Raw genomic sequence first — 113708 nt, 5'->3', positions numbered from 1 at the left:
TTTACCAGCGTTCGGCAAGCCCAGCAGACCGACGTCAGCCAGCACTTTCATTTCCAGTTTCAGGTCGCGCTGCTCACCCGGCTTACCCGGAGTGGTCTGACGCGGCGCACGGTTGGTACTGGATTTGAATCGGGTGTTACCCAGACCGTGCCAGCCACCCTGTACAACCATCAGTTTCTGACCAGCCTTGGTCAGGTCGCCGATGACTTCCTGGGTAGCGGAGTCGATCACCGTGGTGCCCACCGGCACACGCAGGATCAGGTCTTCACCTTTCTTGCCAGTGCAGTCGGTGCTGCCACCGTTGGAGCCACGCTCGGCATCGAAGTGCCGGGTGTAACGGTAGTCGACCAGGGTGTTGAGGTTTTCGTCAGCCATCATGTAGATGGAACCGCCGTCACCGCCATCACCACCGTTCGGGCCACCGTTTTCGATGAATTTTTCCCGACGGAAACTCATGGCGCCATTGCCGCCATCACCAGCCTTTACGCGAATCGATACTTCATCAACAAACTTCATAACCAACGCCTCTCGCCGTACGGACGAGCCGAAAAACAATCAAGACATAAGACTCTTGCAAAAATGAGCGCAGCGACCCCATCCACGACCTACATCGTACGCCGACAGCCCATACAAACAGTTTTGCAAGAGACTCACCCCACAAACGAAAAAGCCCCGTCGCGAGACAGGGCTTTTCCAGCGATTGCGCAATTAAGCCGCGACAACGCTCACGTAACGGCGGTTGAACGCGCCTTTTACTTCAAACTTGATCACGCCTTCGATTTTAGCGAAGAGGGTGTGATCTTTACCCATGCCAACACCGTAACCGGCGTGGAATTGGGTGCCGCGCTGACGCACGATGATGTTGCCCGGAATGATTTTCTGGCCGCCATACATCTTGACGCCAAGGCGTTTGGCTTCTGAGTCGCGACCGTTACGGGTACTACCACCAGCTTTTTTGTGTGCCATGAGTTCAATTCTCCTAGTGAGTAATTAGTCTTAAATTAAGCCTGAATACCGGTGATTTTGATCTCGGTGTACCACTGGCGGTGGCCCATACGCTTCATGTGGTGCTTACGACGACGGAACTTGATGATGCGGACTTTATCGTGACGACCTTGGGAGATCACTTCAGCCACAACAGTAGCGCCAGCAACAACTGGAGCGCCGATGTTCACGTCGTCGCCATTGGCAACCAACAGAACGCGATCAAAGGTAACGGATTCGCCGGTAGCGATTTCCAGTTTTTCGATCTTCAGGTATTCACCTGGGGCGACTTTGTACTGCTTGCCGCCAGTAACGATTACTGCATAAGACATGGTATTTCTCCGATAATCCTGCTCACCCAGCTCTTTATAAGAAGAGGTATTGGCTGGCATGGCTGCATGGGGCTGGAAGGCCCGCTTGCAATTGCGTAAGGCAGGTGCTGCCCAGGAAGTTCAGGGTGCGCGATTGTACGCAAGCCACGACAGTCACGCAAGTAGCCGTCCATCGCGCCTTGACAGGTCTGGATGTGGGTCCTAGCATGCCGCGCAACCCTTCTGGAGCGACTCTCGCTGATGCAACCCCAAGCTTTCTACCGCGCGGTGGCGGACGATTTTAGCGCCGTCGACGGCATCATCAAGAAGCAGCTGACTTCCCGAGTACCGCTGGTATCGAAAATCGGCGATTACATCACGTCGGCCGGCGGCAAACGCCTGCGTCCTTTATTAGTGTTGCTGTGTGGCAAGGCTCTGGGTCGTGAAGGCGACGATCTGCGTCTGCTCGCCGCGACCATCGAATTCCTGCACACCGCAACCTTGCTGCATGACGATGTGGTCGACATGTCCGGCATGCGCCGAGGCCGCTCGACCGCCAACGCCATGTGGGGCAATGCTCCAAGCGTGCTGGTCGGCGACTTCCTGTACTCGCGCTCGTTCGAAATGATGGTCGAACTGGGCTCGATGCCGGTGATGAAGATCCTGTCCCAGGCCACGCGCATCATCGCCGAAGGCGAAGTGTTGCAGCTGTCCAAGGTACGTGACGCCAGCACCACCGAAGAAACCTACATGGAAGTCATCCGCGGCAAGACCGCGATGCTTTTCGAGGCTTCGACCCACAGCGCCGCAGCCCTGTGCCAGGCAACGCCGGAACAGGCTGAAGCCCTGCGCACCTTTGGCGATCACCTGGGCGTGGCGTTCCAACTGGTCGACGACTTGCTCGACTACAAGGGCGATGCGGAAACCCTGGGCAAGAACGTCGGCGACGATCTGGCCGAAGGCAAGCCGACCCTGCCGTTGATCTACACCATGCGCGAAGGTACGGCCGAACAGGCTGCACTGGTGCGTCAGGCGATTCAGAAAGGCGGCATCGAAGACCTGGAAAGCATCCGCATTGCTGTGGAAGCCTCCGGTTCGCTGGAGTACACCGCGCAACTGGCCCGTGATTACGTGGCCCGTGCGATCAAGTGCCTTGAGGCACTGCCGGCCAGCGAATACCGTGACGCACTGGTTGAACTGAGTGAGTTTGCGGTCGCCCGTACGCACTGATATCGCTATAGCAAGATCAAAAGATCGCAGCCTTCGGCAGCTCCTACAGGGGCTGTCGGGGCTGCGATTTTTGCTTTTGACTGCCTGAAAAGCTAAAACCCTATACAATGTGCGACTTTTAGCGATCCACATCCCAAGGAGCCTTAGTGAGCACGTTGCCACCCTGCCCGAAATGCAATTCCGAATTCACCTATGAAGACGGTAGCCAACTGGTGTGCCCGGAGTGCGCCCACGAGTGGTCCGCCAATGGCGAAGCCGAAGTGGCGTCCGATGACACCGTGAAGAAAGATTCGGTCGGCAACGTCCTGCAGGACGGCGACACCATCACCGTGATCAAGGACCTCAAGGTCAAGGGCACCTCGCTGGTGGTCAAGGTCGGCACCAAGGTCAAGAACATCCGCCTGTGCGATGGCGACCACGACATCGACTGCAAGATCGACGGCATCGGCCCGATGAAGCTCAAATCCGAGTTCGTCAGAAAGGTCTGAATCTGTTGTCATCCATCCCGCGCCAGCCGTGGGATGGTGCTTCACCCTCTCCGCTCTGCCCCAATAAAACCGCGCAATAGCCAAACGCCAGCCGTCTTGACCTTACGCAATCTTTACCCGGAAAAATTCAGTATCTGCCAATAGGCACTTGCTATTTAGATAATAAGAATTATTCTCATCAAACACATTCAATGGAGATGAGAACCATGACTTATCTGATCGACGCCTGGCTGGATCGCCCACACCCTTACCTCAGAATCCTCCATCGGGAGACCGGTGAAGTCTGTGCGGTGCTTGAAGAAGAAGCCCTGCATGAGCTGCAGGATCAAGGGGATCTGGACGTCAGCAGCCTGAATTCCAGCGAGCCATTGGTGCTCAAGGAGCTGGTGCGCAATCTGTTCCTGTTCTGCTATGCCCGGGCCTTGCGCCCGACCAGTGAACTGCATCACAAGATAGAACTATGAAACTCGGTAAAAACTGTAGGAGTGAGCCTGCTCGCGAAGACTGATTAACATCCAACACATTGGTTGTCTGTTACACCGCCATCGTCGGATCGCCGCCCGGAGCAGGCTCACTCCTACATTAGCCCGCCATCAAGGCAGGCCCGGTCTTACAGAACGTCCAGCAGCTCGACGTCGAATACCAGAACGCTGTGCGGCGGGATGCTGCCAACGCCTTGAGCGCCGTAAGCCAGTTCGCTCGGCACGTACAGGCGCCATTTGCTGCCGGCATTCATCAGTTGCAGGGCTTCGGTCCAGCCAGCGATCACGCCGCCAACCGGGAATTCTGCAGGCTGACCACGCTCGTAGGAGCTGTCGAACACAGTGCCGTCGATCAGGGTGCCGTGGTAGTGAGTACGTACTTGATCTTCACGGGTCGGCTTGGCGCCTTCGCCCTGAGTCAGCACTTCGAATTGCAGGCCGGAAGCCAAGGTGGTGATGCCGTCACGCTTGGCGTTTTCAGCCAGGAAGGCCAGGCCTTCGCCAGCAGCGGCTTCAGCTTTGGCAGCGGCTTCGGCTTGCATTATTTCGCGGATAACCTTGAAGCTGGCGGACATTTCTTCCTGGCCAACACGGCTTTCCTTGCCGGCGAACGCGTCGGTAAGGCCAGCCAGGATCGCGTCCAGGCTAACGCCAGGTGGCGGGTTGTCGCGCAGCTGATCACCCAGCTGACGGCCGATACCGTAGCTGACGCGGGTTTCGTCGGTGGACAGATTTACTTCGGACATGACACTGCTCCGCTGTGCGGACGGCCACAAGACTTGCCGTGCGTGCACAGCGCGTCCCGGCGCGCCCGGAACCAAAAGGGCGAGCAGACTAGCACAGATGCCCAGGCGATGGAGCGCAAGGACTACAGGGCCGAACGCCAGGCCAGCGGCACTTTCAGGCTTTCCTCGCTGCTCGGGCCCAGGCCACACATTTCATCGTGTACCGAGGTGTGTACGAGGTTGAATGGCAGCACCGGAAAGTTATGCAGCAAATCCCGCGCATGCTCCACCGAACGCAGCGTGAGCATATTGCCCTTGAGATCACTCAACGGATACGCCGCCCCGTGCATCCGCGCTTCGAGCAGATAGATCCCGCCTTCCATGGAAATCAGATTCAACTCATCGACCTTCCTGGCGATGGCAAACACATTCAGCTCTTGCAGGTTCATGAACGCACCTCGTGCAGTGACGAGTCAGGACGTCTACAGGGATATGCCCGCGCGCGTTAAAGCACAAGCCACAAACGACACCGCCCGTCTGTTTCACAACAGACGGGCGGTGTTTTTGCGACGATCAACGGTTGATCAGTGCTTGGTGACCTTGTCCAGGTAACCCATGGCGAACGCCGAAACGACGAAGGTCATGTGGATGATCACGTACCACATCAAGTGCTCGGGATCGACGTTTTTGGCATCCATGAAGATGCGCAGCAAGTGGATCGAGGAGATCGCCACGATCGAGGCGGCTACTTTCATCTTCAGTGACGAAGAGTCCATGGTGCCGAGCCAGCTGAGCTTTTCCTTGCCTTCATCGATGTTCAGTTCAGAGACGAAGTTCTCGTAGCCGGAAATCATCACCATTACCAGCAGGCCGCCGACCAGCGCCATATCGATCAACGACAGCAGCACCAGAATCAGTTCCGACTCGGCCATCGCGAATACGTTGGGCAGAATATGAATGATTTCCTGGAAAAATTTCAGTGCCAGCGCCAGCAGCCCGAGGGACAGCCCGATATAGATCGGCGCCAGCAGCCAGCGCGAGGCGTACATTGCGTTTTCGATAAAGCGTTCCATTGATTCTCACACAGGGGGCTGGAAATGGCGGCGAGTATACCAGCCACCGATGACAGCCAGAAACCGCCCGCAAATCCGTCACCTGCGTGTGTGTGTCATTTTTTTTCTGCTAGTGTCCAAACCATTGACAGCCCAGCGACAGTGGACAGGACGTGTGGAAATGGATGTGCGATTGCCGTTAACGACTATCGGAATTTGCTTGGCCATGCTGCTCGGCGGTTGCTCTCCGGGTGAAGAGAAGCACGCGCTGAATCTCGAAGAAAAGACTGCAAAGTTTGAACAGTCCCTCGACACCATCAGCGATCCAAAGCTCAAGGACGCCGTCAGCGAACTCGGTGGCTCGCTGCTGTTGCTCGAACGTGCACAACAGAAACTCGACGGCATTGCGATGCGTATCGAGTACGGCGAAGACGCCCTTGGCGTACTCAAGCACTACCCTACTCCGCAGGCGCTGGTCGACACGTTTATCAACGGCCTGTTTGTCCTGCACAAGGATGCCAGCTCTGATTACCTCACCGACTTGCAACCGGTATTTCCGTTCATTCTCAATACACCCGGCGGCTTCCTGTTCCCGCATGGCGTGGAATGGCGATCAGTGACGCTGAGCAACAAACGCGTGATTGCCTGGCAGCCGGAATGGTCGGAAACCGATCCCGGCATTCAGCTCAGTCCGTCCAGCTCCAACGTCACCAACCCCGATGACCTGACCGTGACATACCCGTTCATCGAGGGCCTGGATGTCGACAAGAAGACCCAGCCGCAACCGGTCAGCCTGCAAGGTCAAGTCGAAGTCATCGCACCGCAGCGCCTGTACAGTTTCGACCTGACGAAAAAGGATCTCGGTCAGACCCGCACCAACGACAATCTCAGCGTCAAACTGCTCAAGCTTGAAAAGAACTACGCCGAAGTCGAGGTCAGCAACAGCCTGCCCCTGGCTGCGGAAGTGGCCAGCACTCCACTCAATCCGCTGATCGTGCAGGCCCGCGACAACACCGGGCAATACCTGGTGCGCGCCGGCTCGATCAACGAGAGTCCGGAGCAAGTGGCCTTCTACGAAAAACAACTGGCGCACCTGCAACAGCAGAAGAGCTGGAGCGAAGCGCTGGAAACACAGCTGACCAACGATCAGCAGACCTTCGAACAACAACATCCGCGACGCTACAACAAGGTCTACTTCAACGGCCCGATCGAGACCCTGGAAGTCAGTGTCCTCGACTTCTCGTCGGCTACGGTGACCCGCAAGACACTGGATCTGCCGATCCGCGCCTTCAACCAGCACACCACCGAAAAAGCCATACAGCCGCTGGATCTGCCGGTGGTGGTCTACGACGATCAGGCCGCGAGCTGGCTCAAAGGCGCGAGCCTGACGGAAGAACAGCTGAAAGCCGGTATCCGTATTCATCAGTCGGTAGAAGACCCGAGCGCTGCACGTATCGAGTTTTCCCATCGCCGCACGTTCAACGATGAGTTGCTCGGCAACGACTTCAGCCCCGGTGCAAGCCCGGTGACATTCTTTACTGAAAAACACAACGGCAAACTCGATGAGCCGATCGAATTGCCGCCCGAGGCTTATCAGGTCGATCCGCTACAAGCGACGATTACCTACGACTTGAATCTGTTCCCGGAAACTCCGGCAATCGCGGTCGGCTCGATGCCGCTGTTCCTCGCTACGGTGGCCAGACAAACGTATGACTCCAAGTCCCTGCCCAAAGGCCTGGAGATCAAGAACAACACACTGGTGGTGGATCTGAAATTGTTTCCAGCCAACGAATGGCGCTTCTTCGTCAAGGACGACAGCGGCAACTATTTGAAGCAGATTCTTTCGGTCAGCCACGACGCGAAGGCCGACGGCCCGCCATTGTTCGGCGTGCACTACTTTTACGGCCATCCGACACATGTGGAAACCTATCAACGAACCGACCTCGCCACCGTGCAATACGGCTTTGAGGTCAAACTCGACAAGACGCAGGCGGCCAACTCGGCGCCCTGAAAAGCAAGATCAAAAGATGCAGCCTACGGCAGCTCCTGCATGAGCAGGGGTCAATTGAGGCTGCGGCTGCGGCCACCGTTGATCTGCCGAAGCTGGGCTTGCAGGTGCAGGCTCCATATCTGCGGATCATCGGCCAGCTCGTAGCCGTGCAGCGTCAGACTCTCAACGATGGTATCGAGAATCGACTCGGCGGCGATCGGCCCGTGAAACGGCCCCTGGGCTTTGATGGCGGAAGGTTGTTCGCCGGCCATACCGGCGGCGAAGAGCAGCGTCCACATGCCGTTATCGCCGGCCAACGGCTTGATGGCGCATTCGATTCGGGTCACAAGACCCAGGCATTGACGGGTGAGGCAGAGGTTGCGCGACATGGCGGCGACCCTCGGTGAAGCCGGTATTCAGCCCCCACGGGAGGACTGGCTCGATCCAGTGATACTGTCGATATCCTTGAGCTGAGAATAGAAGAAAAGTCCGCTGCGCAAGCCGGATAGAACCAGCAGGCGCCGAATGGTCATTGTGTGAATATTGGCGCCAGAGTTGTGGCGAATTTCCGGAAGATCCCCGCGAAACAAATGTAGGAGTGAGCCTGCTCGCGATATCGGTGAGCCAGGCAACTTATTCGCCGACTGACACTCCGCTATCGCGAGCAGGCTCACTCCTACAGTTTGACCGCGCCAGGCTTAAGCCGGTTTGGCTTCGGCCAGCGCCTCTTGTGCCAACTCCTTCTCGGCTTCCTTGAGGTCTTCTTCGCTGATCATTTCGGCGATGTCGCGCAAGCGCTCCACTACCCGTGCGTTGATGCTGCCTTCCGGGAATTCGCCGTCGGCGTTCGGCTCACCCGCCGGTTCGCCGACCAGCAGGCTCAACGCTTCATCCGCCTGACGCACCGCGTAAACGTGGAACTGCCCGGCACGCACCGCCGCCAGCACTTTCTCATCGAGCATCAGCGTGGCGACGTTGGCCTGCGGAATGATTGCGCCCTGCTCGCCGGTCAGCCCGCGCGCTTCGCACAGACGGAAGAAGCCTTCGATCTTCTCGTTGACCCCGCCCACTGCCTGCACTTCACCGAACTGGTTGATCGAACCGGTAATCGCGAAGCACTGCTTGAGCGGGGTTTTCGACAGCGCCGAAATCAGCGTGCACGCCTCGCCCAGCGATGCACTGTCGCCATCAACGTAACCGTAGGATTGCTCCAGCGCGATGCTCGCGGAAATCGCCAACGGGAATTCCTGCGCATAACGGCTGCCCAGATACCCGGTGAGGATCATCACGCCTTTGGAGTGAATCGGCTGACCGAGATTAACCTCACGCTCGATGTCGACGATGCCGCTACCGCCCGGGTACACCGTGGCGGAAATCCGCGCCGGCACACCGAACGCCGAGTCGCCGACTTCGAGCACGGTCAGCCCGTTGCACTTGCCGACCGCTGCACCATCGGTGTCGATGAGGATGATCCCGGCGAGCATGTCGTCGAGAATCCGCGCCGACACTCGACCGGTGCGGGTGGCCTTGGCTTTCAGCGCACGCTCGATGTGCCCGGCATCAGTCATTTCATCGCCGGCCAGATGACGAATAAAATCCGCCTCACTGACCAGTTGAAACAGATCACCGATACGCGCCGACAAACGCCCCTGATGCTCGGCCAGTCGTGCGCTGTAAGTCGCCAGACGCGCCACCGCATCGGCAGTCAGCGGCGCCATGCCTTCTTCCGAGGTACGGGTTTTCAACAGCTGGGCGAACTGCTCCAGGCTCTCGTCGACCATCGGGATGTCTTCGTCGAAATCCACCAGAACGCGGAACATCTCCTGGAAGTCCGGATCGAGGTCTTGCAGCGTGTAGTACAGCGACCGCGCACCGATGATGATGACTTTGACCTGCAGCGGAATGTGCTGCGGGTTAAGGGTCACGGTGGCGAAACGGCCCATCTCGCCGAGCGGCGATTCCATTTTCAGCTTGCGCGATTGCAGGGCGCGTTTCAGCGCATCCCACACGAATGGCTCGCTGAGCATTTTTTCCGCTTCAAGGATCAGGAAGCCGCCGTTAGCGCGGTGCAGAGCACCCGGGCGCAACTGACGATAGGTGGTGTAGAGCGCGCCCTGATCGGTGGTGTATTCGATACGACCGAACAGGTTTTCATACGTCGGGTGCGGCTCGAATACTACCGGCGCACCGCCGCTGGCCGGATGGCCGACCACCAGGCTAGGCGCGTATTGCTCCTCCAGCAATTTGCGCGCGACGGCGTCGGTCTTGCTGTCATCGACCAGTTGCTCGACCACGGTTTTCAGCAGATAGACCTGCATCGCTTGCAGGTAACCGCAGACCGCAGCGTTCTCGGCGTACTTTTCCGACAACGGCGATAGCAGCGGCTGCAAGGCCAGGGTGATGGTTTCTTCGTTGAGCGAACGCAGTTGATTGTTCGACTCGCGCTTCCACTGCGGCAGGCTGGCGAGTTCTTCGTTCAGGCGTTCTTCGAGGCCGGAAATGTCTTCGTGGAAACGTTCGCGATCGGCTTCCGGCAATTGGGCGAATTCGGCTTCGTCCAGCGCTTTGCCGTCGAGCATCGGCGTGAAGGCGATATTGCTGCTGTCGCGGTACAGGGCGACGTCTTTTTCCAGGGCCAGCCGCTCGATGATGTCGAGGGCCTTGTCGTAGCGCTGGTTGAAGGCGCGGTCGATGGCGCTTTTCTTTTGCTGGTAGGACGGATGCTCGAATACCGCCGGAAACGTCGCCAGCAGATTGTCGATCAAGCCGTTGATGTCACCGATGAACGCGCCGGCAGTTCCCGACGGCAACTCCAGTGCGCGCGGTTCGCGCGGCTCATCGAAATTATTCACGTAGACCCAGTCCGCCGGGGTCTGCAGGCGTTTGCCTTCGGCCTTCAGGTAGCGTTTGACGAACGAGAAACGGCCGGTGCCGGGCTCGCCCATGACAAAGACGTTGTAACCGGGGCGTGGCATCGCCACACCGAACTGCAAGGCTTCGACCGCGCGTTCCTGGCCGAGCACACCGCGAAAGGGCTCCAGATCATTGGTGGTAGTGAAGCTGAACTGTTCAGCGGAAAACGGACGGGTCAGCGCTTCGGGCGCAAGACGCAAGCTGGCAGCAACAGGATCAGGCATCGGGCTTCCTTAACAATCAGGCGGGGCAGATAGCGGCATTCTGGCGCTGCCCGTGCCCCACTGGCAAGGCGCGCCATGTGACAAAGCATAGACAACCGGCCAACCCTGCGGCGCGCCCCCGGAAACCGGGGTTTATTCCAAATATTTTGCAAAAAACCACGGAACCCCTGGAACGTGCCTAAACTCCAAACTGCGCGGCTGGAACTAATACCGGCCCACTGGCTTCGTTTTGATCTGTCTCGTACAGAGCTTGGGGGGCCAGAACCCTGTCCATTGGTATGCACACAAAGAGAACAAAGCTATGAAACGGATTCTTCTCGGTACTCTCTTCACCGCTGTATCCATCAACGCAATGGCGCAAGCTCCAGGCGGCCCGGATTGCGGTTGGGGCAACATGCTGTTCGAAGGTCAGCGTGGCACCCCTGCTCACTTCCTCGCTTCCACCACCAACGGTACTTCCGGTAACGCCACCTTCGGGATGACGTCCGGCACCAACGGTTGCTCGACCAATGCATCGCTGACCTACGGCGGCAAATCCTGGTTTGCCATGAATGGCATGATGAACGAGCTGTCCGAAGACATGGCCAAAGGCAACGGCGAAGCGCTGACGACTTATGCCGTGGTACTGGGCGTGGCGCCGGAAGACCGTGCGCACTTCGCTGCTGTGACTCACGAGCACTTCCAGCAGATCTTCAGCAAAGCTGACGTGACCGCTGAAGATGTGCATACCAACACCCTGGCCGTACTGAAATCGGATCCTCGTCTGGCCAAGTACGCGACTCAAGCTTAAGCTCGACTCCACCCGCTTCCTTCGGGAAGCGGGTTTTGTTTTTTCGGCCCGCCCTCCTTGGGTCTTTATTTCTTTCCTGTTCAAGTTGCCGACTATGCTCAAACGCCTTGCCTGGCTGGCGCTCTGTGTCTGCGCCCCGCTGTCCGCCGCGCCCCACATCGACCCTCAACGTTTGCAGCAACTGGCCAACGACCGTTTCTGGATTTCCCTCGGTCATTACGAAACCGCCAAGCTTGGTGGCTGGCGCAGCTATGTCAGCGACAAGAAATTCTTTCTCGCACCCGATGGCAACGAACATCCCGACCGCGAACTGGCGGCCACCGTACAGGCGTTGTACGCCCCGGCCAGTCTTGGCGAGCAACATGCGCAATGCGTTTATCCAGCACGCACTCGCTGGTTGAAAGCGCAGCTCAATCTCAGCGATCTGCCGACGCCCGCGTGCGCCGAGTACAAGCAGTGGTTCAAGGATGTATCGCCGCACAGCGCGGTGATGATCTTCCCGGCGGCGTACTTGAACAGTCCATCGTCGATGTTCGGCCATACCCTGCTGCGCATCGATCAGGCCGATGTGCAGGCCGACAAGACTTCGCTGCTCAGTTACGCAATCAACTTCGGCGCCTACATCGAAGGCTCGGACAACAGCATTCTTTACGCCTGGAAAGGCTTGATGGGCGGTTATCCCGGCCTGTTCGCACTGGTGCCGTACCAGGAAAAACTCTCCGAATACCGCAGCCTGGAAAACCGCGATCTGTGGGAATACCGACTGAATCTGACGCAAGAAGAAACCGCGCGCATGGTTGAGCATGTGTGGGAGCTGAAGCAGATCCAGTTCGACTATTTCTTCTTCGATGAAAACTGCTCGTATCGTTTGCTGGAACTGCTGCAAGTCGCACGGCCGAGCCTGCGCCTGACCGAACAATTCCCGTTGACCGCGATCCCCACCGACACCGTCAAAGCGGTGAAAGAAGCCGGACTGGTGGAAAGCATCGAATATCGCCCGTCCCGTGAGCGCGAATTGCTCAGCCGCGCCGAACCGTTGAGCGACGAAGAACAGCAATGGGTACTGAAAGTCAGCGCCGATCAACAAGTGCTGCAAGATCCGACCTTCAAAGCCCTGTCCCGCGACCGTCAAGCGTTGATCATCGACGCGGCGTATCGCCTGGAGCGCTACCGCGCCAACGGTCAGGAGCGTGATCCGCAACGGGCGCAGCGCAGTTTCGAATTGCTGCGGGCGATCAACAAGAACCCCGCACCCGAGCTGGAAATTCCGCGACCGGGCTTGCCTGAAGACGGCCACGAATCGCGCACCTGGCAGGCCGGTCTCGGCACCCGTGGCGACCGTGCGTTCGGTGAGTACGGCTTGCGCATGGCCTATCACGATCTCAACGACAACGCCGAAAGCTTCCCGCTCGGCGCGCAGATCGAGATCCTGCAGATGAAGTTGCGTCAGTACGAAGGCAATCACTGGCAATTCCAGCAACTGGATCTGGCGACAATTCGTTCGCTGACGCCGCGCAATGAGCTATTACAGCCGCTGTCGTGGCAGGTCACCGGTGGTCTTGAGCGCGTACCGGGCAAGCATGATGACGAGACGCTGGTCAGCCACGTCAACGGTGGCGGTGGCGGCACGTGGGCGCTGGGTGATGATGTGCTGGGTTTTGCCCTCGGCACCGTGCGCGTTGAGCACAACAATGATTTCGCCGAGTTTGTCTCCCCGGCCGGCGGTTTCAATACCGGCGTGTTGTGGAAAAACCCGTTGGGGAATATGAGCCTGGAGGCCAAGGGCGATTACTTCTTCAATGGCGAAGTGCGCCGCAGCCTGAGTCTGAATCAACAGTGGGAATTGTCGCGCAATCTGGGTTTGCGGCTGAGTGCGCAGCGTGAGTTCAGCCATCTCGCCACGCCGGAAACCGAGGTCATGCTTGAAGTGAAGTGGTATCACTACTGATCCCGAGCCTAGCCCCCTGTAGGAGTGAGCCTGCTCGCGATAGCAATTCCTCAGTCACTGTTGCGGTGACTGACACACCGCTATCGCGAGCAGGCTCACTCCTACAAGAGACCCGTGGTGCTCAACGAATTGCTCACATGCCTTTCACCAACGCCCGACGAATCCCCTTCTAAACTTTCCCCATAAGCCGAGAACCGGCGCGGGAGAATGCAATGTGGCGGTGTGCGGGTTTGCTGGGTGTTGTACTGTTGCTGGGCGGTTGCCAGACCACCCATGAAGATTTGATCGCCAAAGGTTATCCACCGGCCTTCGCCGACGGCTTCGATGACGGTTGTGTCAGCGGTCGGCAAGCCGCCGGCTCGATCAGCGGCGAATTCCGCAAGAACGTGCCGCGCTATCTCAAGGACAAGCAATACGCCGACGGCTGGACCGACGGTTTCCGCCAGTGTCAGGCCATGCTGGAAAACAAGGGCCGCGAAGAGTATCGCAACGAACACTGGGACGAACGCGAACGCGCCTGGCAGCAGCAGAAGGATCAAGACGCCGGGCGGGCTTATCGTTCGCCATAGGTCGCTCCCAGACATTCAGTGAAACCAAATGCCTGCGAGCATGGCCCAAACCTCATACGAGGAGGACACCATGAGTCGCGCATTCGTCAACGAAGACAACGCCGCCGCCCAAGCCGATCAGCCGGTCGAACGGCAGGTCAGCGCGCAGCCCAATTACGTCACCGCGCAGGGCCTGGCGCAGTTGCAGGCAAAAGTCGCCGAGCTGCAAACCTTGCATGCTGAACAATCGGCCAAAGGTGAGCAGGCCGACAAGCAGCGGCTGGCGGATCTGCAAAGGGACTTGCGTTACTTCAATCAGCGCCTGAGCAGCGCACAAGTCGCCGTCGCGGCAACGTCCAGAGACAAAGTACAGATCGGCAGTTGGGTGACCTACGCCGATGAGCACGACACCGAAAGCCGCGTGCAACTGGTCGGCGAAGATCAGGCCGATGCCAGCAAAGGCCTGATCAATTGGGGCTCACCGCTGGGCCGCGCCCTGCTCGGTGCCCGACTCAACGACGAGGTGCTGTGGCAGCGCCCCGCCGGCGATCAAATCATCGAAGTGATCCGCATCGAACCGGCTTAAACCACGCCTTGCGCCAACATCGCGTCGGCGACTTTGACGAAGCCGGCGATGTTCGCGCCTTTGACGTAGTTGATCCGCCCGTTCTCTTCGCCGTAATGCACGCAAGCGTGGTGGATCGACTGCATGATCGCGTGCAGCTTGCTGTCCACCTCACCCGCCGTCCACAGCAGGCGCATGGCGTTCTGCGACATCTCCAGACCACTCACCGCGACGCCGCCGGCATTGGATGCCTTGCCCGGGGCGAAGAGAATGCCGGCCTCGATAAAGATATCCACAGCCGCAAGCGTCGTCGGCATGTTCGCGCCTTCGGCCACGCACACGCAGCCATTGCGCAGCAGCGTGCGTGCAGCCTCAGCGTCGAGTTCGTTCTGCGTAGCGCACGGCAGCGCAATGTCGCACGGCAGCGACCACGGCAACTGGCCGGCGCGGAATTCCAGACCGAAGGCTGCCGCCAGTTCACTGATGCGTCCACGCTTGACGTTTTTCAGCTCCAGCAGCGCCAGCCACTGCTCTTCGCTCAAGCCAGCTTCGCAATACAGCGTGCCTTCGGAGTCGGACAAGGAAATCACTTTGCCGCCCAGATCCATGACCTTGCGCGCCGCGTATTGCGCCACGTTGCCGGAACCGGAGATCGCCACGCGTTTGCCTTCCACGGTCTGTTCGCGGCGCTTGAGCATTTCTTCGGCGAAATACACGCAGCCGAAACCGGTGGCTTCCGGACGAATCAGGCTGCCGCCGTAGGTCATGCCTTTGCCGGTCAGGACGCTGGTGAACTGGTTGCTCAGGCGTTTGTACTGGCCGAAAAGGAAACCGATCTCGCGTGCACCGACGCCGATGTCACCCGCCGGTACGTCAACGTCGGCGCCAATGTGGCGATACAACTCGCTCATGAACGCCTGGCAGAAACGCATGACTTCGGCGTCGCTCTTGCCCTTCGGATCGAAGTCGGAACCGCCCTTGCCGCCGCCCATGGGCAACGAGGTCAGGGAATTCTTGAAGGTCTGTTCGAAGGCGAGGAATTTCAGCACGCCCATGTTCACTGACGGATGGAAACGCAAGCCGCCCTTGTACGGGCCGATGGCGCTGTTCATCTGGATGCGGAAACCGCGATTGACCTGCACTTTGCCCTGATCGTCGACCCATGACACGCGGAACACCACGGCACGCTCCGGCTCGCAGATGCGTTCCAGAATCCCCGAGGTCAGGTAATGCGGATTGGCTTCGAGAAACGGCCACAGACTGCGCAGCACTTCTTCGACAGCCTGATGAAACTCGGGTTGATCCGGGTCGCGTTTTTTCAGGCGGGCAAGGAAGGATTCGACGGATTCGATCATGGCAAAAGTCTCGGCAAATTTATTGTCGTTGGAAGAGATTGGGCCGGACTGTAACAAACGAAATGCGCACAGGAACAGAGCAAAATGTCGCAGTTATGAAATTAAATGGTGCGCAGGATATAAATCAGGCTGGTTTTTGGCGCTAAATTGCACCTGAATGGGGAGATCGAGTCTGATTGATGCACCAACAGTTATACCGCTATCGCTGGCAAGCCAGCTCCCACAGTTTTAGCGGCGCTCACACAATCCGGACATAACACAATTCCTGTGGGAGCTGGCTTGCCAGCGATGAATCCACCTCGGTTCCCCTGAAAAAAACCGGGCAAAAAAAAACGGAGCCCGAAGGCTCCGTTCTTTTATGCAACCAACCCGATATCAGGCCAGTTTCTTGTGACGTACCCGGTGTGGCTGGGCAGCCGCTTCGCCGAGGCGTTTCTTGCGATCCGCTTCGTACTCGGTGTAGTTACCTTCAAAGAAGATCGCTTGCGAGTCGTCTTCGTACGCGAGGATGTGGGTCGCCACGCGGTCAAGGAACCACCGATCGTGAGAGATCACAATCGCGGCGCCCGGGAAGTCCAGCAGGGCTTCTTCGAGGGAACGCAGAGTTTCAACGTCGAGGTCGTTGGACGGTTCGTCGAGCAGCAGGACGTTACCGCCCTCCTTCAGGGTCAGCGCCAGATGCAGACGACCGCGCTCACCACCGGACAGATCCTTGACGAACTTCTGCTGATCGCCGCCCTTGAAGTTGAAGCGACCGACGTAGGTGCGCGACGGGATCTCGTAGTTGCCGATGCGGATCTGGTCGGAACCGTCGGAGATTTGCTGGAACACAGTCTTGCTGCCATCCAGGTCGTCGCGGCTCTGATCGACGCAGGCCAGTTGCACGGTTTCGCCGACTTCGATGCTGCCCGAATCCGGTGTTTCCTTGCCCATCAGCATGCGGAACAGGGTCGACTTACCGGCACCGTTACCGCCGATCACGCCAACAATGGCGCCCTTCGGCATCGAGAACGACAGGTTGTCGATCAGCACGCGATCGCCGTAGCCCTTGGTGACGTTCTTGAATTCGATGACCTTGTCGCCCAGGCGCGGACCGGCCGGGATGTAGATCTCGTTGGTTTCGCTGCGCTTCTGGAATTCCTGCGATTGCATTTCTTCGAAGCGTTGCAGACGTGCCTTGGATTTCGACTGGCGGGCCTTGGCGCCTTTGCGCACCCACTCCAGTTCTTCCTTCATGGCTTTTTCGTGCGCCGACTGCTGCTTGGATTCAGCGGCCAGACGATCGGACTTGGCTTCGAGCCAACCCGAGTAGTTGCCTTCGTACGGAATGCCCGCGCCGCGGTCGAGTTCCAGAATCCAGCCGGCGACATTGTCGAGGAAGTAACGGTCGTGCGTGATCGCTACCACGGTACCCGGGAAGTCGTGCAGGAAGTGCTCCAGCCACGCCACCGAATCGGCGTCCAAGTGGTTGGTTGGTTCGTCGAGCAGCAGCATGTCCGGGGCGGACAGCAGCAGGCGGCACAGGGCCACACGACGTTTTTCACCACCGGAAAGGAATTCGACTTTGGCATCCCACGCCGGCAGACGCAGTGCGTCGGCGGCGACTTCCAGTTGGCGATCAAGGTTGTGACCGTCGCTGGCTTGCAGGATCGCTTCGAGCTTGGCCTGTTCGGCAGCCAGTTTGTCGAAGTCGGCATCTTCTTCAGCGTAAGCCGCGTAGACCTCGTCCAGGCGGGCCTGGGCGTTCTTGATCACGCTGACCGCTTCCTCGACCACTTCACGCACGGTCTTGGTTGGGTCAAGTTGCGGCTCTTGCGGCAGATAACCGATATTCAGTTCCGGCATCGGACGGGCTTCGCCCTCGAACTCGGTGTCGACGCCGGCCATGATTTTCAGCAGCGTGGACTTACCCGAACCGTTGAGGCCGAGTACGCCGATCTTGGCGCCGGGGAAGAACGACAGCGAAATGTTTTTGAGAATTTCCCGCTTCGGCGGAACAACTTTGCCCAGCCGATGCATGGTGAAGACGTATTGAGCCATGGAGAACCTTGGGTCAGTGACAGATGAATGATTGCAGCGCAGGCGATGCCCGGCCAGACCATGCGCGTCGTTCACTTGATGGTTATCAATGCGTGCGCGCTGAAAAAGTCTGAGTCTAGGAGCTGGAACGCTCCCGCGTAACCGGCAAAGCTACCTTAATGACCGGTGGCAGTCCAGCCGAGCGGGGCTGGCACTTCGCCACAACTCAAGGCATGCTAGCCGCCCTCTGGGCGTCCGGCATATAGTGCACGTCGCGCCAGTCCAGCCAGACCGCAGGATTACAGCTTGTCCAATGTCACTCCGCCAGCTTCTGTGAGCGCGTCCAATCCGGCGACCGGCTCGCCCCTGCGCGGAACATTAAAGGGCGCGCTGGCGACACTGGTGCTGTTGCTGTTGGCATTGCTGTTCTGGCAACTGCTCGATCAATTGCGCGAAACCCAGAAGAACCAGCGCCAGTACACCATCGATTACACCGCCGACCTCGCTTCGCAGGTCAGTCTGAACATGGCGCTGAACGCGCAAATCGCCCTCAACCTGCTACCGATCGTCGAGCAACCGCAAACCGCCGACGAACAGCAGGTCCTGCTGCGCAAACTTCAACAGTCGTTGCCCGATCTGCGCAGCATGGCGTTGCTCAGCCCGTCCGGGCGGATCATCAGCGACAGCGCGGCCGATAATTCGGACGCCGACTACCTGACCGAACTGGTCCGGCGCAGCCGTGCCCAGGCGCACTATTTCAGCAATGCCGACGACGGCTCAGTGGTGCATTTGCTACTGCATCAGGCCAGCGGCAGCACACGCGGTTACTGGGCCTTGCGCCTGACGCCTACGTTTTTCAATTCGCTGACCAAGCAGGGCGAGACTGGCGCACGCCCGCTGTGGCTGGTGGAGAACCGCATCAACCATCAGATCATCAGCCGCGACGAAGCGCTGCCGTCGGCCAATCCCGGCGTGCTGACCCCTGACGATCTGGCCAACACCGTGCTGACCGTGCCGCTGAGCAGCAGCGACTGGCAATTGCGCGGCCTGTTCGACCGCCAGCGCGTGCTCGAAGAATTGCTGCCGGCGTTCATCGGCAAATGCCTGTTGGGCCTGGCGTTCTCGATGCTGCCGGTGATCGCGCTGTTGAACATGCGCCGCCGCCAGCGCCAGTTGCATGAAGGTCGTCGACGTTATCAGGATATTTTCGAAGGCACTGGCGTCGCCCTGTGCGTACTGGATCTTTCCGGTCTCAAGCAGGTTTTCGACAAGGCCCGGATCCAGACCAGCGATCAGCTCAAGGCCTGGCTCGACCAGCCGCAGCAGCGCCAGCAATTGCTCCAGGAACTGCGTGTCACCGAGGTCAATCAGGTGGCGTTGCAACTGCTCAACGTCAATTCCTGCGAGCACGCCTGGCAGCTGTTGATCGACGGCCATCCACACCGCCAGTGCGCCATTGGCAATCAGATACTCGATGCCGTATTGCAGCAACAGGATCAGCTGGAGCTGGAAATCAAGCTGCCGGACATCAATGGCCGCGACCAGCACCTGTGGATGGTGCTGCGCCTGCCGACCGAGCAGCACGACTACAAAGCGGTGATCCTGAGCATCAACGACATCACCAGCCGCAAGCTGATCGAACTGTCGTTGCTCGAACGCGAAGGTTTCTGGTCGGACGTGGTGCGCACCGTGCCGGATCATCTGTATGTGCAGGACGTCATCAGCCAGCGGATGATTTTCAGCAACCATCACCTGGGCCAGACGCTCGGTTACAACCGTACCGAACTGCACCAGATGGGCGAGTATTTCTGGGAAATCCTGCTGCACCCCGAAGACGCCGACTATTACCATCGCTCGCGGCAGATGCAGCGTCACGCCGGTTACAGCCAGTTGCTGCAGTGCCAGTTGCGCTTCCGCCATCGCGACGGCAAATGGCGGCGCTTCGATATTCGCGAGCAGGCGCTGGCACGCGACAAGCACGATCAAGTCACGCGGATCATCGGCGTGGCCAAGGACATCACCGAGCAGATCGAAGCCAGCGAATCGCTGCGCGACAGCGAACAGCGCTACCGCATGCTCGCCGAAAGCATCAGCGATGTGATCTTCTCCACCGACAGCAAGCTCTCGCTGAACTACGTCAGCCCGTCGGTGCAGGCGGTGCTGGGGTATGACGCCGAGTGGATTTTCCAGAACGGCTGGCAATCGACCATTGCCAACCCGCAGCAACTGAGCGGCATCTACACGCTGATGGACCGGGTCAGCAAAGCCCTCGATAAACCCGAGCAACTGGCGCTGTTGCGCAGCCAGGTGCAGACGCAAATGTTCCTGTTCGACTGCCTGCGCGCCGATGGCCGCAAGATCCCGATCGAGCTGCGTCTGGTGCTGGTGTGGGACGAGCACGGCGCGTTCGAAGGTGTGCTCGGTGTCGGTCGCGACATCAGCCAGCAGCGCCGCGCGGAAAAAGACCTGCGCATGGCCGCGACGGTTTTCGAACACTCGACCTCGGCGATTCTGATCACCGACCCGGCCGGCTACATCGTTCAGGCCAACGAAGCGTTCAGCCGTGTCAGTGGCTACGCGGTGAGCGAAGTGCTCGACCAGTTACCGAACATGCTCACCGTCGACGAGCAGCAGGACGCACACTTGCGCTACGTGCTCAAGCAACTGCACGAACACAGCACGTGGGAAGGCGAAGTCTGGATGAAGCGCCGTAACGGCGAGCACTATCCGGCGTGGGTCGGCATCACCGCCGTACTCGACGACGAGGGTGATCTGGCCAGTTACGTGTGTTTCTTCAGCGACATCAGTGAGCGCAAGGCCAGCGAGCAACGCATTCACCGCCTCGCCTATTACGACGCCCTGACCCATTTGCCGAACCGCACGCTGTTCCAGGATCGCCTGCACACCGCGCTGCAATCGGCCGAACGGCAGAAGTCGTGGGTGGTGCTGATGTTCCTCGACCTCGACCGTTTCAAACCGATCAACGACTCCCTCGGTCACGCTGCCGGCGACCGCATGTTGAAAGACATGGCCACGCGCCTGCTGGCCTGCGTTGACGATGACGACACCGTGGCGCGCATGGGCGGCGACGAATTCACCTTGCTGCTGCAACACCGTTCCAGCCGCGAAATGGCGCTGAACCGGGCGATTCATGTCGCCGAACAGATTCTCGGCAGCCTGGTGCGGCCATTCGTGCTCGAGGGCCGCGAGTTCTTCGTCACCGCCAGTATCGGCATCGCTCTGAGTCCGCAGGACGGCAACGAACTCAGCCAGTTGATGAAGAACGCGGACACCGCGATGTACCACGCCAAGGAACGTGGCAAGAACAACTTCCAGTTCTATCAGGCCGACATGAACGCCAGTGCGCTGGAGCGACTGGAACTGGAAAGCGACTTGCGCCACGCCCTGGAGCAGAACGAATTCGTCCTGTATTACCAACCGCAGTTCAGCGGCGATGGCAAGCGTCTGACCGGTGCCGAAGCACTGTTGCGCTGGCGCCATCCACGTCGTGGACTGGTGCCGCCGGGGGATTTCATTCCAGTGCTGGAAGAACTCGGTCTGGTGGTGGACGTTGGCGACTGGGTGATCAGCGAGGCTTGCCGCCAACTGAAGACCTGGCACCAGAATCGTGTACGCGTGCCGAAGGTTTCGGTGAACATCTCGGCGCGGCAGTTCTCCGACGGCCAGCTCGGCACGCGGATCGCCACGATCCTGCGCGAAACCGGCCTGCCGCCGGCGTGTCTGGAGCTGGAGCTGACCGAAAGTATCCTGATGCGCGAAGTCAGCGAGGCGATGCAGATTCTCGCCGGGCTGAAAAACCTCGGCCTGAGCATTGCGGTCGACGACTTCGGCACCGGGTATTCATCGCTGAACTACCTCAAGCAATTTCCGATCGACGTGTTGAAGATCGACCGTACGTTTGTTGACGGCTTACCGTCGGGCGAACAGGACGCGCAGATTGCCCGGGCGATCATCGCGATGGCGCACAGCCTGAATCTGGCGGTGATCGCCGAGGGTGTGGAGACCCATGAACAACTGGACTTCCTGCGTGAGCATGGCTGCGATGAGGTTCAAGGGTATCTGTTCGGGCGACCGATGCCGGCGAGCCGCTTTGAAGCGCAGTTCAGCAATGACGCGTTGTTCATGTTCGACTGAAGACTTGTGGTGCAGCCATCGCGAGCAGGCTCACTCCTACAAGGGATTGATGTCGATCACAAGTTTTAAGCTCACCTCGGATACTGTAGGAGTGAGCCTGCTCGCGATTGGGTCGGCAGAAACACCACTGATCTGCGCATGAACGCCACTTGTCTGCGACATGATGTCGTTTCATATGCCATCCAAAACCCATTGGGTTAGAATGCCCCCCTTTTCTGCCCCCGATCCTTGAGGACCGCCATGTTCAGCCGTGATTTGACTATTGCCAAGTACGACGCCGACCTTTTTGCCGCCATGGAGCAAGAAGCTCAGCGCCAGGAAGAACACATTGAGCTGATCGCTTCGGAAAACTACACCAGCCCAGCGGTGATGGAAGCTCAAGGCTCGGTCCTGACCAACAAGTACGCTGAAGGCTACCCAGGCAAGCGTTACTACGGTGGTTGCGAGTACGTCGACATCGTTGAGCAACTGGCCATCGACCGCGCCAAAGAGCTGTTCGGCGCCGATTACGCCAACGTTCAGCCACACGCCGGTTCGCAAGCCAACGCGGCTGTTTACCTGGCCCTGCTGCAAGGTGGCGACACCATTCTGGGCATGAGCCTGGCCCACGGTGGTCACCTGACCCACGGCGCCAGCGTTTCCTCCTCCGGCAAGCTGTACAACGCCGTGCAGTACGGCATCGACGCCAATGGCCTGATCGACTACGACGAAGTCGAGCGCCTGGCCGTTGAGCACAAGCCGAAAATGATCGTCGCCGGTTTCTCTGCCTACTCGCAGATCCTCGACTTCCCACGCTTCCGCGCCATCGCGGACAAGGTTGGTGCTTACCTGTTCGTCGACATGGCTCACGTGGCCGGTCTGGTTGCCGCGGGTGTTTACCCGAACCCGGTGCCATTCGCTGACGTCGTGACCACCACCACGCACAAGACCCTGCGCGGTCCACGTGGCGGCCTGATCCTGGCGCGCGCCAACGCCGACATCGAGAAGAAGCTGAACTCCGCGGTATTCCCGGGCGCCCAGGGTGGCCCGCTGGAGCACGTGATTGCTGCCAAGGCGATCTGCTTCAAGGAAGCACTGCAGCCTGAGTTCAAGGCCTACCAGGAACAAGTGGTACTGAACGCCCAGGCCATGGCCGAAGTGTTCATCGAGCGCGGTTTCGACGTGGTTTCGGGCGGTACCAAGAACCACCTGTTCCTGCTGTCGCTGATCAAGCAGGACATCTCCGGTAAAGACGCCGACGCCGCTCTGGGCAAAGCGTTCATCACCGTGAACAAGAACTCGGTGCCAAACGATCCACGCTCGCCGTTCGTCACTTCCGGCCTGCGCTTCGGTACCCCGGCTGTGACCACTCGCGGCTTCAAGCAAGCCGAGTGCAAAGAACTGGCCGGCTGGATCTGCGACATCCTGGCAGACCTGAACAACGAAGCGGTGATCGACGCCGTTCGTGAGAAAGTCAAAGCCATTTGCAAGAAACTGCCGGTATACGGCGCGTAATCGCGACGTCAAACCCGCAGCATGAAAAACCGGCCAAGTGATTGGCCGGTTTTTTTTCGTCTGCAGGAAAGCGATATCGTCTCCCTCCTTTGGGCTCATTACTTTCGGCGCTTGAACACTGAAACAACAACTTAAGTAAAAACACACCCACCAATAAAACTTAGCTGATAGTGTTTAGCCGAGGTAAACCAATAACCCAATAACAACTGAAAAAGTCGTGGAAAAGGTTTTTAACAATCGCTAAAAATCACAGTATCAATAACTCAAGGAAGAGTTCATGAGCACCAACAGGCAGAAATCCTTTATAGCAACACTGGAACTTGACCAGCATCACCTCGATATCCTCGGGGCATTATATGAAACACCGACCCTGCGCATTGATAAATCCTTTTCGGGCGGCTTTTATACCGGAGCCTCCATCAAACTCAATGATGCTCATCTACTGGGCCGCCGTCCGCACGGGGAAGTAAAAAATGCGTCGCCCATGAACATTTACTTTCGCTGCACCGATGACTATTACCACCTCTACATCCGTTCCCACGCCACTCATACCGGCCATTGCATCAGCAAGGATGTCGGCGGCGTGCTGGGTGCCTTCCTGCCGGCAGGCGGTGACACCACCTCGTTCAACCTACTGAGTCTGGATAATCGAACCATCACCCTTGAGGACATGGGACGTGATACTCAGCGGGTTCGGCTCAAGGCCCGCAACTCCGGACACATCAGCGCCGTTCGCCGCCGAGGCGCCCCCTACAGCTACCTGGCCGGGACTGATAACGACGGCATCCCGTTCACACTGCGAATCATTGAGCGCAATGCCTCGTTCATCAGTGATCCAGACGAAATCTGACAACACAAACATTTGCATGCTTGCGCCCACTTGCGGCCAAGTGACTTATCTATTCGCATTAAAAAAGAAGACACTTATGAGTACCGACCAAGAAAAATCGTTTACTGCAACCATTAGCACTCGCTTTGGTCAACCTCACTTTCCGAAGTTGACTTATGGCAGGGCAATCAGCACTCCGCGTCCGGATTACGAGGCCTTTACCTTCTCCTACCAGATAGATGTTTCAAACTATCTTTTTCTCAAGCCCGATGTAGCCCCCGACGCCTTGACCTTTTATTTCCGGTGCCTCGACGACTACTACACAATCTACATTTTCACGCCGGGCGAGTATTACTACAGAACCATCAGTCGAGAAGAAAAAGACTTCTTGAATGCCTATGCAACCGAAGATGGCGATCAGACCACCTTCAACTTGCTGAACGCCAAAGGCAACATCATCACCCTCGATGAAATCGACACGGACACTCCCACCGTCAGAATACGGACCCGAGGCGGTGCTCTGCTCTGCGCAGGGCAAAGTCGCAGTAAATACGATCCGAAAGTGGGTACTTTCGTGCGCACCAACCACAATCGCAGTGCAGGTGTTATCGACTTCAAGTTGAACATCCTCCAGCGTAACGTGCCTTACTGAGCAGGATCCCAACACCGCGCCCGGCCAGTCATGACCGGGCATCGCCTCTCGAACGCCGCCCGCCACAACAGCATTGCGCACCACTGGTCAGACCGGTCATGCCAATTTTGTGCTTCCCCCTTGTATTACTGAAAAAACCGAGCGTAGACTGCGCCTGCACTGGACATACCGGTAAGACCACAATAATTAAGTCCTGAATCTGATGTGCTCCGCACACGGCAGCCAGGACACCGACCAGGATTCCTCCCATGCTCAGATGGTGCTCGCGTTCAATCTTTCTCCAAGTGGTTCTCGGACTGATGCTCGGCATCGTCTGCGGGCTGACCCTCCCCGAATACTCGGCCCAGCTCAAACCGCTCGGCGACGGTTTCATCAAACTGATCAAGATGCTCATTGGCCTGATCGTGTTCTGCGTGGTGGTCAGCGGTATCAGCGGCGCGGGCGATCTGAAGAAGGTCGGGCGCATCGGCCTCAAGTCGGTGATCTACTTTGAAGTGCTGACCACCATCGCTTTGGTGATCGGCCTGGTCTTCGCCTTCAGCACTGGCATCGGCAGCGGCGCGAATATTCATCTGGAGCAGCTGTCCACCACCGACATGGGCGATCTCGCCGAACGCGGCCAGCACATGCACACCACCACGCAGTTCCTGATGGACCTGATCCCGACGTCGGTGATCGGTGCCTTCGCTGACAACAACATTCTGCAGGTTCTACTGTTCTCGGTGCTGTTCGGCAGTGCGTTGAATCTGGTCGGTGAAGCCGCTTCCGGAATCTCGCGACTGATCAACGAACTGAGCCATGTGATCTTCCGGATCATGGGCATGATCGTGCGTCTGGCACCAATCGGCGTGTTCGGCGCCATCGCTTTCACCACCAGCAAATATGGCCTCGACTCCCTGCAACATCTGGGTAGCCTGGTCGGTTTGTTCTACCTGACCTGCATCGCGTTCGTCAGCGTGATTCTCGGTCTGGTGATGCGTGCCTCTGGCCTGCGCATGTGGCCGCTGTTGAAGTATCTGCGTGAAGAACTGCTGATCGTCATGGGCACCGCCTCGTCCGACGCCGTGCTGCCACAGATCATGCGCAAACTCGAACACCTCGGCATCGGCAGTTCGACCGTGGGTCTGGTGATTCCGACCGGGTACTCGTTCAATCTCGACGGTTTTTCGATCTACCTCACCCTGGCCATTGTGTTCATCGCCAATGCCACCGGTACACCACTGGCGATGACCGACTTGCTGACCATTCTGCTGGTGTCGCTGATTACCTCCAAAGGTGCCCACGGCATTCCCGGTTCGGCACTGGTGATTCTGGCGGCAACGTTGACGGCAATTCCGGCGATCCCGGTGGTCGGTCTGGTGCTCGTGCTCGCAGTGGACTGGTTCATGGGCATCGGTCGGGCGCTGACCAACCTGATCGGCAACTGCGTTGCCACGGTAGCGATCGCCCGTTGGGAAAAGGACATCGACGTACAACGCGCCAACAAAGTACTCAGCGGTCAGCAGGGCTACACCTTTCAACCGCGTAAAGCAGCAACTCCGGCGCACCAGCAGGAGTTCTGATTTAACCCTGCAGGAGTGGCCGCAGGCTGCGATCTTTTGATCTGGTTTGCGGCGCCCCTTTAGGCACATGGAGCAAGACAAGTGATCACCACATCAACCGTCGTCAACTCAGTCGTAGAAAAACTGCGGGCCGCATTGGCCCGTGGCCAGTGGCGCTCCGGCGACATGCTGCCGGGCCAGCGCGAACTCGCCGAACAGCTGGGCATCAGTCGTCCGAGCCTGCGCGAAGCAGTGATCGTCCTGGAAACCCTCGGCCTCGTCCGCTCGATGCCGGGCAAAGGCGTGATCGTACTCGACGCGCAATTCAGCGACAGTCAAAGCCACGACAGTGCAGTCGCCGGTGCCAGCCTCGAAGATGTGCTGCAACTGCGCTACACCCTTGAGCCGTTCATTGTTGGCCTGGTCGCGCAGTCGATCAGCAGCAAGGAAGTCGGCCAGTTGCGCCTGACCCTGATGGACATGCGCGAAGCCCTTGAGGCCGGTGACAGTGAGGCCGGGGTCAGCGCCTACATCGCCTTCCACGAAGAACTGTTCACCCTGACCTCGAACCCGATTTTCCAGAGCGTGGTGCAGCAAACCAGCAATGCGCTCAAGCAGAGTGCCGAAGTGCTGCGTAACTCCCCGGAACATTTGGCCGAACGCCTGGAAGAAAACGAAGCCGTGGTGCGCGCAATCCGCAGCAAGAACAGCGCCCAGGCCAGTGCCGAAATGCGCCGGCACATTCTGCGCGAAGGTCAACGCATGGGCATCGAGCTGAATATTCCGGATGACAACCTGAGTCGCTGATTCCTATTGGAGACAGGCTATGAACAGTTTCGCCTCACCGTCGCACACCCACCCGACTACTGCGCCCCTGCCCTTTTCCCGCGTAAGGGCGCCGACGGACGATCTGTATCCGCGACTGTTCGATGCGATTCTGGAACAGCGCCTTGATCCGGACAGCCGATTCACTGAGGACAGTTTGAAAGAGATGTTCAGTGTCAGTCGTGCGGATGTGCGCCGGGTGCTGACGCAGTTGTCGCTTGAGCAAGTCATTGTCCTGCGCGCCAACCATCGCCCGCGTGTGGCGGCCCCTGATCGCGAGCAGACACGGCAGACTTTGCACGCACGACGGCTGACTGAAAGTACGTTGGTACGTTTGGCCTGCCAGTGCCCGCAGGCTGACGGCATGAAACGCTTGCGCGGGTTGATCGAGCGCGAGCGTCAGGCTGTCGAGCAGGATCGGCGCGGGATGGCGATTCGCTTGTCGGGGGAGTTTCATCTGCACTTGGCGCAGATGGCGGGGAATGCGCCGTTGGCGAATTTTTTGGGCAGTCTGGTGCCGCTGACGTCGTTGGCGATTGCGCGGTGTGAGGGTACTACGCACAGTTGTTGCGCATGGCAGGAGCATTTGGTGCTGGTTGAGGCCGTCGAGCGAGGCGATGTTTCCAAGGCCGCGATGTTGATGAATCGGCATCTGGATCATCTTGAGCAGACGCTGCTGGGTTCAGATCTTGAGCATTGTGTTGCAGGTTAGATTGCTATCGCGAGCAGGCTCACTCCTACATTTGAAACGCGTTCCCCTGTAGGAGTGAGCCTGATCGCGATGGCGTCATCATTGACACTACAAACCCATCAGGCAGAAACCACCCTGGCAAACCCCGCCCGAATCTTCTCTTCCGGCAAATCATCAGCAATAAACACAATCACGCTTTCCCGCGCCTCTCCCTCGGCCCATTCGGTGTCCCAGTCGAAACCATAGAGTTTCAGCACACCCTGAAACACCAGGCGGCGATCTTCGCCAGCAATGCTCAGCACGCCTTTGTAACGCAGCAATTGTTTGCCGTGCTCTTCGAGCAATTCATTCATGAACTCGCTGAGCTGATCAATATCCAGCGGTTGATCGGTGCGCAGCACCAGACTGGAAATGCGATCAATCGACGGTGCCTTGGTGACCGGACGCAGGCTCAATCCGCCGCCGAGGTCGGCGTTGAGATTAAAGCCGCGCACATCGAGCAGTTCAGCCAGATCAATATTGCCGTGCTCAACCACACGAACCGGCGCACGCCGGTTGATCCGTGTCAGGCGTTCGCTCAACGCGTTGAACGTGGCTTCGTCGACCAGATCGGTCTTGCTCACCAGCAAGCGGTCGGCGAAACCGATCTGCGCCTGGGCGATGGTCTGAGTCAGGTGCACGTCGGCATGCGCGGCATCGACCAGGGTAATGATGCCGTCGAGCAGGTATCGCTCACGCAGCTCTTCATCGATGAAAAAGGTCTGCGCGACCGGCGCTGGATCGGCCAGACCGGTGCATTCGATCACTAGGCGATCGAAGGCGATCTCGCCGCTGTCCAGCCGTTCGAGCAGCAGGTACAGGGCTTTGGTCAGGTCGGTGTGGATGGTGCAGCAGACGCAGCCGTTGGCCAGGGTCATGACCTGGACGGGTTCATCACCGAGCAATTGGCTATCGATGCCGGCGTCGCTGAATTCGTTTTCGATCACGGCGATTTTCAGGCCGTGCTCGGCTTTCAAAATATGGCGCAGCAAAGTGGTCTTGCCGGCACCGAGGAAACCGCTGAGTACCGTGACCGGGATGGGAGAGGACAAAACTCGATCTCCTGAAAAGAAACACAAAACAAATGTGGGAGCCAGCCTGCTGGCGATGAGGGTGTATCAGTCGACATGACTGTCGAATGACACTCCGCAATCGCCAGCAGGGCTAGCTCCCACAGGGGATTACCTCAACCTCTGCGCTGTCAGCTCAACAGCACTTCGGCCCACCCTTGCCACCGTAACGGGCCTCCTGACGTTCGCGAAAGAACATCTCGTAGCTCATCACCGGTTTGTCCGGGTGCTTGGTTTGCATATGCTCGACGTAGGTGTCGTAGTCGGGCATGCCGACCATCAGGCGCGCGGCCTGACCGAGGTATTTACCGAGGCGACTCAGGTCATTGAACATGGTGCAATCCTCTGGTTACGCGTCCGGCAGAGCCTGGAATGGCGATTCTTTATCCGTGCGCTCTTTTTTGCCCCAGGCGGCGATGCCGACCTTGAGCGCATAGAACAGGATGCTGAAGACCACGAACAGGAACAGCGCGGTGAGCGTTGCGTTGGTGTAGGCGTTGAAGATCACGTGCTGCATCTGCTCGACGCTTTTTGCCGGGGCCAGCACCTGACCGTTGGCCAGCGCATCGCTGTACTTCTTGGCCAGCGACAGGAAGCCGATCGCCGGGTTGGCGTCGAACAACTTGATGAAGCCTGCAGTCGTGGTGCAGATCAGCAGCCAGGTGGCTGGCAGCAGGGTGACCCAAATGTAACGCTGACGCTTCATTTTGATCAGAACCACGGTGCCGAGCATCAGCGCAATACCCGCCAGCATCTGGTTGGAGATACCGAACAGTGGCCACAAGGTGTTGATGCCGCCCAGTGGATCGATCACGCCTTGGTACAGCAGCCAGCCCCACATTGCCACACAACCGGCGGTGGCGATCAGGTTGGCAGTCCACGATTCGGTACGCTTCAGCGCCGGAACGAAGGAGCCCAACAGATCCTGCAGCATGAAGCGCCCGGCACGAGTACCGGCGTCAACCGCGGTCAGGATGAACAGTGCCTCGAACAGGATCGCGAAGTGGTACCAGAACGCCATGGTGTTTTCACCCGGCAGAACACTGTGCAGGATCTGTGCGATACCGACCGCCAGGGTTGGCGCACCACCGGCACGGGCCAGGATGGTGGTTTCGCCAATGTCATGCGCCACGGCTTGCAGCGCTTCCGGCGTGATCGCAAAGCCCCAGCTGGAAACCACTTGCGCAACCGATGCGACATCACTGCCAACAACGGCGGCCGGGCTGTTCATCGCGAAGTACACGCCAGGCTCGATCACCGACGCGGCGACCATGGCCATGATGGCGACGAACGACTCCATCAGCATGCCGCCGTAACCGATGTAACGGGCGTTGGTTTCGTTATCCAGCAGCTTCGGCGTGGTGCCCGAAGAAATCAGCGCGTGGAAACCGGAAACCGCACCGCAAGCGATGGTGATGAACAGGAACGGGAACAGACCGCCCTTCCACACCGGACCGGTGCCGTCGACGAACTGGGTCAGCGCCGGCATTTTCAGCTCGGGCATGGTGATCAGAATACCGATCGCCAGGGCGACGATGGTGCCGATCTTGAGGAACGTCGACAGATAGTCACGCGGTGCCAGAATCAGCCACACCGGCAGCGAGGCCGCGACGAAACCGTAACCGACCAGCATCCAGGTAATCTGCACGCCGGTGAAGGTGAACGCCTTGGCCCACACCGGATCAGCAGCAATCTGCCCGCCCAGCCAGATCGAACCGAGCAGCAGCAACACGCCGACCACGGAGATTTCGCCGATACGGCCCGGGCGGATGTAGCGCATGTAAATGCCCATGAACATCGCGATCGGGATGGTCGCCATCACGGTGAAGATGCCCCATGGGCTCTCGGCCAGCGCTTTAACCACGATCAATGCCAGCACCGCGAGGATGATGATCATGATCAGGAAGCAGCCGAACAGTGCGATGGTGCCGGGAATGCGGCCCATTTCTTCACGCACCATGTCGCCCAGGGAACGGCCGTTGCGCCGGGTCGACATGAACAGAACCATGAAGTCCTGCACCGCGCCCGCTAGCACCACACCGGCAATCAGCCACAGCGTGCCGGGCAAGTAGCCCATCTGCGCCGCCAATACCGGGCCGACCAGAGGTCCGGCGCCAGCGATGGCAGCGAAGTGGTGACCGAAAAGAATGTGTTTGTTGGTCGGCACATAGTCCAGACCGTCGTTGTTGAGCACGGCGGGGGTGGCCCGACGCGGGTCCAGTTGCATCACATTGTTAGCGATGAACAGACTGTAGTAACGGTACGCAACCAGATAAATGGCCACGGCAGCGACCACGATCCACAAGGCGTTGATCGCCTCGCCGCGGCGCAATGCCACTACGCCCAGGGCGCACGCTCCTACGATTGCCAGCACTAGCCAGGGTAAGTGGCGTAGCAGGCTATTATTATTTTTCATTTTATTATTCCAGCCAGGGTGGACAAGAAAGACAGCCACCCCGAGTTTAGCGCTAACGGCGCCAAAGGCCATACCCCGACATTGGTCTATCTGGCCCGTCTGCGCTGGCACGCGCGAACAATGCGGGTCTATAGTCAGCGAATCTTCGGAGGATTGCGCCATGAGCGAGCACCCAGCCAACCGTCGTCGCTTCAAACGTATTGCGTTCGATGCCAGAACCGAGCTGAGTCAGGCCGAGTACATCTGGCCCGTCAAGTTGATCGACCTCTCGCTCAAAGGGCTGTTGATCGAGCGACCGGAGCCGTGGCTGGGGGACGCGCAGAAGGATTTCTTCGTCGATATTCATCTGAGCGAAGACGTCGATATCGAGATGGATGTGCACTTGGCCCATGAAGAGAACGGCCAGTTGGGGTTTGTCTGCCGGCACATCAGTCTGGAGTCGATCCAGCGCTTGCGGCGATTGATCGAGCTGAATCTGGCTGACGAAGCCGAACTGGAACGCGAACTGGGCGCGCTGATCGAAATCTGAAGCTTGCCCCTGTAGGAGCTGCCGCAGGCTGCGATCTTTTGATCTTCAAAACAAAGTCAAAAGATCGCAGCCTGCGGCAGCTCCTACAGGGTATCTCTGGTTATTCGAAAAGTGCGTCGAGCGCCTGTTCGAGGCGGGTCACGGCGATGATCTGCAAACCCGGAGGTGATTCCTTCGGCGCATTGCCCTTCGGCACGATCGCCCGTTTGAAACCATGCTTCGCCGCTTCCTTCAAGCGCTCTTGACCGCTCGGCACTGGGCGCACTTCGCCGGACAGGCCGACCTCACCGAACACCAACAGATCATGCGGCAACGGTCGGTTGCGCAAACTCGACATCACCGCGGCCATCAACGCCAGGTCAGACGCCGTTTCCAGCACCTTCACCCCACCGACGACGTTGAGAAATACATCCTGATCGTGAGTCGGAATCCCGCCATGGCGGTGCAAAACGGCAAGCAACATCGCCAAACGGTTCTGATCCAGGCCCAGCGTCACCCGACGCGGATTGGCCAGATGGCTGTCATCGACCAGCGCCTGCACTTCCACCAGCATCGGCCGCGTGCCTTCCCACGTCGCCATGACCACACTGCCTGGAACTTCTTCCTGCGCGCGGGTGAGAAAAATCGCCGACGGGTTGGAGACTTCTTTCAAGCCCTTGTCGGTCATGCCGAACACGCCCAACTCGTTGACCGCGCCGAAACGGTTTTTCACCGCGCGCAGCAAACGCAGACGACCATCGGACTCACCTTCGAAATACAACACGGTGTCGACCATATGCTCGAGCACACGCGGACCGGCCAGCGCGCCTTCCTTGGTCACGTGGCCGACGAGGAAAATCGCCGTGCCGCTCTGCTTGGCGTAGCGCACCAGCAGCGCCGCGCTCTCGCGCACCTGGGATACGCCGCCGGGCGCCGATTGCAGTTGTTCGGTGAAGATCGTCTGAATCGAGTCGATCACCATCACCTTGGGCTTTTCCTGGCGAGCTGTGGCGATGATGGTTTCGATGCAGGTTTCAGTCATGACTCGCAGTTGATCCTGCGGCAAGCCGAGACGGCGGGCGCGCATCGCCACTTGTTGCTGAGATTCTTCGCCAGTGACGTAAAGGGCGGGCATGCTCTTGGCGAGGTTGCACAGGGTCTGCAACAGAATGGTTGACTTGCCGATCCCGGGATCGCCGCCGATCAACACCACAGAACCGTCGACCAGACCGCCGCCGAGCACGCGATCCAGTTCACCGGAAGCGGTGGAGAAGCGCGGAATCTCTTCAATGCTGACTTCGGCCAGGGTCTTGATCTGTGCCTGCTGCCCGGCCCAGCCGGTGCGACCGGTGGGTGCTGTGGCGCCGCCACTTTCGATCATGGTTTCGGTCAGGGTGTTCCAGGCACCACACTCCCCACACTGCCCGGCCCACTTGGGAAAGGTTGCGCCGCACTCGGTGCAGCCGTACATGCGCTTGGCCTTGGCCATCTCGATCCCCCGGAAAAAACGGCGATGATAACGCAGCTGTCGTCGATCAGCGCGGCGCGCTGGTACGGATTTCCCCGTTGGCCAGACGTGTGGCGCTATTGCCCAACGGATCCTCGGCATTCAGATCGGCGCCCCTGGTTTTCAGTGCATCGAGCAATTCCAGGCGTTTGAACAACCCGGCGTACATGGCAGCCGTCTGCCCGGCGCCATTGCGTTGGTCAGGGCTGCAATGGGTAGCCATCAGGCGCCGGGCGATCTGCAACTCGCCTTTGAAGATCGCCCCCATCAGCGCGGTATTGCCGCGTTGATCCTGCGCACAGGCGTCGGCCCCGGCCGCGAGCAAACGCTCCACCGCCGGCGCCTGACCGTGATAGGCCGCCAGAATCAATGCGGTGTAACCCTTGCCGTCACGGGTATCGAGGGAATAGCCGGACTCGATGAAGGTCTCGAGCATCGGTACATCACCGCGCCGGGCGGCGTCGAAATAGTAGTCCTGCAGTTGGGCCTTGATCGCCTCAGGGTTCTGTTCGGCCAGCGCAGCAAAGGACTGGCAGCCGAGCAGCAAGAATAGAAGAACACGCATAAACCACCTCCTTGAACAGAACGGGGCCTGATTCAGGCCCCGCATGGCATTGCGTCGAAATCAGTCGACCAGCTTGGCCGCCAACGCCTTGACTCGACTCAGGTCACCCTTGGCCACTGCCGTCACACCGCTGCCGTATTCCGGATCAGCCTTATAAAGGAAAGACAGGATGATGTGCTTGCTCTCGTCATCGGTGGTCGCCAGCGAGCCGCCAAAGCTCTCGATCAGGTCACGACGTTCCTTCTGGCTGAATGAGCGATACAGTTCACCGGCCTGTTTGAAGTTCTGCTCTCGTGTAATTTTCGCCTGCTGAGTGTTGCCGGACAGCGCCGACTGGCTGTAGCGCGCACTATTTGCTTCTTCACGCGGCTGCAAACGGCTTGGCTGATAATTCACCCCGGAGTTGCTCGCGCCGATGTTCATTGCGCCATCCTGATTGCCGTTATTCACCGCAACCTTCGGTGCGTTGATCGGCAGTTGCAAAGCGTTGGCGCCGAGACGATACATCTGCGTATCGGCATAAGAGAACACTCGACCTTGCAACAAACGATCTTCCGATGGCTCGATACCCGGAACTACATTGGCTGGCGCCATGGCCACTTGTTCGGTCTCCTGAAATACGTTTTGCGGATTTCGGTTCAAAACCATCTGTCCAACTTTTCGCTCAGGAATACCTGGCCAGATCTTGGTAGCGTCCAATGGATCGAAATCAAACTTAGACAAATCTTGTGGTTTTAGCACTTGAATGTACAAGTCCCACTTCGGGAAATCACCCTTGTTGATATGAGTGACAAGATCATTGGTCATATGACTGTAATCTTGACCTTGAACTTTGCTTACTTCTCCAGGCGTGAGGTTTTTAATCCCCTGCAAACTTTTCCAGTGAAACTTTACGTAGTGAACTTCACCTTTCGCGTTAATCAGTTTATAGGCATGTACACCATTGCCATCCATTTCCCGATAACTCGCGGGCGTTCCCGAATTGGAATACAACTCGGTCAGCGTTCGAGTGGCTTCCGGCACATGGGAAAAGAAATCGAAACGACGTGAATCGTCGTCCAGATTAGTGCGCGGATCCGGTTTGAATGCATGCACCATATCCGGGAACTTGATTGCATCACGGATGAAAAAGGTCGGGAAGTTATTGCCAACCAGGTCCCAATTGCCATCAGCGGTATAGAACTTGGTGGCGAAACCACGGGGGTCACGCAGGGTTTCCGGGGAGTGGTTGCCATGTACCACAGCGGAAAACCGCACGAAGACGGGCGTCGTCTGGCCGGCAGCAAATACCTTGGCCTTGCTCAAGTCGCTCAGGTCATTGGTCACGGTGAAGGTGCCATGCGCACCGGTACCGCGGGCGTGCACCACGCGTTCAGGGATGCGTTCACGGTCGAAACGCTGCAGTTTCTGAATCAGTTGCACATCCTGCAGCAGCACCGGGCCATTGGCGCCGGCGGTTTGCGAGTTCTGGTTGTCACCGACCGCGGCGCCGTTATCGCGCGTCAGGGGCGCGGCATTCACGGAGAACGTCAGCAGGCTGGCGGTGAGTACGCCAAGGGTACGGCGACGGGGAAAAGCCCCTGAGCCAAGCGATGAAGTCATATCAGGTTCCTCTGGTTTTTTTGGGCGGATCCGGGTGCGCCAACCAGAGGCTAGAGGGCATGGCGCGGGAACATAAATAGAATCTTCACAACTTCACGATTGAAAAAAATAGCTTCCTGATCAGCGAGTTAAGGCGTATTTCGCGCGCGATTAGTGGCATTTTGCAAACTATTTACCAATTAATGTGTCGATAAAAACGGGCATTGTAAGAAGGTGTTTCGCGCAGGACGCGTTTTGCTGATTTACACTGCGTACACCAACCTCATCTGTAACAAGGAAATAACCTATGGGCGTGCTAAGTGAGTTCAAGGCCTTCGCGGTCAAAGGCAATGTGGTCGACATGGCCGTCGGTATCATCATCGGCGCGGCCTTCGGCAAGATTGTTTCGTCGTTTGTCGGCGACGTCATCATGCCGCCAATCGGCCTGCTGATCGGAGGTGTGGACTTCAGTGATCTGGCAATTACGCTGAAAGCTGCCGAGGGCAATGCCCCTGCGGTGGTCATGGCGTACGGCAAGTTCCTCCAGACGATTCTGGACTTCGTCATCGTCGCCTTCGCGATTTTCATGGGCGTCAAAGCCATCAACCGCCTGAAGCGTGAAGAGGCCGTCGCCCCGACTCTGCCGCCGGTTCCGACCAAAGAAGAGGAATTGCTGGGCGAGATCCGCGACTTGCTCAAGGCGCAGAACACTCGCCCCTGAGCACGCTGGCATGAACGAAAACGGCACCGGTGAGGTGCCGTTTTTTTTACCAGTAGTTTTCCACCGCCACCTGACCGGGCCTGCGGCTAAGGCTCAGGCTCATACCGCGCCGTTTCAGCAGGGCGCGGGTGTCGCCGATCATCTGCGGATTGCCGCACAGCATGACCCGCGAATGTTCGGGCGTCAGGCTGACGCCAGCCCTGCGCTCCAGCTCACCATTCTCGATCAGCAGGGTGATGCGCCCATTCAGCGCCCCGGGATGTTCCTCACGCGTAACCGTCGGGATGAACCGAAATTTGTGGGCGTACTCTTGCAGGTATTCCCGTTGCGTCAGTTCGGCGATCAACGATTGATAAGCCAGCTCGCGCGCCTCGCGCACGCTATAGACGAGAATGATGCGCTCGAATTTTTCCCAGACCTCGAAGTCCTGCAGGATCGATAGAAACGGCGCGACCCCGGTACCCGTGGACAACAACCACAGGTCGCGACCATCGACGAAACGATCAAGGGTCAGGTATCCAAACGCCTGGCGCCCCACCAGCAAGGTATCGCCCACCTGCAATCGGCTCAGCTCGCTGGTGAACTCCCCTCCTGGCACCACGATGGAAAAGAACTCGAGAAACTCATCGAACGGCGACGACACCATCGAATAAGCCCGCCATACCGTACTGCCATCAGCCTTGGTCACTCCCAGGCGGGCGAACTGGCCGGCGCGAAACCTGAACCCGGCATCGCGCGTGGTACGCAGCGTGAACAGATTGGCCGTAACAGGCTGGACATCGAGCAAGGCCTGTCGGGTGAACTTCTCAGTGCTGGCAGTCATGGGGTACTCCATCGAACCGGTACCCGCAGTTTCGCGCAATCCTCTGCGATTAAACACCGGTGGTTTGTAATGGCATTAGCGCCAAGCCCTCACAAACAAGATCTTTAAGCAGTCGCAAATATTCAACGCTCGCATACTACCGATCGATCAGATGCCACACACCATATGAAAAAAGCCGCTTACTAATATCTTTTTTTTAAACAACGCCGAACTCCAATAACAAAATATTCCAGAAGCTTTTGTAAGAATCGTCCTACACTTCGTTTTCGTGCTGATCCTTTGGATCCAAAAAAGCACCCCCGCGAAGAACTCATGGAGAGTTAGTGATGGAAATGTGGAAGGAGTCCCAGTTGAAGCAGCTGACTCTCGCCAGGGAGATTGATGTTGCTTATCCAATCCTGCTGAAATTTGCTGAAGATATCGGGTTCAAGTTTTGCGCCATCTATTTGACATCAAACAATCGGAATGCCGATTTTAACGCCTTGCAAATCAATAATTACCCCCGACAATTCAGCCAGCAATATGAAAAGGAACGCTACAGTAAAGTCGACCCGGCAATAGCACACTGCAACCACTCAATGTTGCCTGTTGTCTGGAGCGAGCACCTGTTCTCCTCGACCCCGCACTTATGGCAAGCCCAGCAGGATAATGGCTTGCGCCACGGCTGGTCGCAGTCATTTCTGCACGAGGAAAGCGGTTTGTGCAGCATTCTCAGCCTGGCCAGAGAGCATGGCCCCTTGAGCCCCCTCGAACTGTACGAGCATTTTGGCTATATGTTCTACGCGACCAGCCACCTGAGTGAACTGTTCGCCAGGACGCTGCCCAAACAGGCGCTCAAGGCCGCGCAACCACACCTGTCGCCGCGGGAGCTGGAAGTGTTGAAACTCTCAGCTGTGGGCAAGACCGCGTATGAAATTTCGAGGATTCTGTTCCTCAGCGAGCGGACTGTGAACTATCACGTGCAAAACGTGATTCTGAAACTCAACGTCTGCAACAAGATTTCTGCCGTCATTGCAGCCACGCGGATCGGCATCATCTGACGAGACATCCCCGCCACGACGAAAACCCGCGGGTATTCCAACGGAAAAAAAAGTACCATTTGCGACCTTCCTGAGTGATGACGCCATACTTGCACGTCGCATTACACTCGGACGGTTCCGCCGCACGATCCCCTGGGCCGCGGGACACCCGTTGATTACCCAGAGTCCCGCCCCATGCCTTTGCTCGACACGCCCTTCGCCCAACTTGATCTGATTCGCCAGCCCGAGCAGCAGAATGAACCACTGCAAGCCTTCGATGCGGCCGACGAATACCTGCTCAATCATCTTGCCGCGCAACAGCCTGCAGCGACCACACGGGTACTGGTGCTCAATGACAGCTTCGGCGCGCTGGCTGCCAGCCTCCTGGGCAAAGTCGCAGTGAGCAGCAGCGGTGATTCGTTTCTCGGATTCCTTGGGCTGGAAAAGAACTTGCTGCGCAATGGTCAGGCATTCGACGCGATTCGCCCAATCCCGGCCAGCGAGCCGTTGGTCGGCCCGTTCGACCGTGTGTTGATCCGCGTCCCGAAGACTCTGGCCCTGCTCGAAGAACAACTGATCCGCTTGCAAGGGCAACTGGCGCCGGGTGCTGAGGTCGTCGCCGCGGCGATGGTCAAACACCTGCCACGCGCGGCCGGTGATTTGCTGGAGCGTTACATCGGCCCCGTGCAAGCCTCGCTGGCCGTAAAGAAAGCCCGGCTACTGATCGCGACGCCGCAGGCAAAGGCCCCGGCGATCTCGCCCTACCCGTCGCATTATCGCCTTGATGAGCCAGCAATCGAACTGCTCAACCACGCCAACGTGTTTTGCCGCGAAGGCCTCGATATCGGTACTCGCGCCTTTCTGCCGCATCTGCCGCAAAACCTCGGCAGTGCAAGGGTAGCCGACCTTGGCTGCGGTAATGGCGTATTGGCGATTGCCAGCGCCCTGCGCAATCCGGATGCGCATTACACACTGGTCGACGAGTCGTACATGGCGGTGCAATCGGCCGCTGAAAACTGGCGCGCGGCGCTGGGTGATCGCGAGGTCGTAGTGCGTGCAGGCGATGGTCTGGCCGGACAAGAGGCACAATCACTGGATGCGGTGCTGTGCAATCCGCCATTCCATCAGCAGCAAGTCGTCGGTGACTTCCTCGCCTGGCGCATGTTCCAGCAGGCGCGCGAAGCGCTGGTAGTGGGTGGCGCGCTGTACATCGTCGGCAACCGCCATCTGGGCTATCACAGCAAACTGGCCCGGTTGTTCCGGGGCGTCGAGCAAGTAGCAGCGACACCGAAGTTCGTGATCCTCAAAGCCCGCAAGTAAACCGCCAGGCAAAAAAAACCCTCCGCAAGGAGGGTTGCAAAGCCGTACCCGAAGGCGCCGGGACGGGGATGATTCAGTGCGTGGTCAGGCCTGCGGCATTCATGAACATGCGCATCAGGCTGGCGGCGATGAACAGCACGCCAACGCTACCGACCCAGATCAGGGCCAGCCAGCCGAGCCGCTGCCACAGCGGTTTTTTTTCGGCTTCTTCAATGTCGTGCAGGGAATGTTTGCCGGTCATTGTTGCGATCCTCAGTCAGATCAATGGCGCCGCTACCGACGCCATCGCGGGCAAGCCCGCTCCCACAGGATTAGTGATAGCCATCTTCATGGGTGACCTTGCCGCGGAACACGTAGTAGCTCCAGAAGGTGTACCCCAGGATGAACGGGATGATGAACAACGTGCCCACCAGCATGAAGCCCTGGCTTTGCGGCGGTGCGGCGGCGTCCCAGATCGAAATCGACGGCGGTACGATGTTCGGCCACAGGCTGATGCCCAGACCGCTGTAGCCGAGGAAGATCAACACCAGGGTCAGCAGGAACGGCATGTAGTTGGCATTGCGCGCGACTGCTCGGATCAAACCGTACATCGTCACCAGCACCAGAATCGGCACCGGCATGAACCAGAACAGGTTGGGCATGCTGAACCAGCGGGTGGCAATATCCGGATGAGCCAGCGGCGTCCAGATACTGACAATACCGATCACGGCCAGCAGTACGAAAGCCAATGGCCGTGCCAGGTCATGCATCTGTTCCTGGAGCTTGCCTTCGGTTTTCATAATCAACCAGGTGCAGCCGAGCAAGGCATAGGCCACCACCAGCGCGGCGCCGCAGAACATTGTGAACGGCGTCAGCCAGTCCAGTGAACCGCCGGCGAACTGCCGATTGACCACCGGCAAACCGTCGATGAATGCACCCAGCGCCACCCCCTGAAAGAACGTCGCCGCCACCGAGCCACCGATAAACGCCTTGTCCCACAGGTGACGCTTGTCGTCCTTGGCCTTGAAGCGGAACTCGAACGCCACGCCACGGAAAATCAGGCCGATCAGCATGAAAATCAGCGGCAGGTACAGCGCCGACAGCACCACCGAATAGGCCAGCGGAAACGCGCCGAACAACGCCGCGCCGCCCAGTACCAGCCAGGTTTCGTTGCCGTCCCAGACCGGGGCGACGGTGTTCATCATCACGTCACGGTCGACTTTGCCGGGGATGAACGGGAAGAGAATCCCGATCCCCAGATCGAAACCGTCCATGACTACGTACATCATGATGCCGAAGATGATGATCACGGCCCAGATCAGCGGAAGATCAATACCCATGAGTCAAATCTCCTTGGTCACGCGAAGGTCGTCGTCGCCGTGATCGGCATCGGCCGAATCGTCGGCAGCGGACAACGGACGGGCCGGTGTGCGTTTCTTGCCAGGACCACCGTCCGGCGTTTCCGCGCCCTCGCTGATCTTCGGCCCTTTGCGCACCAGACGCATCATGTAGCCCAGACCTGCACCGAACAGCGCGAAATACACCACCACAAACATGATCAGGGTGATGCTCATCTGCATGAAGCTGTGGTTGGAAGACGCATCCGCCGTACGCATCAGCCCGTAGACCACCCACGGCTGACGGCCGATTTCAGTGGTGAACCAGCCCGCGAGAATCGCGATCAGCCCGGACGGCCCCATCCACAACGCCAGATACAGGAACGGCCGCGAGGTGTAGAGCGTGTCGCGCTTACGCAGCCACAGGCTCCACAGACCGGTGAAGATCATCAGGAAGCCGAGGCCGACCATGATCCGGAACGACCAGAACACGATGGTCGAATTCGGCCGGTCTTCTGGCGGGAATTCCTTGAGCGCCGGTACCTGTTTGTCCAGCGAGTGAGTGAGAATCAGGCTGCCGAGGTACGGGATCTCCACGGCGAACTTGGTCTTCTCTTCTTTCATGTCCGGCCAGCCGAACAGGATCAGCGGCGTCGCTTCATCACCGTGGTTTTCCCAGTGACCTTCGATCGCAGCGATTTTTGCCGGTTGGTGCTTGAGCGTATTCAGACCATGGAAGTCGCCGATGACTGCCTGGATCGGCGCGACAATCAGCGCCATCCACATTGCCATCGACAGCATGGTGCGGATGGCCGGGTTGTCCTTGCCGCGCAGCAAGTGCCAGGCCGCCGAGGAGCCGACGAAGAATGCCGTGGCGACGAACGCGGCCGTTGCCATGTGCATCAGGCGGTACGGGAACGAAGGGTTGAAGATGATCGCCAGCCAGTCGGTCGGAATCACTTGGCCGTTGACGATCTCGAAGCCCTGCGGAGTCTGCATCCAGCTATTGGAGGCGAGAATCCAGAACGTCGAAATCAGCGTACCGATGGCCACCATCACCGTGGAGAAGAAGTGCAGCCCGCGCCCGACCTTGTTCCAGCCGAACAGCATCACCCCGAGGAAACCGGCCTCAAGGAAGAATGCCGTGAGCACTTCATAAGTCAGCAACGGCCCGGTGACGGCTCCGGCGAAGTCCGAGAAGCGACTCCAGTTGGTGCCGAACTGGTAGGCCATGACCAACCCGGAGACCACGCCCATACCGAAGTTGACGGCGAAGATCTTCGACCAGAAATGGTAGAGGTCACGGTAGGTGTCGTTACGGGTTTTCAGCCACAGGCCTTCGAGCACCGCGAGGTAACTCGCCAGGCCGATGGTGATGGCCGGGAACAGGATGTGGAACGAGATGGTGAACGCGAACTGAATTCGGGCGAGATCTAGTGCCTCTAAACCGAACATATGGCTTCCTCTGTCAGGTAATACCGGCTGCGGACCCGGAGGCCTGCACCCACTGCCCCCACGGATATGGAGTGCGGCGAATTCTGATTCGTTCTTTTTAAACAACCATCGCAACGCAGGGAGTCTGGCCAACTGGCCACCGGATCAATTCCTTTTGGGTCTTGATCTGGATCAAGCAACGTTGAAAGAGTAGTCCCATTTTTGCCGATGAACTGCGTGGTCGTTTGCCGCGTGACAAGTTGCCTCATAACCGTGGCAATGCCCTGCAACAAATCCCCGGAGCGCTGGCAGCGTGGAAAACAGTACAGATCGCGAAGGCGACGCAAATCCCCGAACAGCAGAATTCATCTGCACCGTAAAAAATTCGATGTCCTCCTAACTAAATTTTTTGTCATAGCAACTTCCTGTTACAGACTGGTGATAACCTCGGCATTCCCCTCGACCCAGACCTGCCCTCAGATGCCCAGCCAAGAGCCCCTGCTGTTACGTCATCACCGCCCGTTTCTCGCTTTCTGGTTCGCGCGGATTTTCACCGCCAGCGGTTTTCAGATGCTCACCGTGGCGATCGGCTGGAACCTCTATCAGTTGACCGGCAACGTCCTCGATCTGGGCCTGGTCGGGCTGGTCGAATTCGCGCCGCGCGTGCTGTTCATGTTGCACACCGGGCATGTCGCCGACCGCTATGACCGGCGCAAAGTCGCGGCGATCTGCCAGTCGTTACAGGCGTTGATCGCGCTGGCACTGGCCATCGGCAGCGCCACCGACCACGTGACCCGCGAGATGATCTTCATCCTCGCCTTCCTGCTCGGCGCGGCGCGCTCGTTCGAGATGCCGACCACTCAGGCACTGCTGCCGAGCATCGTGCCCAGCGCACTGTTCCCCCGAGCCGTCGCGGCGGCGCAGTCAGCGCAACAGTCCGCGACCATCGTCGCCCCGGCGCTGGGTGGCTTGCTCTACGCATTCGGCAGCGTCTGGGTCTATGGCCCGACCGTGCTGCTCTACGTCATTGCCTGCACCTTGATGCTCAACCTGCCCGCGCGGCAAACGCCGCTGAACAAAGGCAAGGCCACGCTGGATTCGTTGCTGGCAGGGATCCGTTTCATTCGCAGCCGCCCGGACATCCTCGGGGCGATTTCTCTGGATCTGTTTGCGGTGCTGCTCGGTGGGGCAACGGCGCTGCTGCCGGTATTCGCCAAGGACATCCTGCTGACCGGACCGTGGGGCCTCGGGTTGCTGCGTTCGGCACCGGCGGTGGGCGCACTGGGGATGTCGCTGTTCCTGGCGCGGTTTGCCGTGGAGCGCAATGTTGGCCGGGTGATGTTCACAGCGGTGGGCATATTCGGCGTCGCGACCATCGCCTTTGGCCTGTCGACCTCGTTCTGGTTCTCCCTGGCGGTGCTGGTAGTGCTCGGCGCAGCGGACATGATCAGCATGGTCATCCGCGCGTCTTTCGTACAACTGGAAACCCCGGACGAAATGCGCGGCCGGGTCAGCGCGGTGAACGGGCTGTTTATCGGTGCTTCAAACCAGTTGGGCGAATTCGAATCCGGCGTCACCGCCCACTGGTTCGGCACGGTGCCGGCGGTGGTAATGGGCGGGATCGGTACGCTGGTGGTGACGGGGACATGGATCAAGTTGTTTCCGACATTGGCTAACCGGGATCGGATGCATGTGCCGGTGGAAGAGGTGAAGGTCTGAAGCGATCCAGACCTACAACTCCCCCGCCACTTTCGCCCGCAAGGCCTTGCCGCCGAGTTGCTCGACCAGCGTCAAGGCAAATTCCAGCGCAGCGCTTGAGCCTTGCGCGGTGATGCAATTGCCGTCGACCACCACCGGTTGATCAACAAACGTGCAGCCCGAGAGTTGATGGCTGGCGTTCGGTAGACAAGTCATCCGCCGCTGGCGCAGCACGCCAGCCGCTTGCAGGACGACGGCCGGGGACTCGGCGATGGCGGCGAACAGGCGTCCGGCGCTGGATTGATCCTTGAGCAGTTGTTGCAATGGTTGATGCGCTGCCAAGTGTTGCGAACCAACGTCGCCGCCGGGCAAGACGATCAGGTCAAAATGCTGGGCCAGCACATCGACCAGCATGCCGTCGGCAGTCAGACGCGTGCCGCGCGCGCAGGTGAGCATGCGCCGGCCTTCGATGCTGGCAGCGACGACTTCGATGTCGGCGCGGCGCAACACGTCAATCAGGGTCACACTTTGCAGATCATCGATGCCCTCGGCGAGGGTAATCAGGGCTCTAAAGGTCATGGGCGTTATCCGCTGGGTGATCTTTAAAGCGTAGTCAGCTTCCCCCGGATCGCGCGGAAGCAGCCGTTACTTGATGTAAAGCTGGGTCGACATCGTGTTGCGTGGCGCGTTGATGGAAGTGTTGCTGAAGCTGAAGGTGCCTTCCTGCTTGCCCGCCAGATCGAAGGTATAGAGAGAACCGACGGTTTTACTGCCGGAAGTGCATTCGGTCAGGTTGCCATTATCAAAGGCACATACCGGCGCTCGGGTGCCGTTCACTTCGAAACCATCCAGCGTGGCATGCGGCTGGCTCTGGCCGTATCCGACTTCCAGTACATAGACTTTGATGCTCGGCCCGTTGTGATTGCATTGGGTCTGTGTCTGCCCATCACCAATGTCTTCCAGACCACAGGCCGGCGATTGCACCTTGATCACTTTCACTTGGGTCAACGGCTCCGCCGAGGCCGCCAGCGCTCCCGGCGTCACGGCCATCAGCGCGGTAATCAAACCCGTAACCTTCATCCAGCACCTGCTCATGCGCGTCCCGCCCCGAAAAAATCAGCGCGCAGTATGGCGCAGTTGGCTTCAAGGCAAAACTTCGCCGACGATCGACACCAACAACCGCCATATTCCTCACGCTGCTGGTATGATGCGCGGCTTTTTCCGGCCCACCACAATTTTCCAGGCGCTTGCGACGGTCTGTGCTTTGCTGTTGAGGTCGATACATTCACGGCGCCACGCGCGCCACGGGGAGCAGACATGCTGGAAAGGCTGTTTCAACTCAAGGCACACAACACCAACGTGCGCACCGAGATTCTGGCGGGCATCACGACTTTCTTGGCCATGGCCTACATTCTGTTCGTCAACCCGAGCATTCTCGGCGAGACCGGCATGGACAAGGGTGCGGTATTCGTTGCCACCTGTCTGGCCGCCGCGATCGGTTCGACGATCATGGGTCTGATCGCCAACTACCCGATTGCCCTTGCTCCGGGCATGGGTCTGAACGCCTTCTTTACCTACACCGTGGTTCTGCACATGGGCCACACCTGGCAAGTGGCGCTGGGTGCAGTGTTCATTTCGGCGGTGTGCTTCTTCCTGCTGTCGATCTTTCGCATCCGCGAATGGATCATCAACAGCATCCCGCTGCCGCTGCGTTCGGCAATCGCCGCCGGTATCGGCCTGTTCCTGGCGCTGATCGCCTTGCACAACGCCGGTATCGTGGTGAGCAACCCGGCGACCATGGTCGGCCTCGGTGACCTGAAACAGCCAGCACCGATTCTCGCCACCCTCGGTTTCGCCCTGATTGTTGCCCTCGAAGCACTGAAAGTGCGTGGCGCCGTGCTGATCGGCATTCTGGCGGTGACCATCGTGTCCATCGCCATGGGCTTCACTCCGTTCAACGGCGTGACCTCGATGCCACCTTCGCTGGCCCCGACCTTCATGCAACTGGACATCAAAGGCGCCCTGGACATCGGTCTGGTCAGCGTGATCTTCGCTTTCCTGTTCGTCGACCTGTTCGACAACTCCGGCACCCTGATCGGCGTCGCCAAGCGCGCCGGCCTGATGGGCAAGGACGGCCACATGCCGAAAATGGGTCGTGCGCTGATCGCCGACAGCACCGCGGCCATGGCCGGTTCGCTGCTGGGCACCTCGACCACCACCAGTTACATCGAATCCGCTGCCGGCGTCAGTGCAGGCGGCCGTACCGGTTTGACCGCCATCGTCGTGGCAATTCTGTTCCTGCTGGCGCTGTTCTTCTCGCCCTTGGCGGCCAGCGTTCCGGCGTTCGCCACTGCACCGGCACTGCTGTTCGTCGCCGTGTTGATGACTTCGGGTCTGGCGGAAATAGACTGGGAAGACATCACCGTTGCCGCGCCGGTTGTCGTGACCGCGCTGGCCATGCCATTCACTTACTCGATTGCCAATGGCATCGCGTTCGGTTTCATCTCCTGGACCGTGATCAAGCTGCTGTCGGGGCGTGCCCGTGAGCTGAACCCGGCACTGGTGATTCTGTCGATTCTGTTCGTGATCAAGTTGGGTTGGTTCAACGCATGACATTTGATTCCCGGGCTTACGCCGAGCAACTTGAAGCCAAGGTCACGCGCCTGCGTGACCTGCTGGCGCCGTTCGATGCCCCCGAGCCGACGGTGTTCGACTCGCCGCTGCAGAACTTCCGTCTGCGCGCCGAATTCCGCCTGTGGCGCGAGGGCGGCGATCGGCACTACGCAATGTTCGCTCAGGACGACAAACGCACACCGATTCTGATCGAAGAGTTCCCGATCGCCAGCCTGCGCATCAACCAGTTGATGCCGCAGCTGAAGGCGGCGTGGCAGGCCAGTTCGGCGCTGAGCCACAAGCTGTTTCAGGTCGAGTTCCTGACCACGCTGTCCGGCGATGCGATGATCACCCTGTGCTATCACCGTCCGCTGGACGAACACTGGCACACGGCGGCAACCAAACTGGCGACGGATCTCGGCGTCAGCATCATCGGTCGCTCGAAGGGCAAACGCGAAGTGCTCGGCCTCGATTACGTGGTCGAGAAACTCGACGTCGGCGGTCGCACCTTCAGTTACCGCCAGCCGGAAGGCGCGTTCACCCAGCCTAACGGCACGGTGAACCAGAAGATGTTGAACTGGGCGTACGACGCGCTGGGCGATCGCAGCGATGATCTGCTGGAGCTGTACTGCGGCAATGGCAACTTCACCCTGCCGCTCGCCACCCGTGTGCGCAAAGTGCTGGCCACCGAGATCAGCAAGACTTCGGTCAACGCGGCACTGAGCAACCTCAGCGAAAACGCTGTGGATAATGTCACCCTGGTGCGTTTGTCCGCCGAAGAGCTGACCGAAGCGCTCAACGAAGTGCGCCCGTTCCGCCGCCTGCAAGGCATCGACCTGAAGAGCTACGAGTTCGGCAGCGTCTTCGTCGACCCGCCACGCGCCGGCATGGACCCGGACACCTGCGAACTGACCCGGCGTTTCGACAACATCCTGTACATCTCCTGCAACCCGGAAACCCTGGCGGCCAACATCGCCCAATTGCACGACACGCACCGTATTACCAAATGCGCGTTGTTCGACCAGTTCCCGTGGACGCATCACATGGAATCGGGTGTGTTGCTGACCCGGCGTTGATTGCGGGGAGCTGATGCGAAAAAGCCGTCGTGATTGACGGCTTTTTTGTGGGCGCTCATTTGTTTGTGCGATAAACGAACATAAATCGCCAAGGCCTTTTTTGTTCAATTGACCATGGTAACCATCTAGTACATTTTATCTCCACAGGCTGAAACCCTCGGCCAAAGCCAAAAACAATAAGTGGAGTTACCCCTCATGCCCCCTATCGTTCTGGTGCTCAACGGCCCGAACCTGAACCTGCTCGGCACCCGCGAGCCAGCGACTTACGGTCACGAAACCCTGGCGGATATTTCTGCGTTGTGCGGTCGTGCGGCTGAAGAATTCGGCCTGGCCGTGGAGTTTCGCCAGACCAATCACGAAGGCGAACTGCTCGACTGGATTCACGCGGCTCGCGGACGTTGCGCCGGGATCGTGATCAACCCGGCAGCGTGGACGCACACTTCGGTGGCGATTCGCGATGCACTGGTGGCCAGTGAGTTGCCGGTGATCGAAGTGCACCTGTCCAATGTCCATGCCCGCGAACCGTTCCGTCATCATTCGTTTGTCTCGGCGATTGCCACAGCGGTGATGGCCGGTTTTGGCAGTCATGGCTATCGCCTGGCACTGGAACATTTCAGTCAGCGGTTGAAGGGGTGAATCACATGGCTCGCTCTAACGTAATACTCGCTGGGCTGATCGGCGCTGGCATTCAAGCCTCGCGCACGCCAGCGCTGCATGAGCACGAAGGCGATGCGCAGGGCATGCGGTATCTGTATCGATTGATCGATCTCGATCAGCTGAAAATGGACAGCAGCGCCCTGCCCGATCTGCTGCTGGCGGCCGAGCGGATGAACTACACCGGGCTGAACATTACCTTTCCGTGCAAGCAGGCGATCATCCCGCTGCTCGACGAATTGTCACCGGAAGCCAAAGGCATCGGCGCGGTGAACACCGTGGTGCTGAAAGATGGCAAACGCATCGGCCATAACACGGACTGTCTGGGTTTCGCCGAGGGTTTTCGTCGGGGCTTGAAGGACGCTGCCCGTGAGCGTGTGGTCCAGATGGGCGCAGGTGGTGCAGGCGCGGCAGTGGCTCACGCGTTGTTGAGCGAAGGCGTACAGCAACTGAGCATTTTTGATGTCGACAGTGAGCGCGCCGAGAGTCTGGCGAACAATCTCAATCAGCATTTCGGCTTTGGTCGTGCGGTGGCCGGACATGATCTGCCGAGTACGCTGAATCAGGCTGACGGACTGGTGAATACCACGCCGATGGGCATGGCCAAACTGCCGGGCATGCCGGTGCCGGTCGAACTCCTGCGTAAGGATTTGTGGGTCGCGGAGATCGTGTATTTCCCGCTGGAGACCGAACTGCTGCGTAACGCCCGCGCGCTGGGTTGCCGGACGCTGGACGGCGGCAACATGGCGGTGTTTCAGGCGGTGAAGGCGTTTGAATTGTTCAGCGGCGTGGTGCCGGATGCGCAGCGGATGCTCGCGCATTTTCAAAGCATGAATGGCTAAAAACCTGTGGGAGCGAGCCTGCTCGCGAAGGCGTACCTTCAGTCAGCATATTTACTGACTGACACACCGCTTTCGCGAGCAGGCTCGCTCCCACAAGGGGATATACGTCAGGCTTGTAGGTAGCGCAAAACGGACTCGCAAATCATCTCGCGATGCCGCTGTTTAATGCTTTCATCCGGCAGATCGATCTGGAAAATCTCGCCAAACGTGTGCCGGTTCGACACGCGATAGAAGCAGAATGAACTGATCAGCAAATGCACATCCAGTGCATCCAGCCCCTTACGGAAAGCACCCACTTCAGCGCCCCGACGCAAAATCTCGCCCAGCGAATCGAGGATGGTGTTGTTCATCGCCTTGATCGCATCGGAACGCTTCACGAATTCAGCGTTGTGGATGTTTTCGATGCTGACGATGCGCACGAAATCGACGTTGCGGTCGTGGTGATCGAAGGTGAATTCGACCAGTCGGCGAATCGCCTCCACCGGCGGCAACTCCGCCAGGTGCAACCGATTTTCGGTGTTGCGGATATCGCCGTAAAGCTTCTCCAGCACCTCGACGTACAACTGCTCCTTGCTACCGAAGTAGTAATAGATCATGCGTTTGGAGGTGTGGATACGCTCGGCGATCGCATCGACGCGAGCACCCGACAAACCTTGCTGGACGAACTCGACGATCGCCTCCTGCAGGATGTTCTCGCGGGTTTTTTCCGGGTTGTTCTTGCGACTCTTGCGCGGCTCTACAGCGGACACTTCAGGAGCTGCGGTAAGTTCTGTATTCATCGTCATTGCGGGCTCACGGCCATCACTGCACAGGCGGCGATTATGGGCCGCGCCGCACAGTGAAGGAAGCCGCGCGAGCCGTGTTTAATCCCGCGTTTACGAATTTCCTACAACTTCGCCTGGCGCACGGCGCCACTGCGTGACTTGGCCATCGCCGCCAGTCGCACCGCCACGTTCGCCGCGCCGTAACCGGCATAGCCGTTCTTGCGCTGGATGATCTCGAAGAAGAAGCGCCCTTCGAACGGTTCCGTGTAGACGTGGAACAGCTCACCGCCCTGGGCATCACGGTCGTACAAGACGTTGTAATACGCCAGTTCGCTGAGGAATTCGTCGTCGAAATCGAAACGCGCAGCGAGGTCGTCGTAATAGTTGAGCGGGATATCCAGCAGCGGTACGCCGGCTTCTTTGGCGCGACTGACTTCGGCGAAGATGTCGTCACAATCGAAGGCGATGTGATGCACACCGGAACCACGATAACTCGACAGCGCGTGGGAAATCGCGGTGTTGCGGTTCTCGGAAATGTTCAGCGGCAAACGAATCGAGCTGTCGCGACTGCGCAGTGCACGGCTCTTCACCAGACCGTACGGGTCGGGCAGCACCACTTCATCGTCCGCTTCGAAATCCAGCAGGCTCTTGTAGAACAGCACCCAACTGTCGAGGCTGTCGGCGGGCAGCGCCATCGCCATGTGGTCGATACGCTTGAGACCGCCACGGGTCGGCGCGTCGGCCAGCAGATTGAAATCGGTGCCGTAGACATCGGCCTGTTCATCGACCAGATAAATCAGGCTGCCGTCCGGCGCGCGCACTGCCGCCAATTCGAGTTCGTTGGGGCCGACCAGTCCACGATAGGGCTGACCTTTGTAGGCGACGGCGCGGGCCAGCGCACTGGCGCTGTCCTTGACCCGCACGGCGGTGGCGCACAGCGACGGGCCGTGAGCCTCGAAAAAGCTGTGAGCAAACGAATACGGTTCGGAGTTGAGGATCAGGTTGATGTCGCCCTGACGCAGCAGGCTCACACTCTTGGAGCGATGCTGCCCGGCCTTGACGAAACCGAGGCGCTCCAGCCAGTTCGACAGCTTGGCGCCGAGGCTTTCATCAACGGCAAACTCAAGGAACTCGATGCCGTTGTACTCGCTGGCCTTCGGTGTTTCGAAAAGGATTTCGCGATTGGCCACAGGCGTCGCGTCCTGCTCCAGACGCTGGCGGGTCTTCTCTTCCAGATACAGCAGCGAACGCAAACCGTCGGCGGCATTGGCCCGTGGCGGTGCGGCGCGGAAACCGTCGTTGAAGATTTCCAGCGACAGCGGCCCGGTGTAACCGCTCTGGATGATCGGCGCGAGGAAACCCGGCAGATCAAATTCACCCTGCCCCGGGAAACAGCGGAAATGCCGGCTCCACTCCAGCACATCCATTTGCAGGATCGGTGCGTCAGCCATTTGCACGAAGAAGATCTTGTCGCCAGGAATGTCGGCAATGGCGCTTGGATCGCCCTTCAGCGACAAGGTGTGAAAGCTGTCGAGCAACACGCCGAGGCTCGGGTGATCGGCTTGGCGCACGATATCCCAGACCTGTTGATAAGTATTCACATGACGACCCCACGCCAGCGCTTCGTAGCCAATGCGCAAACCACGCGCACCGGCGTGTTCAGCCAGCAGCCGGAGGTCATCGACTAGAATTTGCTGATCGCCGACGCTGTCGGCCGAGGCGTTACTGCAGACCAGCACCAGATCGGTGCCCAGTTCCTGCATCAGATCGAACTTGCGTTCGGCGCGCTCCAGATTGCGCGCCAGACGATCGCGGCGGCAGCCTTCGAAATCGCGGAACGGCTGAAACAGGGTGATGGCGATGCCGAGATCGGCGCACATCTGTTTAATTTCCCGCGGGCTGCCGTCGTAGTACAGGAGGTCGTTTTCGAAAATCTCCACCCCGTCGAACCCGGCGGCGGCGATGGCTTCGAGTTTTTCCGGCAGGGTGCCGCTCAAGGAAACGGTGGCAATGGAACGCTGCATGATTCAACTCCCGGACGGCGCCGCTTTATCTTTACTGTAGGAGCTGCCGAAGGCTGCGATCGTTTGATCTTTATTCGTGGAGAGCAAAATCAAAAGATCGCAGCCTGCGGCAGCTTCTACATGGGATGGGTTTTTATAGTAGGGAAATTATTGGCTGCATCGATCGCGGCAGCAATTTAAAGTGTACTACCCGGTTAGTTTTGCGTGCGATTATCGAACACAATGGCGGTTTGGCGAATTGACGATTTTTCGTCCACTGCCCAACATCGACCGCACATTGAGTCCGGATCTGAACCACCGGTCGCAGCGTGCAAAGTAAAAAGCACACCAAATAACAAATCCAAAAACGGGTGGAACACATGATTCCTTCACAGACTTCCCGCATGGCTCCGGCCATGAGCACTGCCACGGGTGGCATCGGCGACAAGATCCGCGGCGCCATGGCCGTCGGCAAGACCCGTTGGGGCATGCTGGCGCTGGTGTTTTTCGCCACCACCCTGAACTACATCGACCGCGCCGCCCTCGGCGTCATGCAGCCGATCCTCGCCAAGGAGATGAGCTGGACGGCGATGGATTACGCCAATATCAACTTCTGGTTTCAGGTCGGTTACGCAATCGGTTTCGTCCTGCAGGGCCGCTTGATCGACCGGGTCGGCGTCAAACGCGTGTTCTTCTGCGCCGTGCTGCTGTGGAGCCTGGCCACCGGCGCCCACGGCCTGGCGACTTCGGCCGTTGGTTTCATGGTCTGCCGATTCATCCTCGGTCTCACCGAAGCGGCGAACTACCCGGCCTGCGTGAAAACCACGCGCCTGTGGTTCCCGGCCGGCGAGCGTGCCGTCGCCACCGGCATCTTCAACGCCGGCACCAACGTCGGTGCGATGTTCACGCCGATGCTGCTGCCGCTGGTTCTCCACGTGTGGGGCTGGCAAGCGGCGTTCCTGTGCATGTCGGCACTGGGCGGGATCTGGTTGCTGTTCTGGGGTTTGAAGTACTTCAACCCGGAAGATCACCCGAGCGTTAAACAGTCCGAACTGGACTACATCCAGCAAGAAGTCGAACCGGAACAGGCCCGCGTGCCGTTCTCGAGAATCCTGCGCATGCGCGGCACTTGGGCCTTCGCCATCGCTTATGCGCTGACCGCGCCGGTGTTCTGGTTCTACCTGTACTGGCTGCCGCCGTTTCTCAATCAGCAATACAACCTGGGCATCAACGTCACCCAGATGGGTATTCCGCTGATCATCATCTACGTGACGGCTGACTTCGGTAGCGTCGGCGGCGGCATTCTGTCTTCGTTCCTGATCGGCCGCGGGATGAACTCGATCAAGGCGCGGCTGCTGTCGATGTTCCTGTTCGCCTGCTGCATCATCGGCGTGGTCATGGCGGCCGGCTCAGCGAATCTGTGGGTTGCAGTGGCTGCGATCTCTCTGGCCATCGGTGCACACCAGGCCTGGACCGCGAACATCTGGAGCCTGGTGATGGACTACACGCCCAAGCACATGATGAGTACGGTATTCGGTTTCGGTGGCATGTGCGCAGCAATCGGCGGGATGTTCATGACCCAGATCGTCGGCCATATCCTCACCGTGACCAACAACAACTACACGGTGTTGTTCACCCTGATCCCGGCGATGTATTTCATTGCGCTGACGTGGATGTACTTCATGGCCCCGCGCAAGATTCCTACCATCACCGAATAACCTGCCTACAACCCACACCCTTGTAGGAGCTGCGGCACGCTGCGATCTTTTGATCTTGATGTTGAAGATCAAAAGATCGCAGCCTCGTTTCACTCGTCAGCTCCTACACAGGGGTTTGCGTATCCTTCAGCGGCGGCTCTGCTGCCACGCTGCCGCCAGCCCGCTGCAACAGATCACCGCAATGCCGATGATCGTCAACAGACTCGGCGTGTGATTGAACAGCAACCAGCCCAACAGCCCCGCAAACACGATCTGGCAATAACCGAACGGCGCCAGCAGTGCCGGTGCGGCATGACGGAACGCCTGGGTCAGAAACAGATGCGCGGTCATCCCGCAACTGCCCAGCGCCAGCATCAGCCCGGCATGGGTCAGCGTCGGCACTTGCCAGAAGAACGGCACCAGCGCACTCATCACCAGCGTGTTGCACAGCCCGGCGAAGAAGTTGCTGGTAGTCGGGCTATCGACTTCGGCGAGCTTGCGGGTCAGCAGTTGATAGAAGCAGAAAAACAGCGCTGAGCAGAACGGCAGCAACACTGCCGGTGTGAACAACTCACCGCCCGGGTGGACGATGATCAGCACGCCGATAAAGCCGCAGATGACGGCGATCCACTGGCCTCGGGTCACTCGCTCCTTGAGCAACGGCACCGACAATGCGGTCACCAACACTGGCGCAAGAAAGTTGACTGCCGTGGCTTCCGCCAACGGGATGTACAGCAGCGCCGTGGTGAAAAACAGGCTGGTGCCGAGCAGGCAAAGTGCCCGCACCAACTGCCATAACGGCTTCTTGGTGCGTAGGACGCGCAACCCGGACTGCGGCAGAAAAATCCCCGCCATCAATAAGGTGTGCACCAGATAGCGCGCCCACACCACCATCACGATCGGATAGAAACCGGAGAGATATTTCGACAGTGCGTCATGGCTGGAGAACAGGAAGGTTGCCACGACGATCAGCAAGATGCCCTTGAAGGGTTGGTTTACACCGGAGAGCGGGGTGCTGACGGTCATTGGATATCCTTGTGTTGCCATAAAAAATCAAAAGCTTCGCGGACAGGCTTGCCTCCCCCTGTGGGAACGGGCTTGCCCGCAATAGGTGCGCAGCACCGCTTACAGCCGCGCCAATAATTCCCGGGTTCTATCAATCGCCATCTGCGCCCGCTGCAACCCGCTCACGCCTTGCTCCAGCAGTTTCACCGTGGGAATTTCCAGACTCAGTGGAATATTAGCTGGCAACGCTTTCAACAACCCGAGCAAGTCGCAATCGCCTTCGCCGGGAAACCGTCGCTCGTTGCGCGCCTGACGCAAGATCTCGGCCATGTCCGACGGTCGCGGCCCCGCCACGTCACACAATTGCGCATAGCGCAGGCGCGAGGACGCAACGCCCGCGAAATTCTCCAACCGTGAACCCGAACGATCAAAGTGAAACGCGTCCACCAGCACCGCCGCATTCTCCCGATCGGCGTTTTCTACGATGCGCAACGCCTGCTCAAGGTTGCGTGCATCGGTCCAGGGCATGAATTCCAGATGCGGGTGCAAACCATAGGGCTTCGCCAGATCACACAATGCTGCAAAGTTATCGGTGAGCCGCTGCTCGTCAGGATCGTTACCGGCGACCAGCAATTCAGTCGCGGCAAATTCCGCGCCGACCGTCAGAAGTTTCTCGAAATCAGCGACGATGGTTTGTGGCTTCAGACGCAGGATTTCCACGTCGAGCACGCGGATTCCCGTATCACGCAACTGCGCCAATGTCTGACGCCGCAAATCATCATCGGCGACCAGCGGAAAGTGATATTCCTCAGGGGTTGCCGGCTCCAGACGCAGACCGACATGGCTGTAACCCGCGCGGGCGGCCACTTCGATCATCTGCGGAGGCGATAACTCCAGCACAGTCAGGCTGGCCAGGGACAGGATTCGTTCGCTCATGCTCAAGCCTCGATCAGTGCAGGGGCGCAGGCTCGGCCAGTAGCGGCGGCTTCGCGGATGGCTTCAATCAGTGCAAGGGTGCGGGCAGCATCCGCCGCACTCACCAGCGGCTCGACTTCACGCCGCGCCACGCGGACGAAATGCTGTAACTGCAAGCGCAAAGCTTCGTCACTGCTGTAGGACTCTTCGACCATCAGCAACGGTTCATGCCAACCGGCGTCGACCTGATCAGCGGCGTAATGCCAACGCTTGAGCTGCGGAATGCTCAATGCACCGGCGGTTCCGGCCAGCAGATAGCACGGCTGATCGGCCTGACGTGGATACACCGGGTTTTCGCCGGAATCCAACTCCCAACTCCAGGGCGCGGCGACGGCATCGGATCCGCTCAACGTGCCCAATGTACCGCCCTCGAATTGCAGCAGCACTGCCGCGCTGTCTTCATTGGCAAAACCACGCACGGCGTTGTCGGTGATCGCTTGGACCGAGCGCACTTCACCGCACAGGTGCCGGAGCAAGTCGAGATCGTGAATCAGGTTGGTCAGCAACATCCCGGCGCCCGGTTCACGGCGCCACGGGATCTCGAAGTAGCTGTCCGGCTTGCGCAACTGGAACAGCGCGGTGACCGTGGTCAACCGCCCGAGCGCGCCGCTCTGCACCAACTCATGGGCACGCACGATCAGCGGATTGTGTCGCCGATGATGGCCAACCAGCACCGGCACGCCGCTGCGTTTAACCGCCGCGACCAGCTCACGCGCTTCATCGAGGTGCACACCGATCGGTTTCTCCAGCAACACCGGCACACCCGCCACCAGACAATCGAGCGCCGTAGCGACGTGCTGATTATTTGGATTGGCAATAATCACCGCTTCCGGCCTGATGTGTTCGAGCATCTGACGATGATCGGCGAAATGCCTGACGCCCCATTCAGCCGCAAGCGCTGCGGCTTGCGGCCCGGGATCAGCCACTGCGCAAAGCGTCGCTTCGCTGAGGGCTTGCAGATGCCGATAATGTTGTTGGCCCATATTGCCGGCGCCGATAAGGGCGATTCGAAGGGGCGAATTCAAGGTGCGGTCCTCTTGTGATTGTTCTCGGAATGACACTCCGTAAACAATTTAGAACCGAGTTCCAGAATCAAACACCCATCAACCACAAAACCGTGCGAACACCGCACAAATTCACGCCAAACGAATATCCATGTAGGAGCTGCCGAAGGCTGCGATCTTTTGATTTTGCTATTAAAAGACAAGGTCAAAAGATCGCAGCCTTCGGCAGCTCCTACCGGGGATTTTCGGCGGATTAGATAAACAGTTCCGAGGCCAGGCTGGCTGCTGATAATTCTTCGGTGAATTTCAGCAACAGCGGCGCCAGTTCATGCAAGCGCGCCCCCGGCATTCGCGCACTCGGCCCGGCGATACTCAGCACACCGATCACCCGACCATCCGTTGGATGCTTCACCACCGCCGCAATCGCCGAAGTCCCCACCGCCGAACTCTCCTCGACCCAGGCATATCCTTGCTCACGAGCCAGACGCAGCCGTTCGAGCAACTCGATATTTGAGCGCGGTGCGTTTGGCCCCACGCCCACCGGCACTTCCGCAGCCTGCCGCTCGACCAGTGACAACGCCTCGGCATCACTCATGCACGCCAGCCACGCATGACCGGACGCGGTGTAAAACAGCGGCGCGTCGCGGCCCATGTCCGGGTCATAACGCAGACCGGTGCGCGCGCCTTGGGCCTTGGCTATCCAGGTCTGGCGCTCGCCGTCGATCACCCCCAGGCGCACCAGTTCACCGGTTTCCTGCGCCAGTCGATCAAGCACCGGCTGGACGATGTCGGCACCGCTGCTCGACAGGTATTGAAAGCCCATCGCGACCAGTTTGGTCGACAAGTGATAGCGCAAGGTTTCCGGATTCTGCCGCACGTAGCCGAGGCGAATCAGCTCGGCGAGCAAGCGGTGCGTGGCGCTTTTCGGGATATCCAGTTGCTCGGCCAGCGCCTGCATCGGCAGCCCGCGCGGATCACTGGTAAGGCTTTCCAGCACGCTGAAAACCCGTTCGATTTGACTGCCAGCCATGGGGACATCCAATTGAAATTTTTCCGATTCTAGAAGACATCCGCTGCAAAGCGAAATCTGGAACCGATTGTTCGATAACCGCCCGTTTTGTTGGATCAAGGCTTGTCGAACGACTCCAGCACTCGCTATTTTCTGGAATCAAATTCCAAAAACAATTTCCGCTGGAGCGTTGTTTGATGTCTGCCGAACTCCCTGATATCGACTGCGACGTATTGGTCGTCGGGTCTGGCGCTGCCGGTTTGTCCGCCGCCGTGACCGCCGCGTGGCATGGCTTGAAAGTCATCGTCGTCGAGAAGGATCCAGTGTTCGGCGGCGCTACGGCCTGGTCCGGTGGCTGGGCGTGGGTGCCGTGCAATCCATTGGCCCGTCGGGCCGGAATCGTCGAAGACATCGAACAACCGCGCACGTATTTGCGCCATGAACTGGGTGAGCAGTACGACCCGGCGATGATCAACGCTTTCCTTGAAGCCGGCCCGCGCATGGTCGCCTTTTTCGAGCAACACACTGCCCTGCAATTCGCCGATGGCAACGCCATTGCCGACATTCATGGCGAAACACCGGGTGCAGGTACCGGCGGACGTTCGGTGATCGCTGCGCCTTACGATGGGCGCGAAGTCGGACGCTTGCTCAAGCGCCTTCGCACAACCATGCGTGAAACGTCCTTCATGGGTATGCCGATCATGGCCGGGGCGGATCTGTCGGCGTTCCTCAATCTGACCCGTTCGCTGAAAGCCGCATGGCATGTCACTCGGCGCTTTACCCGGCACTTGCTGGACCTCGCCGTTCATGGCCGGGCCATGCAATTGGTCAATGGCGTGGCGCTGATTGCGCGATTGGCAAAATCTGCCGAAGACCTCGGCGTCTTGTTGTGGGAGTCGGCGCCGGTGGCTGAGCTGCTGCGCGACGGCTCGCGGGTTTCCGGCGCCGTGGTCGAGACCCGCAAAGGTCCGATCCGCATTCGCGCACGCAAAGCCGTGATACTTGCCGCCGGGGGGTTCGCCAATGACATCGAGCGGCGCAAAGCGTTGTTCCCGCGCACACCAACCGGTCATGAACACTGGGCATTGCCGCCGCTGGCCGTCAACGGCGATGGCTTGCGCCTGGGTGAAAGCGCAGGAGCGCGAGTCAACACCGAGGTCGCTTCAGCCGTGGCGTGGGCACCGGTGTCGCAAGTGCCGTATTCCGACGGCAGCATCGGCCATTTCCCACACATCATCGAGCGCGGCAAACCGGGGATCATCGGCGTGCAGCGTAACGGACAGCGCTTCGTCAACGAAGCCAACGGTTACTACGACTATGTCAGCGCCATGGTTGCTGCTGCGCCGGAAGGCGAAGAAGTCGCCTCCTGGTTGATCTGCACGCGCGCCTTTCAACGGCGATATGGCCTCGGCATGTCGAGGCCGTTTCCGCTGCCAGTGTCGGAATTCATCCGCAGCGGTTATCTGAAAACCGGTAACACCGTTGAGGAATTGGCCATTGCCTGCGGCATCGACCCGAGCGGTTTGCGCCAGACTGTGGATCACTACAACGGCCATGCCCGCCACGGCGAAGACCCGCTGTTCGGGCGCGGCACCACACCCTACAACCGTAAACAGGGTGATCCGAAAAACCGTCCCAACCCCTGCGTTGCCCCAATAGAAACCGGGCCGTTCTACGCCGTGAAAGTCCAGCCCGGCTGCTTCGGCACGTTTGCCGGCCTCAAGGTCAATCCGCACGCGCAAGTGCTGGATGCCAACGAACAACCCATCGCCGGCCTCTACGCGGCGGGTGGCGACATGGCCAGCATCATGGGCGGTCACTACCCGGCGGGCGGCATCAATATCGGCCCGGCCCTGACTTTCGGTTACATCGCCGCCCGGCATATCGCCGGCATTACTGCTTTCGAACAGGAGATCGACCATGCAGCACATTGTTAACGCCCAGGGTTTGAACATGCCGAAACTCGGTCTCGGCACCTGGCCGATGCTCGGTGAAGAATGCACCCGTGCCGTGGAGCAAGCGCTGGAGCTGGGTTATCGACACATCGACACGGCAGCGGCCTACAACAATGAGGATGCCGTCGGACAAGCGCTGGCGAATACACCGACACCGCGCGAGCAGATTCATGTCACCACCAAAGTCTGGTGGGATCAGTTGCAACCGGACGCGATGCGCCACTCCATGGATCGCAGCCTCAAGGCGTTGCGCAGCGACTACGTCGACCTGTTCATGATCCACTGGCCCACCAAGGATTGGGATCTGCCACGCACTCTCGACACGCTGGCCTCGTTCAAGGAACAAGGCCTGGCCCGCAACATCGGCGTGGCGAATTTCCCTCTGCCGTTGTTGCGCAAAGTCGTCGAGGAATACGGCATCGGTCTGTCAGCGATTCAGGTCGAGTACCACGTCCTGCTCGGACAAACCGCCCTGCTCGATTACGTCCGGCAACACAATATGGCGCTGACGGCCTACACACCGCTGGCGCGCAACAAGGTTTCACACATTAGCGAAATTCAGCAAATTGCCGCCAGACACGGCGTACTGCCGACCCAGGTCGCACTGAAATGGCTGCTCGATCAAGACAACGTGGCAGCGATACCCAAGGCGAGCAGCGCTACTAACCAACTCGCCAATCTGGCGGCACTTGAGGTCAATCTGGATGATCAAGACCGGGCGCTGATTGCCGGTCTGTCCAAGCGCGAGCGACAGGTCAGCCCGGACTTCGCGCCAGTGTGGGATGCATTCGACCAGTGAGTGGGAAAAGGCTGATGACTCACACCGAAACGGCAGATTCGAAAAGGGTCTTACGCGCCCTTACATTTATGCCCAGCAGATTCTGACGCGCGCGGTTATTCATAGGCGAGGTGATTTACACCCCCAACCTATGAAGGAACGCAAACATGTTATGGACCAGAGCGAGACGCAGCGACAACGTCAATGACACACGAAAGGGCAAGGACGCCCGCACTCAGACAGGGAAGAAAATCGCTGCCGGCCTGGCAGCCGTCACCCTCTCGGGCGCGGCGCTCTACGCCTCATACGACAGCACTTCCGGGCAACACCCGAGCCAGATGAATGACGTCAGCCGACCCGCTTCGTCCGCCGACGCAGCCCAACTCAGGTTTATCGAGTCGATACTGGGTGACACCGAAGACACCTGGACGTTGCTGTTTGCCCGAACCGCACGCCATTACCCCACCCCCACACTGACGCTGTTCAGTCATAGCGTGGTCTCCGCTTGCGGTGCCGCCGACAGCTCTATCGGCCCCTTTTACTGCCCGGGCAATCGGCAGATCTATCTCGACCCGCAGTTCTTCGAGCTGATGGCCGAGCGCTTTTCAGCGGTCGGCGACTTCGCCCAGGCTTACATCATCGCGCACGAGGTCGGCCATCATGTGCAGGTTGAACTGGGCATGTCCGAGCCGTTTGAAACCGCCCTCTCGGCACGACTACCGGTGATCGGCAACGCGGGCCTCGAAGTGCGCAGCGAACTGCAGGCCGATTGCCTTGCGGGGGTCTGGGCGTACCATGCACAACAGCGCCTGACCTGGCTGGAACCGGGCGATATCGAAGAAGCCTTGAACGCCGCCAGCGTATTCGGTGACGACTATCTGCAGCGTGCACAGAACCGCTCGGTTCGTCCGGAGACGTTCAGCCACGGCACCTCACAACAACGCACCCAATGGTTCACGGCCGGATTCGATAGCGGTCGTATCGATACGTGCGATACCTTCAACGCTGCACAGCTGTAAGCTGGCGAATAGACAATGTGCTCAGAACCGTCATCAATCACGATGGTCTGACGACCGGACTGGCGCCACTCCCACGCACCAGCAACACTCATCACCAGATTCATTCAGAGGATTCCCACATGCTATGGAAAAAAGGCCGACGCAGTGACAACGTCGTCGACGCCCGTGGTGATGATTCCGGCGGTGGCGGCGGCATGCGCTTCGGTGGCGGCAAAGGCCTGAGTCTGGGCGCCATTCTGCTGATCGTCGGCATCGGCTGGATCACCGGGCAGGATCCGCTGCAAATTCTCGGGCAGCTCGCCGGGCAATCGACACAACAATCGGCGCCGACCTCGCAAACCCGTCAGGCGCCACCGGCCAACGACGAGCAAGCCGAATTCGTCCGCTCGATCCTTGGCGATACCGAAGACACCTGGGGCGCGATTTTCCAGCAGGCCGGGCGGCAATATAAAGATCCGACGCTGGTGCTGTTCAGCAATCGGGTCAACTCGGCCTGCGGTCTTGCAACCTCGGCGACCGGCCCGTTCTACTGCCCGGCCGACCAGAAGGTCTATCTGGACATGGCGTTCTTCCAGGAAATGTCGCAACGCTTCAAGGCGGCCGGCGACTTCGCTCAGGCCTACGTGATCGCGCATGAAGTCGGACACCATGTGCAGACGCTGCTTGGCGTCTCGGCGAAAATTCAGACAGCTCGACAGCAAGGTCGACAGATGGAAGGTGACGGCGGTTTGCTGGTGCGTCAGGAATTGCAGGCTGACTGTCTCGCCGGCGTCTGGGCCTACAGTGCGCAGAAGCGCCTGAACTGGCTGGAGCCGGGTGACATCGAGGAGGCCTTGAACGCGGCCAATGCCATCGGTGATGATCGCTTGCAACAACAGGGTCAGGGCCGTGTGGTGCCGGACTCGTTTACCCACGGTACGTCGGCGCAAAGGGTGCGCTGGTTCAAAACCGGATTCGCGCAAGGCCAGGTCGGCCAGTGCGACACCTTCGCGGCGAAAAACCTGTAAATGCATAAATGGCTTCTGGCTTTACTGATTATTGGCAGCACTGCACAAGCCGCCGGCGTCGACGCCATCAGCCCCGGTCGCCTGCAACTCAAGGCCGGGGAAATGGCCGTCGGCATCGGCCCGGCACCGGAGAAAATCGAACGTGTGCTGATCGTCATTCACGGCCGGTTACGCAACGCCGAGACCTATCGCAAAAGCGCCGAAAGCGCGGCTGAACTGGCGGGACAAAGCGCGCACACGCTGGTGATCGCGCCGCAGTTTCTCAATGAGAGCGATGTTGTCCTGTACTCCTTGCCCGCCACACTGCTGCGCTGGCAAGGCAACGAGTGGATGGGCGGCGGATTATCCACAGGGCCGAATCCGTTGAGTTCCTACGCGGCGCTCGACGAGATCGTCGGGCGAATCAGCGATCGCAAACAGTTTCCGGACGTGAAGCAGATCGTGATCTTCGGTCATTCCGGGGGCGGTCAAGTGGTACAGCGTTATGCCCTGCTCGCCAAGGATCAGCCCGCGCTGAAAGCCAATGGCATCCGTCTGCGCTATGTGGTAGCCAATCCGTCCTCCTATGCGTATTTCAATGAACAGCGGCCAGTGGCGTTCGATCACGCCAAATGTGCAGGTTTCAATCGCTGGAAGTACGGTCTGGCAGACATGCCGGTGTATGCCGGAGGGCAAACGCCGTTGCAGCTTGAGAGCAGTTACGTCAAACGCGAAATGATTTATCTGCTCGGGCAGCAGGACATCGATCCGCAGCATCCGGCACTGGACAAGGGTTGCGAAGCCGAGGCGCAAGGGGCGTATCGCCTGGAACGTGGGAAGTTGTACTTCGGCTATTTGCTGCGTCGGCACCCGGAGGGAGTTAATCAGCGACTGGTTGAAGTGCCGGGGGTTGGGCATAACGGCGATGGGATGCTGACCTCGCCGGAGGGGCAGAAGGCGTTGTTTGAATAAGTTTTGTGTTGTTTGAGCTGGCGCCATCGCGAGCAGGCTCACTCCTACAGGGAAACGCATTCCAATTGTAGGAGTGAGCCTGCTCGCGATGAGGGCCGCTAAAGCACCAAAGATTTCAGGCCAGCAGCATCTGCCGCAACTCGACACAATCCTTCGCATGCCAATCGGTCAACTCAGGCCACGGATTATCCGGCAAATTCACCAACACCGTCCGCGCGCCCGCCGCTCGCCCGCAATCCAGATCAAAGCGGTAATCACCGACCATCACCATCTCGCTGGCCGGCACATCCCAAGCCTCTGCCAACTTCAACAGTCCACCCGGATGCGGTTTCGGCGGTGCTTCGTCGCGGCCCAACACATCGTCCACCGCGAAGCAGTCAGCCAGACCAATCGCCTCCAGCGTCACGTGCGCCAGCTCCCGCGCATTGCGGGTGAGGATGCCGAGGCGATAACCGCGCGCATGCAGATCACGCACCAGCTCCACCGCACCGGTGGCCGGGGTCGAACCCAGCGCCAGATCGCGCTCATGCTCAAGCAACCATGCGTGTTTCGCTGCGGCCTCATCCGCCGGCAACGCCGCAAGGTGCGTCAGGATGTCGTCCTCCGGCGGAATCGCCAGCGCCACGCGAATCGCCGCGAAATCATGCACGGCGACGGTCAGCGTGCCATCCATGTCGAACACCCAATGGCGAACTTCGCTCAGGCTCATGCCCAATCCTTGCGATGACGAATCAAACCTTCCTGCGTCACCGAAGCCACCAGTTGCCCGGCACGGTTGTACACGCTGCCACGGGAGAAGCCACGGGAATTTCCGGCCCACGGGCTGTCCATCGCGTAAAGCAGCCAGTCATCGGCGCGCAGATCGTTGTGGAACCACAGCGCGTGATCGAGGCTGGCGACCTGCATGTCTTTCTGCCAGACCGACTTGCCGTGGGGCAGCATCGAGGTGGTCAGCAGGCCGAAGTCCGAGGCGTAGGCCAGCAGGTATTTGTGCAGCGCAGGGATGTCGGCCAGCGCACCGTCAGCACGGAACCACACGTACTTCACCGGATCGGCCGGTTGCGGGTTGTACGGATCCTTTTCAGTGACCGGGCGCACTTCGATCGGTTTCGGGCACAGCAGCTTTTCACGCATGTGTTCGGGGATCAGTTGCGCGCGTTGCTGGAACAGCTCCAGCTCCGACGGCAGATTTTCCGGGCCGACCACGACAGGCATCTGGCTCTGATGCTCGAAGCCGGCTTCGTCGTACTGGAACGAAGCACTGCAGGTAAAAATCGGATGGCCCTTCTGGATCGCCGTGACGCGGCGGGTGCTGAAGCTGCCGCCATCGCGCACGCGATCAACCGAATAAACCACTGGCAATTTGGCGTCGCCTGGACGCAGAAAATAACCGTGCATCGAGTGCACGTGGCGCGCCTCTTCAACCGTCTGACTGGCCGCCGACAGTGACTGACCAAGCACCTGACCGCCGAACAACTGGCGGAAACCCAAGTCCTGGCTACGGCCACGGAACAGGTTTTCCTCAATCGGTTCCAGGGTCAGCAAATCGACCAGATCTTCCAACACTTGGCTCATTCAGACTCTCCTCACACAAAGCAATGCCGCGCAGTCTTGGCTGCGGTGGCCGATTCAGATTCTGGCACGGGCCAATGATATGGCGGCCATTGTAAACGTCCGTGTCGGCTTAGCCATGCAAGGTTTGCAGCCATTGTTCCCGAGTGATGCGATACAGCACATGCCGGCGCAACGGATGATCGACGGCCAGTTTCGGGTGGTCGAAATCATCTTCGGGAGCGTGATGCATGCCGATCGCCTGCATGACTTTCTCCGAAGGCAGATTGGATTGCGCGGTGAAGGAGACGATTTCCTTCAGCGCCAATCGATCAAAGCCGCAACGCAGAGCGGTCCACGCCGCTTCACTGGCGTAACCCAGGCCCCAATGCTCCTTGGCCAGGCGCCAGCCGATTTCCACTGCCGGAGTGAACGGCGCATCAAAGCCGACCACGCCGAGCCCGGTGAAACCGATGAATTCACCGCTGTCCTTGCGCTCCAGCGCCCACAAGCCGAAACCATGCTCGGCAAAATGCCCGCGCACCCGGCCGATCATCGACGCGCTTTCCAGACGGCTCAACGCTGCCGGAAAATAGCGCATCACCTGAGGATCGGCGCACATCGCGGCAAATGCCGGCAAATCCTCGTCCTGCCACTGACGCATCAGCAAGCGCGCGCTTTCGAGTTCCAGTATCGGCTCCATCGGTCCCCTCCGTTTCCATGCCGCAAGTCTACATCGCTGGTAGGATCCTTCACTCTTTCCTACGTTCCTACATGAAACCGCCATGCCACTGCCGCTGATCTACCACGAAGACTACAGCCCCGAGTTTCCGGCGGATCACCGCTTCCCGATGGACAAGTTTCGTTTGCTGCGCGATCACCTGGTCGACAGCGGTCTGACCCGTGACGCCGATCTGCTGCGCCCGGAGATCTGCCCCAACGACATCCTCGCCCTCGCCCATGACCGTGCGTATATCGAACGCTACATGAGCGGCGAGTTGTCCCGCGAAGACCAACGGCGCCTTGGCCTGCCATGGAACGAAGCACTGGCACGGCGCACGGTGCGTGCGGTCGGCGGTTCGATACTGGCAGCGGAAAAAGCGCTGGAGCACGGTCTGGCCTGTCACCTGGCCGGCGGCACCCATCACGCGCATTACGATTACCCGGCGGGTTTCTGCATCTTCAATGACCTGGCGATCATCAGCCATTACTTGCTGCAAAGCGGCCGGGTCAATCGCGTGCTGATCTTTGATTGCGATGTGCATCAGGGCGACGGCACGGCGCGAATTCTTCATGACACACTGGAGGCAATCACCGTTTCCCTGCACTGCGAGAAGAATTTTCCTGCACGCAAAGCCGAAAGTGACTGGGATATTCCGCTGCCCAAAGGCATGGGTGATGCCGACTATTTGAAAGTGGTCGATGACACGCTTAACTATTTGCTGCCGCTGTATCAACCGGACCTGGTGCTGTACGACGCCGGTGTCGATGTGCACAAGGATGACGCCCTCGGCTATCTGCAGCTGACCGATGCAGGTGTCGCCGCCCGTGATGAAAGCGTGATGCGCCATTGCCTGGGCCGCGACATTCCGGTGATGGGCGTGATCGGCGGCGGCTACAGCAAGGATCGCCACGCCCTCGCCCGTCGCCACGGCATCCTCCATCACAGTGCGCAGCGCGTCTGGCGGTCACACGGTTGTCATTGAGCTGGGCTGCGTTACCCACAATCGCTGTGGAACGGCCTGTGGATAACCCGTAGGAGCTGCCGCAGGCTGCGATCTTTTGATCTTGCCGGTAAAAATCCACAGCAAAGATCGCAGCCTGCGGCAGCTCCTACAGGGATCTCGGCTGTTAGAATGCGCGCCTTATCCCGCCATACCGCAGCGCATGCCCATGACCCAGAACTCCGCCTCCTCCCCCGCTCACGTCGCCATCATCGGCGGTGGCCCTGCCGGCCTGATGGCCGCTGAAGTGCTGAGCGAGGCTGGAATTCGCGTCGACCTGTACGACGGCATGCCCTCGGTGGGCCGCAAGTTTCTGCTGGCCGGCGTCGGCGGGATGAACATCACCCACTCCGAAGCGTATCCGGCGTTTCTCTCGCGATACGCCGAACGCGCACCACAGATCGCGCCGTTGCTGCGCGGCTTCGACGCCGATGCGTTATGCCAATGGATTCACGATCTGGGCATCGAAACCTTTGTCGGCAGCTCCGGCAGGGTTTTCCCTACTGATATGAAAGCCGCCCCGCTGCTCCGCGCATGGCTCAAGCGTCTGCGCGACAGCGGCGTGGTTATCCACACCCGCCATCGCTGGCTCGGTTGGAATGAACACGGCGCGTTGCGCATCGATAGCCCGGCAGGTGAAATCACCGTCAAACCCGACGCCACTCTGCTCGCCCTCGGCGGTGGCAGTTGGTCACGCCTTGGTTCCGACGGTGCGTGGATGCTCGCGCTGGAGCAGCGCGGTGTAGGACTGGCGCCGCTACAGCCAAGTAATTGTGGTTTCGAGGTGCAGGCCTGGAGCGATTTGATGGCCAGCAAATTCGCCGGCGCGCCGCTGAAAAATATCGCCATCGGCTTGAACGACGACATTCCGCGCTTGGGCGAATGCGTGATCACCGCGACCGGGATCGAAGGCAGTCTGATTTATGCGCTGTCGGCGCCGATAAGAGAGGCGATCAATCAGTATGGCGCGGCGACTATTCACATCGATCTGCTGCCCGGCCGGCCTGTGGATAAATTGCAGACGGCGCTGAGCAAACCTCGCGGTTCGCGTTCGATGGCCAAGCATCTGCACAGCCAGATCGGGATTGATGGGGTCAAAGCGGCGTTGTTGCGTGAACTCACTGATGCCGCCACGTTCGCTGATCCGGCGTTGTTGGCCCGGGCGGTCAAGGCGCTACCGCTGACGCTGGTGAAAACGCGGCCATTGGACGAGGCGATCAGCAGTGCCGGTGGCGTGATGTTCGAAGCAATGGATGAGCGCTTGATGCTCAAGACGTTGCCGGGGGTGTTCTGCGCGGGCGAGATGCTCGATTGGGAAGCGCCGACGGGCGGGTACTTGCTGACGGGGTGTTTTGCCAGCGGGCGGGCGGCGGGGTTGGGGGTCGTGCAGTGGCTCAAATCCGAGGCGTCTGCCTGAACCCTCACCCCAGCCCTCTCCCAGAGGGAGAGGGAGCCGACCGAGGTATCTGCTGTCATCCATCGACCTGATAGACCGAGTCGATTATGGATTCGGCAAAGCACTTTCAGTAGGGCTGACCGAGGTGTCTGACGTCATCCATCGACCTGAAAGACCGAGTCGATTATGGATTCGGCCAGCCGACCGAGGTATCTGCTGTCATCCATCGACCTGAAAGACCGAGTCGATTATGGATTCACAGCCGTAGGATCAGGTCGGCGTACTTCGCAAGCATCCCGCAACCAGTCCCCTCTCCCCCCGGGAGAGGGATAGGCGGGCGGCGTTCCGATGAGGGGCTTTTGACTTTAAGGCTTACGCTTGCGAGGTCCAGTATTGAACACCGGCACCTTGCGCACAGGCTTGACCGAAGGCTCCGGCGCCTGCGTCTCGCCGCTGTCGACCCACTTGCCCAGATTACGCTTGCCGCCACCGCCCGAAGCTTTCGGCTTCTTCGGTTTCTTCGGCTTCTTGATCACCTGACCGCTGGCATCGGTATCCGGCACACGGTGCTCAGGCTCGAAATCCGGCTCGTTCTCACGCTTCAAGGTCTGGCGCGTCAGCATCTCGATCGCCGACAACATGTTCACTTCATCCGCACACACCAGCGAAATCGCTTCACCGGTCGCGCCCGCACGACCGGTACGACCGATGCGGTGGATGTAGTCTTCCGCCACGATCGGCAGATCGAAGTTGATCACCAGCGGCAGATCTTCGATATCCAGACCTCGCGCCGCCACGTCAGTCGCGACCAGAATCTGCACTTCACTGAGCTTGAAACGATCCAGCGCCCGTTGACGGGTCGCTTGCGGCTTGTCGCCGTGGATACCGTCGGCATTCACACCGAGGCCCTGGAGTTTTTCCACCAGCGCATCCACACCGTTACGGGTCTTGGCGAACACCAGCACCTGCTTCCATTTGTTCTTGCGCATCAGGTGCACGAACAGTTCGGCCTTGCGCTTTTTGTCTACCGTCACGATCCACTGCTTGACCGTGTTGGCGGCGACGTTGCGCGGGCTGACTTCGACGGTCAGCGGATCGTCGAGCATCTGCCCGGCGAGCAGGCGGATGTCATCGGAGAAAGTCGCGGAGAACAGCAGCGTCTGACGTTTCTTCGGCAGTGCGCGGTAGATGTTCGCCAGCTCTTCGGAGAAGCCCAGATCGAGCATGCGATCGGCTTCGTCGAGCACCAGGGTTTGCAGCTGATTGAATTTCAGCGCCTTCTGGCGGAACAGGTCGAGCAGACGCCCCGGCGTTGCCACCAGCAGATCAACACCGCCGCGCAGCTTCATCATTTGCGGGTTGATGCTGACACCGCCGTACACCGCATAAGTGCGCAGCGGCAGGTTTTCGGCATATTGGCGCACGGCTTCGTGAACCTGTTCGGCCAGTTCACGGGTCGGCACCAGAATCAATGCGCGCACCGAGTTGGCGGCGACTTTCGGCCCTTCCATGGCCAGCAACTGCAGCAGCGGCAGGGCGAAACCGGCGGTCTTGCCGGTGCCGGTCTGAGCGGCCGCCATCAGGTCACGACCGGCCAGCACGGCCGGAATGGCTTGCGCCTGAACCGGCGTCGGGGTCTGGTAGCCGAGCTTCTCGAGGGAGCGCAGCAAGGGTTCGATCAGGCCAAGGGTGGCGAAAGTCATGGAGGTACCGTAGGAAAAAATAACGCAGGCATGCAATGCCGCGCAGTTTACCCTAATTCGTACGCGTTTCTGTGGGAACGGCTGTCGGCGCCACGACTGGCGGCTGTGCTGGCCGGCGCCACTGCGGCAAGCCTATCAGCACCACGGCGCTGATGATCACCAGCATCGCCAGCGCCTCTTCGATTCCGATGGTCTCGCCGACAAACACGATCCCCAGCAATACCGCCACCGCCGGGTTGACGTAGGCATAACTGGTCGCCGCTGCTGGACGTACGTGCTTGAGCAGGTACATGTAGGAATTGAAGGCGATGATCGAGCCGAAGAAAATCAGGTACGCCAGCGCCAGCCAGCCTTCCATCGGCGGCACGGCTTGCAGGCGTTCGCCACTGACGGCGCTGCCAATCAGCAACACCACACCGCCGACCAACATCTCAACCGCACTGGCCATAGCGCCCTGCGGCAACGGCAAATGTCTGCTCCACACCGAGCCGAACGCCCAGGTCGCCGCCGCGAAAATCAGCAATGCCGCGCCCAGCGGACTCGATTGCAGGTTGGAGCCCATGTTGAGCATGGCGATGCCGATGATCCCCAGTGCCACACCGGCCCATTCCAGGCGCGTGTTACGTGCGCCCCAAAAATAACCGAACAGCAAAGTAAACAGCGGCACCGTCGCCACCGCCAATGCCGCCACGCCTGAAGCCACGCCGGTGTGTTCAGCCACACTCACTGCGCCATTACCGAAACTGAGCAGCAGAATCCCGATGATCCCCGCCGCTTTCCACTGCGCCCAGGTCGGCGCCGGTGCCCCGCGCCAGCGCAGGAAGGCGTACATCAACGTGCCGGCGATCACGAAACGCACACCGCCGAGCATCAGCGGCGGCCAGTATTCAATGCCAATGCGGATCACCAGATAGGTCGATCCCCAAATCACGTACAACGCAAAAAACGCGGCGATCAGCGGCAAGGAAAAACGGCGCAAGGCAGGCATGGGCAACTCGAACGTCTGGGGCTGGGGATTGATTATTCTAGAAAGGCGCACGGACAAAAATAAGTTACAAAACCTGTTTATAGCGCCGTTACACTTCTGAAAACACGGAGATCGACGGATTAAACCGAGATTTCGAAAGCCCGGCATTTTCAGGAGTCCGAGCATGGACAAATACGACCGCATGCTGCTCAGCGCCCTGCTCGAAAACGGCCGTGCGTCCTACGCCGACCTCGCGCGCAAAGTGAACCTCTCCGCCCCCGCCGTCGCCGAGCGGGTGGCCAAGCTTGAGGCATCCGGGGTGATCACCGGGTATGAGGCGAAAATCGACCTGGCGAAAATCGGTCTGCCGATCCAGTGCGTGATTGAGCTGAGGCTGCACCAGAACGGTAGTCAAAAGGTGTATGACGAACTAGTGAAAATCCCGCAACTGACGGAGTGCTTTCGGGTCACGGGCGATCCGTGCGTAATGATGAAAGCCGCGGTGGGATCGATGACGGAGCTGGAGGAGTTGATCAATCGCGTGGCGAAATTCGGCTTCAGCAAGACCTCGATCGTGCTGTCGAGCGCCGTCGAAAGGCGCGTGCCGCTCGGCCACATCGAAAGTAACGGCAAATAGTTCGGATCAACACAGATCCAATGTAGGAGTGAGCCTGCTCGCGATGGCGGCGCATCAGTCGAAACAAATGTTGACTGACACACCGTCATCGCGAGCAGGCTCACTCCTACAGGGTTCTGTGTTGGGCTGGGGATCAGCGATAGCGCTGCAGGTGCTCGCTGACTTTCGCGGCTGGGACTTTCTGCAATTTGCACAGCAGGTCGTGTGACAGCTCACGCACGCCATGCTTGCCGCGCAACTCTTCCGCCAGATGCGCCATCAGGTTGGCCGCCATCTCGGCATCGGCCATGGCCCGGTGAGCCTGGCCGGTGTGTGGCAGGCGCGCAAACGTGGTCAGCGTACCCAGTTTGTGATTCGGTGCCGCCGGCATCAGCCGCCGCGCCAGCAGCAACGAACAGGCAAAGTTCTGCAACCGCGTACGCTTGATCCGCCCCAGTTCAAAGTCCCAGAACTTCTGGTCGAACGAGGCGTTGTGCGCGACCAGCGGCGTGCAGCCGACAAACTCGTTGACCTCGTTCATCACCTGCTCGGCCGGCGGCGCGGTGCGCAGCATGGCGTTGCTGATGCCGGTCAGTTGTTCGATAAAAGCGGGGACGCGCACACCCGCGTTCATCAGGCTCTGGTAACGCTCGACGATACGGCCGTTTTCCAGCATGACCACGGCGATTTCCGTGGCGCGACAGCTGCTGTTCGGCGACAGGCCAGTGGTTTCAAAGTCGATGACTGCAATGCGTTCCAAACCGGTTTCAACTCCGTACAAATCAATGGTTCAGCTTAGTTTTTCAGCAGCAGCGCGCCTTCGATCGGCACGTAACGGCTGGCGGCGCGGATCAGCGAATTGGCAGTCAGGCCGGGCACGCCGTAGGCGACTGCCTGGACGCCGTGCTTGCTGATGATGCGTTCGAGCAGCATGTCGAAATCACCGTCACCCGAGGCCAGGACGATTTCGTCGACGTGGTCGGCGGCGTCCATGATGTCGAGGGTGATGCCCACATCCCAGTCGCCCTTGGCCGAGCCGTCGCTGCGCTGGATGTAGGGCTTGAGCTTCACAGTGAAGCCGAGGTTGCGCAGGATCTGCTGGAACTGCTGTTGCTTGCTGTCGCCCCGGTCGATCGCGTAGGCGTAGGCCTCGACGATCTGTCCGTCCTTGCTGATGTCGGCCCACAGCGCGGCATAGTTGAAATGACAACCATAGGCCTGACGCACGGTGTAGTAGAGGTTCTGCACGTCGGCGAACACTGCGATTTTTTTCACCGGAGTTCCTGTGGGCGCGCAAGCGCACGAAGCGGGATCGGGCGCCAGGCCCGAAAAAGGCGCTCAGTATGCCAGCCAATAGGAAGGTTCAGCGAATAATCACCGGCAGACGCCGAGGTGCTACTGACGAGTGGTGAATGTGGTGAGGGGATTTACCCCCTCACCACAGGTTTGGTGCCAAACCTGAGAAATGCAGGGGTCAGACGAAGGAATCGTCGTCATCGAAGAACGATGAGTTGTCGTCGCTGCTGTAATCAGTGTCGGTGAATCCGCCCTGATCGTTGCCAGCCATGCGCTGATCATCGCCCCAGCCATTGTTGCTCTGGTCGGCAACCTGCGCCGGTTCTTCCTTGATCACTTCAACGATTTCTTCCGGCTGCTGGTTGTGATGAAACAGGCTGCTGATGCCTTGCGCCAACATCACACCACCGGCCACACCGGCGGCGGTTTTCAGGGCACCGCCGAGGAAGCTGCTGCCGGCCGCCGGGGCCGCTGGTTGCGCGTAGCCAGATGGTGGGGCGCCGAAATTCTGTTGCGGCGCGGGAGCAGCGAAGTTCTGCTGCGGAGCCGGTTCGCGCCAGCCGCCCGTGGACGACGGCGCGGCACTCTGGGTTGGCGCCGAACGCGGGCTGCCACCAAAGATGCTCGACAGGAAACCGCCACCACCACTCGGCGCCGGTGCGGCACTCTGGGCCTTGGCCGATTGCAGTTCAGCCTGCAAACGCTGGACTTGCTGGGTCAGCTGCTTGTTCTGTTCGTCGAGGCTCTTGAGCGCTGCCTCTTGCACCAGAATCGCCTGGGTCATGAAATAACCTGCCGCCGGTTGGCGTGTCAGGTGTTCCTTGATCCGCGTCTCGGCCTGGGCGTCACGCGGGGCTGCCTCCGTTTCGGCCTGTTGCAGCCGGGAAAACAGTCCATCGATCAGGGTTTGCTCTTCGCTGTTCATGGCGACCTCGTAGATTGCCGGGGAAAACATTGCCCTCGTCCACGGTGGACAAGGTGCTCTCCTGTAATGGAGACGGTGACAGGATGTTTCAACGACCTTTACCGAATGTTTACGTTTGTGCCGGCGCCGGCGTCATCGGTTAAAGTGAGCCACTGTTTTCAACCTGCGATACCGACTGATGAATGCCTTCGAAGTGCTGCGCGACTCCCTGTATTTTTTCAAACGCCATTTGGTCAGCATCGTGCAGTTGTGCCTGCCGCTGGTGATCTTCGAAGCGTTTTTGCTGCAACTGGTCGATCACAACACCGACCCGGACAGTTTTTCCTCAGTCAGCGTGGTCGTCGGCCTGCTGGTTTATCCGTTGTACACCGCCGCACTGATCCTCTTTCTCGACGCCCGCACACGTGGCGAATCCCCCCGCACCCTTGACCTGCTGGCAATGTCTGCACGCCTGTGGCCGCGTTTCGCCCTGCTCACGGCACTTAACACTTTGCTGATTCTGCTCGGTCTGTCGCTGTATTTCCTGCCGGGCCTGATGCTGATGGTAATGCTCGCGTTCGGTGAATATCTGCTGGTGCTGCGCGGCCTCGGACCGTTGCAGGCGATGAAGGAAAGCCTGCGCCTGACCCGTGGGCACTTCTGGCGGATCCTGCTGTGCATTCTGTGTGTGATGACGCCGTTGTGGCTGCTCAAGGGCGCGACGCTGGCGGTGTATCCCGAGCCGCAGAACCCGGTGCTCGCCGTGCTGATCGACAGCGCCCACAGCTTCCTGCAACTGTTCACCAGCGTGGTGTTGTTCCGTTTGTTCATGCTCATCAGCGAATCGCCTGACAAACGTGACGGAGCGGTCTGACAGCGCTGCACTTGGGCTTGGCGACTGCCCTCAGGTATGCTCGGGGCCACTTTCTGTAACGCTATAAGCCGAGCCATGACCCGTCTACTGCGCTACACCCTGTTGCTTGTTGTGCTCGCCATCACCCTGATCGGCGGGCTGATCTTCAGCCTGACCTGGCGCCCCGAGCCTCGCGAAACCCTGCCGGTCAGCTGCACCGGAACGCCCCCGACGCTGGTGCCGGGGCAGGCGCTGAAAGTCATGACCTGGAACGTGCAGTTTCTTGCTGGCAAGCGCTACGTGTTCTGGAATGACCTGGCCAAGGGCGATGATGAAGCGCCGACGCTGGAAGACATGGCCTTCAGCCTTGACGAAGTGGCGCGGGTGATCCGTGATGAGCAGCCCGATGTGGTGCTGTTGCAGGAACTGGATGACGGCGCCAAGGCCAGCGATTATCAGGATCAGCTCAAACTGCTGCAGGAAAGGGTTGCCGATCTATATCCGTGCAGCGTCAGCGCTTTTGACTGGAAGGCTGACTTCGTTCCTGATCGGCATGTCTTCGGCAGCGTCGGCCGGCAACTGGCGACGCTCAGCCGCTACCGCATCGAACACGCCGAACGCCTGCAATTGCCAGTGGCCTCGGCGAACTTCATCAGCCGTCAGTTTCAGCCCAAAGATGCCTTGCTCGCGACCAAGCTGCCGCTCAGCGATGGCGGACAATTGACCGTGTTCAACACGCATCTGGAACGCGCCAGCCAAGCGGACAGCACCTTGCAGGCGCAAGTGAGCGCCGTGGCCAAGGTCCTCGACAAATATGAAAGCCAGGGCCTGCCATGGCTGATCGGCGGTGACTTCAATCTGTTGCCGCTCGGGCAATACCGCCGCTTGCCGGTCGAACGGCGTACGCCCTACTCCACCGACAGCGAACTGCATCTGCTGTGGGACAAATACCCGATGATCCCGACCAACAACGAGGCCGGCGGGATTGATCGTGCGCAGTGGCTGACACACTACCCCAACGACCCCGGCCTGAATGGCCCGGATCGCACGGTGGACTACCTGTTCTACAGCCCGAAAATCAAACGGGTCGAAGCGACGGTGCGCCAGGACGATACCTTGCGCATTTCCGACCACCTACCGGTCATCGCCCGCTTCCTCCTCCCCGCCGCCCCATAACCAACACATTCCCGTGTAGGAGCTGCCGCAGGCTGCGATCTTTTGATCTTCAAAAACAACATCAAAAGATCGCAGCCTGCGGCAGCTCCTACAGCGGATCAATGGACTTCTTCGAGGTCGTCATGCAGCAGGCCGAAGATCTGCCGTTTCATGTCGATAAACGAGCGCTCCATGACCATGTCCAGTGAGCGTGGACGTTCGATCGGCACGTCGAGAATCTGCTTGATGCGCCCCGGTTTCGCGCCCATCACATAGACCCGATCCCCCAGCAGAATCGCTTCGTCGATGTCATGGGTCACGAACAACACGGTCTTCTTGCTGTTGCCCCAGACCCGCAGCAACAACTGCTGCATCTGCAATCGCGTCTGGCTGTCCAGCGCGCCGAATGGTTCGTCCATCAGCAGAATCTGCGGATCATTGGCCAGCGCCCGGGCAATCGCCACACGCTGCATCATCCCGCCCGACAGCTGTTTGGCGTAGTTGTCGGCGAACCCGGCAAGGCCGACTTCGTTGACGTAGTAATCGACAATCTCCTTGCGCCGCGCCGCCGGCATGCCACGACGCTTCAATCCGAACTCAACGTTCTGCCGCACCGTCAGCCACGGGAACAGCGTGTAGCTCTGAAAGACCATGCCGCGATCCGCGCCGGGGCCTTGCACTTGCTGGCCGCCGACATGGATCTCTCCAGAGGTCGGCTCCGCCAGCCCAGCGGTCAGGTACAGCAGACTCGACTTACCACAACCCGATGGCCCGACCAGCACCGCAAACTGCTGATCCGGCACCTCGAACGAGACCTCTTCCAGCGCGGTAAACGTGCCGCCGTCAGGCTTCTTGTAACGCAGGCTGACCTTGTCCACCTGCAAGCGCGGCGCGGCTTGCGCCGGGGTCGCGACAGGTTCGATGAAACGATGATTGGCAGCAGTCACTGAGCCCATGCGGCAACCCTCAGGCGGAGAAAACGGAACAGTTGATCGGTGACCAGACCGAGCAGGCCGATGATCGCGATGGCGAGGAAAATCACATCCACCTGAAAGCCGCGCATGGCTTTCAGGCTCAGGTAACCCAATCCGCTGGAAGCGGCGACCAGCTCAGCCACCACCAGATACGTCCAGGCCCAGCCCATGGTCACCCGCAGCGTGTCGAGCACACCCGGCACCGAGGCCGGCGCGATCACATGCAGCACCGCATCGCGACGGCTGGAACCCAAAGTGTAAGAGGCGTTGATCAAATCCTTGGAAATGCCCTTCGACACGTCGGCGATCATCACCAGTTGCTGGAAGAACACGCCGAAGATAATCACTGAAACCCGCTGCTCCAGACCAATGCCGATCCACAGGATGAACAGCGGCACGAACGAGGTCACCGGCAGATAACGAATGAAATTCACCAGCGGCTCAAGGAACGCCTGGACGATGCGGAAGCTGCCCATCAGTAACCCCAACGGCACCGCCACCAGCGACGACACGATGAAGCCGACCATCACCACTTCGACACTGGCCCAGACATGTGTGCCGAGCGTGCCGTCGCGGCTCAGGCGCACGGCGGCTTCAACCACCGCGCCCGGTGTCGGCAAAAACATTCCCGGCACGATGCCGCCGTAAGACAAGCCAGCCCACAGACCGACCAACAACACCCAGGCCAGCGCGCTGGCGCTCCACACGACTGGCACCGGCAACGCGGTTTTCGGCGTGAGGCTGCGGCTCAGCCACGAATTGCGCTTGAACATTGCAACCTCCTAGAGCGGACTGACGAAACGGTTGTCGACCAGTTCGTCGTTGCTGACGTTGTAAGGTTTGCCCTGCAATTCGCTGGCAGTTTCGTTGGCCAGTTTGATCAACGCTGCGCTGTCACCCGGTTTGCCCGGTGAGCCCAACAGCTTCTCGCTCATGGCCTGATCGTAGAAACGCACGCCCTGTGCGGCGGCGGCCAGCTCCTTCGGATCGGAGAGGTAACCGCCGACGCCTTTGGCCATGATTTTGTACGCGTCTTCCGGGTGATCCTTGGTGTATTGCACGGCTTTGTACAAACCGGCGACCAGCGCCTTGACGTCTTCCGGTTGCTTCTCGATCACGCTGCAATTGAGCGCGACCACGTCGACGATCACCCCGGGGGTGCTGCTGCTGTCGATCAGCACTTTGCCTTGTTGCTTGTCGCGGACCATCGACAGGTGCGGCTCCCAGGTCACCGCAGCGGGCACGCGACCGGCGATGAACGCTGTGGCGGCATCGTCAGCGGTCATGTTCTGCACGGTGATGTCGCTCATGCTCATGCCGTTTTTCTTCAGCAGGTACGAGAGCCAGAACTGTGAAGTCGAGCCTTCGTTGACCGCGACGGATTTGCCCTTGAGCTCTTGCAGGCTCTTCACGTCCTTGCCGACCAGCACGCCGTCGCCGCCATGGCTGTCATCCAGCGCCGCGACCGCTTTGAAGCAGAACTGCGGACGATATTTGAGCACCTCATCGATGGTCGACGCCGAGCCGGACAATTGCCCCGAAGCCTGCGCGGCCATGTACATCGACGCTTCTTCGACCACCGGCAATTCGACGGTCAACCCGTTTTCCTTGAAGTAGCCCAGATCCTGAGCCAGATAGAGCGTGCCGTAACCGACCCACGTGGTGTGGCCGATGGACAGGGTGCCGGCCTGAGCGCTGGTCGCGACCGCGGCAGCCAGCGCAGTGATGGCCAAAGGCTGAGTGAGACGAATACACAAGGATTTGATCATGGAGCACTCCCGACGCTGTTGATTTAGTTTTGTCATGGGCAGTACGGTCGCCAACCGTTGTGCAGTTGCTACCGTTGGTCTCTCGCGGACGCTTGGGCGGACAACATTCGGCTGGCGGGCAAGATCGATGGTGGCCCATGTGCGCGGTGAGGAAAATCAGGAAATTGTTGGCTGCAAATGATGAAAAAACTGGGTAGTGCGCACTGCTTCAGGGCGGGGATTGCGGGGGTGCGCGAGGTGAGTGCAGATTGGGGGTTTTCGGCGAGTGGAAGAATGTCATCGCTGGCAAGCCAGCTCCCACAGGAATCTCAGTTGTACCCCGGTTTTTGTGAACACCGCTGAAAACTGTAGGAGTGAGCCTGCTCGCGATGGCGTCAGGTCAGTCCATATCTCGGCTGCATGACACACCGCTATCGCGAGCAGGCTCACTCCTACAAGGGTCTAGGGTGTGGCTGGATTTCATGCATACCGCTGAACCTGTGGGAGCTGGCTTGCCAGCGATGGGGGCGACTCGGTCTCAGCGCAGCTGGAACCAGGTGGTTTTCAACTGGGTGTATTTGTCGAACGAGTGCAGCGACAGATCCCGACCGAACCCCGACTGTTTACCGCCGCCAAACGGCACCGTCACATCCAGCGCATCCACCGTATTGACCGATACCGTGCCCGCGCGCAACCGACGCGCCACGCGGTGCGCCCGGTTCAGGTCATCAGTCCACAACGACGCCGCCAAGCCATACACGCTGTCATTGGCCAGTCGCACCGCTTCTTCCTCGCTGTCGAACGGCATCACCGCCAACACCGGGCCAAACACCTCTTCACGAAACAGCGGCATGTCGGCAGTTACACCGGTAAAAATCGTCGGCTCAATAAAATTGTCCGACCCGTTAAATCGCCGCTGCTGCCCGCCACACACCCGCGTCGCGCCCGACTGCTCGGCACTGCGAATAAAACCCATGATGCCCGCCGTCTGCTTGCTATCGACAATCGCCCCGGCACTGCTCTGCGGATCCAGCGGATCGCCCGGCAACCAACGTTCGGCCTGCGCTTTCAGCCGTTCGACAAACTCATCATGAATGGAACGTTCCACCAACAATCGCGAATTGGCCGAGCAGACTTCACCCTGATTGAAGAAGATCCCGAACGCCGCTTTTTCCGCCGCCAGATCGAGATCCTGACAATCGGCGAACACCAGATTGGCGCTCTTGCCGCCGCACTCCAGCCAGACCTGTTTTAGGTTGGATTGCGCGGAGTACTGCATGAAATATTTCCCGACCTGAGTCGAGCCGGTGAACACCAGACAATCGACATCCGCGTGTAAACCCAGCGCCTTGCCAGTCTGCTCGCCAAGCCCCGGCAACACGTTCAGCACACCCGCCGGCAGCCCTGCTTCCAGCGCCAACTCGGCCAGACGCAATGCCGAAAACGGCGACTGCTCAGCCGGTTTTAAAATCACCGAATTGCCCGCCGCCAGCGCCGGCGCGAGCTTCCACGCAGCCATGTCCAAGGGGAAATTCCACGGCACCACGGCTGCCACCACTCCGAGCGCTTCGCGGGTAATGGTCGCCAACACATTCGGCGCACTGGGTGCCACCTGATCGTAGAGTTTGTCGATGGCTTCGGCGTACCAGCGGAACACTCCGGCAGCGCCCGGCACGTCGATGTTGTAAGCATCCATCACCGGTTTGCCCATATTCAGCGAATCGAGCAGCGCCAGCTCTTCACGATGGTTCATCAGTAAATCAGCCAGACGCAGCAGCACTTGCTTGCGCTCGGCCGGGGAGCGTTGCGACCAGATACCGGACTCGAATACTTGCCGGGCATTACGCACGGCGACGTCGACATCCGCCTCGCCACACGCGGCGACATTGGCCAGACATTGCCCGGTCGCCGGGTTGATCGCAGCGAAGGTCTGCCCTGATTGCGCGGCGCAGTGTTGGCCGTCGATCACGGCTTGATCGGGAAACTTCAATGCAACGGCGCGGCGCTGCCACTCTGCAAGCTCGAACACGACGGATGCTCCTGAGACGTTATTGTCAATCGATGGTCGCTCAGGCCCGCACGGGCTAAAAATAGTAAAAATGTCTTCGCAGGCAATAAAAACAGTGGGCAAGGACTTCCCCCAATCGCTGCGCAGGTGGCTATGGTTGAAGGATAAAAACATCGTCGTGCAACGGACGTGGCGGCGCACAAATTGCTTTGAAGTCGAGTCCGCTCGTCCTGAGGTTTGCCGTGGCCGCCTACAATTTGCGTCAGTTGAAATACTTCATCACCACCGTCGAATGCGGCAGCGTTGCCGAAGCCTCGCGCAAGCTGTACATCGCGCAACCAGCGATTTCCACGGCGATCAAAGGCCTGGAGGACAGCTTCGGCGTGCAACTGCTGATCCGTCATCACGCCCAGGGTGTGTCGCTGACCCCAAGCGGTGCGCGGTTTTTTCGCAAGGCTCAAGAGCTGCTGCGCATGGCCAAGGAGTTTGAGCAGAACGCGTTGGCCGACAACGACGTGGTCGCCGGACAGATCGATATTGGTTGTTTCGAAACGGTCGCGCCGTTGTACCTGCCGCAATTGATCGCCGGGTTCTCGGCGTTGTATCCGGGAGTGAAAATCCGCATCCGCGACGGTGAACAGCAAGAGCTGGTGCAAGGGCTGACGTCGGGCACGTTTGATCTGGTCATCCTCTATGAACACGAACTCGACGCCACGATTCAGACCGAACCGCTGATGCCGGCGCAACGGCCATATGCGCTGTTGCCGGCGGATCATCGTTTTGCCCAGTACAAGCAGGTTTCGCTAAGGGATCTGTGCCTGGATCCGATGATCCTGCTCGATGTGCAGCCGAGTCGGACTTACTTCGTCAGCCTGTTTGAAGAGCTCGGGCTGACCCCACGCATCGAGTTCAGCTCGCCGTCGATCGAGATGGTGCGCGGGATGGTCGGCCAGGGTTTCGGCTTCTCGATTCTGGTAACCAGACCGCATTCGGAATGCACTTACGACGGCAAGAAAGTCGTCTGTGTGGACATCGTCGAGGACGTCACCGGTTCAGGCCTGGTGGCGGCGTGGCTCAAACGCGGGCAGTTGACCAAACCGGCGCAGTTGTTCGCCGATTATTGCCGCGAACAACTGACGGCCAAGTCGCACCCTTGACAGCAAAAGATCGCAGCCTTCGGCAGCTCCTACAGTAGATCGATGTCGCAGCATTATTTTGTGGCCGACTCCAATCCTGTAGGAGCTGCCGAAGGCTGCGATCTCTTGATCTTCAGGTCCCGCGCGGCTTGGCCCGTGCGGTCGCCTCGGCCACCAGCGGATCATCCGGCCAGTAATGCTTCGGATACCGCCCCTTCAAGTCCTTCTTCACCTCGGCATAGGTGCTACGCCAGAAGTTCGCCAGATCCTGCGTCACCTGCACCGGCCGCCGCGCTGGCGACAGCAGATGCAACTTGACCACCTGGCGCCCGCCGGCAATCCGTGGCGTATCCGCCAGCCCGAACAGTTCCTGCAAACGCACCGCAAGGATCGGCGGAGACTCGCTGTAGTCCAGACGAATCGACGACCCCGACGGCACGCTCAAATGATGCGGCGCCAGCTCATCGAGCTTCTGCGGCAATGGCCATGGCAGCAAATTGCGCACGATGCTCGACAGATCGAGATTGGCAAAATGGCTGAGCCGCGAGACTTTACCCAGATAGGGCATCAGCCAGTCTTCGAGACTGTTCAGCAACGTTGCATCGCTGACATCTGGCCACTGACTGTCGTCCTGATTGTTCAATTCCAACTGGCGCAACAACGCCACCCGCGCCTGCCACTGACGCAATTCCGGCGTCCACGGCAACAGCTCCAGCCCTTTGCGCCGCACCAGATTGACCAGCGCCTGACTGCGCGCATTTTCATCAAGACCGGTCAACGGCTCGCGGCTGAGAATCAGCTCGCCAACCTTGCGTTGCCGCTCGGCACGCAGCACGCCTTCGCGTTCGTCCCAGTCAAGTTGATCGACGTTGCGCACCTGTTCGGCGAGCACTGAATCGAACAGCGCCGGATCGAAATCCGCCGCCAGATAAATCCGCTCTTCGCGCTGGCCCTGACGGCTGCCGAGGTCGGCGATGACAATCCACGGCTCTTTCATCAGGCTGTCGGCTTCGGCGAACAGCGCCGCACGACCGTTGGCCAGGCGATATTCCGCGCCACCGGCTCGCCGCTGTTGCGCAACGCGATCGGGATACGCCAGCGCCAGCAAGGCGCCGAGCCAGCGCGGATGATCGGGATTGCTGACCGGCTCGCTGGCCTTGCCGCGCAGGTAACCGCGATATTGCCGGGCGAGTTGCTTAGCCCGTTGTACGCCGCCCTGCGCACCTCGGGCGGCACGCTCTTCGCCGGATAGCAGCAGCAATCGACTGTGCAAATCCGCCCCGGCGCCACGCAAGATATCGCGCTCACCAAGCAATGCGGCGACGTCGCAGGCCATGTTGGCCAAACCCAACGCCTGTCCGCGCAACAACAAATGACCGATGCGCGGATGCGCCGGCAACTCAGCCATGGCCTGACCGTGGGAAGTCAGCGCGTCACCTTCCAGCGCACCGAGCCGTTGCAGCAAATCCTGCGCCTGTGCATAAGCCGCCGCTGGCGGAACGTCGAGCCAGACCAGTTCGCCCGGCGTCACGCCCCAACGGCCCAGTTGCAACGCCAGACTGGCGAGATCCGCCGAAAGAATTTCCGCACTGCCATAAGCAGCGAGTTGTTCGTGCTGATCCTGCGACCACAAGCGATAACAAACGCCCGGTTCCAGACGCCCCGCACGACCCGCGCGCTGCGTGGCGCTGGCCTTGGAAATCCGCTGGGTATCAAGACGCGTCATGCCGCTACCGGGATCGAAACGCGGCACCCGCGCCAGCCCGGCGTCGATCACCACGCGCACGCCGTTGATGGTCAGACTGGTCTCGGCGATGTTGGTCGCCAGCACCACTTTGCGCTGACCGGCCGGCGCCGGATCGATCGCCGCGCGTTGTGCATTAAGGTCGAGTTCACCATGCAACGGGCACAGCAACACGTCGCTGCGCTCACCCATGGCGTCGACAAGTTGTTGATGCACACGACGGATTTCCGCCTGCCCCGGCAGAAACACCAACAGGCTGCCGGTTTCATCGTGCAGCGCTTCGAGCACAGTTTGCGTGACACGTTGATCGATATATTCGCCGGGCTGAAACGGCCGCCCCCAGCGCATCGTCACCGGATACATGCGGCCTTCGCTGCGCAGGATCGGCGCGTCATCCAGCAACCCGGCGAGGCGCTCGCCTTCGAGCGTGGCCGACATCAGCAAAATCTTCAGCGGTTGTTCAGCTCGAAACAACTCCCGACCGTTCAGACTTAATGCCAGCGCCAGATCAGCATCGAGGCTGCGCTCGTGGAATTCGTCGAAGATCAGCAAACCCACGCCTTCCAGCGCCGGGTCATCCTGCAAGCGCCGGGTGAGAATGCCTTCGGTGACCACTTCGATGCGCGTGTTGGGGCCAACCTTGCTGTCGAGGCGAATGCGATAACCGACGGTTTCACCGACCTTCTCACCCAGCTCGCTGGCCAGCCGTTCTGCGGCGGCACGCGCGGCGAGACGGCGCGGCTCGAGCATCAGAATGGTCTGCCCGGCCAGCCACGCTTCATTGAGCAAGGCCAACGGCACGCGGGTGGTTTTACCGGCGCCGGGCGGTGCTTCGAGCACGGCTTCATGGCGAGTCGCCAAGGCTTCACGCAGGGCGGGTAAAACTTCATCGATTGGCAAAGAATTCATGCTGGCTCCAAAACAGAGGCCCGAGTATAACGGCGAACTGGCGGGCGTTCGTCAGGGTCTTAACTTCACACGACGACGCTTCGTTCTTAGATCAATCAGGAGATTTTCCCATGCGCTTACCTTTTCGCCTGATCGGCGGTGTACTGGTCGCCACCCTGCTCACGCAAATCACCGCGTGCGGTTCGATTTTCTACCCGGACCGTCGTGGTCAGATCGACGGCAAGATCGACCCGGCGATTGCCGTGCTCGATGCCGTGGGCCTACTGTTCTACGTCATTCCCGGGCTGATCGCGTTTGCCGTCGACTTTGCCACCGGTGCGATCTACTTTGAACCGGGTCACACGGCGCAGATCGACCCGGCCAAGCTCAAGCAAGCCATTGGCCCGGACGGTCAGGTCGATAATCACAAGCTGCAGGCTATTCTCGAAAGCGAGTTGGGCAAGGATTTCCCTCTGGATGACCCGCGCCTGATTCAGCACAAGGGCAGCACGCAACAACTGGCGATGTTCGGCCTGCAACCCGCCGCTTAAAAAGGACGTTCAATGACATCCAGCCCCGAACACGCTCGCCTGCTGCGGCTGGCGACCCGCGCCTCGGTGGCGGTCGCCTGCACGCTGATCGTCGCCAAAGCCATCGCCTGGTGGCTCAGCGGTTCGGTGAGCATGCTCGCCGGCCTAACCGACTCGGCGCTGGATGGCGTCACCTCGATGCTCAATCTGCTCGCGGTGCATTACGCGCTGCGCCCGGCCGATGACGATCACCGTTATGGTCACGGCAAAGCGGAATCCCTGGCGGGCATGGCGCAGGCGCTGTTCATTGGTGGCAGTGCGCTGCTGATCGCGTTTCAGGCGTACGAGCGACTGCACGATCCGCAACCACTTGGGGCGCCGTGGCTGAGCATCGGTGTGATCGTGTTTTCCCTGCTGCTGACGGCGGCGTTGCTGGTGTTGCAGCATCGGGTGATCAAGCAGACCGGCTCCAACGCCGTGCGTGCGGATTCGCTGCACTATCGATCGGACATGTTGCTCAACGGCAGCATTCTGATTGCGCTGATTTTGGCCGGGTTTGGTTTTGAGCAACTGGACGCCTGGTTCGGTCTGGGGATTGCCGCGTACATTCTGTGGAGTGCAATCCAGATCGCCCGGGAAAGTTTTTCGGTGTTGATGGATGAAGAACTGCCGGCGGATGTCAGTCAGCACATGCTCGAATTGGCCTGCAGCGTGCCGGGGGTGTTGGGCGCGCATGACTTGCGCACGCGGATCTCCGGCAACCACTGGTTCGTGCAGTTGCACCTGGAATTGCCGGGGGAATTGACCCTGTCAGTGGCCCATGGCATCAGCGATCAAGCCGCCGATGCCATCCACAAAGCCTACCCGCGCGCCGAAGTGCTGGTGCACGCCGACCCGCAGGAAGTGGTGCTGGCCGCTCGGGCTCAGTAACTGACCTGATAACCGCGACTGCTCAGGCAATTGCCCTGAGCCTGGCGGTACGCCTGAACCACTTCGGGCGCTGGTTGATAGGTCGCGGTGCGCGGGTCGAAACCGCTTTGCTGCACCGCGTACTGGTAGCACTGGTAACCGTCCTGCTGCACCTGTTCCGGCGACTGGCCGTTGGCCGGGTACGCTTCAACGTCATAGCCTTGAGACTGCGGTTGCGGCTGCTGCTGAACCGGCGGTTCGACCACGATGTAATCCTGCGTCGCTTCCTGATAGGCATAGTAGGAACCGGCGGCGAGGAACAGCAGCGAACCTCCGATCCACACTTCACGGGCGTAGTCCGGCAGATACTGAATGCGAATCCCGCGCGGCGGCTGCACGACGATGTAGCGTGGGCCTTGCGGGCGATACCAGTAGCCGCCGGAGAAGAAGTAATCCTGACCGCGATATGGCACGCGATAGTCGCGATCCGGGAAGCGGTCGATCACATGCCCCGGCCGATATTGCGGGCCGGGGCCCCAGCCATTGCCGTGCCCGTCCGGGCGTCCCGGCCAGCGATTGTCGTTGGGTCGGTTGTTGGTCTGCCAATGCTGATTGTTGTAGCCGTTCTGCGGACGCTCGTCGCGGTAGTAACCCTGACGCGGCTCCTGAGTCTGGCGTACGGCATCGGGCCGAGGCTGGATCGGCAGGCTGTTGGCCGGCAGTTGCGGCGGCGGTGGCGGCTGCCGCACCGGGTTGGGGTTGTAGGCCGGCCGGTTCTGATCGTGGTTTTGCCACTGGCCATTGTTGTTGCCGTTGTGCTCGAACTGACGACTGTTGTCGCCACGAATGATCTCGTTGCTCTGTGGGCGCGGCTGATTCTGTTGCGGCGAATTCTGCGATGGATTGTTCTGCGGACGCGGCTGATTGTTACCGCCATGGCCCTGATTGCCGCCCTGAGGGCCCTGCCCGTGGCCACCGCCATCCGGTCCACGATTCTGCGGCTCGTCAGCAAGCGCTTGCGCACTGACACTCACACACAGCAAACCGACACCGGCCAGACGCCAGATGCGTGACTTCATGCTTTTTCTCACTGCGGGGCCTGTAAATGTAAGAGGACTTGTCACTAAGACCGGGAATACACACACCGGGTTCTGCAACAGGTTATCAGTCACGCAACTTATTTATTGAGCGCCGCAACATGAAATCGCAGACAAGAAAAAAGGGAGACCCGTCGGCCTCCCTTCTAGAGAACTTCGTCCTGGCTCGACGCTTTTGACGTCGGCTCACCTCACGCCGTCTTCTGGACAGTGTGCAGCTCGGGGGCCGGCACAACCCCGGTGGGGGTGGCGGCCGCGGCAGGCCGAATAGGGCGGGCCGCGTGGACTGTGTTACCGGGCAGTGATTCTGGTGATAAGAATAGGCCTGAGGCCGCGACAGATGATTGCGAAGATTGCTGAAATAAACACCACTTGCGCAATTTTTAACCCTGGATAGATAATCCGCCGCAATAGTTACAACCAAGGACAGATTGATGAGCAAACTCGACCGTTACGACCTGAGCATTTTGGCGGAATTGCAGCGCGACGCCCGCATCTCCAACCAGGAGTTGGCCGAGCGCATCGGTCTGTCGCCCTCGCCTTGCTCTCGTCGGGTCAAACAGCTGGAAGACGACGGCTACATTTCGCGCCAGGTTGCGCTGCTCGATCGCAAGATGCTCGGGCTGAGCCTGACCGCTTATGTGCTGATCGGAATGGATCGGCATACGCCGGAGCGTTTCGAGAATTTCGAAGCGGCGATTCGCACGTTGCCGCAGGTGCTGGAGTGCAGTCTGGTGACGGGCGTGGATGCCGATTACCAGTTGAAAGTGGTGGTGCCGGATATGGATCACTATCAGAAGCTGTTGCTGGGGCACCTCACACGGATTGAGGGCGTGACCAGCGTTCGTTCGAGCTTCGTACTGAATCAGGTGCTCAACAGCACTGAACTGCCCTTGACCCACCTGCGCAACTGATCAAAGGCACCCTCACCCCAGCCCTCTCCCAAAGGGAGAGGGGGCCGACCGAGGTGTCTGGCGTCATACATCGACCTGAAAGATTGAGTCGATTATGGATTCACAACAAAACGTCCAGGTCGGCGTATTCCTTGAACATCCCCCAATCAGTCCCCTCTCCCTCTGGGAGAGGGGGCCGACCGAGGTGTCTGCTGTCATACATCGACCTGAAAGATTGAGTCGATTATGGATTCACAACTTCTGGATCAAGTCGGTGTAGTTCTCAAGCGTCCCCCGGTCAGTCCCCTCTCCCTCTGGGAGAGGGTTAGGGTGAGGGCAAAGGCTTCGGATCAGACCCAGATCAATGCCACCCCACACACCTTGACGTATACTCGCCGCGCCCTTTTAGCCCCGCGCGCGCCGGAGAAACCCAATGGATCCAGCATTATTAGAAGAATGGATGATGACCGGTCTGGTCAGCATCCTGATCATTTTCATGGGTTTCATCGTCTGGGATCTAGCGAAGAAGTCCAAGGCCGGGCGCTTTGGCTCGTTCATTCTGTTCTTCGTGCTGGGCCTGGGCGTGGCCGCGTTCATCATCAAGAGTGTGGTGATCGGCCTGATCGAATCCGGCGCTCTATAAACGCGCCGGCACTTCTTTCCACTGGCCCTGATCGAGGCCTTCGATCGTCCAGTCTCCAATCCTGACCCGCACCAGCCGCAACGTCGGCAGCCCGACTGCCGCCGTCATGCGCCGCACCTGACGGTTGCGCCCTTCGCGAATCACCAACTCCAGCCATGACGTCGGTATGGTCGCGCGAAAGCGTACCGGCGGATTGCGCGGCCACAACTGTGGCTCATCCAGTTGTCGCGCTTCGGCCGGCAAGGTCATGCCGTCGTTCAACTCGACGCCGTCACGCAAACGTTGCAACTGCTCGGCCGTCGGCACCCCTTCGACCTGTACCCAATAAGTCTTTGCCAGCTTGTGCTTCGGATCAGCAATGCGCGCCTGCAACTGCCCGTCGTTGGTCAACAGCAGCAACCCTTCGCTGTCACGATCAAGGCGTCCGGCCGGGTAAATCCCAGGCACGTCGATGTAATCCTTGAGCGTCGCTCGCCCTTCGCCGTCGCTGAATTGCGTCAGCACATCGAACGGTTTGTTGAACAGAATCAGCTTCGGCTCGGCCGGGGGTGCCTTGGCAACACGACGCGGCGAGGAAGACTGAGGCTTCGCGCCGGGACGGCGGGAAGGTGGACGCGGGGGACGGGACATAGGGAGAAAAAATATTTAGCGATCAGGGCTGACAATGCTAGTGCCCCGACCGCCAAATGGCCACGACTAACCGTTAACGGAACGGCGGTTCGTCGAAGCTGCGCAGTTTGCGCGAGTGCAGCGAGTTGAGTTCGGTACGCAGCAGATCCACTGCTTCGATGCCGATCTTCAAGTGCTGGCTGACCGCACGCTCATAAAAAGCGTTGGCCGAACCCGGCAGTTTGATTTCGCTGTGCAGCGGTTTATCCGATACACACAGCAATGTGCCGTAAGGCACCCGCAGGCGATAACCCTGGGCGGCAATCGTGCCGCTTTCCATGTCCACCGCCACCGCGCGAGACAGGTTGATCAACGGCCGTTCCTGCGCCCAACGCAATTCCCAGTTACGGTCGTCGTAAGTCAGCACGGTACCGGTGCGCAGGCGTTTTTTCAGGTCATCGCCCTTCTCGCCAGTGACGTTCGCCGCTGCTTGCTGCAGCGCCATTTGCACTTCGGCCAGGGCCGGGATCGGAATGTTCGGTGGCACCACGCGGTCGAGAATGCCGTCGCGACGCATATAAGCGTGGGCCAGCACGTAGTCGCCGATGGTCTGCGACTGACGCAAACCGCCGCAGTGGCCAATCATCAGCCAGCAATGCGGACGCAGCACCGCGAGGTGGTCGGTGATGTTCTTGGCGTTGGACGGGCCGACGCCAATGTTGACCAAGGTCACGCCGTGGCCATCGCTGGCGATCAGGTGATAAGCCGGCATCTGATAACGGTGCCAGACCACACCGGCAGCAATCGCCGACGCTTCGCCGTGATCCATGCCCTTCTCGATGATCACGTTGCCCGGCAACACCATGCGCACGAAACGCGGGTCACTGCGCAACTGCTCCAGACCATGGACGATGAACTGGTCGACGTAGCGGTGATAGTTGGTCAGCAGAATCCACGGCTGCACATGGCGCCAGTCGCTGCCGGTGTAGTGCACCAGACGACGCAGGGAGAAATCCACACGTGCGGCGTCGAACAAGGCCAGCGGCAGCGGATCGGTATTTTCCCAGTCGTAGAGACCGTCGGCGATGCCATCGGTGGCGGCAGACAGGTCGGTACTCGGAAACACCCGCGCCAGCACGGCAGCGGTGACGCCGGAGCCGGCCAGTTCATCGCCCTGCTCGACCACGTACGGATACGGAATGTTCTGCTGGCTGACACCGACTTCCACGGTCACCGTAAAGTCGTGCATCAACGGCACCAGTTGTTCGAGCAGGTATTTGCGGAACGCCGCCGGGTGGGTGACGGTGACGCTGTAAGTGCCCGGCAATTGCACCTTGGCGTAAGCGCGGGTGGTCTGCGGGACTTCGCCCTGGCAGTGATAGGTCAGACGCAGTTCGGGATAACGAAACAGAGCACGCTGCGCAGCGTCGGGCTCGACGCGATCCTTGAGGTAACGCTTGAGCGCCGAGTTCAGCGCAGTGGTGGCCCGCTCATGCAACTCGGCCAGACGATCCACGGCTTGTTCGGCGGTTTGAACGACAATAAACGCTTCGGTCACGATCAGCTTCCTGTGTTCTGACTTGCAGAGCTTCATCTTGCCTGCATCGTCGCGTCACGGGAACAGTGGCATGTTGGCAACCGCACAATATATGGGCCACCACGATCCCTGTAGGAGCTGCCGAAGGCTGCGATCTTTTGATCTTGTTGTTTATAAGATCAAAAGATCGCAGCCTTCGGCAGCTCCTACAGGGGATATGTGGTGGTTCAGAGAATCTGTGGGGTTGATCGGGTGACGATAGCTTCGACGTCCAGGCCGCGTGGCAAGGCGCCGTAGACTCGGCCGCCACCGCTTAGGCGGCTGGCAATGAACGCATCGCTGACCACCGAGTTGCCGGCCTCCAACAGGAGCTTGGCCTGCAAACCGAGCGCGATGTCTTCGGTCAGTTGCCGCGCCCGATACTGAATGTCGCTGGTGTCCTTGAACTGCGCCTGCAATTGCTGAATATGCGCAGCCAGCCGCTTATCGCCATGCCCATCACCGAGTTCGCTGAACAACACATCCAGCACCCCCGGTTCTTTCGACAACGCGCGCAGCACATCCAGGCATTGCACATTCCCCGAGCCTTCCCACGTCGAGTTCACTGGCGCCTCGCGGTACAGACGCGGCAGGATGCTGTCCTCGACATACCCGGCACCGCCCATGCATTCCGCCGCTTCGTTGATCATCCCCGGCGCGCGTTTGCAGATCCAGTATTTGCCCACCGCTGTCACCAGCCGGGCAAATTGCGCTTCGTGGTGATCATCCAAATGATCCAGCGCCTTGCCCATGCGCAAACTCAGGGCCAGCGCGGCTTCGCTTTCCAGGGCCAGATCGGCCAGCACGTTCTGCATCAATGGCTGTTCACTGAGCAATTTGCCGCCGACCTTGCGATGCGCGCAGTGGTGGCTGGCCTGGGTCAGCGCCTGACGCATCAACGCGCTGGATCCGACCATGCAATCGAAGCGAGTCATCGCCACCATTTCGATAATGGTCGGCACGCCGCGCCCTTCTTCTCCGACCATCCACGCCAGTGCGCCACGGAACTCCACTTCGCTGGAGGCGTTGGACTGGTTGCCGAGTTTGTTTTTCAGGCGCTGGATATAGAACTGATTGCGCGTGTCGTCCGGGCGATGGCGCGGCAGCAGGAAGCAGCTCAAACCCTTGTCGGTCTGCGCCAGCGTGAGGAACGCATCGCACATTGGCGCCGAACAGAACCACTTGTGCCCGACCAGTTCATAAGCCTGCCCCGGGCCGCTGGCGCCGACCGGATAAGCCTTGGTGGTGTTGGCGCGCACGTCGGTGCCGCCCTGTTTCTCGGTCATGGCCATGCCGATGGTCACGCCGGCCTTGTGCGCCATGCCGACGTTGCGCGGGTCGTATTCGCTGGCGAGGACTTTCGGCAGCCATTGCTCAGCGATGTTCGGCTGCAAACGCAAGGCCGGCACGCTGGCGAAGGTCATGGTCAACGGGCAACCGCTGCCGGCCTCGGCCTGGCTGTGCAGATAAGTCATCGAGGCGCGAGCGACGTGGGCCCCATCCTGTGGATGCGCCCATGGCAGCGAAGTCAGGCCATGCTCGATCGCCGTACGCATCAGTTCGTGATAGGCGGGATGAAACTCCACCAGATCGATGCGATGGCCGTAGCGGTCGTGGCTGGCAAATACCGGTTTGTTCTGGTTGGCGAGGAACCCCGCTTCCATCAGCGGCCCGCCGGCGAGCGCGCCGTAAGCATCGATCCGCGATTCGGCCCAACCGGCACCAAACCGGCGCGACCATTCCTGCAATGGCAGGTCGATGCGGTACAGGTTGGTGCCGTCCAGCGACGGCGGCTGGTTGGTGACTTCGTGGGTTTCGGCGAACTGATGCAGGTTCATGACGGGGCTCCTTTGGGCAACCAAGGAACTCAGTTAAGCACCGCACCGCAAGCGGTCAAAGTGTCATACCAGCCGAATTTGCGGCGCTTTTACCCTATTAACAGCACAGAACCCGGCGTTCCAGCGCGGATTGCAAATCTTCGAATTTCACCGGTTTGCTCAGGTAGTCGATTGCAGCCCCCGTTGCGCAAAGCTCACGATCAGCGTTCAACGCCAGCATGAACACCGGCAGATTGGCGCAGCCCGGCAATGCGTGAATCTGGCAGCACAACGAAGCGCCCTCATGGCTCGGCAACTGGCAATCGATCAGCACCGCATCGACCGTTTCACGCTGCAGACAATCGAGCGCAGTCGCGCCGTTGTCGGCGGTACGCACGCGAAAGCCAAGCTTGAGCAACATGCCACGCATCACCAATTGGTTGACGCTGTTGTCGTCCACCAGCAACACCGTGCAGTCCTGCGGTGCACGCACGCAATCACGCGAAGACGCAGAAATCGGCGCAGATTCAACCACCGGCAGTTCGAACTCGACATCCAGCTGAAAGCGGCTGCCGCTGCCTGGTTCGGAACGATGGGTGAGTTTGCCATCGAGCAGCTCGACCAACTGTCGGCAAATCGCCAGACCAACGCCGAGGCCGCCGTATTCACGAGTCATCGAACCGTCGAGCTGGAAAAAACGCTGATACATCGTCGCTTCGCCCAGATCGGTAAAACCGATGCCGGTGTCGATCACCGCAAACGACAGCGCCAGACGATTGCCCGTCGACGGTTTGCCGGTTACTCGCAGCGCCAGCCCGCCGACACGGGTGAACTTGATCGCGTTGTCCAACAGGCATTCCAGGCATTGCGCCAGTTTGGCGCTGTCGCCGTGCAGGCGATCCGGCAGCGTCGGCAGCACCTCGACTTTGAAGTCCAGTGACTTGCTCGACGCATTGCCATCGAACTGCACGCGCAACGCCTCGACCACCGCACGCAGGCTGAAACTGCCCGGCGCGGCCTTGAGCTTGCCGGCCTGCAATTCGGTGAGGGTGAGGATGCCGTTGACCATGCGCATCATGTCCCGCGCGGAACCGGCGGCGGTTTGCTGATATTGCTCAAGCTCCGGATCCAGATCGACGGTCTGCATCAGTTCCAGTGAACCGATCACACCGTTCATCGGCGTGCGCAGTTCATGCGTCAGGGTCGCGAGGAATTCATCCTTGAGCTTGTTGCTGTGGGCCAGTTGCTGGTTGAGCACTTCGAGTTTCTGCCCGGCGTCGTAAAGCGTTTGCGCCTGCTGCTCGCGCATCGCGTTGATGCGGTCGGCCAGTGCCAGCGACAGCAGCGCCACTTCAATGGCCGAGCCGATCTGACTGGCGTACATGGTCAGGAACACGTTCGGCAGCAAGCCCAGCACCATCAGCGTGTTGACGATGCCGCCGAGCAGAAACGCCGACCAGGCAATGATGAAGTACCGTGCCACACGCAAGCCGCGCCACCAGGCCAGAATCCCGGCGGCGAAAATCACTACCGTAAAGGTCAGCGCCAGTATCGTCGCCAGACGCAGCGACAACGCGTAACTGGTCATCAGCGACAAACCAACCACCAGCGCGCCGAACGCGATCAGTGCAATCAGCAAGCGATCAAGCCAGCGGCTGTGGTTTTTGGTCTGCAGGAAACTGCGGGCGAACTGACTACCGAACAGGCCGGCGCAACCGATGAAAAACGGCGTCGCGGCGTTGGCCCACCAAGGGTTATTCGGCCAGAAGTATTCGACCGCTGCACCGTTCACCGACAGTTGATAGAGGCCGAACGAGGCGATGTAGAAGATGTAATAGAGGTAGCTGGTGTCGCGCACGCTGAGGTAGATGAACAGGTTGTAGACCACCATCCCCAGCAATACGCCATAAATGATGCCCAGCACATACAGCCGCACCGGCTGGTCCTCGAGGTAGGCGGTGCTTGACCACAACGTTACCGGTGCCTGAATCGAGCCTTCGCTGGCCAGTCGCAGGTAAACGGTTTGCTGTTGATCCGGTTCAAAGGCCAGGTCGAACAGGTAATTGTTCTGGCGGATCTCACGACTGGCGAACGGCAGCGCATCGCCAGTTTGCCGGGCGAGGCGGTAATCGCCATTGGCGTCGGCGAGGTACAAATCGAGGTGATCAAGCGGCGGATAAGCCAATTCCAGCAACCAGGTGCGCTGGGCAGCGGGATTGCTCGGACGATAATGCAGGTCGATCTTCAGCCAGAACGCCGAGCGTGAGTAACCGGCATTCAGCGTGGCTTTATCGTGAAGTTTGAAATTGCCGGCGGCAGCCTGCGCGCGAACATCGGCAATGCTCGCCTGACCGCTCGGGTCTTCGAACACTTGCAGCGACCGGCCCAGAGGCAGGCTCTGGGTAAATTCGTCGAATTCGACGGCGCTCGCCATGAGGGGCAAGCAGAACAGCAACATCAGCAAATAGCGCATTGAAGCCCCAGCGTGGCTCGTCCGGTTGTGTCAGGAAGCCCCCCATTCCCTTTGAGTAGACGTAAAACCGGTATTACCTGTTATTGGTTTGGATCCAGACTAGCATAGCCGTTGATGGCCATTGAGCACCATTGAAATTTTTCCTACAAAGGCTCTAGCACGGGCGTTCCAGAGCAAAGCAGCGGGCTAGAGCTGTTGGGTTGGTCAGGTAGATCAAAAGATCGCAGCCTGCGGCAGCTCCTACATTGATCTGGAGTTTCCTGTAGGAGCTGCCGCAGGCTGCGATCTTTTGATCTTGCTCCGCCAGCCACACCCGAAAATCAGCTTTGGTGGTAAGCTCGCGCACCATGAATATCTACAGCTCCCGCCCCGTTGTCCTCTGTCTCTCCGGCCACGACCCAAGTGGTGGCGCCGGCTTGCAGGCAGATATCGAAGCTCTGCTCGCGCAGGGTTGCCATGCGGCTCCGGCCGTCACCGCGCTGACCGTGCAAGACACCGTCAACGTCACTGACTTCCGCGTCCTCGACCGTGAGTGGGTATTGGCCCAGGCCAATGCCGTGCTCAACGACTCCGAAGTCGCAGCGGTCAAACTGGGCATGCTCGGCTCGCTGGAGATGGTCGACACTGTTGTCGAACTGCTCTCGGCGCACCCGCACTTGCCGGTGGTCTGTGACCCGGTACTGCGCGCCGGCGGCGGCGGACGCCTGGGCAAGGACGAGGTCGGCTATGCGATGCGCGAGCGACTGCTGCCGCTGTCGATCATTGCCACCCCTAACCTTCCTGAAGCCCGCATCCTCGCCGAACTGCCTGAGGGCACTGCGGACGAGTGTGCGGAAAAACTCCTGCCGTTCGTCAAAAACCTGCTGATCACCGGCGGCCATGGCGACGAAACTGAAATCCACAACCGCGTGTACAGCCGCGACGGTCTGCGTGAAACCTTTATCTGCCAGCGTCTGCCGGGTAGCTATCACGGTTCCGGTTGCACATTGGCCAGCGCATTGGCCGGGCGACTGGCGCAAGGCGAACACCTCGCCAGCGCCGTGCGCAGTGCACTCGATTACACCTGGCGCACCCTGCGCGATGCCGAACAACTGGGCAAAGGCCAGTTCGTCCCGCGTCGCCTGCCGCTGGATTTCTGCTCGTAACGTCGTGAGGTCTGCCCGATGAAACTACGTGGCCTGTATGCCATTACCGACAGCGAGCTGCTGGCCGGCAAGTTTCTGTCTTATGTAGAGGCGGCGCTGGAAGGCGGCGTCACCCTGCTGCAATACCGCGACAAGAGCAACGACGAGGCCCGCCGCTTGCGCGAGGCCGAAGCGCTGCGCGATCTGTGCGAGCGCTACAAAACGCAACTGATCATCAACGATGACGCCGAATTGGCGGCACGCCTCAATGTCGGCGTGCATCTGGGCCAGACCGATGGCCCGCTGTCGCCGACCCGCGCCCTGCTCGGTTCGAAAGCGATCATCGGTTCGACCTGCCACGCGCAAATCGCGCTGGCCGAACAAGCCGCCAAAGAAGGCGCGAGCTACGTCGCCTTCGGCCGCTTCTTCAACTCCAACACCAAGCCCGGCGCGCCGACCTGCAGCCTCGACCTGCTGGACGAAGCCAAGCGCACGTTGCACCTGCCAATCTGCGCGATTGGCGGCATCACCCTCGACAACGCCGCCCCGCTGGTGGCCCATGGCGTCGACCTGCTTGCCGTGGTTCACGGTCTGTTTGGTGCCGAAAGCGCCGCCGAAGTGACCCGTCGCGCCCGCGCGTTCAACGAATTGTTCAAATCCTGAAGATTGAGAGCCCGATCATGTCTCGTTCCGAAACCCTGTTTGCCAATGCTCAGAAACACATTCCCGGTGGCGTAAACTCGCCAGTCCGTGCATTCAAGAGCGTTGGCGGCACACCGTTGTTCTTCAAGCACGCTGAAGGTGCTTACGTTACCGATGAAGACGACAAGCGTTATGTTGATTACGTTGGTTCGTGGGGCCCGATGATCCTCGGCCACAGCCACCCGGACGTGCTCGACGCGGTGCGCAATCAACTGCAACACGGCTTGTCGTACGGCGCGCCGACTGCGATGGAAACCGAGATGGCCGATCTGGTCTGCTCGCTGGTGCCGTCGATGGACATGGTGCGCATGGTCAGCTCCGGCACCGAAGCGACCATGAGTGCGATCCGTCTGGCCCGTGGTTATACCGGCCGCGACAGCATCATCAAGTTCGAAGGCTGCTACCACGGCCACTCCGACAGCCTGCTGGTCAAGGCCGGCTCCGGCGCCCTGACCCAAGGCGTGCCAAGCTCGGCCGGCGTGCCGGCGGCATTCGCCAAACACACACTGACGCTGCCGTTCAACGACATCGACGCCGTTGAAAAAATGCTCGCCGAAGTGGGCGAGGACGTGGCATGCATCATCGTTGAGCCGGTGGCCGGCAACATGAACTGCGTACCACCAGCGCCGGGCTTCCTCGCAGGCCTGCGCTCGCTGTGCGACAAACATGGCGTGGTGCTGATTTTCGACGAAGTGATGACCGGTTTCCGCGTTGCCCTCGGCGGTGCTCAGGCGTACTACGGGGTCAATCCTGACCTGACCACCTTCGGCAAGATCATCGGCGGCGGCATGCCGGTCGGCTGCTTCGGCGGCAAGCGCGAAATCATGGAGCGTATTGCGCCGCTGGGCCCGGTATATCAAGCCGGTACGCTGTCGGGTAACCCGCTGGCGATGGCCGCTGGTTTGACCACGCTGCGTCTGATCAGCCGTCCGGGTTTCCACGCCGAGCTGACTGACTACACCACGCGGCTGCTCGATGGTCTGCAACAGCGCGCTGATGCGGCTGGCATTCCGTTCGTGACCACCCAGGCTGGCGGCATGTTCGGTCTGTACTTCAGCGGCGCCGACGACATCGTCACCTTTGAAGACGTGATGGCCAGCGACGCGGCACTGTTCGGTCGCTTCTTCCACCTGATGCTGGAAGGTGGCGTGTACCTGGCACCGAGCGCCTTCGAAGCCGGTTTCACCTCGATCGCCCATGGTGAGGCCGAGTTGAAACTGACCCTGGACGCTGCCGAACGCGCCTTCGCTGCACTGAAGTAATCGCCGTACCGCTGACGTTGGCTATGGCCAGCGTCAGCATTCACCTACACCCACGCTGTTTTTCCGATGCTCCTGCTAAAAATCTTCCCTAAAGTGGGCGATATATTCCCCGCGCAGCAGAAAAACGAGTAAAGACTTTGTAAGGTTGGCCCTGCTTATTTCATAATGCGCGCTTATTGGATCCCTCGATGGGTCCGCGTGCCCTTCAGAGGTAAGTCGATTCCCATGAACCGCACCGGCCGCACCCTTGCCTTGGGCTGCCTGTTGCTCCTTCAGCCCCTGCTCGCGCATGCACAAGCAGGCGGCAACTCGTTGTTGATCCCGGCGATGGGTCGTTGCACCCTCAATACTCAGCCGCAAGACGTCACGCAGGCCTTGGCCGCGTGCCAGAAAGCGGCGGACGAAGGGGATGCGCAAGCGCAATACGAGTTGGGTGAGTTCTACTACGACGGCAAGAATGCGCCGCGCGACCTCAATCAAGCCCTGAGCTATTTCGAAAAAGCCTCGTTGCAAGGCCACGCTCAGGCGCAATTCAAGCTCGGCACCATGTTCTTCCACGGTGAAGGCGTGCAGGCCAACAACATTCAGGCGTATATCGTGCTGAAGATGGCCGCGGTCAACGGCGCTGAAGATGCGCTGGACACCGCCGACGAAGTTTCCGAAAAGATGTCCCGCGAAGATCTTGAGACCGCCACCCAGGTGCTCGGGCAGATTTTCCGTAAATACCTGATGGAACTGCAGAGCGCCGATGGGCGTACGCCGTTTTCGCCTCTTCCCTGATCAGCGATAGTTCCCACGCTCTGCGTGGGAATTCATCCCGTGACGCTCCGCGTCACCGACGCAGAGCGTCGAGGGCGGCTTTCCCACGCAGAGCGTGGGAACGATCAGCATCCAGAATCTGCTGTTACTTCTCAGGCATCGGCATCGGAAACGGCATCACATTGCCGACCGCACCGCGGGCTTCGCTGATTTTCGGGGTACCCAGACGCTCCACCTCGTCGATGCGCACAATCGAATGCATCGGCACAAAGCTGCGCACCACGCCTTCGAACTGCGCCTTGAGCTTTTCTTCGCTCGGGTCGACGACCACTTGCGTACGCTCGCCAAAGACGAACTCTTCCACTTCCAGAAAGCCCCACAGATCACTTTGATAGATCTGCTTGGCGTACATTTCGAACACCTGGCCCTGGTTGAGGAAAATCACCTTATAGATTGGAGCTTCGCGTTTGGTCATGGCGGGGGGATAACATCGGGGATAAAAATGAGGGCGCAAACTATAGCATAGCCTCCGGGCGCACAGCGGTAGGAACCTGAGGGCTTGTTCCCTATAATGCCGGGTTCTTTGAATCACGTGATGACCCTAATCCATGGCCAAGAAGCTTTACATCGAAACCCACGGTTGCCAGATGAACGAGTACGACAGCTCGCGCATGGTCGATCTGCTGGGTGAACATCAGGCCCTGGAAGTCACCGCCCGCGCGGAAGACGCCGACGTGATTCTGCTCAACACCTGCTCGATCCGCGAGCGCGCTCAGGATCGCGTTTACTCGCAGCTGGGCCGCTGGCGCGAACTGAAGCTGGCCAACCCGGAAATGGTGATCGCCGTCGGCGGTTGCGTGGCCAGCCAGGAAGGCGCGGCGATCCGTGATCGTGCGCCTTACGTCGACGTGGTCTTCGGCCCGCAGACCCTGCACCGCCTGCCGGAAATGATCGACGCTGCACGCATCACCAAGCTGCCGCAGGTCGACGTGTCGTTCCCGGAAATCGAAAAATTCGACCACTTGCCCGAGCCGCGCATCGATGGCCCGAGCGCGTACGTGTCGGTAATGGAAGGTTGCAGCAAATACTGCACGTTCTGCGTGGTGCCTTACACCCGTGGCGAAGAAGTCAGCCGGCCGTTCGATGACGTGATCGCCGAAGTCATCCACCTCGCCGAGAACGGTGTGCGTGAAGTGACTTTGCTGGGTCAGAACGTCAACGGCTATCGCGGTACGACCCACGATGGTCGTTTGGCCGATCTCGCCGAGCTGATTCGCGTAGTTGCCGCCATCGATGGCATCGACCGCATTCGTTACACCACTTCGCACCCGCTGGAATTCTCCGACAGTCTGATTCAGGCCCACGCCGATGTGCCGGAACTGGTGAAACACCTGCACTTGCCGGTGCAATCGGGTTCCGACCGGATTCTCGCGGCGATGAAGCGCAATCACACCGCGCTGGAGTACAAATCCAAGCTGCGCAAACTGCGCGCTGCGGTACCGGGGATCTGCATCAGCTCGGACTTTATCGTCGGTTTCCCCGGCGAAACCGAGAAAGATTTCGAACAGACCATGAAGCTGATTGCCGACGTCGGTTTCGACTTTTCCTACTCGTTCGTTTACAGCCAGCGACCGGGCACCCCGGCTGCCGATCTGGCCGACGACACACCGGAAGAGTTGAAGAAGGAGCGCCTGAACGCACTGCAACATCGTTTGAATCAGCAAGGTTTCGAGATCAGCCGACAAATGGTCGGCTCGATCCAGCGCATTCTGGTGACCGATTATTCGAAGAAAGACCCGGGCGAGCTGCAAGGACGCACCGAGAATAATCGTATCGTCAACTTCCGCTGCGACAATCCCACCCTGATCGGCCAGTTCGCCGACGTGCACATCGACGCGGCGCAGCCGCACTCGCTGCGCGGCTCGTTGATCCAATAAATGCAAAAGATCGCAGCCTTCGGCAGCTCCTACATGGATTACATTCCGCTGTAGGAGCTACCGAAGGCTGCGATCTTGACGGTGTCGACGCCAAGAATATTTAAGAGCTTTCGCACCCAGGCCTCTGGCGTTATCCTTGATTTCATCTCAATTGCCCCAGGGCGGCTAAATACGACCTTGAACGCACCCATAGAACCACATCGTTTTATCCTCGAGCCCTTTGAGGCTCGCCGCTTCGCCAATCTGTGCGGGCAATTCGACGAGCATTTGCGCTTGATCGAACAGCGCCTGACCATCGAGATCCGCAACCGCGGAAACCAGTTCGAGCTGATCGGCGATCCCAAGCACACCACGTCTGCGGAAAATCTGATTCGTCGCCTGTACCGGGAAACCAAGGGTTCAGAGCTGTCGCCAGATACGGTGCACCTGTTCCTGCAGGAATCGGCCGTGGTCGAGCTGGACAATCACGCCCCCGCCGAAGCCTCCGTCGCCCTGCGCACCAAGAAAGGCATGATTCGCCCGCGCGGCTTGAATCAGTTGCGCTATGTGAAGGAAATCCTCGGCAACGACATCAACTTCGGCATCGGTCCAGCCGGTACCGGCAAGACCTATCTGGCCGTTGCTTGCGCTGTCGATGCACTGGAGCGTGAACAGATCCGTCGCATCCTGCTGGTGCGTCCGGCGGTTGAAGCGGGTGAAAAACTCGGCTTCCTGCCCGGCGACCTGTCGCAGAAGATCGATCCGTACCTGCGCCCGCTCTACGACGCGCTCTACGAGATGCTCGGTTTTGAATACGTGGCCAAGCTGATTGAACGTCAGGTGATCGAAGTCGCGCCGCTGGCCTACATGCGCGGTCGCACGCTGAACAACAGCTTCATCATTCTCGACGAAAGCCAGAACACCACCGTCGAACAAATGAAAATGTTCCTGACCCGGATCGGCTTCGGTTCTACCGCCGTCATCACCGGTGACATTACCCAAGTCGACCTGCCGAAAGGCACCAAGTCGGGTCTGCACCATGTGATCGAAGTGCTCAAAGACGTGCCGGGCATCAGCTTCACGCACTTCCAGCCCAAAGACGTCGTGCGCCATCCTTTGGTCCAGCGGATCGTCGAAGCCTACGAGCGCTTCGAAAACCGTGACGAAGCACCCAAGGACACCCCGCGAAATGCTTGAGCTAGACCTGCAAATCGCGACTGAAGCGAGCGCGCCGAGCGAGGCCGACTTCCGCCTGTGGTGCGAACTGGCCCTGCGTCAACGCACCGCCGACTCGGAAATGACCATTCGTCTGGTCGACGAGGAAGAAGGTCGCGAGCTCAATCACACCTGGCGCCACAAGGATTACGCGACCAACGTCCTGTCGTTCCCGGCTGAAGTGCCCGACGAGTTTCTCGACATCCCATTGCTCGGCGATCTGGTGATCTGCGTAGCGGTGGTTGAGCGCGAAGCCGCGGAACAAGGCAAGGAACTAAAGGCCCACTGGGCACATCTGGTCATTCACGGCTGCTTGCATCTACTCGGTTACGACCATATAGATGACGACGAAGCCGAAGAAATGGAAGCACTGGAACGCGAGTTGCTTGCCGAATTGGGCTATCCCGATCCGTACGCGGACGACGAACCCGAAACATCCCCTATCGTTACAACAAAGGATTCAGAGTAATCGCTATGAGCGAAGATCGATCGAGCAACGGGCAGAAGTCATGGCTGGGTAACCTGACCCAGGCTTTTGCCCACGAGCCGAAGAACCGCCAGGAGCTCCTCGAGCTGCTGCGCGATGCACATCAGAACAAACTGTTGGACAGCGAAGCGCTGGCCATCGTCGAAGGCGCCATTCAGGTGGCTGACCTGCAAGTACGCGACATCATGGTGCCGCGCTCGCAGATGATCAGCATCAAGGCGACCCAGACACCGCGTGAATTCCTTCCGGCCGTGGTCGACTCGGCCCACTCGCGCTATCCGGTCATCGGCGAAAGCCATGACGACGTGATGGGCGTGCTGCTGGCCAAGGATCTGTTGCCGCTGATCCTCAAGGAAAACGGCGACAGCTTCAACATCAAGGATCTGCTGCGCCCGGCCACCTTCGTGCCGGAGTCCAAGCGTCTGAACGTGTTGCTGCGTGAATTTCGCGCCAACCATAACCACATGGCCATCGTCATCGACGAATACGGCGGTGTGGCGGGCCTGGTGACCATCGAAGACGTACTGGAACAGATCGTCGGCGACATCGAAGACGAGCACGACGTCGAAGAAGACAGCTACATCAAGCCATTGCCGAGTGGCGACTTCCTGATCAAGGCACTGACGCCGATCGAGAACTTCAACGAGTTCTTCGACAGCGAGTTCTCCGACGACGAGTTCGACACCGTCGGCGGTCTGGTGATGAGCGCGTTCGGGCACTTGCCAAAACGCAACGAAATCACTGAAATCGGTGCTTATCGTTTCCGCATCCTGAATGCCGACAGCCGTCGGATTCATTTGCTGCGACTGACACCAATCGCCCGGTAACACATCTAAGGATTGAAATGCGCTGGACAACCCGCCCCGGCTGGCCCGGTAACCTGCTGGCCGTGGCGGCCGGTGCAATCACCACCTTCGCTCTGGCGCCCTTCAACATCTGGCCGTTGGCTTTGCTGGCGGTCGGCCTGTTCTATGCCGGCCTGCGCGAGCTAAGTCCGCGTCAGGCGCTGGGCCGTGGCTGGTGTTTCGGCTTCGGGCTGTTCGGCGCCGGCACCAGCTGGATCTACTACAGCATTCACCATTTCGGCGGCGCTTCGGTGCTGCTTGCCGGGTTCCTGATGCTGTTGTTCACAGCAGCGATTGCCTGGTTCTTCGCCCTGCCCGCCTGGTTGTGGGCGCGCTGGCTGCGCCGTAATGAAGCGCCGCTGGCCGACGCCTTGGCATTTGCCGCGCTGTGGGTCGCTCAGGAAATGTTTCGCGGCTGGTTCCTTACTGGTTTCCCTTGGCTGTACTCCGGTTACAGCCAGCTCGACGGTCCGCTGTCGGGGCTCGCGCCAGTCGGCGGCATGTGGCTGGTGTCGTTCGTGCTGGCACTGACTGCTGCGCTGATCTACAACGCACCGCGCTTGCTGCAAACCGGACGCAAAGGTTTTGTCGTTGCCGGTCTGGTGCTGCTGATCGGGCCTTGGGCAGCGGGCATTGCGCTCAAGGGCCACGCCTGGACCAGCCCGTCCGGCGCGCCGCTGAGCGTTGCCGCGATTCAGGGCAACGTCGCACAGAGCATGAAATGGGATCCGGCCGAGCTCAACGCGCAGCTGGCCTTGTACCGCGATTTGAGCTTCCGTTCGAAACCGGTGGACCTGCTGATCTGGCCGGAAACCGCCGTGCCCGTGCTCAAGGAGTCCGCCGAGGGCTACCTGAGCATGATGGGCAACTTCGCCGCTGAGCGTAAATCGGCGCTGATCACCGGCGTGCCGATTCGCGAAATGGTCCGCCACGAAAGACGTTTCTTCAACGGGATTACCGTGGTCGGCGAAGGTGACGGCACTTACCTGAAGCAGAAACTGGTGCCGTTCGGCGAATACGTGCCGCTGCAGGACATTCTCCGTGGCTTGATCGCGTTCTTCGACTTGCCGATGTCCGACTTCGCCCGTGGCCCCGCCGATCAGGCGCTGTTGCAGGCCAAGGGTTACCAGATTGCGCCGTTCATCTGCTACGAAGTGGTGTACCCGGACTTCGCCGCCGGTCTGTCAGCGCGCAGTGATTTGCTGCTGACGATCAGCAACGACACCTGGTTCGGCACCTCGATCGGCCCGCTGCAGCATTTGCAGATGGCGCAGATGCGGGCGCTGGAGGCGGGCCGCTGGATGATTCGCGCGACCAACAACGGTGTGACTGGCTTGATCAACCCGTTCGGGCAGATCACCGAGCAGATTCCGCAGTTCGAGCAGGGCGTGCTGTACGGCGAAGTAGTGCCGATGCACAACTTGACGCCGTATCTGCAATACCGCTCGTGGCCGCTGATGATCGTGTGCCTGCTGTTGTTTGGCTGGGCACTGATGGCGAGCCGGATGTCGAAAACCCTTTAAAGCCCTCCGACATGATCGTTCCCACGCTCCGCGTGGGAACGCCGCCGGGGACGCTCCGCGTTCCGCTTCGGATGTGGCGCAGAGCGCCACGGGATGCATTCCCACGCAGAGCGTGGGAACGATCAATCAGTCAGCCTTATAAAACAGCGAATACCCCACCTGCCCCACCGCCTCATTCAGCAACTGCCCGCTCTGCCAGATCGATTTGAATTCCGGCAACCAGCCACCAAACGGTCTCGCGTTATCAGTGCCCAAAAAGCCCACCGGCGCCGGCACCACTTCAAATCCTGCCTGCTGAAAACTCCATACCGAGCGCGGCATGTGCCAGGCCTGCGTTACCACGACTACGCGCTTGATCCCTTGCGGCAACAAAATATCAGCCGTGAATTTCGCGTTTTCCCACGTCGTACGACTCTCGCCTTCCTGCCAACGCACCATCACGCCAAAATCGTCGCGCAATGAATCCGCCATCAACTTCGCCTCGGTCGGTGGCGTACCGTAATGCAAGCCACCCGTGGTCAGAATCGGCAGGCCCGACGCCTTGGCCAGCCGCGCTGCATAACGCTGGCGCTCAAGCCCCACGCCGGTCGGCTGATCCTCGCCCCACGCCAGATCACCACGCTCGCGCCCGGAGCCCAACACCACAATGGCATCGGCACGCTGCGCCAGCGTTGCCCACTCCTCACGGGCCAATGGCGGTTCACGCTCCAGCGCCTTGGCGCTCCACTGCACGACGACTGGCAGGCTCATCAGCCAGAACCCGCCCAAACCCATTGCAAAAAACACACCGGCCAGGCGCGGCCGTGAGCGGCGCAGCCACCACGCAGCCAGCAACAGCAGCAAAAAAATGCCGGGCGGCAATAGAAGTTGTTTGATGAAATAACGAAAGGGCATCGGGCATCTCCAGAGATGCCCGAAGCCTAAGAGTGTTAATAACGCGTTACAACCAGTAGGTGGGATCCCGTTGAAAAAGATCCGTTTCTTGACCTGCCATGCGCTTACTTGGCCTGCACAGCCCGTACTTTGACGGTGTCTCTGCCGGGCGCCTTGTCCTTGAGCCAGATGACCTTGGCCGAATGTGCTGCATCGAGCTGCTTCACTGCTTGTGACAGGCATCCATGCGTTTCACGTTCACTGCGATCCAGATAGGCCTTGACCAGTTTGAACTCGGCGGGGCTCAAGCCACGCAATTCCAGTTCCAGGGGGCGCTCATCGCGCAGCCGGTCAGCGGTTTTTACGGCGTCCAGGGCCATACCCAGACGATCGATCAATCTTTCGTACAACTCGGGTTTCGTTACGTTTTTTTTCCGTTGCTCCACCATCCCTCACCTCATTGAAGATAAGACTCACTCCCCAGTTAGAGCTTAGCTTCGCTGCACAAACCGGCTGTACGCCGCGACCAACGGCCCCCGGCACATGTATTGCGGCGTATGTAGCTGTAATCAGGGTTTCCCTAGGCCAAGCGCGGTCATGTATGCTACGGCGCTTCCTGTAATTCCACTTCCAGCTCGTCCGGGCCAACCCCGGAACCTGCGTTGAAGAGGATTAGGCCACCCCTATCCAGTACAAAAGTAGCCATGCACGAACAATATCAGCCCCGTGAAATTGAAGCCGCCGCCCAGTCCTTCTGGGACGAGCAAAAGTCCTTTGAAGTCAGTGAACAGCCAGGCAAGGAAACCTTCTACTGCCTGTCGATGTTCCCTTACCCCAGCGGCAAGCTACACATGGGGCACGTGCGCAACTACACCATCGGCGACGTGATCTCCCGCTATCAGCGCATGCAAGGCAAGAACGTTCTGCAACCGATGGGGTGGGACGCCTTCGGCATGCCGGCGGAAAACGCCGCGATGAAGAACAACGTAGCGCCCGCCAAGTGGACCTACGAAAACATCGCCTATATGAAGTCGCAACTGCGCAGCCTGGGCCTTGCGGTCGACTGGTCGCGCGAAGTGACCACCTGCAAGCCGGATTACTACCGCTGGGAACAATGGCTGTTCACTCGCCTGTTCGAAAAAGGTGTGATCTACCGTAAAAACGGCACCGTGAACTGGGACCCGGTCGACCAGACCGTTCTGGCCAACGAGCAAGTGATCGACGGTCGCGGCTGGCGTTCCGGCGCGCTGATCGAAAAGCGCGAAATCCCGATGTACTACTTCAAGATCACCGCCTACGCGGATGAGCTGCTGGAGAGCCTCGACGAACTGACTGGCTGGCCTGAACAGGTCAAGACCATGCAGCGCAACTGGATCGGCAAATCCCGCGGCATGGAAGTGCAGTTCCCATATAACGTCGACTCGATCGGCGAAGCCGGCACCCTCAAAGTCTTCACCACCCGTCCGGACACCCTGATGGGCGCGACCTATGTCGCCGTGGCTGCCGAGCATCCACTGGCCACTCTGGCGGCAAAAAACAACACCGAGCTGCAAGCGTTCATCGCTGAATGCAAGGGCGGCAGCGTTGCCGAAGCCGACGTCGCCACGCAAGAGAAGAAAGGCCTGCCGACCGGCCTGTTCGTCGAGCACCCGCTGACCGGTGAAAAACTGCCTGTGTGGGTCGCCAACTACGTGCTGATGCACTACGGCGACGGCGCTGTAATGGCGGTACCGGCGCACGATGAGCGCGACTTCGAATTCGCCCACAAGTACAACCTGCCGGTGAAATCGGTGGTGCGTACCAGCTCCGGCGACACCAACCCGGCGCCGTGGCAAGACGCGTACGGCGAACACGGCACGCTGATCAACTCCGGCGACTTCGACGGTCTCGACTTCGCTGGCGCGTTCGACGCCATGGAAGTCGCGCTGATCAAGAAAGAACTCGGCGCCTCGCGCACCCAGTTCCGCCTGCGCGACTGGGGCATCAGCCGCCAGCGCTACTGGGGCTGCCCGATCCCGATCATCCACTGCGATGCGTGCGGTGACGTGCCGGTGCCGGAAGATCAACTGCCTGTCGTCCTGCCGGAAGACGTGGTGCCGGACGGTGCCGGTTCGCCGCTGGCGCGCATGCCAGAGTTTTACGAGTGCACCTGCCCGAAATGCGGCCAGCCTGCCAAGCGTGAAACCGACACCATGGACACCTTCGTCGAGTCGTCGTGGTACTACGCACGCTACGCCTCGCCGCACTTTGAAGGCGGTCTGGTGGAAAAATCCGCCGCTGACCACTGGCTGCCGGTGGATCAGTACATCGGTGGTATCGAACACGCGATTCTGCACCTGCTCTATGCGCGTTTCTTCCACAAGCTGATGCGTGACGAAGGTCTGGTCAGCTCCAACGAGCCATTCAAGAACCTGCTGACCCAAGGCATGGTGATCGCCGAGACTTACTACCGTCGCGAAGCCAATGGTGCTTACACCTGGTTCAACCCGGCAGACGTAGAACTCGAGCGTGACAGCAAAGCCAAGGTCATCAGCGCCAAGCTGAAGTCCGACGGCCTGCCGGTGGAAATCGGCGGCACCGAGAAAATGGCCAAGTCGAAGAACAACGGCGTTGACCCACAGTCGATGATCGATCAGTTCGGCGCCGACACCTGCCGCCTGTTCATGATGTTCGCCTCACCGCCTGACATGAGCGCAGAATGGTCCGACTCCGGCGTTGAAGGTTCGCACCGTTTCCTCAAGCGTGTCTGGCGTCTGGCGCAAGCCCACGTAACCCTGGGCCTGCCGGGCAACCTGGATGTCGCCGGCCTGAGCGACGAGCAGAAAGCCGTGCGCCGTTCGATCCACCTGGCCATCAAACAGGCCAGCCACGACGTCGGCCAGAACCACAAATTCAACACCGCCATCGCCCAGGTGATGACGCTGATGAACGTGCTGGAAAAAGCCGCGCAAGGCACCGAACAGGATCGTGCGCTGCTTCAGGAAGGCCTGGAAGCAGTAACACTGTTGCTGGCGCCAATTACCCCGCACATCAGCCACGAATTGTGGAGTCAGCTGGGCCACGCCGATCCGGTGATCGACGCGGGTTGGCCGGCAGTGGACGAAAGTGCATTGGTACAGGACAGCCTGACCCTGGTTATCCAGGTCAACGGCAAGTTGCGCGGCCAGATCGAAATGCCGGCCAGCGCAACCCGCGAAGAAGTCGAAGCCGCCGCGCGCACCAACGAAAACGTACTGCGTTTCGTCGACGGACTGACCATTCGCAAAGTGATCGTGGTTCCGGGCAAACTGGTCAACATCGTCGCCAGCTAAATTGGATTGGGCGTCAGGTCCGCCTGACGCACTGTAAAACCTTTCGGGCCGCAAGGTCGGCCCACATGGTTTCAAGGGGAGCAACACAATGATCAAACGCAATCTGCTGGTGATGGGCCTCGCTGTTCTGCTGAGCGCCTGCGGTTTCCAGCTGCGTGGCACAGGCACCACCGAACTGACGATCAAGGAGCTCGACCTGAGCGCCCGCAACGCCTACGGCGAGACCGTCACCGATCTGCGCCAGATGCTCGAGTCCAGCGGCGTCAAGGTATACAACGGTGCGCCGTACAAGCTGTACCTGGCTGACGAACAGGAAAACCAGCGAATTCTCAGCTACGCCGGTGCCGGCCGTACTGGCGAATACCAGGTCAACACCGTCCTGAGCTACGACATCATTGGCGAAAACAACCTGAACCTGCTGAGCAGCAAGCTTGAAGTGCAGAAGGTGTTCATCCACGACGGTAACAACCTTGTCGGTTCCGATCAGGAAGCCAACGACGCCCGTCGTGAAACCCGTCGCGAGCTGGTTCAGCGCATGATGCTGCGCCTGCAACAGCTGACTCCAGCGCAACTGGAGCAACTGCAGCAAGCCGCCAACGACCGCGCCAAAGCTGAAGCCGATGCGCTGCAAGCGGCACAAAAGGCTGAAGCGGAAACCCCGCGTCAGTCGCCCCTCGAAGTACCGCAGCAGTAAGACGTTCGGGGCGCTCCGGCGCCCCGATCGACCTTTCTTATGAAGCTCGCACCCGCCCAACTCGGTAAACACCTGCAAGGCGCCCTCGCGCCGGTCTATATCATCAGTGGCGATGACCCGCTGTTGTGTCAGGAAGCTGCCGACGCCATCCGCAACGCTGCTCGCCAGCAAGGTTTCGACGAACGTCAGGTCTTTGCCGCTGACGCCAATTTCGATTGGGGCACGTTGTTGCAGGCCGGCGCGAGCATGTCATTGTTCGCGGAAAAACGTCTGCTGGAACTGCGCCTGCCTTCAGGCAAGCCCGGTGACAAGGGGGCCGCGGCCTTCATCGAATATTGCTCACGCCCCGCTGAAGACACGGTGCTACTGATCAGTTTGCCCAAGCTCGATGGCAGCGCGCAGAAAACCAAGTGGGGCAAGGCGCTGGTTGAAGGCCAGCAGACCCAGTTCATCCAGATCTGGCCGGTGGATGCCAATCAACTGCCAAGCTGGATTCGGCAACGTCTGTCGCAGGCCGGTTTGTCGGCCAGCCAGGATGCGGTCGAATTGATTGCTGCACGCGTCGAGGGCAATTTGCTCGCGGCCGCGCAGGAAATCGAAAAGCTCAAGTTGATGGCCGAAGGAGGCCAGATCACCGTTGAAACGGTGCAGGCCGCCGTAGCGGACAGTGCGCGCTTCGATGTGTTTGGCTTGACCGATGCGGTGCTCAACGGCGAACCGGCTCACGCATTGCGCATGCTGGAAGGCTTGCGCGGTGAAGGTGTCGAGCCACCGGTGATTCTCTGGGCACTGGCGCGGGAGTTGCGTCTGCTGGCCAACATCTCGTTGCAGTACAGCCAGGGCACGCCGCTGGACAAGTGCTTCAGTCAGGCCAGGCCGCCAGTCTGGGACAAGCGCAAACCGCTGATGAGCAAAGCCCTGCAACGCTACTCGGCGCAACGCTGGGCGCAGTTGTTGCTCGAAGCCCAGCGTATCGACGCGCAGATCAAAGGCCAGGCGGCGGGTTCACCGTGGATGAGCCTGAGTCGCTTGGCGTTGTTGATGGCCGGTCAGCGACTTTCACTGCCTGCTGAATAGAATCAAAGATCGCAGCGTGCCGCAGCTCCTGCACCGATCCCTGTAGGAGCTGCGGCACGCTGCGATCTTTTGATCTTGTTTTCCGACAAACACCATCCACATTTGCCCTATAGACAGACGCCCAACATCGGCAGATTATTTGCCGCGCAAACCCCACTCACTCGAGAGAACCCTCATGAGCAAAAAGCCATCGAAACATGGCCCCAACAAGGCCAAATCCATTGTCGCCCAGCCTTTGTTCCGCAGTCGTCAGGAACGACCAGCCAAGGGCAAAGGCAGCTACCGCCGCGAAGCCTTCCAGTCTGACAGCTGGGAGGCTTCTTACTTTCTGGCCGCTTAAAGCGCAGTACCCCCCGGTCATGTTAAGGTCTGCACCTGATTCGTTTTCCTGGAACTGTGCATGCCCCTAAGTCTTTCCCGTCGCTGGCCTGTTCGCCAGATGATCGCTGCCTCCAGCTTCATTCTGCTTGTCGCCTGCGCGGAAAAACCCACCGCCGCCGATGCGCAACCCCTTCAAGCCGCGCCTGTCGCCACGGCCCCAGCGATCATCCCGCCGGTAGTGCCGTCCGCCGACCCTCTCGATCTTCAGCCCACTCAGACCTTTGCCGAATGGCAGGCAGGTTTTCGCAAGGACGCGCTGGCCGCCGGGATTCGTCCTGATCTGTTTGATCGCGCCTTTGCCAATGTCAGCTTCGATGCCAGCGTGATTCGCGCCGACCGCAGCCAGCCGGAGTTTTCCCGCCCGGTGTGGGAATACCTCGACGGCGCGCTGTCGCCACTGCGCGTGCGCAAAGGTCAGGCATTGATCAGCCAGTACGCCGATATTCTGCAAAGCATCGAGCAACGTTATGGCGTCGATCGTCAGGCGCTCGTTTCGGTATGGGGCATGGAGAGTAATTTCGGCCAGTTCCAGGGCAGCAAATCGGTGATCAACTCACTGGCCACCCTCGCCTACGAAGGTCGTCGCCCGGGCTTTGCCCATGCGCAATTGATCGCCGCCCTGCAAATTCTGCAACAGGGCGATATCACGCCAGAGAAGATGCTTGGCTCCTGGGCCGGCGCGATGGGCCAGACCCAGTTCATTCCGACCACTTACAACACCCACGCCGTGGATTTCGACGGTGACGGTCGCCGTGACATCTGGGGCAGCCCGGCGGATGCGTTGGCTTCCACTGCGCATTACTTGCAAAGCTCCGGCTGGCAGCGTGGCCAGCCGTGGGGTTTTGAAGTGCAACTGCCGAGCAGTTTCAATTACACGCTGGCTGACGGCGCGATTCGCAAGAGTGTCGCTGAATGGCGTCAGTTGGGCGTGATTCTGCCGAACGGCGGGCAGGCGCCTGCGGGCACTGAACAGCTGTCCGCCGCCCTCTTGCTTCCGGCGGGCTACCGTGGCCCGGCGTTCCTCATCCTCGACAACTTCCGTGCGATCCTCAAGTACAACAACTCGTCGTCGTATGCGTTGGCAGTGAGCCTGTTGTCCGAGCGTTTCGACGGCGCTGGCTTGATCAACGGCACGTGGCCGAAAGATGACCTGCCATTGAGCCGTACCGAGCGGATGGAGTTGCAGACCCTACTGAGTGCGCGCAATTACGATGCCGGCACGGCTGACGGGATTATCGGCGCCAATACCCGCAAGGCGATTCGCAGTGCGCAGCAGGCGCTTGGCTGGCCGGCGGATGGCTATCCGACGCACAAGTTGCTGGAAAGCCTGCGGAGCCAATAAAGCCAGATCAAAAGATCGCAGCCTGCGGCAGCTCCTACATGGATCGCATTCCAATGCAGGAGCCGCCGCAGGCTGCGATCTTTTGCATTATCGGGTCACCACATCCTGCTCCAGCAGCAACTCCTGCTTTCCGGCATCCAGACGCACCAGCGCGCCCATCGGCAGCGTCAGGTTCGGATCGCAATGGCCGCTGCGCCACCCCGACAGGACCGGAATCCGCAACGGTTCAAATGTCTGCTTGAGCAAGCGGTTCAATGCCGCGACATCCACTCCTGCCACATCCCCAACCAACACTCCGCGCAATTTGGCCAACTTGCCGGCCAGACGCATCTGGGTCAGCAACCGGTCGATGCGATACAACGGCTCGTTGATGTCTTCGATGAGCAGAATCACCCCTTCGACATCAATCTCGTAAGGCGTGCCCAACGTTGATGCAATCATCGCCAGATTGCCGCCGAGCAAGCGTCCGTGAGCGATACCGGGCGCAACCGTGGTCAATGGATAAGCCACCGGATGACTCAGCACACTCCCCGCCCTCAACTGGCCGCGCAGCATGGCGAAGAACGAAGTGACGGTCGGCGGCTCCTTGTCGCCCAGCAGGTCGGCATTGAGCAGCGGTCCGTGAAAGGTCACGAAGCCGGCATAGCGACTGATGGCCAGGTGCAGTGCGGTGATGTCGCTGTAGCCGACAAATGGCTTGGCGTTACGACTCAGCAGATCGTAGTCGATCCGGTCCAGCAGTCGTGGCGTACCGTAGCCACCGCGCAAGCAGATGATCGCGTCAACTTCAGGGTCGGCGAACGCGGCGTGCAGATCGTTGAGCCGCACGTCATCGCTGCCTGCCAGATAGCCATCCTTCTCGTAGACGCCAGGAAACACTTTCAACCCATAACCCCGGGCGCGCATCCATTGCACAGCCTTGTCGGTGTCCAGCGCACCGGGCCCGGCTGGCGCGATCACGCCGATCAGCCCTTCCGAAGGCAACGCGGGCACCGGTTTATGGGGAAACAGTGTGTGGGTGGGTCGAACGGTCATCCATGGATCTCCCTGTGTGAACTCATGCGCACACAGTAGTCAGGAACGGGAGGAAACAGAAGAGGCTCTGCTGCCCCGCGCATTGCAGGAAAAGTATGCGCCTGGCGTAGGACAGGCAAAAAAATACCCGCGAAGACTAACGTCTCGCGGGCATTTTTTACGTTCAGCAGCGGATCAGGACCCCATCAACTCAGCCTTCACCAGCTTGGCTTGCTCGTCGGCGTGGTACGAAGAACGCACCAGCGGGCCCGAAGCGACGTTCTTGAAGCCCATCTTGTAACCTTCCTCGGCGAACCAGGCGAAGGTGTCCGGATGGACGAAACGCTGCACCGGCAAGTGGCTACGCGACGGTTGCAGATACTGACCGAGGGTCAGCATGTCGATATCGTGTTCGCGCATGCGCTTCATGACTTCGATGACTTCTTCGTCGGTCTCGCCCAGACCCAGCATCAGGCCGGATTTGGTCGGAATGTGCGGCATCATCTGCTTGAAGCGTTGCAGCAGAGTCAGCGACCACTGGTAATCCGAACCCGGACGCGCTGCCTTGTACAGGCGCGGCACGGTTTCCAGGTTGTGGTTGAACACATCCGGTGGCTCGGCGGCAGTGATTTCCAGCGCGACGTCCATGCGGCCACGGTAGTCCGGGACCAGGGTCTCGAGCTGCACGTTCGGCGACAGTTTGCGGATTTCGCGGATGCAGTCGGCAAAGTGCTGGGCACCACCGTCGCGCAGGTCGTCGCGGTCAACCGAGGTGATCACCACGTACTTGAGC

At 59.6% G+C, this 113708-nt stretch carries 105 protein-coding genes (1 of these 105 running past the window's edge); 54 read left to right on the top strand and 51 right to left on the bottom strand.

All coding sequences use genetic code 11. From position 1 onward, the window contains the following. From cgtA to rplU, 3 genes are all read right to left on the bottom strand, one after another. Positions 1-516 carry the start of an Obg family GTPase CgtA gene (gene cgtA, locus ACIPIZ_RS15660; RefSeq protein ID WP_064392401.1) on the bottom strand. 708 nt of this gene lie to the left of the window's left edge, so 516 of the gene's 1224 nt are visible here — the first part of the coding sequence; the start codon lies at positions 514-516; its stop codon lies beyond the left edge, outside the window. A 192-nt stretch (positions 517-708) separates the two neighbouring features. After that, positions 709-966 carry a 50S ribosomal protein L27 gene (rpmA, locus tag ACIPIZ_RS15655; RefSeq protein WP_003176049.1) on the bottom strand — a complete coding sequence of 86 codons (258 nt, stop codon included), beginning with the start codon at positions 964-966 and terminating at the stop codon, positions 709-711. 35 nt (positions 967-1001) lie between these two features. Further along, positions 1002-1316 carry a 50S ribosomal protein L21 gene (rplU, locus tag ACIPIZ_RS15650; protein WP_003176051.1) on the bottom strand — a complete coding sequence of 105 codons (315 nt, stop codon included), beginning with the start codon at positions 1314-1316 and terminating at the stop codon, positions 1002-1004. Positions 1317-1556: 240 nt separating this feature from the next. On the opposite strand from rplU, the gene ACIPIZ_RS15645 reads away from it, so the two are divergent. The 3 genes from ACIPIZ_RS15645 (at position 1557) to ACIPIZ_RS15635 (ending at position 3477) form a co-directional block, all read left to right on the top strand. Beyond that, a complete protein-coding gene (locus tag ACIPIZ_RS15645) occupies positions 1557-2525 on the top strand; it encodes a polyprenyl synthetase family protein (protein WP_064392399.1) in 969 nt (322 codons plus the stop codon). A gap of 146 nt (positions 2526-2671) precedes the next feature. Then, the gene (locus tag ACIPIZ_RS15640) at positions 2672-3013 is read left to right on the top strand and encodes a zinc ribbon domain-containing protein YjdM (RefSeq protein ID WP_401165986.1); all 342 of its coding nucleotides are present in this window, start codon (positions 2672-2674) and stop codon (positions 3011-3013) included. Positions 3014-3219: 206 nt separating this feature from the next. Beyond that, the gene (locus tag ACIPIZ_RS15635; protein WP_034153845.1) at positions 3220-3477 is read left to right on the top strand and encodes a hypothetical protein; all 258 of its coding nucleotides are present in this window, start codon (positions 3220-3222) and stop codon (positions 3475-3477) included. 146 nt (positions 3478-3623) lie between these two features. Here the strand turns inward: ACIPIZ_RS15635 and ACIPIZ_RS15630 are convergent, their stop codons facing one another. From ACIPIZ_RS15630 to ACIPIZ_RS15620, 3 genes are all read right to left on the bottom strand, one after another. After that, positions 3624-4241 carry an FKBP-type peptidyl-prolyl cis-trans isomerase gene (locus tag ACIPIZ_RS15630; protein ID WP_008078561.1) on the bottom strand — a complete coding sequence of 206 codons (618 nt, stop codon included), beginning with the start codon at positions 4239-4241 and terminating at the stop codon, positions 3624-3626. Between the two features lie 122 nt (positions 4242-4363). Further along, entirely contained in the window at positions 4364-4669 is a 306-nt protein-coding gene (locus tag ACIPIZ_RS15625) for a DUF6482 family protein (RefSeq protein ID WP_064392395.1), read from the bottom strand. A 135-nt stretch (positions 4670-4804) separates the two neighbouring features. Beyond that, positions 4805-5293: a TIGR00645 family protein gene (locus ACIPIZ_RS15620; RefSeq protein WP_064392393.1), complete on the bottom strand. Its 489-nt coding sequence runs from the start codon at positions 5291-5293 to the stop codon at positions 4805-4807. A gap of 160 nt (positions 5294-5453) precedes the next feature. Between ACIPIZ_RS15620 and ACIPIZ_RS15615 the strand changes: the two genes are divergently transcribed. After that, positions 5454-7283 carry a hypothetical protein gene (locus ACIPIZ_RS15615; RefSeq protein ID WP_401165984.1) on the top strand — a complete coding sequence of 610 codons (1830 nt, stop codon included), beginning with the start codon at positions 5454-5456 and terminating at the stop codon, positions 7281-7283. A 50-nt stretch (positions 7284-7333) separates the two neighbouring features. Here ACIPIZ_RS15615 and ACIPIZ_RS15610 read toward each other — a convergent pair whose 3' ends face one another. Then, a complete protein-coding gene (locus tag ACIPIZ_RS15610; protein WP_064392388.1) occupies positions 7334-7651 on the bottom strand; it encodes a hypothetical protein in 318 nt (105 codons plus the stop codon). A 309-nt stretch (positions 7652-7960) separates the two neighbouring features. After that, positions 7961-10399, bottom strand: a complete 2439-nt coding sequence (locus ACIPIZ_RS15605; protein ID WP_064392387.1) for a Lon protease family protein — start codon at positions 10397-10399, stop codon at positions 7961-7963. A gap of 301 nt (positions 10400-10700) precedes the next feature. On the opposite strand from ACIPIZ_RS15605, the gene ACIPIZ_RS15600 reads away from it, so the two are divergent. The 4 genes from ACIPIZ_RS15600 (at position 10701) to ACIPIZ_RS15585 (ending at position 14271) form a co-directional block, all read left to right on the top strand. Continuing rightward, on the top strand, positions 10701-11189 hold the full coding sequence (locus ACIPIZ_RS15600) for a DUF3015 domain-containing protein (RefSeq protein WP_007909797.1): 489 nt from the start codon (positions 10701-10703) through the stop codon (positions 11187-11189). A 94-nt stretch (positions 11190-11283) separates the two neighbouring features. Further along, a complete protein-coding gene (locus ACIPIZ_RS15595) occupies positions 11284-13137 on the top strand; it encodes a DUF4105 domain-containing protein (RefSeq protein ID WP_401165981.1) in 1854 nt (617 codons plus the stop codon). A 212-nt stretch (positions 13138-13349) separates the two neighbouring features. Beyond that, complete coding sequence (locus ACIPIZ_RS15590; protein ID WP_064392383.1) at positions 13350-13706, top strand: hypothetical protein; 357 nt, start codon at positions 13350-13352, stop codon at positions 13704-13706. A gap of 70 nt (positions 13707-13776) precedes the next feature. After that, positions 13777-14271: a GreA/GreB family elongation factor gene (locus tag ACIPIZ_RS15585; RefSeq protein WP_064392381.1), complete on the top strand. Its 495-nt coding sequence runs from the start codon at positions 13777-13779 to the stop codon at positions 14269-14271. Here the strand turns inward: ACIPIZ_RS15585 and gdhA are convergent. After that, a complete protein-coding gene (gene gdhA, locus ACIPIZ_RS15580; RefSeq protein ID WP_401165980.1) occupies positions 14268-15605 on the bottom strand; it encodes an NADP-specific glutamate dehydrogenase in 1338 nt (445 codons plus the stop codon). The two genes, ACIPIZ_RS15585 and gdhA, sit on opposite strands and share 4 nt — an antisense overlap. A 375-nt stretch (positions 15606-15980) precedes the next feature. Continuing rightward, the gene (gene ettA, locus ACIPIZ_RS15575) at positions 15981-17645 is read right to left on the bottom strand and encodes an energy-dependent translational throttle protein EttA (protein ID WP_064118743.1); all 1665 of its coding nucleotides are present in this window, start codon (positions 17643-17645) and stop codon (positions 15981-15983) included. 285 nt (positions 17646-17930) lie between these two features. Between ettA and morA the strand changes: the two genes are divergently transcribed. From morA to ACIPIZ_RS15540, 7 genes are all read left to right on the top strand, one after another. Continuing rightward, positions 17931-21779 (top strand): cyclic di-GMP receptor MorA, encoded by a 3849-nt coding sequence (gene morA / locus ACIPIZ_RS15570; protein WP_064392378.1) that lies wholly within the window; start codon positions 17931-17933, stop codon positions 21777-21779. Positions 21780-22019: 240 nt separating this feature from the next. Then, a complete protein-coding gene (gene glyA / locus ACIPIZ_RS15565; RefSeq protein ID WP_007909785.1) occupies positions 22020-23273 on the top strand; it encodes a serine hydroxymethyltransferase in 1254 nt (417 codons plus the stop codon). Positions 23274-23550: 277 nt separating this feature from the next. Then, positions 23551-24123, top strand: a complete 573-nt coding sequence (locus ACIPIZ_RS15560) for a hypothetical protein (RefSeq protein ID WP_401165977.1) — start codon at positions 23551-23553, stop codon at positions 24121-24123. Between the two features lie 76 nt (positions 24124-24199). Then, positions 24200-24754 carry a hypothetical protein gene (locus ACIPIZ_RS15555; protein WP_064392374.1) on the top strand — a complete coding sequence of 185 codons (555 nt, stop codon included), beginning with the start codon at positions 24200-24202 and terminating at the stop codon, positions 24752-24754. Positions 24755-25002: 248 nt separating this feature from the next. After that, positions 25003-26316 carry a C4-dicarboxylate transporter DctA gene (locus tag ACIPIZ_RS15550; protein ID WP_064392372.1) on the top strand — a complete coding sequence of 438 codons (1314 nt, stop codon included), beginning with the start codon at positions 25003-25005 and terminating at the stop codon, positions 26314-26316. A gap of 81 nt (positions 26317-26397) precedes the next feature. Then, the gene (locus ACIPIZ_RS15545) at positions 26398-27102 is read left to right on the top strand and encodes a FadR/GntR family transcriptional regulator (RefSeq protein ID WP_105708349.1); all 705 of its coding nucleotides are present in this window, start codon (positions 26398-26400) and stop codon (positions 27100-27102) included. Between the two features lie 19 nt (positions 27103-27121). After that, entirely contained in the window at positions 27122-27832 is a 711-nt protein-coding gene (locus ACIPIZ_RS15540) for a GntR family transcriptional regulator (RefSeq protein WP_401165974.1), read from the top strand. A gap of 98 nt (positions 27833-27930) precedes the next feature. On the opposite strand, the gene yjiA is transcribed toward ACIPIZ_RS15540, so the two are convergent. The 3 genes from yjiA to ACIPIZ_RS15525 form a co-directional block, all read right to left on the bottom strand. Next, on the bottom strand, positions 27931-28902 hold the full coding sequence (gene yjiA, locus ACIPIZ_RS15535; protein ID WP_122853770.1) for a GTPase: 972 nt from the start codon (positions 28900-28902) through the stop codon (positions 27931-27933). A gap of 154 nt (positions 28903-29056) precedes the next feature. Further along, complete coding sequence (locus ACIPIZ_RS15530) at positions 29057-29254, bottom strand: YbdD/YjiX family protein (RefSeq protein ID WP_003228401.1); 198 nt, start codon at positions 29252-29254, stop codon at positions 29057-29059. A 15-nt stretch (positions 29255-29269) separates the two neighbouring features. Next, a complete protein-coding gene (locus ACIPIZ_RS15525) occupies positions 29270-31336 on the bottom strand; it encodes a carbon starvation CstA family protein (protein ID WP_007909776.1) in 2067 nt (688 codons plus the stop codon). A gap of 160 nt (positions 31337-31496) precedes the next feature. On the opposite strand from ACIPIZ_RS15525, the gene ACIPIZ_RS15520 reads away from it, so the two are divergent. Then, complete coding sequence (locus ACIPIZ_RS15520; RefSeq protein ID WP_105708345.1) at positions 31497-31865, top strand: PilZ domain-containing protein; 369 nt, start codon at positions 31497-31499, stop codon at positions 31863-31865. Positions 31866-31965: 100 nt separating this feature from the next. Here ACIPIZ_RS15520 and radA read toward each other — a convergent pair whose 3' ends face one another. From radA to katB, 3 genes are read right to left on the bottom strand one after another with little or no spacing between them, the layout of a single operon-like run. Further along, positions 31966-33333: a DNA repair protein RadA gene (radA, locus tag ACIPIZ_RS15515; protein WP_007909773.1), complete on the bottom strand. Its 1368-nt coding sequence runs from the start codon at positions 33331-33333 to the stop codon at positions 31966-31968. A gap of 46 nt (positions 33334-33379) precedes the next feature. Continuing rightward, positions 33380-33916, bottom strand: coding sequence for an ankyrin repeat domain-containing protein (locus ACIPIZ_RS15510; protein ID WP_064392361.1), 537 nt, complete (start codon positions 33914-33916; stop codon positions 33380-33382). Between the two features lie 60 nt (positions 33917-33976). Further along, positions 33977-35518, bottom strand: coding sequence for a catalase KatB (katB, locus tag ACIPIZ_RS15505; protein WP_064392359.1), 1542 nt, complete (start codon positions 35516-35518; stop codon positions 33977-33979). A 286-nt stretch (positions 35519-35804) separates the two neighbouring features. Between katB and mscL the strand changes: the two genes are divergently transcribed. Continuing rightward, positions 35805-36218 (top strand): large-conductance mechanosensitive channel protein MscL, encoded by a 414-nt coding sequence (gene mscL / locus ACIPIZ_RS15500; RefSeq protein WP_064392357.1) that lies wholly within the window; start codon positions 35805-35807, stop codon positions 36216-36218. Positions 36219-36264: 46 nt separating this feature from the next. On the opposite strand, the gene ACIPIZ_RS15495 is transcribed toward mscL, so the two are convergent. Then, the gene (locus tag ACIPIZ_RS15495) at positions 36265-37041 is read right to left on the bottom strand and encodes a ferredoxin--NADP reductase (protein ID WP_401165970.1); all 777 of its coding nucleotides are present in this window, start codon (positions 37039-37041) and stop codon (positions 36265-36267) included. Positions 37042-37367: 326 nt separating this feature from the next. On the opposite strand from ACIPIZ_RS15495, the gene ACIPIZ_RS15490 reads away from it, so the two are divergent. Further along, entirely contained in the window at positions 37368-38081 is a 714-nt protein-coding gene (locus ACIPIZ_RS15490) for an autoinducer binding domain-containing protein (RefSeq protein ID WP_064392353.1), read from the top strand. 174 nt (positions 38082-38255) lie between these two features. Further along, positions 38256-39380: a methyltransferase gene (locus ACIPIZ_RS15485; RefSeq protein ID WP_401165967.1), complete on the top strand. Its 1125-nt coding sequence runs from the start codon at positions 38256-38258 to the stop codon at positions 39378-39380. Between the two features lie 73 nt (positions 39381-39453). On the opposite strand, the gene ACIPIZ_RS15480 is transcribed toward ACIPIZ_RS15485, so the two are convergent. From ACIPIZ_RS15480 to ACIPIZ_RS15470, 3 genes are all read right to left on the bottom strand, one after another. Then, complete coding sequence (locus ACIPIZ_RS15480; protein ID WP_016773090.1) at positions 39454-39621, bottom strand: DUF2474 domain-containing protein; 168 nt, start codon at positions 39619-39621, stop codon at positions 39454-39456. Positions 39622-39691: 70 nt separating this feature from the next. Next, positions 39692-40699 (bottom strand): cytochrome d ubiquinol oxidase subunit II, encoded by a 1008-nt coding sequence (cydB, locus tag ACIPIZ_RS15475; RefSeq protein ID WP_007909749.1) that lies wholly within the window; start codon positions 40697-40699, stop codon positions 39692-39694. Positions 40700-40702: 3 nt separating this feature from the next. Beyond that, positions 40703-42151, bottom strand: coding sequence for a cytochrome ubiquinol oxidase subunit I (locus tag ACIPIZ_RS15470; RefSeq protein ID WP_105708335.1), 1449 nt, complete (start codon positions 42149-42151; stop codon positions 40703-40705). Between the two features lie 459 nt (positions 42152-42610). Here ACIPIZ_RS15470 and ACIPIZ_RS15465 point away from each other — a divergent pair, with 459 nt between their 5' ends. Beyond that, a complete protein-coding gene (locus tag ACIPIZ_RS15465) occupies positions 42611-43849 on the top strand; it encodes an MFS transporter (protein WP_016986176.1) in 1239 nt (412 codons plus the stop codon). A 12-nt stretch (positions 43850-43861) separates the two neighbouring features. On the opposite strand, the gene ACIPIZ_RS15460 is transcribed toward ACIPIZ_RS15465, so the two are convergent. Together ACIPIZ_RS15460 and ACIPIZ_RS15455 are read right to left on the bottom strand one after the other, a co-directional pair. Beyond that, positions 43862-44407, bottom strand: a complete 546-nt coding sequence (locus tag ACIPIZ_RS15460) for a DJ-1 family glyoxalase III (protein ID WP_105708331.1) — start codon at positions 44405-44407, stop codon at positions 43862-43864. Between the two features lie 66 nt (positions 44408-44473). Then, positions 44474-44908: a DUF4879 domain-containing protein gene (locus ACIPIZ_RS15455; protein ID WP_401165964.1), complete on the bottom strand. Its 435-nt coding sequence runs from the start codon at positions 44906-44908 to the stop codon at positions 44474-44476. 237 nt (positions 44909-45145) lie between these two features. Between ACIPIZ_RS15455 and ACIPIZ_RS15450 the strand changes: the two genes are divergently transcribed. The 4 genes from ACIPIZ_RS15450 to ACIPIZ_RS15435 all read left to right on the top strand — a co-directional run bounded on the left by ACIPIZ_RS15450 (position 45146) and on the right by ACIPIZ_RS15435 (position 49013). After that, positions 45146-46441 carry an NCS2 family permease gene (locus ACIPIZ_RS15450; protein ID WP_401165962.1) on the top strand — a complete coding sequence of 432 codons (1296 nt, stop codon included), beginning with the start codon at positions 45146-45148 and terminating at the stop codon, positions 46439-46441. Next, a complete protein-coding gene (trmA, locus tag ACIPIZ_RS15445; RefSeq protein WP_064392338.1) occupies positions 46438-47517 on the top strand; it encodes a tRNA (uridine(54)-C5)-methyltransferase TrmA in 1080 nt (359 codons plus the stop codon). The genes ACIPIZ_RS15450 and trmA overlap by 4 nt, the downstream gene beginning before the upstream one ends. Before the next feature lie 195 nt (positions 47518-47712). Continuing rightward, positions 47713-48153 carry a type II 3-dehydroquinate dehydratase gene (gene aroQ, locus ACIPIZ_RS15440; RefSeq protein WP_008084592.1) on the top strand — a complete coding sequence of 147 codons (441 nt, stop codon included), beginning with the start codon at positions 47713-47715 and terminating at the stop codon, positions 48151-48153. A 5-nt stretch (positions 48154-48158) separates the two neighbouring features. Then, positions 48159-49013, top strand: coding sequence for a shikimate dehydrogenase (locus tag ACIPIZ_RS15435; RefSeq protein WP_122661386.1), 855 nt, complete (start codon positions 48159-48161; stop codon positions 49011-49013). Between the two features lie 107 nt (positions 49014-49120). On the opposite strand, the gene ACIPIZ_RS15430 is transcribed toward ACIPIZ_RS15435, so the two are convergent. After that, positions 49121-49798, bottom strand: coding sequence for a TetR/AcrR family transcriptional regulator (locus tag ACIPIZ_RS15430; RefSeq protein ID WP_401165959.1), 678 nt, complete (start codon positions 49796-49798; stop codon positions 49121-49123). A 101-nt stretch (positions 49799-49899) separates the two neighbouring features. Then, complete coding sequence (gene quiC / locus ACIPIZ_RS15425) at positions 49900-51801, bottom strand: 3-dehydroshikimate dehydratase QuiC (RefSeq protein ID WP_401165957.1); 1902 nt, start codon at positions 51799-51801, stop codon at positions 49900-49902. Positions 51802-52160: 359 nt separating this feature from the next. On the opposite strand from quiC, the gene ACIPIZ_RS15420 reads away from it, so the two are divergent. Beyond that, a complete protein-coding gene (locus ACIPIZ_RS15420) occupies positions 52161-53498 on the top strand; it encodes an MFS transporter (RefSeq protein WP_105708319.1) in 1338 nt (445 codons plus the stop codon). Positions 53499-53624: 126 nt separating this feature from the next. Here the strand turns inward: ACIPIZ_RS15420 and ACIPIZ_RS15415 are convergent, their stop codons facing one another. From ACIPIZ_RS15415 to ACIPIZ_RS15400, 4 genes are all read right to left on the bottom strand, one after another. After that, positions 53625-54503 (bottom strand): DMT family transporter, encoded by an 879-nt coding sequence (locus tag ACIPIZ_RS15415; RefSeq protein WP_034153813.1) that lies wholly within the window; start codon positions 54501-54503, stop codon positions 53625-53627. Between the two features lie 99 nt (positions 54504-54602). Continuing rightward, complete coding sequence (locus ACIPIZ_RS15410; protein WP_253481757.1) at positions 54603-55418, bottom strand: sugar phosphate isomerase/epimerase; 816 nt, start codon at positions 55416-55418, stop codon at positions 54603-54605. A gap of 2 nt (positions 55419-55420) precedes the next feature. Then, positions 55421-56482, bottom strand: coding sequence for a Gfo/Idh/MocA family protein (locus tag ACIPIZ_RS15405; RefSeq protein ID WP_401165954.1), 1062 nt, complete (start codon positions 56480-56482; stop codon positions 55421-55423). Between the two features lie 232 nt (positions 56483-56714). After that, positions 56715-57491, bottom strand: a complete 777-nt coding sequence (locus tag ACIPIZ_RS15400) for an IclR family transcriptional regulator (RefSeq protein WP_064392324.1) — start codon at positions 57489-57491, stop codon at positions 56715-56717. Between the two features lie 176 nt (positions 57492-57667). Here ACIPIZ_RS15400 and ACIPIZ_RS15395 point away from each other — a divergent pair, with 176 nt between their 5' ends. The 5 genes from ACIPIZ_RS15395 to ACIPIZ_RS15375 all read left to right on the top strand — a co-directional run bounded on the left by ACIPIZ_RS15395 (position 57668) and on the right by ACIPIZ_RS15375 (position 63180). After that, entirely contained in the window at positions 57668-59407 is a 1740-nt protein-coding gene (locus tag ACIPIZ_RS15395) for an FAD-dependent oxidoreductase (protein ID WP_122661389.1), read from the top strand. Next, the gene (locus tag ACIPIZ_RS15390) at positions 59391-60224 is read left to right on the top strand and encodes an aldo/keto reductase (protein ID WP_064392321.1); all 834 of its coding nucleotides are present in this window, start codon (positions 59391-59393) and stop codon (positions 60222-60224) included. Before ACIPIZ_RS15395 ends, ACIPIZ_RS15390 begins: the two co-directional genes overlap by 17 nt. Positions 60225-60370: 146 nt before the next feature. Next, entirely contained in the window at positions 60371-61222 is an 852-nt protein-coding gene (locus ACIPIZ_RS15385; RefSeq protein ID WP_401165952.1) for a neutral zinc metallopeptidase, read from the top strand. A gap of 119 nt (positions 61223-61341) precedes the next feature. Continuing rightward, positions 61342-62229: a neutral zinc metallopeptidase gene (locus tag ACIPIZ_RS15380; protein ID WP_122661391.1), complete on the top strand. Its 888-nt coding sequence runs from the start codon at positions 61342-61344 to the stop codon at positions 62227-62229. After that, complete coding sequence (locus tag ACIPIZ_RS15375) at positions 62230-63180, top strand: alpha/beta fold hydrolase (RefSeq protein WP_064392316.1); 951 nt, start codon at positions 62230-62232, stop codon at positions 63178-63180. 115 nt (positions 63181-63295) lie between these two features. On the opposite strand, the gene ACIPIZ_RS15370 is transcribed toward ACIPIZ_RS15375, so the two are convergent. From ACIPIZ_RS15370 to ACIPIZ_RS15360, 3 genes are all read right to left on the bottom strand, one after another. Further along, positions 63296-63889, bottom strand: coding sequence for an HAD family hydrolase (locus ACIPIZ_RS15370; protein ID WP_105708304.1), 594 nt, complete (start codon positions 63887-63889; stop codon positions 63296-63298). Beyond that, a complete protein-coding gene (tesB, locus tag ACIPIZ_RS15365; protein ID WP_008082985.1) occupies positions 63886-64755 on the bottom strand; it encodes an acyl-CoA thioesterase II in 870 nt (289 codons plus the stop codon). Before tesB ends, ACIPIZ_RS15370 begins: the two co-directional genes overlap by 4 nt. Before the next feature lie 109 nt (positions 64756-64864). Next, positions 64865-65434, bottom strand: a complete 570-nt coding sequence (locus tag ACIPIZ_RS15360) for a GNAT family N-acetyltransferase (RefSeq protein WP_064392312.1) — start codon at positions 65432-65434, stop codon at positions 64865-64867. Between the two features lie 82 nt (positions 65435-65516). Here ACIPIZ_RS15360 and ACIPIZ_RS15355 point away from each other — a divergent pair, with 82 nt between their 5' ends. Next, positions 65517-66437 carry a histone deacetylase gene (locus ACIPIZ_RS15355; protein WP_401165948.1) on the top strand — a complete coding sequence of 307 codons (921 nt, stop codon included), beginning with the start codon at positions 65517-65519 and terminating at the stop codon, positions 66435-66437. Between the two features lie 187 nt (positions 66438-66624). Further along, the gene (locus ACIPIZ_RS15350; protein ID WP_401165946.1) at positions 66625-67872 is read left to right on the top strand and encodes a TIGR03862 family flavoprotein; all 1248 of its coding nucleotides are present in this window, start codon (positions 66625-66627) and stop codon (positions 67870-67872) included. 344 nt (positions 67873-68216) lie between these two features. Here the strand turns inward: ACIPIZ_RS15350 and ACIPIZ_RS15345 are convergent, their stop codons facing one another. Together ACIPIZ_RS15345 and yedA are read right to left on the bottom strand one after the other, a co-directional pair. Continuing rightward, the gene (locus tag ACIPIZ_RS15345; RefSeq protein ID WP_064392309.1) at positions 68217-69554 is read right to left on the bottom strand and encodes a DEAD/DEAH box helicase; all 1338 of its coding nucleotides are present in this window, start codon (positions 69552-69554) and stop codon (positions 68217-68219) included. A gap of 52 nt (positions 69555-69606) precedes the next feature. Beyond that, positions 69607-70542: a drug/metabolite exporter YedA gene (gene yedA / locus ACIPIZ_RS15340; protein WP_064392307.1), complete on the bottom strand. Its 936-nt coding sequence runs from the start codon at positions 70540-70542 to the stop codon at positions 69607-69609. Positions 70543-70705: 163 nt separating this feature from the next. Between yedA and ACIPIZ_RS15335 the strand changes: the two genes are divergently transcribed. Further along, positions 70706-71158 carry an Lrp/AsnC family transcriptional regulator gene (locus ACIPIZ_RS15335; RefSeq protein WP_401165943.1) on the top strand — a complete coding sequence of 151 codons (453 nt, stop codon included), beginning with the start codon at positions 70706-70708 and terminating at the stop codon, positions 71156-71158. Positions 71159-71291: 133 nt separating this feature from the next. Here the strand turns inward: ACIPIZ_RS15335 and ACIPIZ_RS15330 are convergent, their stop codons facing one another. The 3 genes from ACIPIZ_RS15330 to ACIPIZ_RS15320 form a co-directional block, all read right to left on the bottom strand. Next, a complete protein-coding gene (locus ACIPIZ_RS15330) occupies positions 71292-71897 on the bottom strand; it encodes a PolC-type DNA polymerase III (protein WP_053124223.1) in 606 nt (201 codons plus the stop codon). Positions 71898-71932: 35 nt separating this feature from the next. Then, positions 71933-72412 carry an NYN domain-containing protein gene (locus ACIPIZ_RS15325; RefSeq protein WP_007949802.1) on the bottom strand — a complete coding sequence of 160 codons (480 nt, stop codon included), beginning with the start codon at positions 72410-72412 and terminating at the stop codon, positions 71933-71935. 199 nt (positions 72413-72611) lie between these two features. Then, positions 72612-73358 carry a DUF2076 domain-containing protein gene (locus ACIPIZ_RS15320; RefSeq protein WP_122661395.1) on the bottom strand — a complete coding sequence of 249 codons (747 nt, stop codon included), beginning with the start codon at positions 73356-73358 and terminating at the stop codon, positions 72612-72614. A gap of 178 nt (positions 73359-73536) precedes the next feature. On the opposite strand from ACIPIZ_RS15320, the gene ACIPIZ_RS15315 reads away from it, so the two are divergent. Then, positions 73537-74211: a YciC family protein gene (locus ACIPIZ_RS15315; protein WP_064392302.1), complete on the top strand. Its 675-nt coding sequence runs from the start codon at positions 73537-73539 to the stop codon at positions 74209-74211. 75 nt (positions 74212-74286) lie between these two features. Further along, complete coding sequence (locus tag ACIPIZ_RS15310) at positions 74287-75366, top strand: endonuclease/exonuclease/phosphatase family protein (protein WP_401165940.1); 1080 nt, start codon at positions 74287-74289, stop codon at positions 75364-75366. A 98-nt stretch (positions 75367-75464) separates the two neighbouring features. Here the strand turns inward: ACIPIZ_RS15310 and ACIPIZ_RS15305 are convergent, their stop codons facing one another. From ACIPIZ_RS15305 to ACIPIZ_RS15290, 4 genes are all read right to left on the bottom strand, one after another. After that, positions 75465-76301, bottom strand: coding sequence for an ABC transporter ATP-binding protein (locus tag ACIPIZ_RS15305; RefSeq protein ID WP_401165938.1), 837 nt, complete (start codon positions 76299-76301; stop codon positions 75465-75467). Continuing rightward, positions 76289-77092, bottom strand: a complete 804-nt coding sequence (locus tag ACIPIZ_RS15300; RefSeq protein ID WP_105708294.1) for an ABC transporter permease — start codon at positions 77090-77092, stop codon at positions 76289-76291. The genes ACIPIZ_RS15305 and ACIPIZ_RS15300 overlap by 13 nt, the downstream gene beginning before the upstream one ends. Before the next feature lie 9 nt (positions 77093-77101). Beyond that, positions 77102-78088, bottom strand: coding sequence for an ABC transporter substrate-binding protein (locus ACIPIZ_RS15295; protein WP_236428201.1), 987 nt, complete (start codon positions 78086-78088; stop codon positions 77102-77104). A gap of 517 nt (positions 78089-78605) precedes the next feature. Then, positions 78606-80096, bottom strand: coding sequence for an aldehyde dehydrogenase (locus tag ACIPIZ_RS15290; protein WP_401165936.1), 1491 nt, complete (start codon positions 80094-80096; stop codon positions 78606-78608). Positions 80097-80317: 221 nt separating this feature from the next. Between ACIPIZ_RS15290 and ACIPIZ_RS15285 the strand changes: the two genes are divergently transcribed. Next, complete coding sequence (locus ACIPIZ_RS15285) at positions 80318-81232, top strand: LysR family transcriptional regulator (RefSeq protein WP_105708288.1); 915 nt, start codon at positions 80318-80320, stop codon at positions 81230-81232. Between the two features lie 112 nt (positions 81233-81344). On the opposite strand, the gene hrpB is transcribed toward ACIPIZ_RS15285, so the two are convergent. Next, on the bottom strand, positions 81345-83864 hold the full coding sequence (gene hrpB / locus ACIPIZ_RS15280) for an ATP-dependent helicase HrpB (protein ID WP_401165934.1): 2520 nt from the start codon (positions 83862-83864) through the stop codon (positions 81345-81347). A 110-nt stretch (positions 83865-83974) separates the two neighbouring features. Here hrpB and ACIPIZ_RS15275 point away from each other — a divergent pair, with 110 nt between their 5' ends. Both ACIPIZ_RS15275 and ACIPIZ_RS15270 read left to right on the top strand, forming a co-directional pair. After that, positions 83975-84394 (top strand): polyribonucleotide nucleotidyltransferase, encoded by a 420-nt coding sequence (locus ACIPIZ_RS15275; protein ID WP_150648514.1) that lies wholly within the window; start codon positions 83975-83977, stop codon positions 84392-84394. A gap of 12 nt (positions 84395-84406) precedes the next feature. Beyond that, on the top strand, positions 84407-85303 hold the full coding sequence (locus ACIPIZ_RS15270; protein ID WP_064392286.1) for a cation diffusion facilitator family transporter: 897 nt from the start codon (positions 84407-84409) through the stop codon (positions 85301-85303). Here ACIPIZ_RS15270 and ACIPIZ_RS15265 read toward each other — a convergent pair. After that, positions 85297-86361 (bottom strand): DUF6515 family protein, encoded by a 1065-nt coding sequence (locus tag ACIPIZ_RS15265; RefSeq protein ID WP_401165931.1) that lies wholly within the window; start codon positions 86359-86361, stop codon positions 85297-85299. The genes ACIPIZ_RS15270 and ACIPIZ_RS15265 overlap by 7 nt on opposite strands. 452 nt (positions 86362-86813) lie before the next feature. On the opposite strand from ACIPIZ_RS15265, the gene ACIPIZ_RS15260 reads away from it, so the two are divergent. Together ACIPIZ_RS15260 and ACIPIZ_RS15255 are read left to right on the top strand one after the other, a co-directional pair. Continuing rightward, positions 86814-87293 (top strand): Lrp/AsnC family transcriptional regulator, encoded by a 480-nt coding sequence (locus tag ACIPIZ_RS15260; RefSeq protein ID WP_008081091.1) that lies wholly within the window; start codon positions 86814-86816, stop codon positions 87291-87293. 412 nt (positions 87294-87705) lie between these two features. After that, positions 87706-87915 (top strand): DUF2788 domain-containing protein, encoded by a 210-nt coding sequence (locus tag ACIPIZ_RS15255; protein WP_007909655.1) that lies wholly within the window; start codon positions 87706-87708, stop codon positions 87913-87915. Here ACIPIZ_RS15255 and ACIPIZ_RS15250 read toward each other — a convergent pair. The 4 genes from ACIPIZ_RS15250 to ACIPIZ_RS15235 all read right to left on the bottom strand — a co-directional run bounded on the left by ACIPIZ_RS15250 (position 87910) and on the right by ACIPIZ_RS15235 (position 94390). Further along, entirely contained in the window at positions 87910-88545 is a 636-nt protein-coding gene (locus ACIPIZ_RS15250) for a pseudouridine synthase (protein ID WP_064390726.1), read from the bottom strand. The two genes, ACIPIZ_RS15255 and ACIPIZ_RS15250, sit on opposite strands and share 6 nt — an antisense overlap. A 73-nt stretch (positions 88546-88618) precedes the next feature. Continuing rightward, positions 88619-90118 (bottom strand): AMP nucleosidase, encoded by a 1500-nt coding sequence (amn, locus tag ACIPIZ_RS15245; protein WP_161986511.1) that lies wholly within the window; start codon positions 90116-90118, stop codon positions 88619-88621. A 170-nt stretch (positions 90119-90288) separates the two neighbouring features. Beyond that, complete coding sequence (locus ACIPIZ_RS15240; RefSeq protein ID WP_253481730.1) at positions 90289-91938, bottom strand: acyl-CoA dehydrogenase family protein; 1650 nt, start codon at positions 91936-91938, stop codon at positions 90289-90291. Positions 91939-92035: 97 nt separating this feature from the next. After that, positions 92036-94390: a hybrid sensor histidine kinase/response regulator gene (locus tag ACIPIZ_RS15235; protein ID WP_122661401.1), complete on the bottom strand. Its 2355-nt coding sequence runs from the start codon at positions 94388-94390 to the stop codon at positions 92036-92038. A 347-nt stretch (positions 94391-94737) separates the two neighbouring features. Between ACIPIZ_RS15235 and ACIPIZ_RS15230 the strand changes: the two genes are divergently transcribed. The 4 genes from ACIPIZ_RS15230 to ACIPIZ_RS15215 all read left to right on the top strand — a co-directional run bounded on the left by ACIPIZ_RS15230 (position 94738) and on the right by ACIPIZ_RS15215 (position 98258). After that, positions 94738-95535: a hydroxymethylpyrimidine/phosphomethylpyrimidine kinase gene (locus ACIPIZ_RS15230; RefSeq protein ID WP_007909650.1), complete on the top strand. Its 798-nt coding sequence runs from the start codon at positions 94738-94740 to the stop codon at positions 95533-95535. Positions 95536-95553: 18 nt separating this feature from the next. After that, complete coding sequence (gene thiE, locus ACIPIZ_RS15225) at positions 95554-96177, top strand: thiamine phosphate synthase (protein ID WP_122661403.1); 624 nt, start codon at positions 95554-95556, stop codon at positions 96175-96177. Positions 96178-96194: 17 nt separating this feature from the next. Next, complete coding sequence (gene hemL, locus ACIPIZ_RS15220) at positions 96195-97478, top strand: glutamate-1-semialdehyde 2,1-aminomutase (RefSeq protein ID WP_401165927.1); 1284 nt, start codon at positions 96195-96197, stop codon at positions 97476-97478. Between the two features lie 225 nt (positions 97479-97703). After that, positions 97704-98258 carry a tetratricopeptide repeat protein gene (locus ACIPIZ_RS15215; protein ID WP_003228518.1) on the top strand — a complete coding sequence of 185 codons (555 nt, stop codon included), beginning with the start codon at positions 97704-97706 and terminating at the stop codon, positions 98256-98258. A gap of 124 nt (positions 98259-98382) precedes the next feature. On the opposite strand, the gene ACIPIZ_RS15210 is transcribed toward ACIPIZ_RS15215, so the two are convergent. Beyond that, complete coding sequence (locus ACIPIZ_RS15210) at positions 98383-98712, bottom strand: DUF1820 family protein (protein ID WP_003185742.1); 330 nt, start codon at positions 98710-98712, stop codon at positions 98383-98385. Between the two features lie 133 nt (positions 98713-98845). On the opposite strand from ACIPIZ_RS15210, the gene miaB reads away from it, so the two are divergent. From miaB to lnt, 5 genes are all read left to right on the top strand, one after another. Beyond that, positions 98846-100174, top strand: coding sequence for a tRNA (N6-isopentenyl adenosine(37)-C2)-methylthiotransferase MiaB (gene miaB / locus ACIPIZ_RS15205; protein ID WP_008081077.1), 1329 nt, complete (start codon positions 98846-98848; stop codon positions 100172-100174). Between the two features lie 177 nt (positions 100175-100351). Further along, the gene (locus tag ACIPIZ_RS15200; RefSeq protein WP_141126539.1) at positions 100352-101350 is read left to right on the top strand and encodes a PhoH family protein; all 999 of its coding nucleotides are present in this window, start codon (positions 100352-100354) and stop codon (positions 101348-101350) included. After that, entirely contained in the window at positions 101343-101837 is a 495-nt protein-coding gene (gene ybeY / locus ACIPIZ_RS15195; protein ID WP_253481724.1) for an rRNA maturation RNase YbeY, read from the top strand. Before ACIPIZ_RS15200 ends, ybeY begins: the two co-directional genes overlap by 8 nt. A gap of 5 nt (positions 101838-101842) precedes the next feature. Further along, positions 101843-102682 carry an HlyC/CorC family transporter gene (locus tag ACIPIZ_RS15190; RefSeq protein WP_401165925.1) on the top strand — a complete coding sequence of 280 codons (840 nt, stop codon included), beginning with the start codon at positions 101843-101845 and terminating at the stop codon, positions 102680-102682. 17 nt (positions 102683-102699) lie between these two features. Further along, a complete protein-coding gene (lnt, locus tag ACIPIZ_RS15185; protein WP_401165923.1) occupies positions 102700-104223 on the top strand; it encodes an apolipoprotein N-acyltransferase in 1524 nt (507 codons plus the stop codon). 126 nt (positions 104224-104349) lie between these two features. On the opposite strand, the gene ACIPIZ_RS15180 is transcribed toward lnt, so the two are convergent. Together ACIPIZ_RS15180 and ACIPIZ_RS15175 are read right to left on the bottom strand one after the other, a co-directional pair. Next, entirely contained in the window at positions 104350-105117 is a 768-nt protein-coding gene (locus ACIPIZ_RS15180) for a YdcF family protein (RefSeq protein ID WP_122853741.1), read from the bottom strand. Positions 105118-105221: 104 nt separating this feature from the next. Continuing rightward, complete coding sequence (locus ACIPIZ_RS15175) at positions 105222-105545, bottom strand: hypothetical protein (RefSeq protein ID WP_064390736.1); 324 nt, start codon at positions 105543-105545, stop codon at positions 105222-105224. Positions 105546-105800: 255 nt separating this feature from the next. Here ACIPIZ_RS15175 and leuS point away from each other — a divergent pair, with 255 nt between their 5' ends. The 5 genes from leuS to ACIPIZ_RS15150 all read left to right on the top strand — a co-directional run bounded on the left by leuS (position 105801) and on the right by ACIPIZ_RS15150 (position 111901). Beyond that, entirely contained in the window at positions 105801-108407 is a 2607-nt protein-coding gene (gene leuS / locus ACIPIZ_RS15170; protein ID WP_401165920.1) for a leucine--tRNA ligase, read from the top strand. An 88-nt stretch (positions 108408-108495) separates the two neighbouring features. Further along, entirely contained in the window at positions 108496-109101 is a 606-nt protein-coding gene (gene lptE, locus ACIPIZ_RS15165; protein ID WP_064390738.1) for an LPS assembly lipoprotein LptE, read from the top strand. A 39-nt stretch (positions 109102-109140) separates the two neighbouring features. After that, a complete protein-coding gene (holA, locus tag ACIPIZ_RS15160; protein WP_105708263.1) occupies positions 109141-110178 on the top strand; it encodes a DNA polymerase III subunit delta in 1038 nt (345 codons plus the stop codon). A gap of 175 nt (positions 110179-110353) precedes the next feature. Further along, positions 110354-110518 carry an alternative ribosome rescue factor ArfA gene (arfA, locus tag ACIPIZ_RS15155; RefSeq protein WP_064390740.1) on the top strand — a complete coding sequence of 55 codons (165 nt, stop codon included), beginning with the start codon at positions 110354-110356 and terminating at the stop codon, positions 110516-110518. Between the two features lie 60 nt (positions 110519-110578). Next, positions 110579-111901 (top strand): lytic murein transglycosylase, encoded by a 1323-nt coding sequence (locus tag ACIPIZ_RS15150; RefSeq protein WP_064390741.1) that lies wholly within the window; start codon positions 110579-110581, stop codon positions 111899-111901. A gap of 87 nt (positions 111902-111988) precedes the next feature. On the opposite strand, the gene ACIPIZ_RS15145 is transcribed toward ACIPIZ_RS15150, so the two are convergent. Both ACIPIZ_RS15145 and ACIPIZ_RS15140 read right to left on the bottom strand, forming a co-directional pair. Next, complete coding sequence (locus ACIPIZ_RS15145; protein WP_064390742.1) at positions 111989-112936, bottom strand: LD-carboxypeptidase; 948 nt, start codon at positions 112934-112936, stop codon at positions 111989-111991. 174 nt (positions 112937-113110) lie between these two features. Beyond that, on the bottom strand, positions 113111-113708 hold a 598-nt coding region (locus ACIPIZ_RS15140), incomplete at its 5' end, for a lipoyl synthase (protein ID WP_401165916.1).

The organism is Pseudomonas sp. NPDC087690 (genome assembly GCF_044743175.1).
Taxonomy (GTDB): domain Bacteria; phylum Pseudomonadota; class Gammaproteobacteria; order Pseudomonadales; family Pseudomonadaceae; genus Aquipseudomonas.
The sequence above is the reverse complement of the archived record's forward strand: the minus strand, read 5'-3'. Positions and strand labels throughout refer to the sequence as shown.

What these genes read in the sequence shown, in the direction of transcription:
- ettA (WP_064118743.1), bottom strand. Translation starts at nt 17,645, where the DNA reads ATGGCTCAATACGTCTTCACCATGCATCGGCTGGGCAAAGTTGTTCCG.
- ACIPIZ_RS15380 (WP_122661391.1), top strand. Translation starts at nt 61,342, where the DNA reads ATGCTATGGAAAAAAGGCCGACGCAGTGACAACGTCGTCGACGCCCGT.
- ACIPIZ_RS15180 (WP_122853741.1), bottom strand. Translation starts at nt 105,117, where the DNA reads ATGCCCTTTCGTTATTTCATCAAACAACTTCTATTGCCGCCCGGCATT.
- rplU (WP_003176051.1), bottom strand. Translation starts at nt 1,316, where the DNA reads ATGTCTTATGCAGTAATCGTTACTGGCGGCAAGCAGTACAAAGTCGCC.
- thiE (WP_122661403.1), top strand. Translation starts at nt 95,554, where the DNA reads ATGAAACTACGTGGCCTGTATGCCATTACCGACAGCGAGCTGCTGGCC.
- gdhA (WP_401165980.1), bottom strand. Translation starts at nt 15,605, where the DNA reads ATGATCGAATCCGTCGAATCCTTCCTTGCCCGCCTGAAAAAACGCGAC.
- ACIPIZ_RS15620 (WP_064392393.1), bottom strand. Translation starts at nt 5,293, where the DNA reads ATGGAACGCTTTATCGAAAACGCAATGTACGCCTCGCGCTGGCTGCTG.
- ACIPIZ_RS15210 (WP_003185742.1), bottom strand. Translation starts at nt 98,712, where the DNA reads ATGACCAAACGCGAAGCTCCAATCTATAAGGTGATTTTCCTCAACCAG.
- ACIPIZ_RS15235 (WP_122661401.1), bottom strand. Translation starts at nt 94,390, where the DNA reads ATGCGCTATTTGCTGATGTTGCTGTTCTGCTTGCCCCTCATGGCGAGC.
- hrpB (WP_401165934.1), bottom strand. Translation starts at nt 83,864, where the DNA reads ATGAATTCTTTGCCAATCGATGAAGTTTTACCCGCCCTGCGTGAAGCC.
- ACIPIZ_RS15605 (WP_064392387.1), bottom strand. Translation starts at nt 10,399, where the DNA reads ATGCCTGATCCTGTTGCTGCCAGCTTGCGTCTTGCGCCCGAAGCGCTG.
- ACIPIZ_RS15550 (WP_064392372.1), top strand. Translation starts at nt 25,003, where the DNA reads ATGCTCAGATGGTGCTCGCGTTCAATCTTTCTCCAAGTGGTTCTCGGA.
- ACIPIZ_RS15615 (WP_401165984.1), top strand. Translation starts at nt 5,454, where the DNA reads ATGGATGTGCGATTGCCGTTAACGACTATCGGAATTTGCTTGGCCATG.
- ACIPIZ_RS15595 (WP_401165981.1), top strand. Translation starts at nt 11,284, where the DNA reads ATGCTCAAACGCCTTGCCTGGCTGGCGCTCTGTGTCTGCGCCCCGCTG.
- ACIPIZ_RS15370 (WP_105708304.1), bottom strand. Translation starts at nt 63,889, where the DNA reads ATGAGCCTGAGCGAAGTTCGCCATTGGGTGTTCGACATGGATGGCACG.
- ACIPIZ_RS15190 (WP_401165925.1), top strand. Translation starts at nt 101,843, where the DNA reads ATGAGCGAAGATCGATCGAGCAACGGGCAGAAGTCATGGCTGGGTAAC.
- arfA (WP_064390740.1), top strand. Translation starts at nt 110,354, where the DNA reads ATGAGCAAAAAGCCATCGAAACATGGCCCCAACAAGGCCAAATCCATT.
- ACIPIZ_RS15150 (WP_064390741.1), top strand. Translation starts at nt 110,579, where the DNA reads ATGCCCCTAAGTCTTTCCCGTCGCTGGCCTGTTCGCCAGATGATCGCT.
- katB (WP_064392359.1), bottom strand. Translation starts at nt 35,518, where the DNA reads ATGACTTCATCGCTTGGCTCAGGGGCTTTTCCCCGTCGCCGTACCCTT.
- ACIPIZ_RS15335 (WP_401165943.1), top strand. Translation starts at nt 70,706, where the DNA reads ATGGACAAATACGACCGCATGCTGCTCAGCGCCCTGCTCGAAAACGGC.
- ACIPIZ_RS15540 (WP_401165974.1), top strand. Translation starts at nt 27,122, where the DNA reads ATGAACAGTTTCGCCTCACCGTCGCACACCCACCCGACTACTGCGCCC.
- radA (WP_007909773.1), bottom strand. Translation starts at nt 33,333, where the DNA reads ATGGCCAAGGCCAAGCGCATGTACGGCTGCACCGAGTGCGGCGCAACC.
- ACIPIZ_RS15270 (WP_064392286.1), top strand. Translation starts at nt 84,407, where the DNA reads ATGACATCCAGCCCCGAACACGCTCGCCTGCTGCGGCTGGCGACCCGC.
- ACIPIZ_RS15355 (WP_401165948.1), top strand. Translation starts at nt 65,517, where the DNA reads ATGCCACTGCCGCTGATCTACCACGAAGACTACAGCCCCGAGTTTCCG.
- ACIPIZ_RS15315 (WP_064392302.1), top strand. Translation starts at nt 73,537, where the DNA reads ATGAATGCCTTCGAAGTGCTGCGCGACTCCCTGTATTTTTTCAAACGC.
- ACIPIZ_RS15480 (WP_016773090.1), bottom strand. Translation starts at nt 39,621, where the DNA reads ATGACCGGCAAACATTCCCTGCACGACATTGAAGAAGCCGAAAAAAAA.
- ACIPIZ_RS15415 (WP_034153813.1), bottom strand. Translation starts at nt 54,503, where the DNA reads ATGACCGTCAGCACCCCGCTCTCCGGTGTAAACCAACCCTTCAAGGGC.
- ACIPIZ_RS15590 (WP_064392383.1), top strand. Translation starts at nt 13,350, where the DNA reads ATGTGGCGGTGTGCGGGTTTGCTGGGTGTTGTACTGTTGCTGGGCGGT.
- aroQ (WP_008084592.1), top strand. Translation starts at nt 47,713, where the DNA reads ATGCCCCCTATCGTTCTGGTGCTCAACGGCCCGAACCTGAACCTGCTC.
- lptE (WP_064390738.1), top strand. Translation starts at nt 108,496, where the DNA reads ATGATCAAACGCAATCTGCTGGTGATGGGCCTCGCTGTTCTGCTGAGC.
- ACIPIZ_RS15360 (WP_064392312.1), bottom strand. Translation starts at nt 65,434, where the DNA reads ATGGAGCCGATACTGGAACTCGAAAGCGCGCGCTTGCTGATGCGTCAG.
- ACIPIZ_RS15385 (WP_401165952.1), top strand. Translation starts at nt 60,371, where the DNA reads ATGTTATGGACCAGAGCGAGACGCAGCGACAACGTCAATGACACACGA.
- ACIPIZ_RS15375 (WP_064392316.1), top strand. Translation starts at nt 62,230, where the DNA reads ATGCATAAATGGCTTCTGGCTTTACTGATTATTGGCAGCACTGCACAA.
- ACIPIZ_RS15250 (WP_064390726.1), bottom strand. Translation starts at nt 88,545, where the DNA reads ATGTCCCGTCCCCCGCGTCCACCTTCCCGCCGTCCCGGCGCGAAGCCT.
- ACIPIZ_RS15450 (WP_401165962.1), top strand. Translation starts at nt 45,146, where the DNA reads ATGCTGGAAAGGCTGTTTCAACTCAAGGCACACAACACCAACGTGCGC.
- ACIPIZ_RS15530 (WP_003228401.1), bottom strand. Translation starts at nt 29,254, where the DNA reads ATGTTCAATGACCTGAGTCGCCTCGGTAAATACCTCGGTCAGGCCGCG.
- ACIPIZ_RS15300 (WP_105708294.1), bottom strand. Translation starts at nt 77,092, where the DNA reads ATGTTCAAGCGCAATTCGTGGCTGAGCCGCAGCCTCACGCCGAAAACC.
- ACIPIZ_RS15555 (WP_064392374.1), top strand. Translation starts at nt 24,200, where the DNA reads ATGAGTACCGACCAAGAAAAATCGTTTACTGCAACCATTAGCACTCGC.
- ACIPIZ_RS15310 (WP_401165940.1), top strand. Translation starts at nt 74,287, where the DNA reads ATGACCCGTCTACTGCGCTACACCCTGTTGCTTGTTGTGCTCGCCATC.
- ACIPIZ_RS15485 (WP_401165967.1), top strand. Translation starts at nt 38,256, where the DNA reads ATGCCTTTGCTCGACACGCCCTTCGCCCAACTTGATCTGATTCGCCAG.
- lnt (WP_401165923.1), top strand. Translation starts at nt 102,700, where the DNA reads ATGCGCTGGACAACCCGCCCCGGCTGGCCCGGTAACCTGCTGGCCGTG.
- ACIPIZ_RS15460 (WP_105708331.1), bottom strand. Translation starts at nt 44,407, where the DNA reads ATGACCTTTAGAGCCCTGATTACCCTCGCCGAGGGCATCGATGATCTG.
- ACIPIZ_RS15645 (WP_064392399.1), top strand. Translation starts at nt 1,557, where the DNA reads ATGCAACCCCAAGCTTTCTACCGCGCGGTGGCGGACGATTTTAGCGCC.
- ACIPIZ_RS15145 (WP_064390742.1), bottom strand. Translation starts at nt 112,936, where the DNA reads ATGACCGTTCGACCCACCCACACACTGTTTCCCCATAAACCGGTGCCC.
- ACIPIZ_RS15400 (WP_064392324.1), bottom strand. Translation starts at nt 57,491, where the DNA reads ATGGCTGGCAGTCAAATCGAACGGGTTTTCAGCGTGCTGGAAAGCCTT.
- hemL (WP_401165927.1), top strand. Translation starts at nt 96,195, where the DNA reads ATGTCTCGTTCCGAAACCCTGTTTGCCAATGCTCAGAAACACATTCCC.
- ACIPIZ_RS15600 (WP_007909797.1), top strand. Translation starts at nt 10,701, where the DNA reads ATGAAACGGATTCTTCTCGGTACTCTCTTCACCGCTGTATCCATCAAC.
- miaB (WP_008081077.1), top strand. Translation starts at nt 98,846, where the DNA reads ATGGCCAAGAAGCTTTACATCGAAACCCACGGTTGCCAGATGAACGAG.
- ACIPIZ_RS15305 (WP_401165938.1), bottom strand. Translation starts at nt 76,301, where the DNA reads ATGGGCTCAGTGACTGCTGCCAATCATCGTTTCATCGAACCTGTCGCG.
- holA (WP_105708263.1), top strand. Translation starts at nt 109,141, where the DNA reads ATGAAGCTCGCACCCGCCCAACTCGGTAAACACCTGCAAGGCGCCCTC.
- ACIPIZ_RS15610 (WP_064392388.1), bottom strand. Translation starts at nt 7,651, where the DNA reads ATGTCGCGCAACCTCTGCCTCACCCGTCAATGCCTGGGTCTTGTGACC.
- glyA (WP_007909785.1), top strand. Translation starts at nt 22,020, where the DNA reads ATGTTCAGCCGTGATTTGACTATTGCCAAGTACGACGCCGACCTTTTT.
- ACIPIZ_RS15465 (WP_016986176.1), top strand. Translation starts at nt 42,611, where the DNA reads ATGCCCAGCCAAGAGCCCCTGCTGTTACGTCATCACCGCCCGTTTCTC.
- ACIPIZ_RS15255 (WP_007909655.1), top strand. Translation starts at nt 87,706, where the DNA reads ATGGATCCAGCATTATTAGAAGAATGGATGATGACCGGTCTGGTCAGC.
- tesB (WP_008082985.1), bottom strand. Translation starts at nt 64,755, where the DNA reads ATGAGCCAAGTGTTGGAAGATCTGGTCGATTTGCTGACCCTGGAACCG.
- ACIPIZ_RS15430 (WP_401165959.1), bottom strand. Translation starts at nt 49,798, where the DNA reads ATGACGATGAATACAGAACTTACCGCAGCTCCTGAAGTGTCCGCTGTA.
- ACIPIZ_RS15320 (WP_122661395.1), bottom strand. Translation starts at nt 73,358, where the DNA reads ATGAACAGCGAAGAGCAAACCCTGATCGATGGACTGTTTTCCCGGCTG.
- ACIPIZ_RS15625 (WP_064392395.1), bottom strand. Translation starts at nt 4,669, where the DNA reads ATGAACCTGCAAGAGCTGAATGTGTTTGCCATCGCCAGGAAGGTCGAT.
- ACIPIZ_RS15265 (WP_401165931.1), bottom strand. Translation starts at nt 86,361, where the DNA reads ATGAAGTCACGCATCTGGCGTCTGGCCGGTGTCGGTTTGCTGTGTGTG.
- ACIPIZ_RS15350 (WP_401165946.1), top strand. Translation starts at nt 66,625, where the DNA reads ATGACCCAGAACTCCGCCTCCTCCCCCGCTCACGTCGCCATCATCGGC.
- yedA (WP_064392307.1), bottom strand. Translation starts at nt 70,542, where the DNA reads ATGCCTGCCTTGCGCCGTTTTTCCTTGCCGCTGATCGCCGCGTTTTTT.
- ACIPIZ_RS15490 (WP_064392353.1), top strand. Translation starts at nt 37,368, where the DNA reads ATGGAAATGTGGAAGGAGTCCCAGTTGAAGCAGCTGACTCTCGCCAGG.
- cydB (WP_007909749.1), bottom strand. Translation starts at nt 40,699, where the DNA reads ATGGGTATTGATCTTCCGCTGATCTGGGCCGTGATCATCATCTTCGGC.
- ACIPIZ_RS15215 (WP_003228518.1), top strand. Translation starts at nt 97,704, where the DNA reads ATGAACCGCACCGGCCGCACCCTTGCCTTGGGCTGCCTGTTGCTCCTT.
- ACIPIZ_RS15420 (WP_105708319.1), top strand. Translation starts at nt 52,161, where the DNA reads ATGATTCCTTCACAGACTTCCCGCATGGCTCCGGCCATGAGCACTGCC.
- ACIPIZ_RS15395 (WP_122661389.1), top strand. Translation starts at nt 57,668, where the DNA reads ATGTCTGCCGAACTCCCTGATATCGACTGCGACGTATTGGTCGTCGGG.
- ACIPIZ_RS15410 (WP_253481757.1), bottom strand. Translation starts at nt 55,418, where the DNA reads ATGAGCGAACGAATCCTGTCCCTGGCCAGCCTGACTGTGCTGGAGTTA.
- ACIPIZ_RS15635 (WP_034153845.1), top strand. Translation starts at nt 3,220, where the DNA reads ATGACTTATCTGATCGACGCCTGGCTGGATCGCCCACACCCTTACCTC.
- ACIPIZ_RS15495 (WP_401165970.1), bottom strand. Translation starts at nt 37,041, where the DNA reads ATGACTGCCAGCACTGAGAAGTTCACCCGACAGGCCTTGCTCGATGTC.
- ACIPIZ_RS15560 (WP_401165977.1), top strand. Translation starts at nt 23,551, where the DNA reads ATGAGCACCAACAGGCAGAAATCCTTTATAGCAACACTGGAACTTGAC.
- ACIPIZ_RS15435 (WP_122661386.1), top strand. Translation starts at nt 48,159, where the DNA reads ATGGCTCGCTCTAACGTAATACTCGCTGGGCTGATCGGCGCTGGCATT.
- quiC (WP_401165957.1), bottom strand. Translation starts at nt 51,801, where the DNA reads ATGCAGCGTTCCATTGCCACCGTTTCCTTGAGCGGCACCCTGCCGGAA.
- mscL (WP_064392357.1), top strand. Translation starts at nt 35,805, where the DNA reads ATGGGCGTGCTAAGTGAGTTCAAGGCCTTCGCGGTCAAAGGCAATGTG.
- ACIPIZ_RS15345 (WP_064392309.1), bottom strand. Translation starts at nt 69,554, where the DNA reads ATGACTTTCGCCACCCTTGGCCTGATCGAACCCTTGCTGCGCTCCCTC.
- ACIPIZ_RS15295 (WP_236428201.1), bottom strand. Translation starts at nt 78,088, where the DNA reads ATGATCAAATCCTTGTGTATTCGTCTCACTCAGCCTTTGGCCATCACT.
- ACIPIZ_RS15455 (WP_401165964.1), bottom strand. Translation starts at nt 44,908, where the DNA reads ATGAAGGTTACGGGTTTGATTACCGCGCTGATGGCCGTGACGCCGGGA.
- ACIPIZ_RS15520 (WP_105708345.1), top strand. Translation starts at nt 31,497, where the DNA reads ATGAGCGAGCACCCAGCCAACCGTCGTCGCTTCAAACGTATTGCGTTC.
- ACIPIZ_RS15630 (WP_008078561.1), bottom strand. Translation starts at nt 4,241, where the DNA reads ATGTCCGAAGTAAATCTGTCCACCGACGAAACCCGCGTCAGCTACGGT.
- ACIPIZ_RS15470 (WP_105708335.1), bottom strand. Translation starts at nt 42,151, where the DNA reads ATGTTCGGTTTAGAGGCACTAGATCTCGCCCGAATTCAGTTCGCGTTC.
- ybeY (WP_253481724.1), top strand. Translation starts at nt 101,343, where the DNA reads ATGCTTGAGCTAGACCTGCAAATCGCGACTGAAGCGAGCGCGCCGAGC.
- trmA (WP_064392338.1), top strand. Translation starts at nt 46,438, where the DNA reads ATGACATTTGATTCCCGGGCTTACGCCGAGCAACTTGAAGCCAAGGTC.
- rpmA (WP_003176049.1), bottom strand. Translation starts at nt 966, where the DNA reads ATGGCACACAAAAAAGCTGGTGGTAGTACCCGTAACGGTCGCGACTCA.
- ACIPIZ_RS15525 (WP_007909776.1), bottom strand. Translation starts at nt 31,336, where the DNA reads ATGAAAAATAATAATAGCCTGCTACGCCACTTACCCTGGCTAGTGCTG.
- ACIPIZ_RS15275 (WP_150648514.1), top strand. Translation starts at nt 83,975, where the DNA reads ATGCGCTTACCTTTTCGCCTGATCGGCGGTGTACTGGTCGCCACCCTG.
- ACIPIZ_RS15230 (WP_007909650.1), top strand. Translation starts at nt 94,738, where the DNA reads ATGAATATCTACAGCTCCCGCCCCGTTGTCCTCTGTCTCTCCGGCCAC.
- amn (WP_161986511.1), bottom strand. Translation starts at nt 90,118, where the DNA reads ATGAAGCTCTGCAAGTCAGAACACAGGAAGCTGATCGTGACCGAAGCG.
- ACIPIZ_RS15260 (WP_008081091.1), top strand. Translation starts at nt 86,814, where the DNA reads ATGAGCAAACTCGACCGTTACGACCTGAGCATTTTGGCGGAATTGCAG.
- ACIPIZ_RS15240 (WP_253481730.1), bottom strand. Translation starts at nt 91,938, where the DNA reads ATGAACCTGCATCAGTTCGCCGAAACCCACGAAGTCACCAACCAGCCG.
- ACIPIZ_RS15510 (WP_064392361.1), bottom strand. Translation starts at nt 33,916, where the DNA reads ATGCGTGTTCTTCTATTCTTGCTGCTCGGCTGCCAGTCCTTTGCTGCG.
- ACIPIZ_RS15390 (WP_064392321.1), top strand. Translation starts at nt 59,391, where the DNA reads ATGCAGCACATTGTTAACGCCCAGGGTTTGAACATGCCGAAACTCGGT.
- ACIPIZ_RS15175 (WP_064390736.1), bottom strand. Translation starts at nt 105,545, where the DNA reads ATGGTGGAGCAACGGAAAAAAAACGTAACGAAACCCGAGTTGTACGAA.
- leuS (WP_401165920.1), top strand. Translation starts at nt 105,801, where the DNA reads ATGCACGAACAATATCAGCCCCGTGAAATTGAAGCCGCCGCCCAGTCC.
- ACIPIZ_RS15585 (WP_064392381.1), top strand. Translation starts at nt 13,777, where the DNA reads ATGAGTCGCGCATTCGTCAACGAAGACAACGCCGCCGCCCAAGCCGAT.